Source organism: Pseudomonas sp. QE6 (assembly GCF_041379005.1).
GTDB lineage: Bacteria > Pseudomonadota > Gammaproteobacteria > Pseudomonadales > Pseudomonadaceae > Pseudomonas.
In genome coordinates this window covers 6,059,644-6,159,158 of record NZ_CP166873.1, presented here as the reverse complement: position 1 = coordinate 6,159,158, position 99,515 = coordinate 6,059,644, and the positions used below count along the sequence as shown (strand labels likewise).

The 99,515-nt window shown below is 66.2% G+C and carries 100 protein-coding genes and 1 riboswitch (1 of these 101 running past the window's edge); of the genes, 49 read left to right on the top strand and 51 right to left on the bottom strand.

The annotated features are described in order from the left end of the window. Positions 1-152: 152 nt before the first annotated feature. Positions 153-1,136 (bottom strand): NAD(P)/FAD-dependent oxidoreductase, encoded by a 984-nt coding sequence (locus ACAW63_RS28150; protein ID WP_371230815.1) that lies wholly within the window; start codon positions 1,134-1,136, stop codon positions 153-155. A gap of 272 nt (positions 1,137-1,408) precedes the next feature. Here ACAW63_RS28150 and ACAW63_RS28145 point away from each other — a divergent pair, with 272 nt between their 5' ends. The 3 genes from ACAW63_RS28145 (at position 1,409) to ACAW63_RS28135 (ending at position 5,093) form a co-directional block, all read left to right on the top strand. Continuing rightward, the gene (locus ACAW63_RS28145) at positions 1,409-2,314 is read left to right on the top strand and encodes a TIGR01777 family oxidoreductase (RefSeq protein WP_371230814.1); all 906 of its coding nucleotides are present in this window, start codon (positions 1,409-1,411) and stop codon (positions 2,312-2,314) included. A gap of 113 nt (positions 2,315-2,427) precedes the next feature. After that, entirely contained in the window at positions 2,428-3,450 is a 1,023-nt protein-coding gene (gene hemH / locus ACAW63_RS28140; RefSeq protein ID WP_371230813.1) for a ferrochelatase, read from the top strand. A gap of 278 nt (positions 3,451-3,728) precedes the next feature. Further along, positions 3,729-5,093: a spinster family MFS transporter gene (locus ACAW63_RS28135; protein ID WP_371230811.1), complete on the top strand. Its 1,365-nt coding sequence runs from the start codon at positions 3,729-3,731 to the stop codon at positions 5,091-5,093. Between the two features lie 181 nt (positions 5,094-5,274). On the opposite strand, the gene ACAW63_RS28130 is transcribed toward ACAW63_RS28135, so the two are convergent. From ACAW63_RS28130 to ACAW63_RS28080, 11 genes are all read right to left on the bottom strand, one after another. Further along, positions 5,275-8,331: a multidrug efflux RND transporter permease subunit gene (locus tag ACAW63_RS28130; RefSeq protein ID WP_371230810.1), complete on the bottom strand. Its 3,057-nt coding sequence runs from the start codon at positions 8,329-8,331 to the stop codon at positions 5,275-5,277. Between the two features lie 182 nt (positions 8,332-8,513). Next, positions 8,514-9,626 carry an efflux RND transporter periplasmic adaptor subunit gene (locus ACAW63_RS28125; protein ID WP_371230809.1) on the bottom strand — a complete coding sequence of 371 codons (1,113 nt, stop codon included), beginning with the start codon at positions 9,624-9,626 and terminating at the stop codon, positions 8,514-8,516. A gap of 286 nt (positions 9,627-9,912) precedes the next feature. After that, on the bottom strand, positions 9,913-10,077 hold the full coding sequence (locus ACAW63_RS28120; RefSeq protein ID WP_371234832.1) for a hypothetical protein: 165 nt from the start codon (positions 10,075-10,077) through the stop codon (positions 9,913-9,915). Between the two features lie 80 nt (positions 10,078-10,157). Beyond that, the gene (locus ACAW63_RS28115) at positions 10,158-11,252 is read right to left on the bottom strand and encodes a DUF1513 domain-containing protein (protein WP_371230807.1); all 1,095 of its coding nucleotides are present in this window, start codon (positions 11,250-11,252) and stop codon (positions 10,158-10,160) included. Between the two features lie 51 nt (positions 11,253-11,303). Continuing rightward, on the bottom strand, positions 11,304-12,365 hold the full coding sequence (locus ACAW63_RS28110) for an imelysin family protein (RefSeq protein WP_275608614.1): 1,062 nt from the start codon (positions 12,363-12,365) through the stop codon (positions 11,304-11,306). Positions 12,366-12,380: 15 nt separating this feature from the next. Continuing rightward, positions 12,381-13,769 (bottom strand): di-heme oxidoredictase family protein, encoded by a 1,389-nt coding sequence (locus tag ACAW63_RS28105; protein WP_371234824.1) that lies wholly within the window; start codon positions 13,767-13,769, stop codon positions 12,381-12,383. A 221-nt stretch (positions 13,770-13,990) separates the two neighbouring features. Then, the gene (locus ACAW63_RS28100; protein WP_371230805.1) at positions 13,991-15,334 is read right to left on the bottom strand and encodes an imelysin family protein; all 1,344 of its coding nucleotides are present in this window, start codon (positions 15,332-15,334) and stop codon (positions 13,991-13,993) included. Positions 15,335-15,654: 320 nt separating this feature from the next. Beyond that, positions 15,655-17,736 (bottom strand): putative bifunctional diguanylate cyclase/phosphodiesterase, encoded by a 2,082-nt coding sequence (locus ACAW63_RS28095; protein WP_371230804.1) that lies wholly within the window; start codon positions 17,734-17,736, stop codon positions 15,655-15,657. A gap of 192 nt (positions 17,737-17,928) precedes the next feature. After that, on the bottom strand, positions 17,929-18,510 hold the full coding sequence (gene sodB, locus ACAW63_RS28090) for a superoxide dismutase [Fe] (protein ID WP_152225940.1): 582 nt from the start codon (positions 18,508-18,510) through the stop codon (positions 17,929-17,931). 309 nt (positions 18,511-18,819) lie between these two features. Beyond that, complete coding sequence (locus ACAW63_RS28085) at positions 18,820-19,422, bottom strand: LysE/ArgO family amino acid transporter (protein WP_371230802.1); 603 nt, start codon at positions 19,420-19,422, stop codon at positions 18,820-18,822. 3 nt (positions 19,423-19,425) lie between these two features. After that, complete coding sequence (locus ACAW63_RS28080; RefSeq protein WP_371230800.1) at positions 19,426-19,848, bottom strand: ACT domain-containing protein; 423 nt, start codon at positions 19,846-19,848, stop codon at positions 19,426-19,428. 93 nt (positions 19,849-19,941) lie between these two features. On the opposite strand from ACAW63_RS28080, the gene ACAW63_RS28075 reads away from it, so the two are divergent. Next, positions 19,942-20,847: a LysR family transcriptional regulator ArgP gene (locus tag ACAW63_RS28075; RefSeq protein ID WP_371234822.1), complete on the top strand. Its 906-nt coding sequence runs from the start codon at positions 19,942-19,944 to the stop codon at positions 20,845-20,847. Here the strand turns inward: ACAW63_RS28075 and ACAW63_RS28070 are convergent. Next, complete coding sequence (locus ACAW63_RS28070) at positions 20,834-21,895, bottom strand: trans-acting enoyl reductase family protein (protein WP_371230799.1); 1,062 nt, start codon at positions 21,893-21,895, stop codon at positions 20,834-20,836. The two genes, ACAW63_RS28075 and ACAW63_RS28070, sit on opposite strands and share 14 nt — an antisense overlap. A 192-nt stretch (positions 21,896-22,087) precedes the next feature. On the opposite strand from ACAW63_RS28070, the gene ACAW63_RS28065 reads away from it, so the two are divergent. Next, positions 22,088-23,077, top strand: a complete 990-nt coding sequence (locus tag ACAW63_RS28065) for an NAD-dependent epimerase/dehydratase family protein (protein WP_371230797.1) — start codon at positions 22,088-22,090, stop codon at positions 23,075-23,077. Between the two features lie 93 nt (positions 23,078-23,170). Here the strand turns inward: ACAW63_RS28065 and ACAW63_RS28060 are convergent, their stop codons facing one another. Then, positions 23,171-23,458, bottom strand: a complete 288-nt coding sequence (locus ACAW63_RS28060) for a hypothetical protein (RefSeq protein ID WP_371234820.1) — start codon at positions 23,456-23,458, stop codon at positions 23,171-23,173. A 252-nt stretch (positions 23,459-23,710) separates the two neighbouring features. Here ACAW63_RS28060 and ACAW63_RS28055 point away from each other — a divergent pair, with 252 nt between their 5' ends. From ACAW63_RS28055 to ACAW63_RS28040, 4 genes are all read left to right on the top strand, one after another. After that, a complete protein-coding gene (locus ACAW63_RS28055) occupies positions 23,711-24,550 on the top strand; it encodes an ATPase (RefSeq protein ID WP_371230795.1) in 840 nt (279 codons plus the stop codon). Between the two features lie 197 nt (positions 24,551-24,747). After that, the gene (locus ACAW63_RS28050; protein WP_371230793.1) at positions 24,748-24,975 is read left to right on the top strand and encodes a FeoA domain-containing protein; all 228 of its coding nucleotides are present in this window, start codon (positions 24,748-24,750) and stop codon (positions 24,973-24,975) included. A 6-nt stretch (positions 24,976-24,981) separates the two neighbouring features. Next, positions 24,982-27,276: a Fe(2+) transporter permease subunit FeoB gene (gene feoB, locus ACAW63_RS28045; RefSeq protein WP_371230791.1), complete on the top strand. Its 2,295-nt coding sequence runs from the start codon at positions 24,982-24,984 to the stop codon at positions 27,274-27,276. Next, on the top strand, positions 27,276-27,545 hold the full coding sequence (locus ACAW63_RS28040; RefSeq protein WP_371230789.1) for a FeoC-like transcriptional regulator: 270 nt from the start codon (positions 27,276-27,278) through the stop codon (positions 27,543-27,545). The genes feoB and ACAW63_RS28040 overlap by 1 nt, the downstream gene beginning before the upstream one ends. A 200-nt stretch (positions 27,546-27,745) precedes the next feature. Here ACAW63_RS28040 and ACAW63_RS28035 read toward each other — a convergent pair whose 3' ends face one another. Genes ACAW63_RS28035 through ACAW63_RS28025 form a run of 3 tightly spaced genes read right to left on the bottom strand, consistent with a single transcriptional unit; the run spans position 27,746 to position 30,368 of the window. Further along, entirely contained in the window at positions 27,746-28,795 is a 1,050-nt protein-coding gene (locus ACAW63_RS28035) for an alkene reductase (protein WP_370600033.1), read from the bottom strand. A gap of 30 nt (positions 28,796-28,825) precedes the next feature. Then, positions 28,826-29,989: an MFS transporter gene (locus tag ACAW63_RS28030; protein ID WP_371230788.1), complete on the bottom strand. Its 1,164-nt coding sequence runs from the start codon at positions 29,987-29,989 to the stop codon at positions 28,826-28,828. Between the two features lie 49 nt (positions 29,990-30,038). After that, the gene (locus ACAW63_RS28025; protein ID WP_275608601.1) at positions 30,039-30,368 is read right to left on the bottom strand and encodes a helix-turn-helix transcriptional regulator; all 330 of its coding nucleotides are present in this window, start codon (positions 30,366-30,368) and stop codon (positions 30,039-30,041) included. 356 nt (positions 30,369-30,724) lie between these two features. Here ACAW63_RS28025 and ACAW63_RS28020 point away from each other — a divergent pair, with 356 nt between their 5' ends. After that, positions 30,725-31,318, top strand: coding sequence for an ACP phosphodiesterase (locus ACAW63_RS28020; RefSeq protein WP_371230786.1), 594 nt, complete (start codon positions 30,725-30,727; stop codon positions 31,316-31,318). Positions 31,319-31,396: 78 nt separating this feature from the next. Next, positions 31,397-32,260, top strand: a complete 864-nt coding sequence (locus ACAW63_RS28015) for a universal stress protein (RefSeq protein ID WP_371230784.1) — start codon at positions 31,397-31,399, stop codon at positions 32,258-32,260. Between the two features lie 145 nt (positions 32,261-32,405). Here the strand turns inward: ACAW63_RS28015 and ACAW63_RS28010 are convergent, their stop codons facing one another. Together ACAW63_RS28010 and olsB are read right to left on the bottom strand one after the other, a co-directional pair. Further along, positions 32,406-33,176, bottom strand: coding sequence for a lysophospholipid acyltransferase family protein (locus ACAW63_RS28010; RefSeq protein ID WP_371230782.1), 771 nt, complete (start codon positions 33,174-33,176; stop codon positions 32,406-32,408). Further along, positions 33,176-33,931 carry an L-ornithine N(alpha)-acyltransferase gene (gene olsB / locus ACAW63_RS28005; protein WP_371230780.1) on the bottom strand — a complete coding sequence of 252 codons (756 nt, stop codon included), beginning with the start codon at positions 33,929-33,931 and terminating at the stop codon, positions 33,176-33,178. The genes ACAW63_RS28010 and olsB overlap by 1 nt, the downstream gene beginning before the upstream one ends. A 147-nt stretch (positions 33,932-34,078) precedes the next feature. On the opposite strand from olsB, the gene ACAW63_RS28000 reads away from it, so the two are divergent. From ACAW63_RS28000 to ACAW63_RS27980, 5 genes are all read left to right on the top strand, one after another. Next, complete coding sequence (locus tag ACAW63_RS28000; RefSeq protein ID WP_371230778.1) at positions 34,079-34,975, top strand: acyl-CoA dehydrogenase; 897 nt, start codon at positions 34,079-34,081, stop codon at positions 34,973-34,975. Positions 34,976-35,086: 111 nt separating this feature from the next. After that, complete coding sequence (locus ACAW63_RS27995) at positions 35,087-35,872, top strand: MBL fold metallo-hydrolase (protein WP_371230776.1); 786 nt, start codon at positions 35,087-35,089, stop codon at positions 35,870-35,872. Positions 35,873-35,986: 114 nt separating this feature from the next. Beyond that, a complete protein-coding gene (locus ACAW63_RS27990) occupies positions 35,987-37,117 on the top strand; it encodes a serine hydrolase domain-containing protein (protein WP_371230775.1) in 1,131 nt (376 codons plus the stop codon). Next, on the top strand, positions 37,114-37,449 hold the full coding sequence (locus ACAW63_RS27985; RefSeq protein ID WP_371230773.1) for an amidase: 336 nt from the start codon (positions 37,114-37,116) through the stop codon (positions 37,447-37,449). Before ACAW63_RS27990 ends, ACAW63_RS27985 begins: the two co-directional genes overlap by 4 nt. Before the next feature lie 44 nt (positions 37,450-37,493). Beyond that, positions 37,494-38,093, top strand: coding sequence for a YceI family protein (locus ACAW63_RS27980; RefSeq protein WP_371230771.1), 600 nt, complete (start codon positions 37,494-37,496; stop codon positions 38,091-38,093). A gap of 45 nt (positions 38,094-38,138) precedes the next feature. Here ACAW63_RS27980 and ACAW63_RS27975 read toward each other — a convergent pair whose 3' ends face one another. The 3 genes from ACAW63_RS27975 to ACAW63_RS27965 all read right to left on the bottom strand — a co-directional run bounded on the left by ACAW63_RS27975 (position 38,139) and on the right by ACAW63_RS27965 (position 40,984). Further along, positions 38,139-38,432, bottom strand: coding sequence for an addiction module antidote protein (locus tag ACAW63_RS27975; protein ID WP_371230770.1), 294 nt, complete (start codon positions 38,430-38,432; stop codon positions 38,139-38,141). Further along, on the bottom strand, positions 38,425-38,727 hold the full coding sequence (locus ACAW63_RS27970) for a type II toxin-antitoxin system RelE/ParE family toxin (protein ID WP_371230768.1): 303 nt from the start codon (positions 38,725-38,727) through the stop codon (positions 38,425-38,427). The genes ACAW63_RS27975 and ACAW63_RS27970 overlap by 8 nt, the downstream gene beginning before the upstream one ends. Positions 38,728-39,484: 757 nt before the next feature. After that, the gene (locus ACAW63_RS27965) at positions 39,485-40,984 is read right to left on the bottom strand and encodes an MFS transporter (RefSeq protein WP_371230766.1); all 1,500 of its coding nucleotides are present in this window, start codon (positions 40,982-40,984) and stop codon (positions 39,485-39,487) included. Positions 40,985-41,091: 107 nt separating this feature from the next. On the opposite strand from ACAW63_RS27965, the gene ACAW63_RS27960 reads away from it, so the two are divergent. The 4 genes from ACAW63_RS27960 (at position 41,092) to ACAW63_RS27945 (ending at position 45,163) form a co-directional block, all read left to right on the top strand. Further along, a complete protein-coding gene (locus tag ACAW63_RS27960; protein WP_371230765.1) occupies positions 41,092-41,997 on the top strand; it encodes a LysR family transcriptional regulator in 906 nt (301 codons plus the stop codon). Between the two features lie 111 nt (positions 41,998-42,108). Next, positions 42,109-42,684: a YceI family protein gene (locus ACAW63_RS27955; RefSeq protein WP_371230763.1), complete on the top strand. Its 576-nt coding sequence runs from the start codon at positions 42,109-42,111 to the stop codon at positions 42,682-42,684. Continuing rightward, a complete protein-coding gene (locus ACAW63_RS27950; RefSeq protein ID WP_371230761.1) occupies positions 42,681-43,838 on the top strand; it encodes a phosphatidylserine/phosphatidylglycerophosphate/cardiolipin synthase family protein in 1,158 nt (385 codons plus the stop codon). The genes ACAW63_RS27955 and ACAW63_RS27950 overlap by 4 nt, the downstream gene beginning before the upstream one ends. Before the next feature lie 44 nt (positions 43,839-43,882). Next, positions 43,883-45,163 (top strand): acyltransferase family protein, encoded by a 1,281-nt coding sequence (locus ACAW63_RS27945; RefSeq protein WP_371230759.1) that lies wholly within the window; start codon positions 43,883-43,885, stop codon positions 45,161-45,163. Between the two features lie 198 nt (positions 45,164-45,361). On the opposite strand, the gene ACAW63_RS27940 is transcribed toward ACAW63_RS27945, so the two are convergent. Continuing rightward, positions 45,362-45,760, bottom strand: coding sequence for a nuclear transport factor 2 family protein (locus ACAW63_RS27940; RefSeq protein ID WP_371230757.1), 399 nt, complete (start codon positions 45,758-45,760; stop codon positions 45,362-45,364). Positions 45,761-45,869: 109 nt separating this feature from the next. On the opposite strand from ACAW63_RS27940, the gene ACAW63_RS27935 reads away from it, so the two are divergent. From ACAW63_RS27935 to ACAW63_RS27915, 5 genes are all read left to right on the top strand, one after another. Further along, complete coding sequence (locus tag ACAW63_RS27935) at positions 45,870-46,463, top strand: GNAT family acetyltransferase (RefSeq protein WP_371230755.1); 594 nt, start codon at positions 45,870-45,872, stop codon at positions 46,461-46,463. Next, entirely contained in the window at positions 46,463-47,350 is an 888-nt protein-coding gene (locus ACAW63_RS27930; RefSeq protein WP_371230753.1) for a carbon-nitrogen hydrolase family protein, read from the top strand. The genes ACAW63_RS27935 and ACAW63_RS27930 overlap by 1 nt, the downstream gene beginning before the upstream one ends. A 78-nt stretch (positions 47,351-47,428) precedes the next feature. Continuing rightward, complete coding sequence (locus tag ACAW63_RS27925) at positions 47,429-48,007, top strand: DUF2846 domain-containing protein (protein WP_371230751.1); 579 nt, start codon at positions 47,429-47,431, stop codon at positions 48,005-48,007. Between the two features lie 106 nt (positions 48,008-48,113). Beyond that, a complete protein-coding gene (locus ACAW63_RS27920) occupies positions 48,114-48,695 on the top strand; it encodes a DJ-1/PfpI family protein (RefSeq protein ID WP_371230749.1) in 582 nt (193 codons plus the stop codon). A gap of 33 nt (positions 48,696-48,728) precedes the next feature. Beyond that, positions 48,729-49,031 carry a ribbon-helix-helix domain-containing protein gene (locus tag ACAW63_RS27915; protein ID WP_017519692.1) on the top strand — a complete coding sequence of 101 codons (303 nt, stop codon included), beginning with the start codon at positions 48,729-48,731 and terminating at the stop codon, positions 49,029-49,031. A 435-nt stretch (positions 49,032-49,466) separates the two neighbouring features. Here the strand turns inward: ACAW63_RS27915 and ACAW63_RS27910 are convergent, their stop codons facing one another. Further along, on the bottom strand, positions 49,467-51,356 hold the full coding sequence (locus tag ACAW63_RS27910) for an acyltransferase family protein (protein WP_371230747.1): 1,890 nt from the start codon (positions 51,354-51,356) through the stop codon (positions 49,467-49,469). A 123-nt stretch (positions 51,357-51,479) separates the two neighbouring features. After that, positions 51,480-53,003, bottom strand: coding sequence for a fumarate hydratase (locus tag ACAW63_RS27905; protein WP_371230745.1), 1,524 nt, complete (start codon positions 53,001-53,003; stop codon positions 51,480-51,482). A 262-nt stretch (positions 53,004-53,265) separates the two neighbouring features. Between ACAW63_RS27905 and ACAW63_RS27900 the strand changes: the two genes are divergently transcribed. From ACAW63_RS27900 to ACAW63_RS27890, 3 genes are read left to right on the top strand one after another with little or no spacing between them, the layout of a single operon-like run. After that, complete coding sequence (locus ACAW63_RS27900) at positions 53,266-54,384, top strand: diguanylate cyclase domain-containing protein (protein WP_371230743.1); 1,119 nt, start codon at positions 53,266-53,268, stop codon at positions 54,382-54,384. Further along, positions 54,377-55,315, top strand: a complete 939-nt coding sequence (locus ACAW63_RS27895) for an iron-sulfur-binding ferredoxin reductase (protein WP_371230742.1) — start codon at positions 54,377-54,379, stop codon at positions 55,313-55,315. The genes ACAW63_RS27900 and ACAW63_RS27895 overlap by 8 nt, the downstream gene beginning before the upstream one ends. Positions 55,316-55,363: 48 nt before the next feature. Next, complete coding sequence (locus ACAW63_RS27890) at positions 55,364-56,137, top strand: enoyl-CoA hydratase-related protein (protein ID WP_371230740.1); 774 nt, start codon at positions 55,364-55,366, stop codon at positions 56,135-56,137. 430 nt (positions 56,138-56,567) lie between these two features. On the opposite strand, the gene pyk is transcribed toward ACAW63_RS27890, so the two are convergent. The 3 genes from pyk to ACAW63_RS27875 all read right to left on the bottom strand — a co-directional run bounded on the left by pyk (position 56,568) and on the right by ACAW63_RS27875 (position 59,914). Further along, the gene (pyk, locus tag ACAW63_RS27885) at positions 56,568-58,019 is read right to left on the bottom strand and encodes a pyruvate kinase (protein ID WP_371230738.1); all 1,452 of its coding nucleotides are present in this window, start codon (positions 58,017-58,019) and stop codon (positions 56,568-56,570) included. A gap of 88 nt (positions 58,020-58,107) precedes the next feature. After that, entirely contained in the window at positions 58,108-59,016 is a 909-nt protein-coding gene (locus ACAW63_RS27880; RefSeq protein ID WP_371230737.1) for a universal stress protein, read from the bottom strand. Between the two features lie 91 nt (positions 59,017-59,107). Beyond that, complete coding sequence (locus ACAW63_RS27875; RefSeq protein WP_371230735.1) at positions 59,108-59,914, bottom strand: outer membrane assembly lipoprotein YfiO; 807 nt, start codon at positions 59,912-59,914, stop codon at positions 59,108-59,110. Positions 59,915-60,013: 99 nt separating this feature from the next. Between ACAW63_RS27875 and ACAW63_RS27870 the strand changes: the two genes are divergently transcribed. The 3 genes from ACAW63_RS27870 to ACAW63_RS27860 all read left to right on the top strand — a co-directional run bounded on the left by ACAW63_RS27870 (position 60,014) and on the right by ACAW63_RS27860 (position 61,303). Next, complete coding sequence (locus tag ACAW63_RS27870) at positions 60,014-60,385, top strand: tol-pal system YbgF family protein (RefSeq protein ID WP_275608571.1); 372 nt, start codon at positions 60,014-60,016, stop codon at positions 60,383-60,385. Positions 60,386-60,460: 75 nt separating this feature from the next. Next, positions 60,461-60,883, top strand: a complete 423-nt coding sequence (locus ACAW63_RS27865; RefSeq protein WP_371230734.1) for a DUF4124 domain-containing protein — start codon at positions 60,461-60,463, stop codon at positions 60,881-60,883. A gap of 60 nt (positions 60,884-60,943) precedes the next feature. Then, positions 60,944-61,303 carry a PilZ domain-containing protein gene (locus ACAW63_RS27860; protein WP_275608569.1) on the top strand — a complete coding sequence of 120 codons (360 nt, stop codon included), beginning with the start codon at positions 60,944-60,946 and terminating at the stop codon, positions 61,301-61,303. A 167-nt stretch (positions 61,304-61,470) separates the two neighbouring features. On the opposite strand, the gene ACAW63_RS27855 is transcribed toward ACAW63_RS27860, so the two are convergent. From ACAW63_RS27855 to ACAW63_RS27825, 7 genes are all read right to left on the bottom strand, one after another. Next, positions 61,471-62,799: a DUF58 domain-containing protein gene (locus ACAW63_RS27855; protein ID WP_371230732.1), complete on the bottom strand. Its 1,329-nt coding sequence runs from the start codon at positions 62,797-62,799 to the stop codon at positions 61,471-61,473. After that, positions 62,796-63,803, bottom strand: a complete 1,008-nt coding sequence (locus ACAW63_RS27850; protein WP_371230730.1) for an AAA family ATPase — start codon at positions 63,801-63,803, stop codon at positions 62,796-62,798. Before ACAW63_RS27850 ends, ACAW63_RS27855 begins: the two co-directional genes overlap by 4 nt. Beyond that, positions 63,800-65,065 (bottom strand): DUF4350 domain-containing protein, encoded by a 1,266-nt coding sequence (locus ACAW63_RS27845; protein ID WP_371230728.1) that lies wholly within the window; start codon positions 65,063-65,065, stop codon positions 63,800-63,802. Before ACAW63_RS27845 ends, ACAW63_RS27850 begins: the two co-directional genes overlap by 4 nt. Continuing rightward, on the bottom strand, positions 65,062-66,639 hold the full coding sequence (locus ACAW63_RS27840; protein ID WP_371230727.1) for a DUF4129 domain-containing protein: 1,578 nt from the start codon (positions 66,637-66,639) through the stop codon (positions 65,062-65,064). Before ACAW63_RS27840 ends, ACAW63_RS27845 begins: the two co-directional genes overlap by 4 nt. After that, positions 66,626-67,612 carry a stage II sporulation protein M gene (locus ACAW63_RS27835; RefSeq protein ID WP_371230725.1) on the bottom strand — a complete coding sequence of 329 codons (987 nt, stop codon included), beginning with the start codon at positions 67,610-67,612 and terminating at the stop codon, positions 66,626-66,628. Before ACAW63_RS27835 ends, ACAW63_RS27840 begins: the two co-directional genes overlap by 14 nt. Further along, on the bottom strand, positions 67,609-68,298 hold the full coding sequence (locus ACAW63_RS27830) for an RDD family protein (RefSeq protein WP_371234818.1): 690 nt from the start codon (positions 68,296-68,298) through the stop codon (positions 67,609-67,611). The genes ACAW63_RS27835 and ACAW63_RS27830 overlap by 4 nt, the downstream gene beginning before the upstream one ends. 139 nt (positions 68,299-68,437) lie before the next feature. After that, positions 68,438-69,202 carry a hypothetical protein gene (locus tag ACAW63_RS27825; RefSeq protein ID WP_371230723.1) on the bottom strand — a complete coding sequence of 255 codons (765 nt, stop codon included), beginning with the start codon at positions 69,200-69,202 and terminating at the stop codon, positions 68,438-68,440. 142 nt (positions 69,203-69,344) lie between these two features. On the opposite strand from ACAW63_RS27825, the gene sbcB reads away from it, so the two are divergent. Further along, positions 69,345-70,775, top strand: coding sequence for an exodeoxyribonuclease I (gene sbcB / locus ACAW63_RS27820; protein WP_371230722.1), 1,431 nt, complete (start codon positions 69,345-69,347; stop codon positions 70,773-70,775). A gap of 60 nt (positions 70,776-70,835) precedes the next feature. Here sbcB and mvaT read toward each other — a convergent pair whose 3' ends face one another. Further along, complete coding sequence (mvaT, locus tag ACAW63_RS27815; protein WP_275608560.1) at positions 70,836-71,210, bottom strand: histone-like nucleoid-structuring protein MvaT; 375 nt, start codon at positions 71,208-71,210, stop codon at positions 70,836-70,838. A gap of 260 nt (positions 71,211-71,470) precedes the next feature. Here mvaT and purU point away from each other — a divergent pair, with 260 nt between their 5' ends. Continuing rightward, positions 71,471-72,322 carry a formyltetrahydrofolate deformylase gene (purU, locus tag ACAW63_RS27810; RefSeq protein ID WP_207886010.1) on the top strand — a complete coding sequence of 284 codons (852 nt, stop codon included), beginning with the start codon at positions 71,471-71,473 and terminating at the stop codon, positions 72,320-72,322. Between the two features lie 90 nt (positions 72,323-72,412). Next, on the top strand, positions 72,413-72,598 hold the full coding sequence (locus ACAW63_RS27805; protein WP_371230721.1) for a hypothetical protein: 186 nt from the start codon (positions 72,413-72,415) through the stop codon (positions 72,596-72,598). Between the two features lie 4 nt (positions 72,599-72,602). On the opposite strand, the gene ACAW63_RS27800 is transcribed toward ACAW63_RS27805, so the two are convergent. From ACAW63_RS27800 to upp, 3 genes are all read right to left on the bottom strand, one after another. Further along, a complete protein-coding gene (locus tag ACAW63_RS27800; protein ID WP_371230719.1) occupies positions 72,603-73,601 on the bottom strand; it encodes a YbhN family protein in 999 nt (332 codons plus the stop codon). 160 nt (positions 73,602-73,761) lie between these two features. Next, positions 73,762-75,063 carry a uracil-xanthine permease family protein gene (locus ACAW63_RS27795; RefSeq protein WP_371230717.1) on the bottom strand — a complete coding sequence of 434 codons (1,302 nt, stop codon included), beginning with the start codon at positions 75,061-75,063 and terminating at the stop codon, positions 73,762-73,764. A gap of 3 nt (positions 75,064-75,066) precedes the next feature. Beyond that, positions 75,067-75,705 carry a uracil phosphoribosyltransferase gene (gene upp, locus ACAW63_RS27790; RefSeq protein ID WP_275608556.1) on the bottom strand — a complete coding sequence of 213 codons (639 nt, stop codon included), beginning with the start codon at positions 75,703-75,705 and terminating at the stop codon, positions 75,067-75,069. Positions 75,706-75,860: 155 nt separating this feature from the next. On the opposite strand from upp, the gene ACAW63_RS27785 reads away from it, so the two are divergent. From ACAW63_RS27785 to ACAW63_RS27775, 3 genes are all read left to right on the top strand, one after another. Next, positions 75,861-76,418 (top strand): hypoxanthine-guanine phosphoribosyltransferase, encoded by a 558-nt coding sequence (locus ACAW63_RS27785; RefSeq protein WP_275608555.1) that lies wholly within the window; start codon positions 75,861-75,863, stop codon positions 76,416-76,418. A gap of 1 nt (position 76,419) precedes the next feature. After that, positions 76,420-76,896 carry a WbuC family cupin fold metalloprotein gene (locus ACAW63_RS27780; RefSeq protein WP_371230714.1) on the top strand — a complete coding sequence of 159 codons (477 nt, stop codon included), beginning with the start codon at positions 76,420-76,422 and terminating at the stop codon, positions 76,894-76,896. 214 nt (positions 76,897-77,110) lie between these two features. Next, a complete protein-coding gene (locus tag ACAW63_RS27775) occupies positions 77,111-78,535 on the top strand; it encodes an aldehyde dehydrogenase family protein (protein ID WP_371230712.1) in 1,425 nt (474 codons plus the stop codon). Here ACAW63_RS27775 and ACAW63_RS27770 read toward each other — a convergent pair. After that, a complete protein-coding gene (locus tag ACAW63_RS27770; protein WP_371230711.1) occupies positions 78,519-79,436 on the bottom strand; it encodes a LysR family transcriptional regulator in 918 nt (305 codons plus the stop codon). The genes ACAW63_RS27775 and ACAW63_RS27770 overlap by 17 nt on opposite strands. A 137-nt stretch (positions 79,437-79,573) precedes the next feature. On the opposite strand from ACAW63_RS27770, the gene ACAW63_RS27765 reads away from it, so the two are divergent. From ACAW63_RS27765 to ACAW63_RS27755, 3 genes are all read left to right on the top strand, one after another. Then, a complete protein-coding gene (locus ACAW63_RS27765; RefSeq protein WP_371230709.1) occupies positions 79,574-80,059 on the top strand; it encodes a hypothetical protein in 486 nt (161 codons plus the stop codon). 98 nt (positions 80,060-80,157) lie between these two features. Further along, the gene (locus tag ACAW63_RS27760) at positions 80,158-80,445 is read left to right on the top strand and encodes a PA4642 family protein (RefSeq protein WP_371230707.1); all 288 of its coding nucleotides are present in this window, start codon (positions 80,158-80,160) and stop codon (positions 80,443-80,445) included. A 156-nt stretch (positions 80,446-80,601) separates the two neighbouring features. Further along, positions 80,602-81,003 (top strand): VOC family protein, encoded by a 402-nt coding sequence (locus tag ACAW63_RS27755; protein ID WP_371230705.1) that lies wholly within the window; start codon positions 80,602-80,604, stop codon positions 81,001-81,003. Between the two features lie 70 nt (positions 81,004-81,073). On the opposite strand, the gene mqo is transcribed toward ACAW63_RS27755, so the two are convergent. Further along, positions 81,074-82,567: a malate dehydrogenase (quinone) gene (mqo, locus tag ACAW63_RS27750; RefSeq protein ID WP_371230704.1), complete on the bottom strand. Its 1,494-nt coding sequence runs from the start codon at positions 82,565-82,567 to the stop codon at positions 81,074-81,076. A gap of 810 nt (positions 82,568-83,377) precedes the next feature. On the opposite strand from mqo, the gene ACAW63_RS27745 reads away from it, so the two are divergent. Next, the gene (locus ACAW63_RS27745) at positions 83,378-83,965 is read left to right on the top strand and encodes a YajG family lipoprotein (RefSeq protein WP_275608547.1); all 588 of its coding nucleotides are present in this window, start codon (positions 83,378-83,380) and stop codon (positions 83,963-83,965) included. A gap of 66 nt (positions 83,966-84,031) precedes the next feature. Here ACAW63_RS27745 and ACAW63_RS27740 read toward each other — a convergent pair whose 3' ends face one another. Next, positions 84,032-84,238, bottom strand: coding sequence for a hypothetical protein (locus ACAW63_RS27740; protein ID WP_275608546.1), 207 nt, complete (start codon positions 84,236-84,238; stop codon positions 84,032-84,034). Positions 84,239-84,506: 268 nt separating this feature from the next. Between ACAW63_RS27740 and ACAW63_RS27735 the strand changes: the two genes are divergently transcribed. Continuing rightward, positions 84,507-84,785 carry a hypothetical protein gene (locus tag ACAW63_RS27735; protein ID WP_371230703.1) on the top strand — a complete coding sequence of 93 codons (279 nt, stop codon included), beginning with the start codon at positions 84,507-84,509 and terminating at the stop codon, positions 84,783-84,785. Between the two features lie 39 nt (positions 84,786-84,824). Here ACAW63_RS27735 and ACAW63_RS27730 read toward each other — a convergent pair whose 3' ends face one another. Beyond that, positions 84,825-85,982 (bottom strand): 1-acyl-sn-glycerol-3-phosphate acyltransferase, encoded by a 1,158-nt coding sequence (locus ACAW63_RS27730; protein ID WP_371230702.1) that lies wholly within the window; start codon positions 85,980-85,982, stop codon positions 84,825-84,827. Between the two features lie 142 nt (positions 85,983-86,124). Here ACAW63_RS27730 and ACAW63_RS27725 point away from each other — a divergent pair, with 142 nt between their 5' ends. Genes ACAW63_RS27725 through ACAW63_RS27715 form a run of 3 tightly spaced genes read left to right on the top strand, consistent with a single transcriptional unit; the run spans position 86,125 to position 87,204 of the window. Next, entirely contained in the window at positions 86,125-86,307 is a 183-nt protein-coding gene (locus ACAW63_RS27725) for a CPXCG motif-containing cysteine-rich protein (protein WP_371230701.1), read from the top strand. Further along, positions 86,307-86,573 carry a DUF2007 domain-containing protein gene (locus tag ACAW63_RS27720; protein ID WP_207885993.1) on the top strand — a complete coding sequence of 89 codons (267 nt, stop codon included), beginning with the start codon at positions 86,307-86,309 and terminating at the stop codon, positions 86,571-86,573. Before ACAW63_RS27725 ends, ACAW63_RS27720 begins: the two co-directional genes overlap by 1 nt. 19 nt (positions 86,574-86,592) lie before the next feature. Beyond that, positions 86,593-87,204 (top strand): SOS response-associated peptidase, encoded by a 612-nt coding sequence (locus ACAW63_RS27715; RefSeq protein ID WP_371230699.1) that lies wholly within the window; start codon positions 86,593-86,595, stop codon positions 87,202-87,204. A gap of 180 nt (positions 87,205-87,384) precedes the next feature. Here ACAW63_RS27715 and ACAW63_RS27710 read toward each other — a convergent pair whose 3' ends face one another. Next, positions 87,385-89,517, bottom strand: coding sequence for a methyl-accepting chemotaxis protein (locus ACAW63_RS27710; protein ID WP_371230697.1), 2,133 nt, complete (start codon positions 89,515-89,517; stop codon positions 87,385-87,387). A 189-nt stretch (positions 89,518-89,706) separates the two neighbouring features. Between ACAW63_RS27710 and ACAW63_RS27705 the strand changes: the two genes are divergently transcribed. Both ACAW63_RS27705 and ACAW63_RS27700 read left to right on the top strand, forming a co-directional pair. Beyond that, positions 89,707-90,528 (top strand): M48 family metallopeptidase, encoded by an 822-nt coding sequence (locus ACAW63_RS27705; protein WP_371230695.1) that lies wholly within the window; start codon positions 89,707-89,709, stop codon positions 90,526-90,528. Between the two features lie 34 nt (positions 90,529-90,562). Continuing rightward, entirely contained in the window at positions 90,563-91,570 is a 1,008-nt protein-coding gene (locus ACAW63_RS27700) for an NAD-dependent epimerase/dehydratase family protein (protein WP_371230693.1), read from the top strand. 54 nt (positions 91,571-91,624) lie between these two features. Here the strand turns inward: ACAW63_RS27700 and ACAW63_RS27695 are convergent, their stop codons facing one another. The 6 genes from ACAW63_RS27695 to ACAW63_RS27670 form a co-directional block, all read right to left on the bottom strand. Further along, positions 91,625-92,068: a ketosteroid isomerase-related protein gene (locus ACAW63_RS27695; protein ID WP_243806462.1), complete on the bottom strand. Its 444-nt coding sequence runs from the start codon at positions 92,066-92,068 to the stop codon at positions 91,625-91,627. A 104-nt stretch (positions 92,069-92,172) separates the two neighbouring features. Further along, positions 92,173-92,754, bottom strand: coding sequence for a TMEM165/GDT1 family protein (locus ACAW63_RS27690; protein ID WP_275608536.1), 582 nt, complete (start codon positions 92,752-92,754; stop codon positions 92,173-92,175). A gap of 90 nt (positions 92,755-92,844) precedes the next feature. Beyond that, positions 92,845-92,961, bottom strand: a riboswitch (yybP-ykoY riboswitch). Positions 92,962-93,005: 44 nt separating this feature from the next. Continuing rightward, positions 93,006-94,463 (bottom strand): amino acid permease, encoded by a 1,458-nt coding sequence (locus ACAW63_RS27685; RefSeq protein WP_371234816.1) that lies wholly within the window; start codon positions 94,461-94,463, stop codon positions 93,006-93,008. A gap of 117 nt (positions 94,464-94,580) precedes the next feature. Then, entirely contained in the window at positions 94,581-95,585 is a 1,005-nt protein-coding gene (locus ACAW63_RS27680) for a methyltransferase (protein WP_371230691.1), read from the bottom strand. Between the two features lie 52 nt (positions 95,586-95,637). Beyond that, positions 95,638-96,402 (bottom strand): DUF3658 domain-containing protein, encoded by a 765-nt coding sequence (locus tag ACAW63_RS27675; RefSeq protein ID WP_371230689.1) that lies wholly within the window; start codon positions 96,400-96,402, stop codon positions 95,638-95,640. After that, positions 96,399-97,364, bottom strand: coding sequence for a 2-hydroxyacid dehydrogenase (locus tag ACAW63_RS27670; RefSeq protein ID WP_371230687.1), 966 nt, complete (start codon positions 97,362-97,364; stop codon positions 96,399-96,401). The genes ACAW63_RS27675 and ACAW63_RS27670 overlap by 4 nt, the downstream gene beginning before the upstream one ends. An 82-nt stretch (positions 97,365-97,446) precedes the next feature. Between ACAW63_RS27670 and ACAW63_RS27665 the strand changes: the two genes are divergently transcribed. Beyond that, on the top strand, positions 97,447-98,076 hold the full coding sequence (locus tag ACAW63_RS27665; protein ID WP_371230685.1) for a LysE family translocator: 630 nt from the start codon (positions 97,447-97,449) through the stop codon (positions 98,074-98,076). A 293-nt stretch (positions 98,077-98,369) separates the two neighbouring features. Here ACAW63_RS27665 and ACAW63_RS27660 read toward each other — a convergent pair whose 3' ends face one another. After that, on the bottom strand, positions 98,370-99,146 hold the full coding sequence (locus ACAW63_RS27660; protein WP_371230683.1) for a helix-turn-helix transcriptional regulator: 777 nt from the start codon (positions 99,144-99,146) through the stop codon (positions 98,370-98,372). 88 nt (positions 99,147-99,234) lie between these two features. Here ACAW63_RS27660 and ACAW63_RS27655 point away from each other — a divergent pair, with 88 nt between their 5' ends. After that, positions 99,235-99,515 carry the 5' portion of an MFS transporter gene (locus ACAW63_RS27655; protein ID WP_343577449.1) on the top strand. Its footprint extends 904 nt past the window's final position, so the window shows 281 of its 1,185 coding nt (coding positions 1-281); it begins with the start codon at positions 99,235-99,237; the stop codon falls past the right edge of the window.

The window sequence follows — 99,515 nt, the reverse complement described above, 5'->3', positions numbered from 1 at the left end:
GGTGATAACCGATTTCTTGTACAGGTAGATATTTTTGTACAACTATCGGTTAGCATAGGCCCAGGCTTGTACAAGTGCAAAGGTTTGTACAAGGTCGTGCTACGGGAAATGGGAATCCACGGTCTTCTACGCAAGAGAAGACCGTGGCGGATTCAGAGGTGCTCGAGCAGACGGCGGGCAGCTTCCAGGCCGCTCAGCCAGGCGCCTTCGACGCGGCCCGAGAGGCACCAGTCGCCGCAGGCATAGATCCCCAGGTCGGCGTCGGCCAGCGCACCGAACTGGTGGGCTTCCATCGGCCGGGCATATAGCCAGCGGTGGGCGAGTGCGAAGTCAGGGGCGTGTACGGCGCAACCGATCAGCTCGGCGAAGGCGCCGCGCAGGTGCTCGATCACGCTCTCCTTGAGCAGGTCGATGTTCTGCTTGCTCCAGCTGCTGCTGGCATGCAGCACCCAGGTGTCGAGCTGCCCGTCGCGACCGGGCTTGGAGCGGTTGCAGGCCAGCCAGGAAAGCGGGCCCTCATGGACGAAGCAGCCCTGCACCGGCGTCTGCAACGGCTCGGCGAAGCCCAGGGCCACGGCCCAGGTCGGCTCCATGGGGATGCTCGCCGCCGCCGCCGCCAGCTTCGGCGCGCTGGCCAGCAGTGCGGCGGCCTGGGGCGCCGGCGTGGCGATCAGCACGCGGCTGTACGGACCGTGGGTCTGGCCTTCCGAGTCCTGCAGGTGCCAGTGCTGCTCGCCGCGGTAGACCTCGGTGATGCGGCAGGAGAAGGTGACGGTCTGGTCCTGCAGCAGGGCGCGGGTGATCGCGCTCATGCGTGGGGTGCCGACCCAGCGCGGTTGTTCGTCCGGCGACGGGCTCAGTTCGCCGTCGCGGTACTGGTACAGGGCCGGGTCCCATTCGGCTACCCAACCCTGTTCGCGCCATTTCTGGATGGCGTCGAGGAAGCGTCGATCGCGGGCGGTGAAGTACTGCGCGCCGAGATCGAGGGCACCGGCTTCGGTGCGCTTGCTGGCCATGCGGCCGCCGCTGCCGTGACCCTTGTCGAACAGCTGGACTTCCTGTCCGGCGTCCCGCAGGGCGTGGGCGGCCGAGAGTCCGGCGATACCGGTGCCAATGATGGCAATGGGGGCGCTCATGACGTGCCTCGTAGGTTGTGTATTTCAGAGTAACGAGCGCGCTTGAGTTGTACAAATGGTTTGATCTGTACAATCGTTTGACTGCCAGCGCACCCGTGATCGGCAGAAATCCGATCATCGGAACCTTCCGCGTCTCATCGGTTCCTTCATGAATGAGCGCAGCCGGTTCCGGCACATACAGCGTAGACCTTCAGCGCTGTCCGGTGCAGGTGCAAGCGTCGCTGTCTCGTCCAGACTGATGGTAGGTGCGACACACTGACAAGGAGTTCGCCATGCATATTTTGTTGACCGGTGGGACCGGGTTGATCGGCCGCCGACTTTGCCGCCAATGGAGCGCGGCCGGGCATCGACTGACCGTGCTCAGCCGCCAGCCGCAGCGGGTTGCTGCGTTGTGCGGCGAGCAGGTGCGCGGAATCGCCGACTTCCAGGATTACGGCGACGAACCGTTGGACGCGGTGGTCAACCTGGCCGGCGAGCCGATCGCCGACAAACCCTGGAGCGCGGCGCGCAAGGCGCTGCTGTGGGACAGCCGGGTGGGCCTGACCGAGCGGCTGCTCGCCTGGCTGGAGTCGCGTAGCCAGCGCCCTGGTGTGCTGATCAACGGTTCGGCGGTGGGCTGGTACGGCGATGCCGGCGAGCGGCCGCTGGAGGAGAACAGCGCGGCGGCCGGCGAGGATTTCGCCAGCGAGTTGTGCCTGGCCTGGGAGCAGATCGCCCGCGAGGCCAAGGCGCTGGACATTCGCGTGGTGCTGGTACGCACCGGGCTGGTACTGGCGCCCGAGGGCGGCTTCCTCAAGCGCATGCTGCCGCCATTCCGCATGGGGCTGGGCGGCCAACTGGGAGACGGTCGGCAGTGGATGTCCTGGATTCATATCGAAGACCAGATCGCCCTGATCGATTTTCTTTTGCAGCGGGCCGATGCCGAGGGTCCCTATAATGCCTGCGCGCCGCAGCCGGTGCGCAACCGCGACTTCACCCGCGAGCTGGGGCGAGCGCTGCACCGGCCGACCGTGCTGGGCGTACCCGGCTTCGCCCTGCGCCTGATGCTCGGCGAGATGTCGGTGCTACTGCTGGGCGGACAGCGTGTGGTGCCGCGCCGCCTGCTCGATGCGGGCTTCACCTTCCGCTTCCCTGAGCTGCAGGACGCCCTCGCGGACGTGCTGCGCGGGACAGGCTGAACGTCGCACCCTGCGGCAATGGCGACAGGCCGTGCGGCAAATCGCTGTGTGTAAACTGCGCAGCCCTACCGGGCCCGCCCGACGAGATCGTGAACCGATTCCAAGGACATTGCATGACCCAAAACGCCCTCCTGCTGGTCAACCTGGGCTCTCCGGCTTCCACCCAGGTCGAGGACGTGCGCCGCTACCTCGATCAGTTCCTCATGGACCCCTACGTGATCGACCTGCCATGGCCGATCCGCCGCCTGCTGGTGTCGCTGGTCCTGCGCAAGCGTCCCGAGGAGTCGGCCCACGCCTATGCGTCGATCTGGTGGGACGAGGGGTCGCCGCTGATCGTGCTCAGCCGCCGCCTGCAGGAGGCGATCCGCCCCTACTGGCCGCACGGGCCTGTGGAGCTGGGCATGCGCTATGGCGAGCCATCCATCGAGTCGGCTCTGCTGCGCCTGAGCGAGCAGGGCGTCACCCAGGTGACCTTCGCGCCGCTCTACCCGCAGTTCGCCGACAGCACCACCACCACCGCCATCGAGGAGGCGCGCCGGGTCATGCGCGAGCGCGGCCTGAAGTTCACGCTGAAAGTGCTGCCGCCGTTCTTCGCCGAAGCGGAGTACCGCCAGGCGCTGGTGGACAGCGTGAAGCCCTATCTCGAACAACCCTACGACCACCTGCTGCTGAGCTTCCACGGCCTGCCCGAGTCGCACATCCGCAAGTTGGTGAAGGACAAGAGCCACGATCTCACCGCGACCACCAGCCGTGGAATGAGCGATGAGGTGATGGCGGTCTGTTACCGCAGCCAGTGCCTGCGCACGGCGGAGGATTTCGCCGCGGGTGCGGGGCTCGAGGAAGGGCGCTGGTCGGTGTCCTTCCAGTCGCGCCTGGGGCGCAACAAGTGGATTGAGCCCTACACCGAGGCGCAGCTGGACAAGCTCGGCAAGCAGGGCGTGAAGCGCCTGCTGGTGATGTGCCCGGCCTTCGTCGCCGACTGCATCGAGACGCTGGAGGAAATCGGGCAGCGCGGCAGCGAGCAGTTCCGCGCGGCGGGTGGGGAAGAGCTGGTACTGGTGCCCTGCCTGAACGACCAGGAGCTGTGGGCGAAGGCGCTGGCCAAGCTGTGTGAGCGGATGTCGACGGCGAGCTGAGCGCAGGCTCAGCTCTTTGTAGGACCAAGGGGGGCGCCCAGCCCTTGCTCGCGAACCCGCTTAACACCGGAGCCGCCGGACAGTCTGTTCGCGAGCAAGCTCGCTCCTACAAGTGTTTCCAGCAAAACCCCTCGGCCAATCCCTGACCACCCATTCATCAGCCAACGGTCGCCGCCCGCATTCAGAGACCTGATAGTGGGCGCGCCTAGCGTCCACAGTGCCTACCCTGCGGGTTCTCCCCATCGCCATCGCCGCGTTGGCGGCGTCCAGGAGCCCGCATGCACAACAACAATAACGGCTACCCATCCAGCTTCGTGGCATGGTCCACGGTCGCGATCCTCATGGTCGCCTACGTGCTGTCCTTCATCGACCGACAGATCCTCAACCTGCTGGTCGGCCCCATCCGTCGCGACCTGGCGATCAGCGATACGCAGATGAGCCTGCTGATGGGCCTGTCCTTCGCGCTGTTCTATACCCTCTGTGGCATCCCGCTGGGGCGCATGGCCGACAGCCGCAGCCGGCGCGGCCTGATCACCGTCGGCGTGCTGATCTGGAGCGCCATGACCGCTGCCTGCGGCCTGGCCCGGCAGTACTGGCACTTCCTGCTGTTCCGCGTCGGCGTCGGCGTGGGCGAGGCGGCGTTGTCGCCAGCAGCCTATTCGCTGATCGCCGATAGCTTCCCGTCCCACCGTCGCGCCACGGCCATCAGTGTGTACTCCATGGGGATCTATCTGGGCTCCGGCCTGGCCTTCCTGCTCGGCGGCCTGGTGATCAAGTTCGCCTCGGCCCAGGGCGACGTGCACCTGCCGATCCTCGGCGAAGTGCGCCCGTGGCAATTGATCTTCCTGCTGCTGGGCGCCGCCGGGGTGCTCTTCACCCTGCTGATGCTGGCGGTGAAGGAGCCGACCCGGCGCGGCGTGGGCGCCGGCGTGGTGGTGCCGATGAGCGAGGTGGGCGCCTACCTGCGCGCCAATCGCAAGACCGTGCTCTGCCACAACTTCGGCTTCGCCTGCATCTCCTTCGCCAGCTACGGCAGCGGCGCCTGGATACCGACCTTCTTCGTTCGCACCTATGGCTGGGATGCCGGCCATGTGGGTGTGGTGTACGGCAGCATCGTCGCGGTGTTCGGCTGCCTGGGCATCGTTTGCGGCGGCCGCCTGGCGGACTACTGGGCCAAGCGCGGGCGTACCGATGCGAACATGCGTGTGGGCCTGCTGGCCGCCGTCCTGGCGATTCCCTTCACCCTGGCCTACCCGCTGCTCGATAGCGGCAATGCCGCGGCGGTGCTGATGGCGCCCATCGTGTTCTTCCTCGGCATGCCGTTCGGCGTCGCCCCGGCGGCGATCCAGGAAATCATGCCCAACTCCATGCGCGGCCAGGCGTCGGCCATCTACCTGTTCGTGGTGACGCTGCTCGGCCTGGGCGTCGGTCCGACCGCCATCGCCCTGGTGACCGACTATGTGTTCGCCGACGACATGGCGCTGCGCTACTCGCTGCTGATCGTCAGCCTGCTGGCGCTGACGGCGGGCGCCGTCCTGCTGGCGCGGGGGCTCAAGCCTTACCGGGCCAGCCTGGAGCACCTCAGGAGCTGGAGCGTGAAAGGAGAGCGCGCGAGCGGTGGGCTGCAACGTCAGCCGGCGTGAGCTTTTGGTAGGAGCGAGCGTGCTCGCGAACCCGGCCTGACACCAGGACATCAAGCGGTTCGCGAGCAAGCTCGCTCCTACAGGTGGGGCACCGTGATGTAACACCAACGCCGAGGCCACTCCTGGAGCGCCCTACGACCTGACCCCAGAAAAAGGCCCCGCGTCAGCGGGGCTTTTTCGTTCAGTGCGCCGATGCCGGGGCGCTGCCGTCGACGGGCCTCGGGGCCTCCTTGGCCAGCAGCGTGTACACGCAGGGCAGGACGAACAGGGTGAACAGCGTGCCCACGCTCATGCCGGTGGCGATCACGATGCCAATGTCGAAGCGGCTGACCGCGCCGGCGCCGGTGGCGAGCAGCAGCGGGAGCACGCCCAGCACCATGGCGGCGGTGGTCATCAGCACCGGGCGCAGGCGGATCGCCGCGGCTTCCTCCACTGCCTCGCGCACCGACAGTCCGCGTTCGTGGCGCAGCTGGTTGGCGAACTCGACGATGAGGATGCCGTGCTTGCTGATCAACCCGATCAGCGTCACCAGGCCCACCTGGGTGTAGATGTTCAGGCTCGACAGGCCGAGGAACAGCGGCACCAGCGCGCCGCAGATCGACAGCGGCACGGTGACCATGATCACCAGCGGGTCGCGGAAGCTCTCGAACTGCGCCGCCAGCACCAGGAAGATCACCGCCAGCGCCAGGGCGAAGGTGACCATCAGCGCGCTGCCTTCCTGCACGAACTGCCGAGAGGCGCCGGCGTAATCGAAGGAGAAGCCGCGCGGCGACTCTTCCTCGGCGATGCTGCGCACGGTGTCGATGGCTTCGCCCATGCTGACCATCGGCACCCCGGAGATGATTGCCGAGTTGAGCTGCTGGAACTGGTTGAGCTGGCGCGGCCGCGCGCGCTCGTGGAAGGTCACCAGGGTCGACAGGGAGATCAGCTGGCCGCTCTGACTCTTCACGTAGTAGTTGCTCAGCCAGCCCGGGTTGTCGCGGTAGGCGCGCTCGACCTGGGCGATCACCTTGTAACTGCGCCCGTCGATGGTGAAGCGGTTGATCTCGCCCTCGCCCAGCAGCGCGCCCAGGGCGACACCCAGGTCCTGCATGGTCACGCCCATCTGCGCGGCCTTGGCGCGGTCGATGTCGACCGCCAGCTCCGGCTTGTCGAAGGCCAGGTCCAGGTCGAGGAAGGCGAACTTGCCCGACTCCTCGGCGCGCTTCTTCACCCGCTCGACCACCTGCAGCAGCGACTGGTAGTCGCTGGCGGTGTTGATCACGAACTGGAACGGCAGGCCTTCGCCGGTGCCCGGCAGCGAGGGCAGGTTGAAGCCGAAGATCTGCAGTCCGGGAATCTTGTCCAGCTCCGCCTGTACCGCCTGCAGCAGTTCCATCTGGCTGCGCTCGCGCTCGTCCCAGGGCTTGAGCAGCATGCCGCCGATGCCGGTCTGCACGCCGTTGTAACCGTTGATCTGGAACGCCGAATAGTACTCGGGGAACTTGCGGAAGATGCCTTCGAACTCGGCCGTGTACTTGGACAGGTAGTCCAGGTTCGCGGTCTGCGGCGAGTTGGACATGATGAAGACGATGCCCTGGTCTTCCTCCGGCGCCAGTTCCTTGTGGGTGAACATCATCAGCAGCGGGATGATCGCCAGCACCAGCGCGGCGAACACCAGCACCACCGGCCGGCTGTTCAGCGTGCCGTGCAGGGTGCGCTGGTAGCGCTGCTTGAGCGCCTCGAAGATCACATCCAGGCGATGGGCGAGGCCCGTGGGGTTCGCGTCGTGACGCAGCAGGCGCGAGCACATCATCGGCGACAGGGTCAGGGCGACGATGCCGGAGATGATCACCGCACCGGCCAGGGTGAAGGCGAACTCCTTGAACAGCGCGCCGGTCAGGCCACTGAGGAAACCGATGGGGGCGTACACGGCGGCCAGGGTGATGGTCATGGTCACCACCGGCACGGCGATCTCCCGCGCGCCCTCGATGGCGCCCTGGAAGGGCGTCTTGCCCTCCTCGATGTGACGGTGGATGTTCTCCACCACCACGATGGCATCGTCCACCACCAGGCCGATGGCGAGCACCATGGCCAGCAGGGTCAGCAGGTTGATCGAGTAGCCCATCATCTGCATGAAGAACAGCACGCCGATCATCGACAGCGGGATGGTCACCACCGGGATGATCACCGAGCGCAGCGCGCCGAGGAACAGGAAGACCACCACGATGACGATCAGGATCGCCTCGCCCAGGGTCTTCACCACCTCGTCGATGGAGGCCTGGATGAAGCGCGTGGCGTCGTAGGCGATGGTGACCTTCAGGCTCGGCGGCAGTTGCTCTTCCAGCTCCGGCATCTTGGCGCGGACTTCCTTGATCACGTCCAGCGGGTTGGAGCTGGGCGTGCCCTTGATGCCGATGTACACCGAGGGGATGCCGTTGAACGAGCTGACCGCGTCGTAGCTCGCCGCGCCGAGCTCGATGCGCGCCACATCGCCCATCAGCACGCGGCGATCGCCGGCGGTCTTCAGCGGGATGGCGGCGAAGGCTTCCGGGGATTTCAGGTCGGTGGAGGCGTTCACCGAGGTGACCACCATCTCGCCCTTCACCTCGCCGGCGGCGGAGAGGAAGTTGTACTGCCGCACCGCGCTGTCGATGTCCCCGGCGGTGATGCCGTAGGCGGCCATCTTCACCGGGTCCAGCCACAGGCGCATGGCGAACACCTGGTTGCCGAGGATCTCGGCCTCGGCGATGCCCGGCAGGGTGGCGAGCTTGGGCTGGATCACGCGTGACAGGTAATCGGTGATCTGCGGGTTGTTCATCTGCTCGCTGAAGAAGCTGATGTACATCAGCGCCGAGGCGTCGGCGGCCTCCTTGTCCAGCACCGGGTCTTCGGCGTCCGGTGGCAGTTGGGTCTTCACCTCGCCGATCTTCGACAGCAGTTCGGTCACCAGGCGGTCGGTGTTGGCGCCGATGTGTGCATAGATCGAGATCACCGAGTAGTTCTGCCGGCTCACCGAGGTCATGTAGTCGATGCCTTCGGCGCTGGCCAGGCTCTGCTGCAGCGGCTGGGTGATGTAGCCCTGGATGGTTTCGGCGTTGGCGCCGGCGTAGAAGGTGGTGACGGTGATCAGCGCGTTTTCCATCTGCGGGTATTCGCGGATCACCAGCTTGCTGAAGGCCTGCATGCCGAGCAGGACGATCAGCAGGCTGACCACGGTCGCCAGCACGGGGCGACGGATAAATGGATCGGTGAACATAAGCTCAATCCCTGTATTCGGATTTGCTGCGCGTCGACCATGCCGCGTTGGCGGAATACGTCGAAAGGCTCATTGGCTACAGCCAACTCCGCTTTCGCCGTACCCCGCCGCCTTGCCTGGCTCTAGCTCGCGAAATCCGTTGACTCTCGTAGTCCTCGCATGGGCGATGGCACTGCTGTCTGTTACTGCGCATCCGGAACGATGGCCACCGGCGTGCCGCTGTCGAGCTTGAGCTGGCCGGAGGTGACGACCTGTTCGCCGGCCTTCAGGCCATCGAGGATCACCACGCTACCTTCGCGGCGCTCGCCGGTCTTGACGTAACGGCGCTCCACGGCGAGGGCCGGTTGGCCCTTGTCGCCGGTCTTCGCCTTGCCGTCCTTGTCCTTCTGCGGACCGACCACGTACACCGAGTTGCCGTACAGGGTGAAGGCCACGGCGGTCTCCGGCACCACGATGCGCGGCGCGCTGTCGGGCAACTGCACTTCCAGGTTGGCGAACATGCCCGGCAGCAGCTTGCCGTCGGGGTTGGCCATGCTGGCGCGGACCAGCAGGTTGCGCGTCTCGTTGTCCACCCGCGGGCTGATCGCCTCGATGCGGGCCTCGAAGCTCTGCCCGGGATAGGCCGCGACCCTCACGCTGACGGCCTGGCCGGTCTTGAGCAGGGGGAAGTCCTGTTCCGGCAGGAAGAAGTCGACCAGCAGGGTTGAGAGGTCCTGCAGGGTGACGATCTCGGTGCCCGGCGAGACGTAGTCGCCCACATCCACCCGGCGGATGCCGGCGGTGCCGTCGAAGGGCGCGAGGATGCGCTTCTTCGCCAGCGCCGCGCGCAGCTGCGCCACGGTGGCGGTGGAGCGGTTCAGCTGGGCGGCGAGGCGGTCGTAGTCGCTCCTGGAAATGGCCTGGCGGTCGATCAGGTTGCGGCCGCGCTCGTACTCCACCTTGGCCAGGCCCAGGTCCGCCTCGGCGCTGCGCAGGGTGGCCTGCTCGACGTCGTCATCCATCTGCAGGATGGGCTGGTCGCGCTTCACCTCGTCGCCGGAGACGAACAGGATGCTGCGCACGATGCCCGAGACTTCGGCGGTCACCGTCACGCCCTGGACGGCGCGCAGGGTGCCGATGGCGGGCAGGCGGCTGCGCCAGTCGCGCTGCACGGCGTCGGTCGCGGTGACACTGACTGGCGGGCGTGGCGCCGAGAACATGGCGATCTGTTTCTGGATGGAGAGGTATTTCGAGCCGGCGAGCACCGCAACGATGACGGCAACTACGCCCAGCATGAGCAGCATGCGGCGCAACATCTTCCTGTTCCTTGGTACGTGCCTGGCAGCAATCCTCCGCGATTCGCTCGTCCGGAAACTGCGGGACGGCCTTCCGTTCGCGGGATGTCGATCAGGCTTCGAAGCCGATACGGGGGACGCCCCATTGCGGGGCGGAATTGCGCACCTTATGCCTGATCGCGTGGCGAGTCAAAGGGCGGCGATTACAAGGCGTTTCGCGAAGAAGACCATGCGATCGCGGGCAGATCCCGTTGAAAGGGGGCGCGGTACGAAGGGCAGGGGGCCACGTCCCTGTGGCCGAAGCGGGTCAGGCGCTGAGCTTGTGGGTTACTTCGGCGAGCTCGCCGGAGAGACCGTGCAGATGGCGGCTGGCGCTCTGGGCGCGTACCACGTTTTCCTCGTCGGTGGCGCCTATGGCTGTGATCTCGGTGAGGTTGCGCGAGATGTCATCGGCGAACGGGGCCTGCGCCATTGCGTTACGCCGCCAAGGCGCAGTTTGCATCGGCCACATGTGCGCGCTACTGCGCTTGCCGATGGGTTCCCGGCAATGCTTCAGGCCAGGTGCAGGTGGTTGTCCCAGAATGCGGGTGGCAGTTCCAGCGGAGTGCCGGAAATGCGCTCGCCACGGCAGTCATAGACGCGGCAGCGGCCTTGCCCGGAGGTGACGACGAAACCGTCCTTCACTGCGCCGACGCCGGCGCAATCGGGCAGCGGCACATCCAGCCGTACTTCGCCAGTATCCAGGTCCCAGATGAAGAAGCGGTTGCCGCGCGGTGCGGTCAGCGCTACCAGTCGCAGGTCGCTGTGGATGGCGACGCTGGCGGTGTACTGGGTCATCGCCAGGCGTTGGTCGTCGCTCAGCGGGAAGGGCTGGAAGGCCTCGCCGGGGCGCTTGATGGCGAGCAGGTCGGCGTGGTCGTGGCTGTCGCCCATGTACTGCTGGCCGGCGACTATGGTGCCGTCGGCGGCGATGGCCAGGTGGCGCACGCTGTTCATCTGCTGCGCCAGGGTTTCCTTGGAGATCAGCGAGCCATCGCGGCGCATCAGCACCAGGCTCGGTTCCATGGCGTCGAGGTTCATCTCCACGCGGCTTTCGGCTTCGGTGCGGATGCCGCCGTTGGCCACCACCAGGGTTTCGCCGTCGGGCATCCAGGACACCTGGTGCGGGCCGAGACCGTGGGTGGAGACTTCGCCGGTGTGCGTGAGGCGCTCGCCCTCGAAACGGTACACGCCGAGCATGCCACGGCCCGGATCGGTGGTGTCGTTCTCGGTGGCGTAGAGCCACTCGCCGTCCTTGTGCCACACGCCGTGGCCGTAGAAGTGGCGGTCGGCTTGGGAGTCGAGAGTCTGCAGCAGGCGGCCGTCGTCCAGATGGATCAGGTAGCTCTGTCGGCCCGGCCGGCGGGCGACGAACAGCGCCAGCGGCAGGCTGGGATGCTGGACGATGTCGTGGCAGCGCAGCCCCACCTGCGTGGCGAACACGCGGCTGCCATCCAGGCGATAGCCCACCGCGTAGTGCTTGCCATCCGCGTCGTCACGGGCGGACAGCAGCAGGGGCTCCTTGCCCTTGCGTGACAGCGTCCAGCCGCCGAAGGTCAGGGCGCCGAGCAGCAGGCTGCCCAGGCCGAGCACGTGACGTCGCAACATGGCGTTCACCTCTTTCATTCAGTCGCCTTGATCTGGCCGACGCGCAGCCGATCAATCGCCGTCGTTGGCGTTGAAGCCGAGTTGCACGCCCAGGGCCTTCGCGAGGTCGCTCTCATGCAGGCGGTGGACGGCATTGAGGCTGTCGTACAACTCGTTCAGCTGCTTGAGGCCGGCTTCGTCCTTGAGCAGGTCGCTGAGCGGCTTGTCGATCGCCTTCAGCTTGCCGTGGGTGTCGGCGTAGGCGGCGTCGATCTTGCCCGCCAGCTCTTTCTGCTCGGCCGGCAGCAGGGCGCGCAGGCCCTTGTTGTCGGTGCCGTTCCACAGCGCCTGGGCGCCGGTCAGGCTGGCATCAAGGCTCGCCAGGGAGGCGTCGCTGCGCCAGCCCTCGGCCTGGAACGGCTGCGGGATGCCCTTGCTCTGGCGGCCCAGCGGGGTGCCGAGTTTCTTCTTCAGCATGTCCAGCGCGGTGACCTGCACGCGCAGCAGTTCGGCGATGGCCTCGTGGGCATCGGCGTAACGGTCGTTGGGGAACTTGGAGAGTTGGGCGAGCATGCCGCCGTCCTGCTTCCACTGCGCCAGGATGCCTTCCGCCAGGGCCTGTTGGTGCGTGCCGATGGCTTCCAGCAGCGGGCAGTAGCGCGCCTTGGTCTCGGCGTTGGCGAGGTCGATCCTGGCGTCGAAGAGGATGTATTCGTAGGCGGTCAGGCCCTGGACCACGACGCTGGATTTATCCAGGGTCGCCGGGGTGATCGGGTTGCCGCTGCCCAGCAACTGCTCGACCTGGCGGGCGACCAGGTTCTTCTTGTCCGGCCAGAATTGCACCTGCCAGGCGCGGTTGCCCTCGGCCAGCGGGCCGACCAGCAGCGGCTGCAGCTCGGCCCAGGCCTTCTGCGCGGCCATATAGTCGGCGCGGGCTTTGGCCAGGTCTTCCTTGCCCTGGCAGTAGGCCAGGGCGCTGGCGGCCAGGGCGCGGTCGGCGTCCACCCAGCGGCTGTAGGTCGGCAGGATCACCTGTTGGGCCAGCGTGGCGCTGGTGGTGGCCTGCGGGTCGGTGGGCGAGCAGGCGCCCAGCGCGATGGCGAGGCTGGTGATCAGTAGACGGGGGCGGAACATGTTCGGCTCGGCTCCTTAGAGTGAGTTCAGGAACGCCAGCAGGGCATTGCGCTGCTCGGCGTGGAAAGTCAGTACGCGCTGCTTGGCCGCTTCGGCTTCGCCGCCATGCCAGAGCACGGCTTCGAGCAGGTTGCGGGCGCGGCCGTCATGGAGGAACTGGGTGTGGCCGTTGACCGTCTCGGTCAGGCCGATGCCCCACAGCGGCGGCGTGCGCCAGTCGCGTCCGCTGGCGAGAAATTCCGGGCGATTGTCCGCGAGTCCATCACCCATGTCATGCAGCAGCAGATCGCTGTAGGGGCGGATGACCTGGTTGGCCAGTTCGGGTTCTGCGGCGTTGGGGCCGGTGGTGAATTTCGGGGTGTGGCAGCTGCTGCAGCCGCTGTCGACGAACAGGCCCTTGCCAGTCAGCACCTGCGGGTCGTCGACCTTGCGCCGCGCCGGCACAGCGAGGTTGCGGGCATAGAAGGCGACCTGGTCGAAGATGTGCTGGCTGACTTCCGGCTTGCCGCCGTCGATGGCGTTGCGGCAGTCGAGCTGGGCGTCGGTGCAGTCGTCGCTGGGCAGCAGGTCGCTGGTCAGGCCCATGTCGCCGGAGAAGGCGTGGGCGTTCTGCTGGGCGACGTTGGGCTGCCCGGCCTTCCAGCCGAAGCGGCCGAGTGCGGTCTCGTGGCGCGCGTCGTCCCAGACCTGGTTGGCGCGGCCACGGATGCCGTCGCCATTGCGGTCGTCCGGATCGGCGTTGGCGAGGATGTCCTCCTCGCGGATCGATTCCAGCAGGCCCAGGCCGATCATCGGCGGGGCGATGCGTGCGGAGAACTGGGTGTTGGCCTGCATCGGGCCGTAGCCGAGGTTGCTGATGCGCAGGATCGGCTTGCGCAGCTCGACCACGGTGCCGTCCTTGAAGCGCACCGGCACCGGGTCGTAGTCCACCCGCACCTTGCCTTCGGGCGCCACGCCGGGGATGGCCGAATCCTGCAGCTGGCCGCCGTACACCGGCTCAGGCACCACGCCCAGGCGCTTGAGCGTGCGCGCGTCTTCCGGGCCGGCCGGAATCGACAGGCGCACCAGCATGGAGACGGCGTTGACGTCATTGGGCTCCGGCGGATGGCCGCGGCCGTCCTTGATGTGGCAGTTCTGGCAGGCGTTGGTGTTGAACAGCGGGCCCAGGCCGTCACGCGCGGTGGTGGTGGACGGGGCGATCACCCAGGGGTTGCGGAAGAAGCTGTTGCCGACGCTGAAGTCCAGGCGGCGGCTCGGCGTTAGGTTGGCCGAGGGCATCGAGTAGGCGTTGCGGTCGCTCTGGCCGACCGTGGTGGCGCCGCCGGAAAGCGCTTCTCCCGGCTCGGCCACGGCGTGCCGGGAGGTCTCCGGCTTGCAGGCGGCAAGGGCGAGGACGCAAAGCATCGGTACGAGCAGAACGGCGTGGCGGTGGAGCATCGACTTCAGTTCCAAGGCTTGAAAATGCAGCTCCCCATCTTATCAGGGGAGCCAAATGCAAATCTGAGAAATTTGTATTTAAGAATCGACCTTGGCCCGTTGCGAAAATGACAAGGCCCCGCAGTGCGGGGCCTTGTCGGGACCGGACCGGCACTGCGGCGTGGAGCCGCAGCACCGGAATGCCTGGATCAGAACTGGTGATCGGCGGTATCCGGCTTCAGGTCCTGCACGCCGACGGCGGCAGCAGCCTTCTCGATGGCGCCGGTCTGCTTCACCAGCGAGGCGATGGCGTCGCGGATCTTCTGCTGATCGTCCTTGGCGTCCGGAGCGATCATCTGGTCGAAGTGCACACCGTCCTTCTCGGCACGGTCGACGATGGCCTGCATCTTCGCCTCGGTGCCTTCCAGGTCGGCCTTCAGCTCGCTGTCGGCCTGGGCGTTGGCCTTGGCCACCAGGTCGGACAGGCTCGGGCCTTTCACCACGCTGCCGTCTACACGCTTGTACTCGCCGGTGTAGATGTTGCGGATGCCCTTGGCATCGAAGAACAGGGTGTGGTGGGTATCGTCGCTGAAGCAGTCGTGCTCGTCTTCGGTGGAGTTGGCTTCCAGGGCGACCTTCATGCGCTCGCCGGCCAGCTCGCCCAGGGACAGGCTGCCCAGGCCGAAGAACATCTTGCGCAGGTTGTTGTCGGCGCTGTCGGCTTCCAGCTTGGCGCGGTAGTTGTCGGCCACGCCGGCTTTCCAGTTGCCGACCATCTCTTCCATCTGGGCCACCAGCAGGTCGGTGACGGCCTTCAGGTAGGCGGCGCGACGGTCGCAGTGACCGTTGGTGCAGTCCTTGCCCTGGGCGTAGTCGGTGTACTTGCGATCGCCCGCGCCAGGCTTGGTGCCGTTCAGGTCCTGGCCCCAGAGCAGGAACTCGATGGCGTGGTAGCCGGTGGCGACGTTGGCTTCGGAGCCGCCCAGTTCGTTCAGGCTCAGCAGCTTCTCGCCGGTGATTTCCTTCACGTCGATCTTGTCTTCGCCGACCTGGATCTCGGTGTTGGCGATGATGTTGGCGGTGGCGCCGGCGTTGCCTTCGGCGTGCTGGTAGTCCTTGGCGACGTAGTCGATCAGGCCTTCGTCCAGCGGCCAGGCGTTGACCGCGCCTTCCCAATCGTCGACCACGGCGTTGCCGAAGCGGAAGGCTTCGCTCTGCGAGTAGGGCTTGCGCGCGGCCAGCCAGGCTTCGCGGGCGGCTTTCAGGTTGGCTTCGCTGGGCTTGGCGATCAGCGCATCGACGGCGGTCTGCAGGGCCTTGGCGGTGGTCAGGGCGTCACCGAAGGTGGCTTCGGCGATGTCGGCATAGTTCTTCACCACGGCCTTGACCGCGGCCTCGTCGAGCTTGGCTGCCGCCGGGGCGTTGCTCTGGGTGCTGGCTGCCGGGGTAGCGGCCTGGTTCGCAGGGGCTTCGGCTTTCTTGTCATCGCCACAGCCGGCGAGGGAAATGGCGATGGCGAGCAGGCTGGCAGTGGCCCAGGGCATACGTGTCATGACGGGTTCCTTTGAGGTGTAGGAGGCGCACGAGATCGAACTGCGCAAGAAAAACGGCAACATAATGCGAAAGATTTGCATTTTTGAAAAGAGTGTTCGAGTGGGCTTTCTCGCCGAATGGCCAGCAGGTCGCCAGCAGGGCGGTGGATGTCGCGTTGCGGAGGGGCTTTTCGCTTTTCGTAGGACGAGGGGGGCGCCTGCGCATAGCCTCGCGCCAGTACCGAGAAGAGGTAGGGCACTCCGAACTCGGCCTGGGAGCCAGCCGATGGAATGAGGTGTAACGGCGTGCAACCGCGAACGGTTGTACGCCCTACGGCATGTCAGTGCCGCTCGACCGAGCCGTTCGAACCGCCGCCAGCGACTTCTGCCAGGCGTCGGGCCTGCTTGAGGTAGAGGGTCAGTTCGCGCGCCGGCAGCGGTTTGCTGTACAGGTAGCCCTGACCCTCGTGGCAGCCCTGGGCGATGATGTAGGTCTCCTGCTCGACCGTCTCCACGCCCTCGGCGATCACCTGCATGCCCAGGCTCTTGCCCAGCTGGATGATGGCGCGAACGATGGTGGCGTCGTCGTCGTCCAGCAGCAGGTCCTGGACGAAGCTCTTGTCGATCTTGATCTTGTCCAGCGGCAGGCTCTTCAGATAGCTCAGCGAGGAGTAGCCGGTGCCGAAGTCGTCGATGGCGATCAGGGCGCCGGCGCGGCGCAGACTGAGCAGGTGCTGGGCGGCGGTGGAGATGTCCTCCATCAGGCCGGTCTCGGTGATCTCCAGCTCCAGCGAGCGCGGCGGCAGGCGGTGCATCTGCAACAGGTTGCTGACCACCCGCGGCAGGGCGTTGTGGCGCAGTTGTACGGTGGACAGGTTGACCGCCAGGCGCAGGTCGTCGAAGCCCTGGTCGTGCCATTCGCGCAGCTGCCGGCAGGCCTGGTCGAGCACCCATTCGCCGATGCTGAAGATGCTGCCGTTCTGTTCCGCCAGGGGGATGAACAGGTCCGGCGCCACCCAGCCCTGGGCCGGGTGCTGCCAGCGCAGCAGCGCTTCGACGCCGACCACGCGGTGATCGCGGTAGTCCACCTGCGGCTGGTAGACCAGGTGCAGCTCGTTGCGCGCCAGGGCGTCGCGCAGGTCCTTCTCCAGTTCGCGGCGGCGGCGCATCTCGCTGTCGACGCTGGCGATGTAGAACTGGTAGCGGTTGCGCGAGCGGCTCTTGGCCAGGGTCATGGTCTGCTCGGCCTTCTGCAGCAGCTTCTCGGTGGTCTCGCCGTCCTCGGGGAACAGGGTGATGCCGATGGTGGCGCGCAGGTGCACCAGGTGCTGGTCCAGCTCGAAAGGCGCTTCCAGGTCGTCGAGGATCTGCTGGGCCAGCTCGGCGGCTTCATAGGGTTGTTCGATGTCGGCCTGGACCAGGGCGAACTGGTCGCCGCCCAGCCGCGCCAGGGCGCCCAGGTGCGCGCTGCGGGTGCGCAGGCGGTCGGAGAGGGCGATCAGCAACTGGTCGCCGAACTGGTAGCTGTACTGCTCGTTGATGCCCTTGAAGTCATCCAGCCCCAGGCACAGCACGGCGACGCGCCGCTGCTGGCGCGAGGCGCTCTCGAGAATCTGGTCGAGGCGCTGCTGCAGCAGCTTGCGGTTGGGCAGGCCGGTGAGGAAGTCGTACTGGGAGATGCGCAGCAAGCTGTCTTCGGCTTCGCGGCGCAGGTGGCCGTTGCGCTCGATGGAGGCGAGCAACTGGTTGGCGGTGTTGACCCACAGGCCCAGCTCGTCCGTTTCGTGGCCGCGGGGCATCGGCAGCTTGTGCTGGCTGGGGCGGTCGGGGTTGATTGCGGCGAGGTGCTCGATGATCTTCGACAGCGGCTTGGTCAGCATCCACTGGTAGACCATGAACAGCACCAGGCCCATGGCCAGGGCACGCAGCAGGCCGGAGAGGAAGATGATCCCCGAGGTGGTGACGAAGTCCTCGCCGTAGGGCGCGGTATCGAGGGTGATCTTCAGGTCGCCGTAGTATTCGTTGGAGCCGCCGCGGCCGGCCAGGCGGATGGCGTAGTTCTGCTCGGCGCCCAGGATCGGGTCGGTCAGCCAGCGGGTGGAGGATTCCAGCAGCGGGCGGGATTTTTCCGCCAGCATGGGTTCGTCGGGATGGCCTATGGCGGCATAGCGCACGGCCTCGTGCTGGAACAGCCCTTCGAGGACCTGCATCGCCATGTCGCGGTCCAGGCTGTAGACCGCCTGGGTGGAGGGGTCGCGGACCATCGCCAGGATGCGCTGGGCGTCGTTGTATACGGCTTGCCGGGCCTTGTGTGCATCGAAAACGATCTGAGCACAGCTGAGCACAACCCCGACCACGAGGGCCGCGAGTAACACCATTCGCAGCAGCTTGAGGGAGAGGCTGTGCCGGGGGTCCAGTTTCAAGGGGCTTTCCTTGTTCATCGCCTGGGGCGAAATACTGGTCTGAGTATTGGCAATTGGCGCTATGGCGTCAAAGGGCCATCGTTGCATTTTTGACAGCCTAGACTTTTCAGGTTAGCCGACCCGTCGCTCTTGCGCGCACAGAACGAAGAAACCCGGCACAAGGCCGGGTTTCCAGGGTCACGCTGGGGGGAATCAGGCAGCGAAGTTCTTCGCTACGAAGTCCCAGTTCACCAGGTTCCAGAACGCTTCCACGTACTTCGGACGCAGGTTGCGGTAGTCGATGTAGTAGGCGTGTTCCCAGACGTCGCAGGTCAGCAGCGGGGTGTCGCCGCTGGTCAGCGGGCAGCCGGCGCCGATGGTGCTGGCCAGGGCCAGGGAGCCGTCGGCCTTCTTCACCAGCCAGCCCCAGCCGGAGCCGAAGGTGCCGATGGAGGTCTTGCTGAACTCTTCCTTGAACTTGTCGAAGGAACCGAAGGCAGCGTTGATGGCGTCAGCCAGGGCGCCGGTGGGCTGACCACCGCCGTTGGGGCTCAGGCAGTTCCAGTAGAAGGTGTGGTTCCACACCTGGGCTGCGTTGTTGAAGATGCCGCCCGAAGAGGTCTTGACGATGTCTTCCAGGCTCTTGCCTTCGAACTCGGTGCCCGGAACCAGGTTGTTCAGGTTCACGACGTAGGTGTTGTGGTGCTTGTCGTGGTGGTATTCCAGGGTTTCCGCGGAAATGTGCGGCTCAAGGGCATTCTTCGCGTAAGGCAGCGGCGGCAATTCGAAAGCCATGTTCTCTCTCCTATCTCACTCAGTCTGGGCTAGCGCGGCGAACGCGCGACCGGTACACGGGGCCGGTTGAAGTATTTGTCGCGGCATCCGGGCGTAGCTGCAATGCGTCCCCAAGGGACCAGGACAGCGCGCCAGTTGCGTCCGGGGGCTGAGCCCGCCGGCGCCGCGAAGGTCGGATCATAGCACCCGACCTGTGGCATATCCACGCAGCATCTGTAGGGTCAAAGGCTTGCAGCGTAGGCCACGCCGGTACGTGCTTCTCACTATGCTCCGACCGGGATGACGGATCGTCGTTCGGACTTTTTATCGTCAGCGGGCGAATACCAGCTGCGCCGCCATGCCCAGCATCATCACCGCCACCATCAGGTCGACCAGGCGCCAGGTGGTCGGCCGCGCCAGCCAGGGAGCGAGCCAGGCGGCGCCCAGGGCCAGGGTGAAGAACCACAGCAGCGAGGCGCTGGCCGCTCCCATGGCGTAGGCGCCGGGCGCCGCCTGCTGGGCGCCGAGGGAACCGATCAGCAGCACGGTATCGAGGTAGACGTGCGGGTTGAGCAGGGTCACCGCCAGCGCCGCCATCAGTACGGTGCGGCGCGAGCGCGGGCCGGTCTCTCCGGCGTCGGCCATGGCTTCGGGCGAGATGGCCCGGCACAGCGCCTTCACGCCATACCAGGTCAGAAAGGCGACACCGCCCCAGCGGGCGATGGCCAGCAGCGTGGGATTCTCGGCGAGGACCTTGGCCAGGCCGAACACCCCGGCGCTGACCAGGATGGCGTCGCACAGCACGCACAGCGCCGCCACCGACAGGTGGTGTTCGCGGCGCAGGCTCTGGGCAAGGACGAAGGCGTTCTGCGCGCCGATGGCGATGATCAGGCCGGCGGCGACCAGCAGGCCGTTCAGGTAGCTCTGCCACATGGCTCAGACCTCTTCCTTGTCGACAGCGGAGGGATTGGCGGCGAGGGCGCGCAGCACGTCCAGCGCGCGCGGGCCGTCGGCGTGGGCGACGAACAGGTGGTCGTGGTAGCAGGCGGCGATCACGTTGCAACTGATCCCGGCTTTCGCCAGGGCAGTCGCCACGGCGGCGGTGAGGCCGACGGCCTGCAGCGCCGAATGCACTTCCAGGGTCAGCCAGGCGGCGACGTAGTCGAAGCCCAGTCCGGCCTGTTCGGCCTCGGCGCGCGACAGGATCAGTGTCAGCCCTTCGCGCTCGCGGAAGCTGCCCAGCGGCTGCAGGCCGGCGGGCATCCGGCCGTCGGGCAGGGTGCAGAACACGTACTCTCCGTCGTTGAGTACCGGGGTCATGCCACGCAGCAGCGCGGCCAGGGAAGTTTCACCAGCCATGGGGACGTCCATCGAAGGAAGGGGATTGCTGGCGATTGTCGGGTGTTCGGTTGTATAAGAAAAAACAATGTTGCTGATATCTCATTAGGAAATCTGATCATGTTCGACTACAAGCTGCTCGCCGCCCTGGCCGCCGTGGTGGAGCAGGGCGGCTTCGAGCGTGGCGCCCAGGTGCTGGGGCTGTCGCAGTCGGCGATTTCCCAGCGCATCAAGCTGCTCGAAGCGCGGGTCGGCCAGCCGGTGCTGGTACGGGCGGCGCGGCCGCAGCCGACCGATCTGGGCCGACGCCTGCTCAACCATGTGCAGCAGGTGCGCTTGCTGGAGGGCGATCTGCAGCAGTGGGTGCCGGCGCTGGACGATGGTGCGGCACCCGAGCGCCTGCGCCTGGCGCTGAATGCCGACAGCCTGGCGACCTGGTGGGCGAAGGCGGTGGGCGACTTCTGTAGTGAGCGCCATGTGCTGCTGGACCTGGTGGTGGAGGACCAGGAGGTCGGCCTCAAGCGCATGCGCGCCGGCGAAGTGGCCGGCTGTGTCTGCGCCAGCCCGCGCCCGGTGGCCGGTGGGCGCAGCGAACCGCTGGGCGCGATGCGTTATCGCGGCCTCGCCAGCCCGGAGTTCATCGCCCGGCATTTCCCCAAGGGCGTGACGCCGGCGGGCCTGGTGCGTGCCCCGGCCATCGTCTACGGCCCGGACGACCAGTTGCAGCACCGTTATCTGCAGGGCCTGGGCGTCGACGGCCACTTCAGCTATCACCTGTGCCCGTCGTCCGAAGGCTTCGTGCGCATGACCAGCGGCGGCCTGGGGTGGGGCCTGGTGCCCGAGCAGCAGGTAATGGGCGAACTGGAGCGCGGTGAACTGGTGGACATGCTGCCGGGGCGGGTGATCGACGTGCCGCTCTACTGGCACCACTGGCGCAACGGCGGCGAATTGCTCGCCGCCCTGACCCGGCACCTGCTGGCGAAGGCTCCGGAGCTGCTGGTGCCGATCAGCCCCGAATGACGATCCTGCCGCTGCCTGGCAGTTGCTCGATGCAGCGTGCGCCGAACAGCTTCGACGGGGTGAAGTAGCCGGCGGACTCGGGCTTGGCGAGCAGGTGACGGACGGCGAACAGCACGCCGTGGATGGTCACGTCGTAGCCGTTGGCGGTTTCCAGCCGCGCGGTGCGGCGTTCGCCACGGGCATTGCGCACTTCGCCCCAGACCCAGGTGCGCAGTTTGCTGCGAGCCAGTTCGTCGGGACCGTGGACGCGCTTGTCCACCTGCTCCTTGAGCCACTCCTGCACGCGCTGGCGGCCCAGCAGCGGGCGAAAGCTGTCCATCACCCGCATGCCGATGGCGGCGGCCGGCGGCACCGGCAGGTAGACCTCGATGTCGCCGATGCCGGTGGAGAAGAACGCCGTCGCCACATCGCCCCAGGGGATGGTCACGGCATGCTTGAGGCCACGGCCGAAGTCGATGTCGCGGCGTTTGTAGCCCAGCGGCACGTCGCGCAGGCGCCCGGCCTCGCGCACCTTGCCGCCCAGCTTGAGGCCTTCCACCGTGGTCTTGGCGGTGCCCGGCGAAAGCCCGCTGCCGCTGTCGAAGCCCAGGGCCAGGTGGGTCGCTTCCGGCATGGCTTCCTTCAGGCAGGCGGCCACGCAGTCGGTGGGGATCACGTCGAAGCCCACCCCGGGGCAGAGCGCGATGCCTGCCGCACGGGCGACCTCGTCGAGGCTGTGGGCGTGCTCGAAGACGGCAATCTCGCCGGTGATGTCCACGTAGTGCGTGCCACTGGCGATGCACGCTTCGATCATTGGCGCGGCGGTGGCGGAGAAGGGGCCGGCGCAGTTGGCGACCACCGCGACATCCGCCAGCGCGGCCTGGGTGGCTGCGCTGTCGTTCAGGTCGAAGACCCGGCACTCCAGGCCGAGCGTGCTGCCCAGGGCATGCAGGCTGGCCGGGTTGCGTCCGCCCAGGAGCGGTGTCAGTCCCTCGCGTTGCGCCTGCTCGACCACCAGCCGCCCGGTGTAGCCGTTGGCGCCATAGATCATCCAGTGGGGCTTGCTCATGCTGTGCTCTCGCTGAAAAAACCGATCCCTAGAGCGTAGTTCCAATCGCCGCCTGGCTGTCACCGACCGCAAGTCGTGCAACCCTGACGCGGCCGTGCGGTCTGCAAGGACTCGTTTCTGGCGTACAAGGCCAGGGTAGTACGGAGCGGCGACTGCTAGAGTCGCCGCATTAGAAGAACAGGAGTGGCGTGCATGAAGATTCTGGTCACCGGAGCCAGCGGGTTCATTGGCGGGCGTTTTGCCCGTTTCGCCCTGGAGCAGGGGCTGGCGGTGCGGGTGAACGGACGGCGCGCCGAGGCGTTGCAGCCATTGGTGGCGCGCGGCGCCGAGTTCATGGCGGGCGACCTCGCCGATCCGGCGCTGGTGCGTGCGCTTTGCAGCGACGTCGATGCCGTGGTGCATTGCGCCGGTGCGGTGGGCGTGTGGGGCAGCCATGACTACTTCCACCAGGCCAACGTGGTGATGACCGAGTCGGTGGTCGAGGCCTGCCTGAAGCAGAAGGTGCGGCGTCTGGTGCACCTGTCGTCGCCGTCGATCTACTTCGACGGCCAGTCCCATGTCGGCATCAATGAAGAGGAGGTGCCCAGGCGCTTCGCCAATCACTACGGCTCGACCAAGTACCAGTCGGAATTGGTGGCCCTCGGCGCCCAGGAGTTCGGCCTCGAAGTGCTGGCGCTGCGTCCGCGCTTCGTCACCGGCGCTGGCGACACCAGTATCTTCGCGCGGCTGATCGCCATGCACCGCAAGGGGCGCTTGCGCATTATCGGCCAGGGACTGAACAAGGCGGATTTCACCAGCGTGCAGAACCTCAACGACGCCCTGTTCGCCAGCCTGATGGCGGACGACGCGGCGCTCGGCCAGGCCTACAACATCAGCAACGGCCAGCCGCTGCCGCTATGGGACGTGGTCAACTACGTGATGCGCCGCCTGGAGCTGCCGCCGGTGACGCAGCACGTGCCTTATCCGCTGGCCTGTACGCTGGCGCTGCTCAACGAAGGCGTGTGCAAGGTACTGCCGGGGCGCCCCGAGCCGACAATGAACCGCCTCAGCATGGCGGTGCTGGCCAAGGACTTCTCCCTGGATATCTCGCGCGCCCGCCAGTACCTCGACTATGACCCGCAGGCCAGCCTGTGGGATGCGCTGGATGAGTTCTGCGACTGGTGGAAGCTGCGCGGTGTTTGAGCGCGTTTCGTAGGAGCGGAGCTTGTCCGCAAATGGGCCCGGCGCGCGCCGATGTTCGCGGAGAAGCTCCGCTCCTAGGAGAGCACTCCTCGCCTAGTGCGGTACACGAGCACCGCCCCGCAACGGACCTGAATACTGTCGCTCACCGGCCTGCGTCGGCCGGAAGCTCGGCTCCTGCACCGTACGCGGCAGTGTCACGCCGCTCAGCTCACCCAGTCGCAGGCCCAGCAGGCGGGTTTCTTCCCGGTCGGAGCCGGCGCAGGCGTGCAGCATCCGACCAATGGCGTCGCTCTGCTGGAAATGGATATCCAGTCCCTGTTCGGCGCGCAGCCGGCGGCGCAGTTCGCGCATGCAATCCAGGATGGCCTTGTTGAATTCGATCACCCGACGTCCCTCCCGTTAAAGGCGCCGGACGGCGCCCAGTGCCTGGGACGGCAGCAAGCGTCATGCCACGCTGTCGCAAGGCCAATAGCGGTGGGCAGCAGGGGGAACTGCACCGCCCATTGCGGGGTCTTCTGTGCGCCGACGCGGTGCGTCGCGCTCCGTGATGGCACGCTGCTCACGCCTGTGCCTGAACGGATATACTGCGCGTTGCGCAGGCAACACGCCGCTTTATCCCCACAGGTTCACTCCATGCGTAACGACCAGTTCGACGAATTCGATGATGTGCCCAGTCTCTCCACCGACGCCTCCGACCGCGACGAGTTCGGTCATCACCCGCGCCGTGTGTTCGAGCCCAGCGGTCGTCCACTGCCCCAGCCGGTGAAGCGCGGCGGCAGCACCGGGGCGTTGTGGGCGCTGGTCGCCGCCATGGCCATTGCCCTGGGCGGCGTGGCCTGGTGGAGCCACCAACAGCTGCTGCTGATGGAGCAGCAACTGATCGCAACGCAGGAGAGCTTCGCCAAGATCAGCGAAGAGGCCGCCGGTCGCCTGGATGACATCCGCGGCAAGTTCGTCGCCAATGAGTCCAACGGCACCAGCGACCGCGAGGCGCTGAAGCTGCAGGTCAAGCAACTGCAAGGCCGCCTGGCCGAGCAGGCCAAGGCGCAGCAGGCCTCGCTGTCGGAGTTCGACGGCGCCCAGGGCAAGCGCCTGGCGCAGCTCAATGCTGACTTCAAGGCCCAGCAGGACAGCGCCGCGCAACTGATCGCCCAGCTCGACAGCAAGCTCAAGGCGCTCTCCGACGAGCAGGCCAAGTACAAGAGCGTACAGGCCGACCTTGCCGCGGCCAGCCAGCAGATCCAGGGGCTCAACACCGAGATCGCCAACCTGAAGAAGCAAGGCAACCAGAGCCAGGCGATCAAGAGCATCCAGGACGACCTGCTGGTGCTGCGTTCCGAGGTCGATGGCCGCCAGGGCCAGGCCAGCAACGACACCAAGGAGTTCGATGTCTTCCGCATCCAGGTGATGCGCAACATCAACACCCTGCAGCAGCAGGTGCAGAACCTCCAGCAACAGCTCAGCACGCGCTGATCCCCGGCGCTGGCGCAATCGAACAAGCCCTCGCTCGTGCGGAGCGGGGGCTTTTCGTTTGTGCGATCCCTCCGTGTGGGTACCGACTGCAAGTCTTGCCGCAGATCAGTTTTCGGCAGGGGGACGAGGCGAATAATGCCTGGCAAATGAGATTAATTCCGATTCTCTCGTCAGGCACTTTCGCCCGGAGGCATCCCATGCACCCTGTTCAAGCCCATCGCCGCTACCGCATCAGCGGATATCGTCCCGGCATCGGCGCGGCCTTCCGCCAGCGTCTGTTCGCCATGGGCCTGTTGCCTGGCGCCGAGCTGCACGTGCGCCGCGTGGCGCCGCTGGGCGACCCGGTGCAGGTGGACACCCGCCAGTGCAGCCTGGTGCTGCGCCGCCGCGACCTGGCCTTCCTCGACCTTGTCCCGCAGGATTGAGCCGCCATGATCGAGCTACGCATCGGCCTGATCGGCAACCCCAACGCGGGCAAGACCACCCTGTTCAACCAGCTCACCGGCGCCCGTCAGCGGGTCGGCAACTGGGCTGGCGTCACCGTCGAGCGCAAGGAGGGCAGCTTCCGCACCGCGCGCCACAACGTGCGCCTGGTGGACCTGCCCGGCACCTACTCGCTGACGACCCTTTCCACCCAGGCCTCGCTGGACGAGCAGATCGCCCGGCGCTGCATCGTCGATGGCGAGGTGGACGTGCTGGTCAACGTGGTGGACGCCACCAACCTCGAACGCAACCTCTACCTCACCGTGCAGCTGCGCGAGATGGGTCTGCCCTGCGTGGTCGCGCTGAACATGCTCGACATCGCTCGCAGCCAGGGTCTGAACATCGACCGCGAGGCGCTGGCGCGGGAGCTGGGTTGCCCGGTGGTGCCGTTGGTCTCGACCCGTGGCGAAGGCATCGATGCACTGAAGGAGGCCATCGACGGCCTGGGCGCCCAGCAGCCGCTGCTGGTGCCGTATCCCGCCTCGCTGCGGGACGCCGTCACCCAATTGCTGCCTGCCGACGCGCCGCCGAATCAGGCCTGGATGGCGCTGCTGGCGCTGGAGGGGGATCTGCACAGCGCCCGCCAGCTCAAGCTCGATCCCGTACATCTGCTCGCCGCTCGTGATGCGATTCGTTGCGCCTGCGGTGAAGATCCGGAGCTGCTGCTGGTGGACGCGCGCTACCGGCTGATCGGCGAACTCTGCGAGCGCGCCAGCAACCACCGCGAGGCCGAACCGCACCGCCTGACCCAGGCGCTGGACCGCATCGCGCTGAACCGCTGGCTGGGCATACCGGTGTTCCTCTTCGTGATGTACCTGATGTTCTTCTTCGCCATCACCCTGGGCGGCGCCTTGCAGCCGATCTTCGATCAGGGTTCCTCGGCGCTGTTCATCGACGGTATCCAGTGGCTGGGTGCGCGCACCGGGGCGCCGGACTGGCTCACCGCACTGCTGGCCCAGGGCCTGGGCGGCGGCATCAACGCGGTACTGCCGCTGATCCCGCAGATCGGCCTGATGTACCTGTTCCTCGCGCTGCTGGAAGATTCCGGCTACATGGCCCGTGCGGCTTTCGTCATGGACCGGCTGATGCAGGCCCTCGGTCTGCCGGGCAAATCCTTCGTGCCGCTGATCGTGGGCTTCGGCTGCAACGTGCCCTCGATCATGGGCACCCGTACCCTGGACAACCCGCGCGAGCGCCTGATGACTTCGATGATGGCGCCCTTCATGTCCTGCGGCGCGCGACTGGCGATCTTCGCCGTGTTCGCCGCGGCCTTCTTCGGCCAGAACGGCGCATTGGCGATCTTCTCGCTGTACCTGCTGGGCATCGTCGTGGCGGTGCTCACCGGCCTGCTGCTCAAGCACACGCTGATGCGCGGCGAGACCTCGCCCTTCGTCATGGAGCTGCCGTTGTACCACGTGCCGCACCTGCGCAGCCTGCTGCTGCAGACCTGGATGCGCCTGCGCGCCTTCGTGGTCCGCGCCGGCACCGTGATCATCCTGGTCAGCCTGGTGATCGGCGGGCTCAACAGCGTCACCCTCGACGGCCGCCCGGTGCAGGGCGACATCGCCGACTCGGCGCTGTCCAGCCTCAGTCACCGGGTCACGCCGCTGCTCAAACCCATGGGTGTGCAGGAGGACAACTGGCAGGCCACTGTGGGCCTGGTCACCGGTGCGCTGGCCAAGGAAGTGGTGGTCGGCACGCTGAACACCCTGTACACCGCCGAGCACATCCAGGGCGAAGCCTTCGACGCCGACGCCTATGACCTCTGGGGCCAGTTGAGGCAGGCGGGCGCGGATACGCTGGATGGCCTGCGCGATGCCTTCAGCCTCAGCGTGCTGGCCAACCCGGTGGCCGCGAGCATGGCCGACGGCGAGATGGAGGAGGGCTCCATGGGCACCTTCGCCGCCAAGTTCGGCAGCCCGCTGGCCGCCTACAGCTACCTGGTGTTCGTGCTGCTCTACGTGCCCTGCGTGGCGACCCTCGGCGCACTCACCCGCGAAAGCGGCCGCGGCTGGATGACCTTCGCTGTGCTCTGGGGGCTGAACGTCGCGTATTCGCTGGCAACCCTCTGCTATCAGGTATTCAGCTTCGCCGAGCATCCGCAGTACAGCGCCGTGACGATCGGCGTGGTGCTGGTGTTCAACCTGGTGCTGTTCCTGATCCTGCGCTGGGTCGGTCGGCGCGGCCTGGAGCTGGACGGCGAGCGCGAATTGCACGCCGCACCTGCGGGGAGCTGCCACTGATGGCCACGGCAATCGCGGTGCGCGACCTGCTTGGCGAGATGGGCGAGGCGGATGTGCCGGCCCTGGCCCAGCGCCTCGGGGCCTCGAAGGCCCTGCTCGAAGCGCTGCTGGAGCGGCTGCTGGCGCTGGGCGTGGTGGAAAAAGTTGCGCCGGAGCCGGCGGCCTGCGGGAGCTGCAAGGGTTGCGCGGAAGCGACCCGGTGCGCGACGGCGGGGTATCGGTTGGCCAGCCGCAACGCTGCAGCCCCATTGCGCTGGATGACTTCCTGATCCCATCCTGCGACGAGCTCCGACACAGAACCTGACGCGCTTTTGTAGGGGCGAGCTTGCTCGCGACCCTCTCGGCACCGGGGTAGGGGGTGTTCGCGAGCAAGCTCGCTCCTACAGGTCATGCCTGCCTTTTGGCACGCGGATAGAAAAAGGGCGCCTTCAATCGAAGGCGCCCTTTTTACTGGCGCTGGAGCCCGCCGTTACAGGCGCGGGTAATCCAGATAGCCGACCGGGCCCTTGGCGTAGAAGGTTTCCGGGTGCGGCTCGTTCCAGGCGGCGTCTTTTTGCAGACGGGTCACCAGGTCCGGGTTGGCGATGAAGGGTACGCCGAAGGCAACCGCGTCAGCCTTGCCGCTCTCCAGCCACTGGGTGGCGGTTTCCTTGGTGAAGCGTTCGTTGGCGATGTACACGCCGCCGAAGATTTCCTTCAGCTTCGGGCCGATGCTGTCCTCGGCGGCCTTCTCGCGGGTGCAGATGAACGCCACGCCCCGCTTGCCCAGCTCGCGGGCCACGTAGCCGAAGGTGGCCAGCGGGTCGGCGTCGCCCATGTCGTGGATGTCCATGCGCGGTGACAGGTGCACGCCGACGCGGCCGGCGCCCCATACCTCGATGGCGGCGTCGGTGACTTCCAGCAGCAGGCGCGCGCGGTTTTCGATGGAGCCGCCGTACTGGTCGGTGCGCTGGTTGGTGCTGCTCTGCAGGAACTGGTCGAGCAGGTAGCCGTTGGCGCCGTGGATTTCCACACCATCGAAACCGGCAGCCTTGGCGTTCTCGGCACCCTGGCGATAGGCCTCGACGATGTCGGCGATCTCTTCGGTTTCCAGGGCGCGCGGGGTGACGAATTCCTTGAGCGGGCGCACCAGGCTGACGTGGCCGGCCGGCTTGAGTGCACTCGGCGCCACCGGGGTTTCACCGTTCAGGTACAGCGGGTCGGAGATGCGGCCCACGTGCCAAAGCTGCAGCATGATGCGCCCGCCATTGGCATGTACGGCCTTGGTGATGTTGCTCCAGCCACGCACCTGGTCGTCCGACCAGATGCCGGGAGTGTCCGGGTAGCCCACGCCCATCGGGGTCACCGAGGTGGCCTCGCTGAGGATCAGGCCGGCGTCGGCGCGCTGGGTGTAGTACTCGGCCATCAGCGCGTTGGGCACGCGGCCTTCGTCGGCGCGGCAGCGGGTCAGCGGGGCCATGACGATGCGGTTGGGCAGTTCCAGGTCACCGATGACGATAGGGTCGAAAAGCGTGGTCATTGCGTTACTCCGGGGCGTGAGGGTGGAGGATCAATCGAGGATGGTTTGGGTCTGGTTGGGCTTGCCGCTGAACGCGATCATCACCGCGATCAGTGCGAGTACGGCGATTGCGGCGCCGGCCAGGGGCACGCGGGTCAGGCCCAGGCCATGGTCGATGACGCTGCCGCCGACCCAGGCGCCGATGGCGTTGCCGACGTTGAAGGCGCCGATGTTCAGGGTGGCGACCAGGTTCGGCGCGGCTCCGCCAACGCGGACCACGTTGACCTGCAGGGCGGGTACCGCGGCGAAGGCGGCGGCGGCCCAGATGAACAGGGTGATCTCGGCGGGGATCAGCGAAGCGCTGGTCCAGCTCAGCACGGTGGAGACGATCGCCATGGTGGCGAACACACCGGCCAGGGTGGTGCCCAGGCGCCAGTCGGCGAGGCGGCCGCCGATGATGTTGCCCAGGGTCAGGCCGAGACCGATCAGCACCAGGGTCCAGGTGATGCCGCGCGGGGAAACTTGCGTGACCTCGCCCAGCAGCGGCGCGACGTAGGTGAACGGAGCGAAGACAGCCGCGGAGAACAGCACCGTGGTGGCCAGTGCCAGCCACAGCGGACCGTTGCGCAGCGCGGCGACTTCCTTGCGCATGTCCACGGCCTCTTCGTCGTGCTTTTTCGGCAGCACGCGCCACAGGCCGATCAGCGCGACAACGCCGATCAGGGTCACTGCCCAGAACGGCGAGCGCCAGCCGGCGACCTGGCCCAGTGCGGTGCCGGCCGGCACACCGAGCACGTTGGCCAGGGTCAGGCCGGTGAACATCAGGGCCACGGCGGACGCCTTGCGGTTGGCCGGCACCAGGCTGGCGGCGACCACCGAGCCGATGCCGAAGAAGGCGCCGTGGCACAGTGCGGTGATGATCCGCGCCAGCATCAGCAGGCCGTAGTTGGCGGCCACCGCGCAGAGCAGGTTGCCGAGGATGAAGATGCCCATGAGCATCAGCAGCGCGGTCTTGCGCGGCAGGCGGGCGGTGAGCAGGGCCATGATCGGTGCGCCGATGGCGACGCTGAAGGCATAGCCGCTGACCAGCCAGCCGGCGGCGGGAATGCTTACGGCGAGGTCGCCCGCGACCTCGGGCAGCAGGCCCATGATCACGAATTCCGTGGTGCCGATGGCAAACGCGGACAAAGCGAGGACGAGAAGCGAAGTGGGCATGCGCCTGCTCCTGGTGATTGGGGTTGTGGTTTGGCTGGCAGTAGCCGGGTTACAGCGCTTCGCTCAGGTGGCGAACAAAGGCCTGGATGGTTTCTTCATTGCGTTTGAAGAAATTCCACTGGCCGACTTTTCGACTGGTCACCAGGCCCGCGCGCTGGAGGGTGGCCAGATGCGCGGAGACGGTGGATTGCGACAGACCGGTGCGCTGGTCGAACTTGCCGGCGCAGACGCCGATCTCGAAGGACTGGTGCTCCTGCTCGACGAAGTAGCGCTCCGGGTCCTTCAGCCAGCGCAGCATGTCGCGCCGCACCGGGTGAGCCAGGGCCTTGAAGATTTCGTCGAGATCGATACCAGGATCGAGAGGGGGTTGTTCAGTCATGGGCGCATCGGTGTATCGCGTTGAGACGAACTATATATCGGTGAAAAACGATATGAATTCGTTTGAGGCGATAGTAATGATCGACACCCGTGATGTTAGCCTTCGGCACCGTCGCAGGAGCGGACTCCGTCCGCGATGCCTCCCACGCGCGGGGAAAGGCGTAGGGCGTACAACGTTCGACGTTATACGCCGTTTGGCCATGGCAGTAGGGCACTCCGGGCTGGGCCACGGATCCGCGATACAGGGCACTCCGGGCTCGGCCATGGAGCCAATACCGCCCACGGCGGATCGGCGTACAACCGCGAACGGTTGTACGCCCTACGTTCGGGCATGAATCCGCGCTACTCTCATGCCCCATGAACTACCTCGCACACCTCCACCTGGGCGGCGACCGGCCCGCCCAACTGCTCGGCAGCCTCTACGGCGATTTCGTCAAAGGCCCGCTCGCCGGCCAATGGCCCGCCGATATCGAGGCGGCCATCCGGGTGCATCGGCGCATCGACGCCTTCACCGACAGTCATCCTTTGATACAGATTGCCAAGACACGCTTCCCGCGGGAGCGCCGGCGCATGGCGGGCGTGCTTCTGGACGTGTTCTTCGACCATTGCCTGGCCCGTGATTGGGGGCGCTTCTCCGAGGAGCCGCTGGAGCAGTTCACCCATCGGGTCTACGGTGTACTGGGCCGCACGCCCGGCTTGCCGGAGCGCCTGGCCCGCATTGCGCCGCGCATGGCCGCGCAGGACTGGCTGGGCAGTTATCGGCAGTTCGAGGTGCTGCAGGACGTGGTGTTCGGGATGTCCCGGCGCCTGTCGCGTCCGTCCCTGCTGGACGGCGCCTGGGACGAACTGGAGCGCTTGTACCTGCCGCTGAGCGCCGACTTCCGCGAGTTCTATCCGGAGCTGCAGTCCTACGTCAGGAGCCTGCCGGAATCGATGGACGGTCCGGCCTGACTTGATGTGTGTCAACCGCCTGGTGTGCCGGAGCGTGTGCAATAGACCCATCTGAAGGACGACGAGAGGAGCAGCAAGATGAAGTCGTTAATGGTCGCAACGGATCTGTCTGGCCGTTCGGAAAAGGCCCTGCACCGCGCGGCGGCACTCGCCAAGCGTTTCGCCTGTCCCTGGACCGTACTCTACGTCGTCGACGAGGACCAACCGGCCGCGCTGGTCGAGCAGGAGGCGACCCAGGTCAAGATGATGCTGGAGGCGCGTCTGGTCGAACTCACCGAGCTGGCCGGCAGCAGCCCGAAGCTGATGGTCGAGCGCGGCGATCCGAATCAGCAGATTCTCTCCGCAGCCAAGGGCCAGAACGTTGATCTGCTGGTGATGGGCGCTCACCGCAAGAGTGTGCTGCGCGACATCTTCGTCGGCACCACGGTCGAGCGCGTGCTGCGCGCCGGCCAACTGCCGGTGCTGGTGGTCAACCAGCCGGCGAACGGCGAATACCGCGACCTGCTGCTGGCGCTGGATATTTCCCATGCCTCGGCCAACGCGGTGAATGTCGCGGGGACGCTGGGCCTGCTCGATGGTGCCGTGCGCCGTGGGGTCTACGCCTTCAGCCCGCTGGCCAAGGGGATGATGCAGTACTCCGGGGTCAGCGAGGAGCGGGTCGACGAGTTCGTCAGCACCGAGACGCGCCAGGCCGTGGACGAGTTGAAGACCTTCCTGCGCGAGGAGCGCCTGGACGATCGCATCGATGAACAACTGGTGGCCGTCGGGCTGCCGGGCAACGTGCTGCAGCGGATGGTCGACAAGCATCGGCCCGATCTGCTGGTCATGGGCACTCGGGGCATGGGCGGGATCAAGCGTGCCCTGATCGGCAGTGTTGCCGACTACGCTCTGCGCGAGCTGGATTGTGACATCCTGGTCGTGCCGCCGGAGACCGGCGCCTAGAGACTGTTTTCGGGCTTCACCGGGCGGCTCGAGGGTGCCGCCCGGCGCAGTTCGAAAGCCGTTTCGTCAGAGTGGGAACCCGCCGGCCGTAGGTTACGGCGGGCTCCACATCCCCACATCCCTTCCTGCTCTCAATCCGCTTGAATCAGGCCGCGATGGCCGGTTCTTCCTGTACGTCGCAAACCACTGCGTGGATCGCGTTGCGCGCCTGTTGCGCCAGAAGATTGCGATCCTGGTGGGCGCTGGACAGTGCCGGCAGCAGGTGGATTTCCACCACGCCCCGATCATTACCGAACAGCCGCCGCAGGTGGCTGACCAAGTCGTCGTCGCCGATGAAGGGTGCGAGTTCGCAGGCCTGGCCGTTGCGCCGGTAGCGCAGCGCCACCGGTTGCACCGGCACGCCGGCTTCGATGGCGCTGGCCATCAGGCGGCCGTGGAAGGTGCGCAGGCCCTGGCCATCGGTGGTGGTGCCTTCCGGGAAGACCAGCAGCGAACGACCGCGCGCGAGCTGGGTGGCCAGTTGCGCATTGACCATCCGGGCATCGCCCGAGCCGCGGCGGATGAACAGGGTGCCGGCCTTTTCCGCCAGCCAGCCGGCTACCGGCCACTGGCGTACTTCCGCCTTGGACAGGAAGGTCAGCGGCAGCAGCGCGCCGAGCAGCGGGATATCGACCCAGGACACATGGTTGGAGACCCACAGCATCGGCTGGCTGGGCAGCTCGCCGCGTACCTTGACCTCGAAGGGCAGGGCGGCGCTCAGGCGGGCCAGGAACCAGCGGGTCAGGCGCTGGCGCAGGAGCATCCAGTCGCGGCCGGGCAGGCGTTCCAGCAGGGTGACGAAGCAGGCCAGCGCCATGCCCAGCGTCAGCACCAGCAGGAGGCGGGCGACGCGCAGCCAGGCGCGCAGGCTGCGCATCACACCGCCGCCTTGAAGTGGCGGGCGTAGCGTGGGCAGAGCTCGTCGCGCTTGAGCAGGATGAACACGTCGGCGACGCCGAAGTCCGGGTCCCAGCAGGGCTCGCCGCAGATCTTCGCGCCCAGGCGCATGTAGGCCTTGAGCAGCGGCGGCAGTTCGGCGGTGAGGTTGTCCGGCACTTCCATGGGCGGCAGCGGGGTCTTGGGTTCGGCGCGCAGGTTCTGCTGGCACAGGTAACGCTCGCGCAGGCGCTGCATCACCGCGCGGGCCTGGATACCGCCGTCGCGCATGGGGATGCTGGCGCAGCCCATCAGGTAGCGGTAGCCGCCCTCGTTGAGCACTTCGGCCAGTTCGCTCCACAGCACGGCGATGGTGCCGCCGTTGCGGTAGTCGGGGTCGACGCAGGTGCGGCCGATTTCCAGCACCGGGCCCTGCAGGTGGTCCAGGCCGTCGAGAGCGAACTCTTCCTCGCTGTAGAAGCGGCCCAGACGCTGGGCGGCGCGGTGGTCGAGCAGGCGGGTGGTGGCCACCAGCGCGCCGGTATTCAGGTCGCGCACGCCGATGTGGGCGCAGTGACGGTCGTAGTCGTCCATGTCCAGACCTTGGTCCGCGCCCTTGAGCTGGGCATCGAACTCGCTGCTGAACACGCGATAACGCAGGGCCTGGGCTTCACGCAGGGCACGGGCGCCGCGCAGACGCACGGCCTTGAGACGGCGCTGTGCCGGGGTGTCACAGGAGAGGGCGATCTGACTCATGCGAGTGCCTCCGTGAACCGGCCATGCGGGTTGCGGCCGGTCGGCTTTGTTGTGCAAGCTCAGGCTAGGAATGAGCGGTGTCACCCCCATGACGGTGTGGTGATGCTTGTATGACAGCGACGAAAGCCCTGGAGAAGGAGCGCCGCGATGCCCTGGAAATGCCTGCTCGGCCCGCAGGATCGACTGCCCGCCGGAGTTCCCCTGGACGACTGGTACGCCGAGTTGCTCGAACGCGCGGGCGCCGTCGGCAGCTTCGAGCTGGCAGTGCTCGGCGGACGCCTGGCGGCCACCCCGGGGCTGGCCTTTCTCGCCGGTTACCAGGCCGCCTTGCGCGCCCTGTGGCCGGCGGCGCCGCTGAGCCTGGGCGCGCTGTGCGTGACCGAGAAGAAGAGCGTGCGCCCGGCGGACCTGCAGACCCGTCTGGACGGCCTGGTGCTGCACGGCCGGAAAGACTTCGCCACCGCCGCCGACCGCGCGGCCTGGTGGCTGGTGGCGGCGCGCGATGAGGACGACGGCGAAGCCCCGCGCCTGGCGATGGCCGTGGTACAGGCCGGCGCGCCCGGCGCGACACTTGAACCGCTGCCGCCCCTGCCGCTGCTGCCGGACATTCCCCATGCCCGCCTGCTGCTCGATGGCGCCCACTGCGAGCGCCTGCCCGGCGACGGCTGGGAAAGCTACAGCAAACCTTTCCGCACCCTGGAAGACACCCATGTGCTGGCGGCCCTCTGCGCCTGGCTCTATAGCCTGGCCAATGAGCTGCACTGGCCGGCGGAGCTGGCGCTGCGTCTGGTCGGCGTACTGGCCGGTTGCGCGGAGGTGAGCCGGCAACCCGCTGGCCAGGCGGAAACCCACCTGCTGCTGGCCGGGGTGTTCAGCCAGTTCGAGGGGCTGTCGGCGGCGCTGGATACCGCGTTCGCCACTGCCGACCCGGCGCTGGCGGCAGTCTGGCAGCGCGACCGTGGCGTCCTGGCGATCGCCGGCGTGGCACGGACCAAGCGCCTGGAGAAGGCGCGGGCGGCGTTGGGGCTTGATCCAGGTCAGTGAGTACCGGGGGCAGGCTGGTTAGCCTTTGCGGCCGTTTCTGAGGTTATACCCAGAAATTTCCGCACGGCTACCCACTGTTTTCCGCCCACTACTCTCGACAGGAAATCCCCCATGCGACGCGAACCCATCGTGCTGTTCGACGACGGCAAACACCAGTGCCTGTGTTTCGATGATCTGGTGAGTGGCGATGGGGTGCAGTCCAATCAGTTCCTGATCGTCGACCATGACAAGCGCCTGTTGCTCGATCCGGGCGGCGACCTCACCTACACGCCGCTGTCGCTGGAGCTGTCCAAGCTGTTTCCGTTGCAGGAACTGGACTACATCTTCGCCTCGCACCAGGACCCGGACATCATTGCCGCGCTCGACAAGTGGCTGCTGCACACCCGCGCCAAGGTCATCTGCTCCAAGCTCTGGGCACGCTTCCTGCCGCACCTGACGGCCAACTACCTGGCGGTCAGCCACGGCATCTCCACCTTTGACCGGGTCATCCCGCTGCCTGACCGTGGCGAGTCTGTGCAACTGGGGCGTTGCCAGCTGAAGATGATCCCCGCGCACTTCCTGCATTCGGTAGGCAACTTCCAGGTCTATGACCCGGTGAGCAAGATCCTCTTCTCCGGCGACATGGGCGCCTCCCTGGTGGACGACGCCAGCCCCGTCCAGGACTTCGCCGCTCACCTGCCGCACATGGAGGGCTTCCACCGCCGTTACATGGCTTCCAACAAGGTCGCCCGCCTGTGGGCCTCGATGGTTCGCGGCATGGACGTCGAGATGATAGTGCCGCAGCACGGCCGGCCCTTCGTCGGCAAGGCCATGATCAGCGCCTTCCTCTACTGGATCGAAAACCTGCAGTGCGGCATGGACCTGCTGGGGCCGGAGGACTATCAGGTACCGCGCTGAGAACAGGCTCTGACCGATTGCGCCAATCGTCCTTGAACTCGGCGCGATCGGCGCTTAATCCGTCATCTTCGCCGTGCTAGGGTTCGGGCCGACCCGATAACAAGAGGCCTTCCGATGCCCTTCATCCCCTTCCGGCCGACGCTGCGTGCGCTGGCCCTGGCCTCCTGTCTGCTCAGTGGCCATGCCCACGGTGCCGAAGCCTGGCCCGAGGCCGACTGGCCCCACGGCGCCACGCCCAGCGGCGCCGCCGTCCAGGCCTTCGAAAGTTACGCCTTTCCCACCCGCGACGACGCAACCCGCCAGGGCGTGCGCACCGACGCCGTGGTGGTGATCCGCGACGGCCAACTGATCTACGAACGCTACGCCGGCCCGACCCGCGCGCAGACGCCACACCTGGCCTGGTCGATGAGCAAGAGCGTGATGGCCAGCGTGCTCGGCGTGGCCTTCGGCGAGGGCCGTTTCCAGCTCGACGACCCGGTGGCGAGCCACTACGCGCCGTTCGCCGCGCACCGCGACATCCTCATGCGCCACCTGCTCAACTGGGCCTCGGGCCTGGCCTGGCAGGAGGACTACGAATACGCCCCGGTGCGCTCCTCGGTGGTGGCGATGCTCTACACCCGTGGCCGCGACGACATGGCGAAATTCGCCGCGGACTTCCCGCTCGATGCGATTCCGGGGCAGCGCTTCCGCTATTCCAGCGGCGACAGCAATGTGCTCTCGGCGACCCTCAGGCAGATGGTCGGCCCGCAGGCCTATGCGGACTACCCCTGGACTGCACTGTTCCAGCCGCTGGGTATCCAGTCCGCAGTGTGGGAACGCGACGCCAGCGGCACCTTCGTGGGTTCCTCTTACGCCTACATGACCGCCCGCGACATGGCCCGCATCGGCCTGCTGATGCAACGCGGCGGTCGCTGGAAGGACCGCCAGCTGTTGCCGCAGTCCTGGCTGCAGTTCGTCCTCGCGCCGTTCCCCCACTACAGGCCGCAGGCGGAAAAGCCCGGCGAAGCGGTGCCCGGCGGCCAGTGGTGGCTGAACCGCGCGGTGGCCGGCGCTCCCGCGCCCTGGCCGAGCGCACCGGAAGACACCTTCGCCGCCCTCGGTCACTGGGGCCAGGCGCTTTACGTGATCCCCGAGGAGAAACTGGTGATCGTGCGCTACGCCGACGACCGCGACGGCAGCTACCAGCATGACGCCTTCCTCAAGCTCGCCCAGGCGGCCTTCGCCCACGGGGAGGTGCAGCCATGATCCGTCGTCATCCGGTCCTCACCGCGCTGGTCCTGCTGGTGCTCATGCTCGCCGCCACGGCCTGGCAGAACCGCGTCCACCTCGCCGCCTTCCCCGGCATCATCGGCGCCTACACCGCCAAGGAGTACTGCTCCTGCCGTTACGTTATGGGGAACTCGGCGGACTATTGCCGGGCCTATACGAAGCAGTACGTGCCGACCAGCGGGTTCTTCGACGACGAAGCGCGCAAGCGGGTGACCGCCCGCGGCCTCGGCAGTACCCAGACAGCCGCCTGGCTCGGCGCGCGCGAAGGATGCCAGCTGATGCCCCGGGCGGATGAATTGAACCACTGACGGGCACGTTCCACGGAGCGGGGACGACCCGCTCTGGAGGAACGATGTCTTCTCTGAAATGCGCGCTGATCGGGGCGCTGCTGATCCTGGCCAGCCCCCTGGCGCTGGCCGAGTGGCAACTGGACGGCGACACCTCGCGGATCAGCTTCGTCTCGGTCAAGCGCGGCAAGATGGCGGAGGTCCAGCGCTTCGACCAGCTTTCCGGGCAGATCGACGACAAGGGTGCGGTGCGCCTCGTCGTGTCGCTGGCCTCCATCGACAGCGGCCTGGCGCTGCGCGATGAGCGCATGCGCAACTCCTTCTTCGAGGTCGAGCGCTACCCGGAAGCGACCATCACCAGCCAGCTCGACCTGAGTCTCTACGATGACCTGCAGGTGGGCCAGTCGCGGCCGGAAACCATCGACTTCATCCTCGACCTGCACGGCCAGCAGCGCCGGCTGAAAGCCGAAGTGCTGGTCAGTCGGCCCAGCGAAGAGCGTATCGAGGTGACCACCTTGGAGCCGCTGGTGCTCAAGCTGATCGACTTCGACTTGGAAGAGAAGCTTGTGCCGCTCAAGGAGGTCGCCAACCTCCCGTCGATCGCCCCGGAGGTGCCGGTGTTCGCGGTGCTGGGGTTCCGCCAGGTGATCAAGCAGGCGCCGTGATGGCGCGCCTGCGAACGCGGCTGTGGCCGGTAGGAGATTACAGGGTCAATGACTCACGTGAGGGCGCACGGTCATATCGACACCCAGCGCCTTCATGACAGCCAGCAGCGTCTTCAGAGTCGGGTTGCCGTGCTCGCTGAAGGAGCGATAGAGCTGCTCGCGGGAGAGCCCGGTTTCCCTGGCCAGTTCGCTCATGCCCTTGGCGCGAGCCACCACGCCCATGGCCTTGGCGATGTACGACGTATCGCCGGTTTCCAGCGCATCGCTCATGAATTCGGCAATGGCCTCGGGGTTGGTGAGGTATTCAGCGGGATCGAATTCGGAAAATGTGTCAGTCATGTTGTGCCTTCCACGCCTGCAAAATCTGGTGGGCAGCCTGAATGTCGCGGCGCTGGCTGCCCTTGTCGCCGCCGCAGAGCAGAATCACCAGCGTGTCGCCCTGCTGGTGGAAATACACCCGATAGCCAGGGCCGTAGTGAATCCGCAGTTCGCTGACACCCTGGCCAACTGGAGCGAGGTCGCCGGGCAGTCCCTCCATCAACCGGTTGATCCGGGCGACGATGCGCGCCCTGCCGGTGGTATCGCTGAGCCCTTTCAGCCAGGCGCGGAACCGGCTGGATTCAATCTTCTTCATGGATGATTGTAGTCTATAAAATACAGTATGGATCGGGCAGAGAGTCTCGATTACTGCCGGGTTCCGACGGAAAACGCCGCGATCCCTGAGGCGCGCGGCGTTCGGGCTTGTGGTCGGGATAACGCGGTTGCTCCCGCTGCTCATGATCGGTACGGCGAGGAATGTCCGTCACGTAAACGTGGGGCGATCAGGCGGGATTAAGCCGGAAATAGGCTGCTTATCATCGATAAGGTGCGACGACGTTATCTTTCGACGTTGGGCCGCATCCATGTTTGAGATGCGGCTTCCGTCGTGTCCTTCGATGTCTTGGGAAATGGCCCACGCGAGCGCTGCTGGGGCGGCGCTTTGATCGAATTATCCGGCGTCTGATGGGGCTCCCGTAGGGCGTACAACCGTTCGCGGTTGTACGCCGATACCCCTGATTGTCAGTTCTCGCGCAGCTTGAGCTCGAAGTGCGTAGTGACAGGCTTCCAGGTTGAAGTCCGCACGGCTGGAAACCAAGGTCAAACGGCGTATAACGCCGAACGTTATACGCCCGCCTCTCCTGTTCCCGCGGGAGAGGCGGGCGCTCAATCATCGCGCGCGAACGCGTGGCACTGATCGGATAGCGGACGTACCGGGAAGTGCCATCAGGCCGGTACGCTGACCGCAAGAGACGGCGCCTGATGCTGTACCTGGAAGCCGAATCCGCAGCTGGCGGAGGTGGCGAGGATCAGCGCGAACAGCAGGGCGGTCTTCATGGCGGTTCTCCTGCGTTTCAGGATCGGGCGACTTCCAGTCTACGCCCCGTCCGCCGATGCGCGCCGAAGACCAGGAAACTACCCGCGGCGAACAGCCAGGCGCTGATACCGCCATACCCGAGCACCCAGCCGAAGCCCTGCACGAGCGCCGCCCGTGCGCCGACGGGGGCGTTAGTGCCCAACTGGCCGCTGGCGATGGCCGCGGCCCGCTGCAGGCGCGCTTCGCCTTCCACGTCGGGGAGCCCCGCGGCGACGCCCCAGAGCAGGAGCAGCCCCATCACCGCGATGTTGAGCGCCAGGGAAATCATCCGCGCGCTCATGTCGATGCCCGAGGCCATGCCGGCGCGGGCGGCGGGTACGGCGGCGGTGGAGGTGTTGGTCACCGTGGTGTTGGTCATTCCCAGACCGACGCCGGCCAGCACGCAGCCGGGCAGCATGGTCAGCCAGCTGGCGTGGTCCACGGCGCTGCCCCAGAGCATCAGCAAGAAGCCGGCGCCGATCACGAACATGCCTCCGGGAATCACCCAGCCGGGCTGGAAGCGGTGCGCCAGGCGCTCGGCGATCGGCGGCACCACCAGGGTCGGCAGGGTGTAGGACAGGAGCGACCAGCCGGCCTTCACGTCGTCGTAGCCGAGCACGCCGTGGTAGTAGACCGGCAGGTAGATCATCAGCGGCCAGAAGCTCACATTCATCCCCGCCGAGCCGAACATGGCGCCGGAGAAGGCGCGGATGCGCAGCACGGAGAAATCGAACATCGGGTGCGCCACGCGGCGCTCGATGGCGATGAAGGCCGCCAGGCAGGCGAGGCTGATCAGCAGGATCGCCAGTGCGGCCGGGCTGCTGAAGCCCATGTCGGCGCCCTGGGTGATGTAGAAGACGGTGCCGAGCACGGCGAGCGACAGGGTCAGCATGCCGCCCAGGTCGAGCCTTTCGGCGTCCGGGTCGCGGGATTCCACCGCGCCGTACTGCGCCAGCGCCAAGGTGAGCAGGGCGAGCGGCCCGTGCACCAGGAACACCCATTGCCAACTGGCCAGGGCGACGATGGCGCTGCCGATGATCGGCCCGAAGCCCAGGCCGATGCCGAAGATCACGCCCCAGGCGGCGAAGGCGCGGACGCGCTCGGCCGGGTCGCTGAACTGGCTGGTCAGCACCGCCACCTGGCAGATCAGCATGACCCCGCCGGCGGCGCCCTGCAGGAAGCGCCCGGCGATCATGGCCGGCATGCTGGTCGCCAGCCCGCAGAGCAGCGAGGTGAGGCCGAACAGCGCCAGGCTGATGACGAACAGGCGCTTGCGGCCGAAGCGGTCGGCCAGGGTGCCGGCGGCCATCAGCACGCTGGTGACGGCGATGGTGTAGGCGTTCATCACCCATTGCAGGTCCTGGAAGTCGCCGTGCAGTACGCGCTCCAGGGCCGGCAGGCTGGCCGGCACGCTGGAAATCTCCAGGCCGAACATCATCGAGGACAGGCACACCGCCGCCAGGGCGATGAGATTGCGAGGGTTGTGGATAGCAGTCATGGGCGAGGCTCCGTTTCCGAGCCTCCATTCTGGAAAAGAACAAGGTTCCCCATTGGCTCCATTTCGTCCCATTATTGGGGCTTGTCAGGATTCAAATGGGCAGGCCGATGGATGACCGACTCGATGGCATCGCCACCTTCGTCCAGGTGGTGGACGCCGGCAGCTTCGCTCTGGCGGCGGAGCGCCTGAACCTCACGCGCTCGGCGGTGGGCAAGGCCATTGCCCGGCTGGAGGCGCGCCTGGGCGTACGGTTGCTACAACGCACCACGCGCAGCCAGAACCTCACCGATGATGGCCAGGTGTTCTACGACAGCTGCGTGCGCGCCCTGGCGGAACTGGACGCCGCGCACGTCGCGCTCGAAGGCGGGCGCGTGGAGCCGCGTGGGCGCTTGCGGGTCAGCGTGCCGATCTCCTTCGGCCACCTCTGCGTGGCGCCGCTGATGCTGGCGCTGGCGCGGCAATATCCGTCACTGAAGATCGATCTGTCCTTCACCGACCGCCGCGTCGATCTGGTGGAAGAGGGCATCGACCTGGCCGTGCGTATCGGCCCGCTGAGCGACAGCGCCACACTGGCCGCGCGCAAGCTGGGCGTGCAGTACACCGGCATCGGCGCGGCGCCGTCGTACATCGCCGAGCATGGCATGCCGGACCACCTCGACGATCTTGTCGGCCACGCGTCCATCAGCTATTCCGTCGCGGGTGTCACCTCGCCCTGGGACATGCGCGACGACGACGGCTATGCCAGACGCATCGAGATGAACCCGCAACTGAGCATGGACGACCTGCAGGCCATCACCGCCGCCGCCGTGGCCGGCTTCGGCCTGGCACGGTTGCCGACCTGGCTGTTGGCGCGGCACGTGAAGCGCGGCGAGCTGGTGGTGGTGAAGGGGCGTTGCAGGTTGCCGCCACTGGACATCCATGCGGTGTGGCCGAAGACCCGCTACATGCCGTCGAAGATCCGTTGCGCCATCGATGCGCTGGTGGCCGGGATCCCCGCGTTGCTGGCCGACTGAACCATTGTCGCCGGCGCCTGCCCAAGGGCTCGCCGGTCGGCTGGTTTGCAAGCCGACGGCGGGCCGCTATCGTTGGCCGTTGTTCCGTCCGGTTTTCATGTAAGGGATTTCATGCGCTCGCTGTTCGTCTTCCTCCTCGCGGCCTGTTTCGCCGCTTCCGCCCAGGCCGCCTGGTACCTCGACTATGAGTCGTCGCGGCTGACCTTCGTCACCAGCAAGAACACCGACATCGCCGAGGTGAGCCGCTTCCTGGTGATGCACGGCAAGGTCGACGAGCAGGGGCAGGCCGAGCTGCGCATCGAGATGGACTCGGTGAGCACCGGCATTCCGCTGCGCGACGAGCGGGTGCGCGAGCAGCTGTTCGAGACCGAGAAGTACCCGGATGCGCGGATCACCGCCCGCCTGGACCTGCGGCCGATCACCGATCTGGCCAGCGGTGTGCAGATGGAGATGCGCCTGCCGCTGCGCCTGGAGCTGCGCGGGCAATCCAGGGACTACCGCACCGACGTACTGATCACCCGCCTGGACGAGCACCGCTTCCAGGTGGTGACCCTCTCGCCGCTGGTGGTCAATGCCGCTGACTTCGGCCTGGCGCCGGGCGTGGCCCAGCTGCGCAAACTGGCCGGGTTGAAAAGCATCGGCCTGTCGGTGCCGGTGGGCGCCGTGCTGATCTTCGCTTCGCGGTGAGCGGACCGATCTTCCCCTGGCGAAGCGGCAATCGCTTCGCCCTGCTCTGCGACGGAGAGCGCTTCTTTCCGCGCATGTTCGAGGCCATCGACGGCGCCGAGCGGCAGGTCGAACTGGAGCTCTACCTGGTGGAGAGCGGCAGCTGCGCCGAGGCGCTGCTGGATCACTTGCTGGCCGCCCGCGCGCGAGGTGTGCGGGTGCGCTGCCTGTTCGACGCCTTCGGCAGCCTGAAGCTTTCCAACGCCTGGACGCGGCAGCTGGTGGAGGCTGGCGGCGAGCTGCGCCACTACAACCCGCTGAACTGGAAGGCCGGGCTGCGCAATCTTTACCGCGACCATCGCAAGCTGCTGCTGGTGGACGAGCGCATCGCCTATGTCGGAGGGACCGGTGCCACCGACGAGTTCTGGTCGGCGCGGGACAACCGCAGCGACTGGCACGAGGTGATGGTGGAGATGACCGGCGCCGTCGTCGCCGACTGGCAGCGCCTGTTCGAGCGCCAGTGGCACGCCACTTTTGGCGTGCGGGCGTGGAAGCCCCGCGAGGAAGTCCTGCTGACCCGGCTGCCGCCTCGACCCAGCGAAGGGGATGGCATGGCGCGGGTCGCTTACGCGGACGCCAGCCAGCACCGCGACATCCTCCAGGCGCTGGTGCGCTCGTTGCGTGGGGCGCGCCAGCAGGTGTGGCTGGCGACGCCGTACTTCCTGCCGACCTGGAAGGTCCGCCGCGCGCTGCGCAAGGCGGCCCAGCGCGGAGTCGATGTGCGCCTGCTGCTCACCGGGCGGCTCACCGACCATGCGCCGGTGCGCTATGCCGGCCAGCGCTATTACCCACGTTTATTGCGCGCCGGTGTACGGATATACGAGTACCAGCCACGTTTTCTTCATCTGAAGATGGTACTGGTCGACGATTGGGCCAGTGTCGGCTCCTGCAACTTCGATCATTGGAACCTTCGCTTCAATCTGGAGGCCAATGTAGAAGCGTTCGATCCGCAGTTCACTGCGGTGGTCGCCGATTGTTTGCGTGCTGACTTCGAGCAGAGCCGCGAGATAGACCTCGGCAGCTGGCATGCCCGGCCCTGGTGGAAGCGCCTGCGCGAACGACTATGGGGTTCCCTGGACCGGCTGGTGGTGACTTTTCTCGACCGCCGGCGCTGATCCGGTGGAACGCCCGAACCGATTTTTCGAAGAGGAGAGCGGCGTTGAGTACGAGTCAGAAGGAACGCTTCATCGGCCTGGAGTGGCTGCGCTTCCTGCTGGGCCTCTATGTGGTGGTCTATCACACCCTGCACAGCTACCCGGCGGAGCAGAAGTTCCCAGGTCTCGATGACCTGACCAGTCTGGGCTTCTTTGCCACCAGCACCTTCTTCGTGCTGTCGGGCTTTCTGCTCTGCCACGTCTATGTCAGCGATGGGCAACTGCGGGAGAGCCCGCGCAGCTTCTTCACCAAGCGGCTGTCCAACCTCTATCCGCTGCACATCTTTTCGATCCTGCTGACCATCGCTGTGCTGCTGGTGGTCAGCGGCCTGGGCATAGGCCCGGACCTGGACCAGGCTACGCCGCGCTTCGTCATCTATGACACCAACGAGGTCATCGGGCGCCTGCAGCCGCAGTTGTTCCATCACTGGATGAGCGACCGCGAGCTGCTGTTCAACAGCATCCTGCAGCTCACCATGATGCAGGCGTGGAATCCGTACTACCTGACCTTCAACGCGCCGCTCTGGTCGCTCTCGACGCTGTTCTTCTTCTACCTCTGCTTCCCCTATGTCGCACCGCGGCTGGCGCGGGTGCGGCACAAGTGGCGGCTACTGATCATCCTCTGGCTGCTGTACCTGGTGCCGCCGCTGCTGGTGGTGACCAGCCAGGAATACGGCATGCCCTGGACCGGCCTGCTGCACCGCAATCCGCTGCTGCGCCTGCCGGAGTTCCTCGGCGGCATCCTCGCCTACGGACTGTTCCGCCAGTACAAGGACGCCGGCCACACGCCGGGGCGCGGGCTGGCGCTATCCATGGGGGCGTTCGTGCTGGTGAATTTCCTGGTGGCGGACTACCTCTACACCCACGGCGCAAAGTTCTGGTACTTCCTGCTGCACAACGGCCTGCTGCTGCCGGCGCAGCTGATGCTGGTGTACCTCAGCGCATTGCCGCGCGATCCGCGCAGCAGCCTGGTCCGGCGCTGGTCGCCGCGCCTGGGAGCGGCGTCGCTGTCGCTGTTCGCCCTGCATGTGCCGTTGTTCACCCTGTTCTCGCGGATCGAGAAGCTGATCCGCGCGCCGGGGAATTGCCTGGCCGACTGGGCCTTCTGCGTCGACGAGGCGACCCGCCAGCCGCTGTCGTTGTGGCTGTACCCGCTGTTCCTGCTGTTCATGGTGACCAGCTGCGTGCTGGTGCAGGAGCGCTGCGTGGTGCCGGTGCGCAAGTGGCTGGTGCGGCATCTGTTGCCGGCATCGTCGTCACGGGCGCGGGTGGTGACGGAGAGTTGATGTGTGGGCGACGCCGGGCGTAACCGTTGATGTCTTGCGTTGGGCGGTTCGCGAGCAAGCTCGCTCCTACAGGTATGTGCCGATGCGCTCTTCGTGGGGGCGAGCTTGCTCGCGAACCCGGTGGGGGGCCGACATTGCCAACCGATCGCGGACGAAGTCCGTTCCTACGAAGAGCACCGCCCGCTGATGGAGGCGCCCTCAGCCCACCTGAGCCTGCCAGTCATTGAGGTTGTAGTAGTTGCTCACCCGCGCGATCTTGCCGTCGCGGATCTCGAAGAAGGCGCCGGCCGGCAGCACGTAGGTCTGCCCGCTGGCCGGCGGCAGGCCCTCGTCGGTGCTCAGGTATTCGCCATGCACGACGAACTCCGCCGCGCCGCGCGTGCCGTCCTCGCTGGCCATCACCACGATGTCCGCCAGGCGTTCGCGGTAGCAGCGGTTCATGTGCTCCATGAAGCGCGCGAAGGCCTCCTTGCCATGCTGGCGCTCGCCCTGGTTGATGTCGTGCACCACCTCGTCGTGCAGCAGGCCGAGGAAGGCGGGCATGTCGCCGGCGTTGAAGGCGGCGTAGTAGGCACTGATCAGGGCCTTGGCGTGCATGGGTATGCTCCTGTCGCGGGTAGGGCTTAAGGTGGGCTTGCTGGCCATGATAGGTTGACCCGTCGGCCATCACTTTGCCGTTTGCGGCATCCAGCGGACGAAAACGACCATGCCCACGGACATCCGCCTGCTCAGCGGCAGCGCCATCCGCCCCTTCATCGATGACCTGGCGCGCCTGCGGATCACCGTGTTCCGCGAATATCCCTATCTCTACGACGGCACCCCGGAGTACGAGGCGAACTACCTCGATACCTACGTGCGTTCGCCCTGGAGCCTGTGCGTGCTGGTACTCGACGGGAACCAGGTCGTCGGCGCCTCCACCGGCCTGCCGCTTGCGGATGAGACCGAAGAGTTCCAGCGGCCCTTCCTCGAACAGGGCTGGAACCCCGAACACATCTTCTACTTCGGCGAGTCGGTGCTGTTACCGGCGTACCGCAATACCGGCCTGGGCCTGCGCTTCTTCGAGGAACGCGAGCGCTATGCACGCGGGCTGCAGCGCTTCGACTGGTGCGCCTTCTGCGCGGTGCAGCGGCCGCAGGACCACCCGGCGCGCCCCGCCGGCTACCGGACGCTGGATGAATTCTGGCGGCGCCGGGGCTTCAGCCCCCGTCCGGAATTGCACACCGAGTACCACTGGCGCGATGTCGGCGAGCCGCGGGAGAGCGCCAAGCCCATGTCCTTCTGGCTCAAGGAGCTGACCTGATGATCCGTGTTGCCGCCTGCCAGTACGCCATCGAGTTGCACGAACACTGGGAGGCTTACGCGCAGCACCTTGAGGGCCTGTGTGCCGAGGCGGCGGAGCAGGGCGCGCGTCTGCTGGTGCTGCCCGAATATGCCGGCCTGGTGTTGAGCGGACTGTTGCCCGAGGCACAGCGCAGCGACCTGCACGGCTCCATCGCCGGCCTGCAATCGTGGTTGCCGAAATGGTTGGCGCTGTGCGAATCCATCGCCTGGCGGCTGAATCTCTACCTGGTGCCCGGCTCCGCGCCGGTGCTGGACGATGACGGCCTGTACCGCAATCGTGCCTGGCTATTCGGCCCGCAGGGCCTGCTCGGCACCCAGGACAAGCTGCTGATGACGCGCTTCGAGCGCGAGCAGTGGAACATCGTCGGCGGCGCAGGCCTGCGCGTGTTCGAAACCGAGTTCGGTCGGCTGGGCATCCTCATCTGCTACGACAACGAGTTTCCACTGCTGGCGCGTACCCTCGCCGAGCAGGAGGTCGACCTGATTCTCGCGCCCAGTTGCACGGACACCGAGGCCGGCTATCACCGCGTGCGCATTGGCGCCCAGGCCCGTGCGCTGGAGAGCCAGATCGCCGTGCTGCACTCGCCGACCGTGGGGCTTGCGCCCTGGTCGCCGGCGCTGGACGAAAACGTCGGCCGCGCGGGGCTCTACGTGCCGCCGGACTACGGCATGCCCGCCGACGGCGTGCTGGCACTGAGCGAAGAACTGATGCCGGCAACCAGCCGCTGGCTGCTGCACGACCTGGATCTGGACGAGGTCCGCCGCGTGCGCCGCGAAGGGCAGGTTTTCACCCGCCGCGACTGGCCGGAGCAGTTCACGCCGGGGCGTTTGAAAGTCCTCGGCTGAGAAGACCCGGACTTTCGACGGGTGGCAAGGCGCGGTGCCGTGGTTATGCTCCGGGCATAACCATAAGAGGGACTTTCCATGCTCCGACTGGCCCTGTGCGCCTTCCTATTGCTGCTGGCCGGCTGCAGTTCGCCCGGCGCGTTCTTCGGCGCACTCGATGGCCCGATGTTCAGTGCGCAGCCGAGCGATCCGCAGCATGCGACGGTGTACATCTACCGCCCGCAGAACCAGTGGTCCGACGAGGAACTGGAAGCGCCGGGGCTGTTCCTCGACAACGAACTGATCGGCAGCCTGCCGAGCAACGGCTATTTCGCCATGAGCTTTGCGCCGGGCAGCTACCAGTTGCAGATGCGGCGCCCGCTGTTGGGCAGCTTCTGGACCTGCTTCGCGGGCGGCACCCTGGACTTCACCCTGATCTCCGGCTTCGCCCTGGAGGCGAAGGCTGGCCAGGTCTACTACCTGCGCTACGACGAGACCCACACGCCGCCCAAGTTTCAGCACAACGCCGGGGAGGGCGCCGGCCCGTTGAACCTGGTAGGCAATGAGCTGGGCTCGCGGGAGATACCCGCCACGCGTCAGGTGCAGGCGCCGGTGAGCATCGCCGCCAGCGGCAAGACCGTCGAGGAGCCGGGCTTTTTCGAGCGCATCGGCCTCTGAGGTGATGCGCTGTAGTAGCGGCCTATTACCCGCCGATTGCGCGACTGACTAAGCTCTCCCGCATGCCCGGTCACCACGGCCGGGCCCTGCCGGGAGGATGCCCACGATGGCCGCGAAGAAGATCCTGATGCTGGTCGGCGACTACGCCGAAGACTACGAAACCATGGTGCCGTTCCAGGCGCTGCTGATGGTCGGGCATAACGTCCATGCCGTCTGCCCGGACAAGAAGGCCGGCCAGAGCATCCGCACGGCCATCCACGATTTCGAAGGCGACCAGACCTACAGCGAGAAGCCGGGCCACAACTTCGCGTTGAACGCCACCTTCGCCGAGGTGCGCGCCGAGGATTACGACGCGCTGCTGATCCCTGGCGGCCGCGCCCCGGAATACCTGCGCCTGAACGCCAGGGTGATCGAACTGGTGAAAGCCTTCGACGCCGCGAAGAAGCCCATCGCCGCCGTCTGCCATGGCGCCCAGTTGCTGGCCGCCGCGGGTGTGCTCAAGGGGCGCGCGTGCAGCGCTTACCCGGCCTGTGGCCCGGAAGTGAAGCTGGCCGGTGGCGAGTACGTGGACATCCCGGTGGATGCCGCCCATGTCGATGGCAATCTGGTCACCGCGCCCGCGTGGCCGGCGCATCCCGCGTGGCTGGCGAAGTTCCTCGAAGTGCTGGGTACCAGGATCAGCCTGTAAACTGGTCCGTCATCGAAGCTGGAGAAGCCGTCCATGTGCGAACTCTACGTAAAGGCCGACCCGATTCTCTATGAGTCGCGCTCCCGCTCGCTGCGCATCCGTGGCGTGGTCACCACCCTGCGCCTGGAGAACCAGTTCTGGGACATCCTGCGGGAGATCGCCGAGGTGGACGGCATGACCACCAACCAGCTGATCGCCAAGCTCTATGACGAGGTGATGGACTATCGCGGGGAGGTGGTGAATTTCGCTTCCTTCCTGCGGGTGAGCTGTACCCGTTTTCTAGCCCAGCGCCGTGACAATGTCGTGGAACTGAACCGGGTGCCGCGCAGCGCGTGAGCGTTGGACAGACGCTCCTGGTAGCAGATAGTTCATCTTGCCGGTGAAAGAAGCGACGGTAGCTTTACCCGGTAGGCGGCCGCTCATGGTTGAGGTACCGAACTGGCCCTCCCCATAGTTGCACCCCGATGCTAAGGCCAACGGCAACTGCGTGCGCATTGACGCCTAGGCACGTGCTGGAAAACCAGATTTCCATCTGGCCGGTTGGAGTCTTTCTTCCTGGCGCTGGATGTGAACATATACCGTGCGGGGGCTCTATGTACCGCCAGACTGCGGTATACCGCATGATTGTCGAAAGTACCGATCACCAGCCTGTATCTGCTCTGTAACCTCTATCTGGCCGAAGTGAGCCCGGCACGACCAGCCAGTGCAGTTTGGGCAAGTGCGGTTGCGAACTGAGGCTCTTGCGTTCCGGCTGTTTCTGGCTGAGCGGAGTTAGAAGTCCCGAAAGTAGCCGGCCGCAATTTCACCGTAGCGACGTGCGCCGATTTCATTCAGGTGATGGTTGTCGTGGTAGATCAGGGTATTGTCGACGAAGGGGGCGGTTGCGAACAGAGGCTCTCCGGAGAGATCGAGGAACCGTGCGGAAGGATGCCGGGTGACGATGTGCGCGATGGTACGGTTGGCCGCCTGCCATTGACTGTTGAGCTTGCGGTTGATGGGCAGGTGTAGTTGCTCGAAACGGTTCATGCGCAGCATGTCTGAGTCGAACATTGGTAGCTGGGCCATCACTAGTACCTTCTGCCCCTTGGCATCTGTGCCTTCGAGGAACTGCTCGAAGGACTTCAGGAAGGCTGGGCTCTGGACCTGATACTGCCACATGGCCGCGATTACGATCTTGTGTGCATCGCGGATGAAGGGGGCCGCGGCTGCGATCTGTGCCGCGCACTGGGGGCGAGCCCATTCGGGCAAGCGCTCGACGTCAAATCCTGGGATAGTCACGCAACTGCTTCCGGTGATGATTCGGGCGGAAGAATGGTTGGTCATTCCTACCTGATCGAAGAACAGATTCAATTGTGCGGCATGGCTGTCTCCTAGAACCAACAGCGTTTCAGTGCCGGTCCGGTCCCCGTGGATGCAGTCGCCGACTATCTTGCCGTGGCAGATTTTCGCATTCACGGCATAGCGAGTTTGTTCGTCGGGAAGAGGCGCAACGACGGCGCGATTGATCGTGCTGGAGGTGGCGATCAGCGGAGTTGCCACCATGCCCAATGTGAGGACACGTATCAGTGTTGCTCGCGGGTCGTGAGTCGAACGGAACGGTCGCTCGATCCAGCGATAGGACAGGTAGGACGGGCCGAAGGTGAGCAGGGTGAACGCCAGAAGTTCGGCAGGCTCCAGCTCGTACCTGCCGGTGTAGTAGCGAATGCCTGCGAGGACCGGCCAGTGCCAGAGATAGAGCGAATAGGATAGGCCACCGATCCATACCATAGGTCTGGTGGACAGGAGCCGGCTGACCAGGCCGTGTTGCGAGGCGATCATCAACGACGCGCCCAGGCAGGGCAAAAGTGCGATCCAGCCCGGGAAGGTGCGAGATTCGTCGATCCAGACCAGACTGCTTATCACGAGCGCCAGCCCGATCCAGGCCAGGAAGCTGGCCAAGCGACGGGGAATGATGAGGCTTGGCTTAAGCACCGCCAAGCTTGAGCCGACAAGAAACTCGGGAGCACGGGCCAGCAGAGAAAAGTAGGTCGCCTGACGGATGCCGGGCTCGGCAAGGCGATAGCCCACATAGGTGGTCACTAGCACCACCAAGGCAGGCAGTAACCACTTGTGCAGGCGCACCGGTATCAGGGCCAGTAACAGCGGTAGTATCAGGTAAAACTGCATCTCCACGGCCAGTGACCAAGTATGCAGCAGGGGAAGTTCATGGGCTCTGGGGGCGAAATAGTCTCCAAATCCGGCGAAATAATGATTGCTATTGAAGTACAGCGCCGCGTTGAGGCTCTGCTTGAAGAAATTGAAATCGGCCGGGGTCAGGAGTACTGACATGACGGCCGCGACTGCCACGAGCAACACCATATAGGCCGGAACAATGCGCTTGAGCCGGCCCAGATAGAAATCCTTGAGGCTGAAGTGCCCCAGTTCCCTTTGGCGCAGGATGATTGAAGTAATAAGGAAACCGGAAATAACTAGGAAGATGTCGACGCCTACGAATCCACCTGGGAGCCAAGCCTTGTTCGCATGGAAGATAATTACCGCCAGCACGGCTATGGCACGTACCCCCTGGATATCATTTCGCATCGAGATATCGGCAAGCGGCGATCTCGATGCGCTCTCAAAGGTGGCATCCTGGCGCGCAGAGGGGCCGACATAGGTTTTCATGCTGGGTGGATCTTCCTCGGGCAGCGGGTGCCCAATGTATATTTGGTTTCGTTGGGGATGTGGATCCGCTCGGCAAACGAAATGCCCGGCTTTGTGCCGGGCATTTCTTCTTGTGTCAGTGACTTACTTCACTTCCACCGCCAGGTTTTCGGCGATCTTCTTCTGCCAGATGGCCGGGCCGGTGATGTGCACCGACTCGCCATTGGTGTCGACCGCGACGGTCACCGGCATGTCCTTCACGTCGAACTCGTAGATCGCTTCCATCCCCAGTTCGGCGAAGGCCAGGACCTTGGACTTCTTGATCGCCTGGGCGACCAGGTAGGCGGCGCCGCCCACGGCCATCAGGTAGACGGCCTTGTTGTCCTTGATTGCCTCGATGGCGATGGGGCCGCGCTCGGACTTGCCGATCATGCCCAGCAGGCCGGTGCTTTCCAGGATCTGGCGGGTGAACTTGTCCATGCGGGTCGCGGTGGTCGGGCCAGCCGGGCCAACCACTTCGTCACCGACCGGATCGACCGGGCCGACGTAGTAGATGAAGCGGCCTTTGAGGTCCACCGGCAGCTCTTCGCCCTTGTTCAGCATGTCGACCATGCGCTTGTGCGCAGCATCGCGGCCGGTGAGCATCTTGCCGTTGAGCAGCAGGGTTTCGCCCGGCTTCCAGCTCTGCACTTCTTCCGGGGTGATCTTGTCCAGGTCGACGCGGCGCGCGGACGGGCCGGCTTCCCAGACGATTTCCGGGTAGGCGTCCAGCGGCGGCGCTTCCAGCGAAGCCGGGCCGGAGCCATCGAGCACGAAGTGGGCGTGACGGGTGGCTGCGCAGTTGGGGATCATGCAGACCGGCAGGGACGCTGCGTGGGTCGGGTAGTCCATGATCTTCACGTCGAGCACGGTGGTCAGGCCGCCCAGGCCCTGGGCGCCGATGCCCAGCTGGTTGACCTTCTCGAACAGCTCCAGGCGCAGCTCCTCGATGCGGTTCTGCGGGCCGCGGGCCTTCAGTTCGTGGATGTCGATCGGGTCCATCAGGACTTCCTTCGCCATTACCGCGGCCTTCTCGGCGGTACCGCCGATGCCGATGCCGAGCATGCCTGGCGGGCACCAGCCGGCCCCCATGGTCGGAACGGTCTTCAGCACCCAGTCGACGATGGAGTCGGACGGGTTGAGCATGGCCATCTTCGACTTGTTCTCGGAGCCGCCGCCCTTGGCCGCGACGTCCACTTCCACGGTGTTGCCGGGGACGATGGAGTAGTGGATCACCGCCGGGGTGTTGTCCTTGGTGTTCTTACGCGCGCCGGCCGGGTCGGCCAGGATGGAGGCGCGCAGGACGTTCTCCGGCAGGTTGTAGGCGCGACGCACGCCTTCGTTGATCATGTCGTCGACGCTCATGGTGGCGCCGTCCCAACGTACGTCCATGCCGACGCGGACGAACACGGTGACGATGCCGGTGTCCTGGCAGATCGGGCGATGGCCGGTGGCGCACATGCGCGAGTTGATCAGGATCTGCGCCATCGAGTCCCGGGCGGCCGGCGATTCTTCACGCAGGTAGGCCTCATGCATGGCCTGGATGAAATCAACCGGGTGGTAGTAGGAGATGAACTGCAGGGCATCGGCGACGCTCTGGATCAGGTCGTCTTGCTTGATCACGGCCATGGAGCACGGTCCTCTTCAGGCGGGTATTACAGGCGCGAGGCCTGTTACGTCGGGAGTTCGCCGGCACGGTTCCGGCGAAAAAAGGCGCCGTAGTATACCGCTGCGGCTGCTTGCCGCGCACCCGCCAGTGATCCGACCTTGGTCCCAGGTGGCCGCCACTTTTATTTTAAAAGCCACATGGGCGCCCACATTCCGATCGGCTAGGCGGCCGGGCGCTTTGATAGTAGAGTGGAGGCCAGGTGCCATTACGGGATGGAGCCCCATGAGCACACTGCTGAAACAGCGCGCCTTACAAAAACTACTCATCAGGCGATTCGGCATGGCCGTCGGCACTTACGCGCTGGCGCAGCTATTGCTATGGATGGCGGTGTTTGGTGACTTCTTCCGCGGCTCCGTCGCCTTCGCGCTGGGTTGCACGCTTCTGGTAGTGGCCAGCCAACTGGTCTTCTTCTGGTTGTTCCTCACCGGGCGCAACCAACGCTTCTCCGACCCGAGCATGACCGAGCCGCAGGTGCTGGTCGCGCTCCTCTGGCACACCCTGTTCCTGGCCAACGTCGACAGCGCGCGCGGCACCCTGATGGTGTTCTACGTGCTGATCCTGCTGTTCGGCGTATTCCAGCTACAGCCCAGGGTGTTCGCCCGTTGCGCGGCGCTGGCGTTCATCGCCTTCGCCGGCCTGAACCTGTGGGAGGCCTTCCAGCAGCGCCTCGAATTGCCCGCCCAGGCGATCCTGCAACTGCTGGTGCTGTTCATCGTCCTGGTCTGGCTCAGCCTGTTCGCAGGCTATGTCCAGGCGCTGCGCCAGCGCATGCGCCAGCGCCGCTACGCGCTGCAGGCCCACCAGGACACGCTGCGCGGGATGATGCGTCAGCTGGAGGACCTGGTGGCTACCGATGAGCTGACCGGCCTGTTCAACCGCCGCCACTTCCTGCGTCTGGCCGGTCGCGCACGGGACGAGATGCAACTGCATCAGCGCCACGGCCTGGCGCTGATCGACCTGGATCACTTCAAGCGCATCAACGACCTCCATGGCCACGCCGCCGGCGACCGCGTGCTGCAGACCTTCGCCGCAGTGGCGCGGGCCTGCCTGCGCGAGGGCGACATCCTGGCGCGCTACGGCGGCGAGGAGTTCGTCCTGCTGCTGCCCAATGCCGACGCCGACCGGCTGGCCACCTGCTGCGAACGCCTGCGCATGGCCTACGCCGACGCGCAGCCGGTAGGGGTGAACATCGAAGTGCTGAGCCTGTCGGCGGGGATGACCCTGCTGGAGCCCACCGACGATCTCGACGAAGCCTTGCAACGGGCCGACCAGGCGCTCTACCGTGCGAAACGTAGCGGACGTAACCGCTGCGATGCCGCATGGGAGTGGACGCGTGCCTGAGATACAGGCCGGATCGCAACGCTTTTCGGTAACCCCCGGAGTCAACCTGCTCGATGCCCTGCGCGGGGCCGGCGTCGCCGTGCCTTACAGTTGCCGCGCCGGCAGCTGCCACGCCTGCCAGGTGCGCTGCACGCGCGGAGAAGTCCGCGATGCATTGCCCGATGCGCTGGAAGCCGCACGACGCGACGAGGGCTGGCGGTTGTCCTGCCAGTGCCAGGTCATCGAAGACCTCGCCGTGGAAGTCTTCGATCCGCAGCGCGACGGCCTGCCCGCCAGCGTCGCCGAGCTGGACTGGCCGGCGCCGGACGTACTGCGCCTTCGCCTGACGCCGCAACGCCCGCTGCGCTATCGCGCCGGGCAGCACTTGATCCTCTGGAGCGCCGAGGGCGTGGCGCGGCCCTACTCGCTGGCCAGCGTGCCGGGTATCGACCCCTGGCTGGAGTTCCATATCGATTGCCGTCTGCCCGGCGCCTTCAGCGACTTCGCGCGCCAGTTGAGGGCGGGCGACAGCGTACGCCTGGGCGAGCTGCGCGGCGGCGCCCTGCACTATGACCCCGAATGGCACGAGCGGCCGTTGCTGCTGATGGCCTCCGGCACCGGTCTGGCGCCGCTCTGGGGTGTGCTGCGCGAGGCGTTGCGCCAGCATCACGCAGGTCCCATCCGGGTCATTCACCAGGCCCATGACCACGCCGGCCACTACCTCGCCGAAGCGCTGCGCGCGCTTGCCGCCGCGCACCCGGAGCTGGAGGTGACGCTGATGACCGCGGCCGAGTCGGCCGAAGTTTTGGCGCAACTCCGGCTTGTTTCGCGGCGGAGCATCGCCTTACTCTGCGGCCACCCCGACAGCGTCGATGCCTTCGCCCGCCGCCTCTACCTCTGTGGCGTGCCGCGCGGCCAGACGCTGGCCGACCTATTCCTTCCGCACGCCTGAAGCGGCGCGCGGCCCCAATAAGTAGAAGTCCAATAAGAAGGATTTGCCATGAGCGAACAGATTCTCGTCGAACGCGAACAGGGCCTGCTGACCCTGCGCCTGAACCGTCCGGACAAGATGAACGCGCTGACCCGCACCATGTACTCCGCCCTGGCCGAGGCCCTGGAGGCGGCGGAGGCGGACCGCACCGTGCGCGTGGTGCTGATCACCGGCGGCGCCGAGTGCTTCACCAGTGGCAATGACATCGTCGACTTCCTCCAGCAGCCGCCCAGCGGCCCGGACAGCCCGGTATTCCGCTTCATGCGTGCGCTGATGGACTTCACCAAGCCGGTGGTCGCGGCGGTGGCCGGCCCCGCCGTGGGGATCGGCACCACCCTGCTGCTGCACTGCGACCAGGTCTTCGTCGCCCAGGGCAGCAAGTTCAAGATGCCCTTCGTCAACCTCGGCCTGTGCCCGGAGTTCGGCTCCAGCTTCCTGGTGCCGCGCCTGGTCGGCCCTGTGAAGGCGGCCAGCCTGCTGATGCGTGGCGAAGGCTTCAGCGGTGAGCAGGCGGTGGCCTACGGCATCGCCAACGAGGCGCTGGCCGACGGCGCCGCCGCCATCGAGCGTGCCCGTGAGGTCTGCCAGTCGCTGCAGCAACTGCCGCCGGCGGCGGTGGCGCTGAGCAAGCGCCTGCTCAAGGCGCCCTATATCGAGCAGCTGCGCCAGGTGGTGGCAGAGGAAGGGCAACTCTTCGTCGAGCGCCTGCACTCGCCGGAAGCCCAGGAAGCGCTGAGCGCCTTCACCCAGCGTCGCCAGCCGGATTTCTCCAAGTTCCTGTAACGGCTCCCACAGGTTCGGCATGCAGGGCGTATGACGCTCCGCGTTGTACGCCGCCCGGCCTTGGTCTCCATGCGCTCCGTGCTTGGCCGTGGCGCCAACGACGAGGACGGTGTATCGGCGTACAACCGCGAACGGTTGTGCGCCCTACGGATGCACCCGGTTGCCCACACAATCTGTGGAGCGTGCTGTGGATAAGCTTTGGGGCAACTTGGCGAACCCGCGGCAGTCGTGGTCTGCAGGGGATTGAGCGGTATTTGAGCGACGCCCGGCAGGTTGCCCACACAAGATGTGGAAGGTGTTGTGGATAACCTTGGGGTCAAGGCGCCAAGCCCGCACGGCGCCTGGCTTCCAAGCCATTGGTTGCCCTTTGAGCAACCCGGAATGAAAAAGGCCGCCCATAAGGGCGGCCTTTTTTGTTGCCGGTGCAGGATCAGACCAGCAGATCACCCACGTGCAGCACCTTCATGGTGTTGGTGCCGCCCTGGGTGGTGTAGCTGTCGCCCTTGGTCAGGATCACCCAGTCGCCCTTGGTCACCACGCCGCGCTGCAGCAGCGCGTCGACGGCTTCCTGGCTGACTCGCTCCGGCGGCAGCGCGGCTGGGTCGAAGGGGATGGTTTCCACGCCGCGGAACAGCGCCACGCGGGCCTGGGTTTCGCGGTGCGGGGAGTAGGCGAAGATCGGCACCGAGGAGCGGATGCGCGACATGATCAGCGGGGTGTAGCCGCTTTCGGTCAGGCAGATGATCGCCTTGATGCCCGGGAAGTGGTTGGCGGTGTACATGGCCGCCAGGGCGATGCTCTCGTCGCAGCGCTCGAAGGTCTGGCCCAGGCGGTGGCTGGACTTCTTGGTGGTCGGGTGCTTCTCGGCGCCGGCGCAGATGCGCGCCATGGCCTGGACCGCTTCCACCGGGTATTCGCCGGCGGCGCTCTCGGCGGAGAGCATCACGGCGTCGGTGTAGTCGAGCACGGCGTTGGCCACGTCGGAAACTTCCGCGCGGGTCGGCATCGGGTTGTGGATCATCGACTCCATCATCTGGGTCGCGGTGATCACGGCCTTGTTGTAGCGGCGCGCGTGCAGAATGATCTTCTTCTGGATGCCCACCAGCTCGGCGTCGCCGATTTCCACACCGAGGTCGCCACGGGCCACCATCACCGCGTCGCTGGCGCGGATCAGGCCGTCGAGCGCCTCGTCGTCGGCCACGGCTTCGGCGCGCTCGATCTTGGCCACCAGCCAGGCGGTGCCGCCGGCTTCGGTGAGCAAGCTGCGGGCGTATTCCATGTCCTTGGCGTCACGCGGGAAGGACACGGCGACGTAGTCCAGGTCCATGCTCGCGGCGAGCTTGATATCGGCCTTGTCCTTGTCGGTCAGGGCCGGCGCGGTGAGGCCGCCGCCACGGCGGTTGATGCCCTTGTGGTCGGACAGCGGGCCGCCGATCAGCACTTCGCAGACCAGTTCGTCCGCCTTCACTTCCTTGACCGCCATGACCACGCGGCCGTCGTCCAGCAGCAGTTCGTCGCCGACGCCGCAGTCCTTCACCAGGTCCGGGTAGTCGATGCCCACGACTTCCTGGGTGCCGGCGTCACGCGGGTGGCTGGTGGAGAAGCGGAAGGTGTCGCCGACGGCCAGTTCGATGCGCTTGTTGGCGAACTTGGCGATGCGGATCTTCGGGCCCTGCAGGTCGCCCAGCAGCGCGACGAAGCGGCCGTGCTTGGCGGCCAGGTCGCGGACCAGCTTGGCGCGGGCGCGGTGTTCATCGGGAGTACCGTGGGAGAAGTTCAGGCGGGCGACGTCGATCCCGGCGAGGATCAGCTGTTCCAGGACTTCGGGGGAGTTGCTGGCTGGGCCGAGGGTGGCGACGATCTTGGTGCGGCGAAGGGACATGCGGGACTCCTAGGGGAAAGCAGCGGTCAGGCCGCCCGGAGAGCCTGGAAAGGTTCCGAAGGCAGCCAGGGCGCCATCTTACTCTCTTTCAGGTGACAGGTCTGATCACCAGCAGGTCGCATTCCACCTCTTCGAGCACCCGTTCGGCGGTCTGGCCGATCAGCGCGTTGTCGAACTGCCCGCGGGCGACCGCGCCCATCAGCAGCAGGTCGATGCCCTTGTCGCGCACGTAGGTGGGAATCACCTCTTCGGCAAAGCCCTGGCTCAGTTCGGTACGCGTGCGCTCGATGGCCGGGTATTGCGCCAGCAGGGCGTCGAAGGCTTCGCGGTGGTGGGTTGCGGTGCGTTTCACATAGTCGTCGTAGTTGGCCAGCAGTTCGGCGTTGAATGCCAGGGTCTGTGGCACTGCCACGTAGGCGTGCAGGTAATGCGCCTGCAGTTTCAGGCGTTGTTCGAACTCGCGGGCCACGCCGATCAGGCGGTGATCCAGCTCGGCCGGCTTGTCGCTGGCGTGCAGCGGGTCGAGCGCCGCGCACAGGCGTTCGCCGCGCCATTGGCCGTGTTGCACCAGCCACAGCGGCTGCGGGCAATGGCGGATCAGTTGCCAGTCGTGGTTGGTCAGCACCAGGCGCTTGAGCAGGCTGTGGTGGTGCGCGGACTTGAGCACCAGGTCGGGCTGGCTCTGCTCGCAGTGCAGGACGACCTGGCGGTGCAGCGGTTTGCCCCAGCGCGCCTGGCACTTCACCTCGATGCCGGCCTGGCGCAGCGGCGCGGCGAGCTGTTCCAGCCAGGTCAGGCGCTGCTCTAGCAGACTCTGCCGGCCCCGTTCGAGGTCGTTCTGGTCCAGCAGCAGGTTGTTGTCCAGGGCGGGATTGAACTCGCAGGCCAGCAGTTCCAGGTGTGCGCCGCTGCGTTCGGCGATCCATTGGGCGCGGGTGAGCGCGGGCTGGTCTTCGCGGGTGGGGTCGATGACGACGAGCAGGTGCTGGAGTTTCATGTCGGCTTCCTCGCGCGGGCTGCGACCATTGCAGTCCAAGCCTAGCGCGTAGCGCTTGATCTGGGTCAGCGCTGCGCGCGGGAAGTCGCCCTCAGTTGCGCTGGCTGTTCAGTGCCTGGTCGAGGTGGCGCGCCGCCTTGTCGGCGAGATCGCCGTTGGGGTACTCGGCCAGTTGCCGGCGCAGGTAGGCGATGGCCTGGTCGCGGTCGGGGTGCGGATTGTCCGGCGCCATGTACATCAGGCCGAGCTGGTACAGCGCCTTTTCGCGGATGTCCGGCGGAATGGCCGGGTCGTTGGCGCCCAGCAGGTAGAGCTGCGCGGCTTCGTCGACGCGGTCCTTGAGCACCGCGCGGCGCGACAGCAGGGTCATGTCCGGATCGAGGCTGGGCTTGTTCAGGTCGAGGTTGTACTGCGGCTTCCAGTCCGCCAGCAGCTCGCGGGCGTTCTTCTGTACCGGGTCCCTGGCGCGCTGGCGGATCATCAGGATGCGCGCGTCGGCGTGGGCGGCGGCCTGGGTGCCGGGGAACTCGCGGTCGATGCGCTCGAAGTACTGCAGCGCCTTCGCATCGTCGCGCTGGTCGTTGAAGCGACTCATATAGATCAGGCCGATCTGGTACAGCGCGATGGCGCGCACTTCCGGGCTGTAGCGGGTGTTGCCGTAGCCGGTCAGGTAGAGCTGCTCGGCCTCGGCACTCTTGTTGTCGCGGATGGCCTGGGCGCTGTAGGTCAGCAGGTCGCCTTCCTCTTCCACTGCGGCGGTCATGCGCTTGTTCTTCAGCTGCTTGTATTCGGCGACTTCACCGGTGGTGACCTGCGCGACGAACAGCGGCGTGGTGGGGGCGCAGCCGGCGAGCAGGGGGAGGAGCACCACGAAGGGCAGGGCGAAAGCTGAGCGCATGGCATCTCCTTGGCGCCGGGGCGTGATCCGCGCCAGTCTAGTGGTGGGCTTCAGTACGGCCAAGACGGGCCGATACACTTCCCAACGGAGGATATGCCCATGCGAACCCTGGCCACCCTGCTGCTGCTCCTGAGTGTTACCGGATGCACCAGCTGGTCGATGAATTACCACCTGAACAACGCCTACCGCTCATACAAGAGCGGCGATTGCGACCGGGTCATGCTCGAACTCTCGGAAACCGAGCGCAAGAGCCGTGCGCGCCCGTGGCTGCAGCCGGAGATCTCCATGCTGCGCGGGCAATGCCTGGAACGGCAGAAATTCTTCGTCGACGCCGCGCAGACCTACCAGTTCATCATCGCCCGCTACCCGACCAGCGAGTATGCTTACCGCGCCAAGGCCCGGCTTGAGACGCTGCGCCTGAATGGCCGTCTGCCCGGCGATACGGCGCGCAGCTATCCGGTCACGCCCTGACCGCCGGTCGGTGGCGAACTTGAGCGCCCCCGATCGCTGGCTAATCTCATGGAGTGACTCACGGAGGAGGTTGGAATGCGTGCCCTGTGGCTCTGCGTCTGGTGTTTTCCCTTGTTGGTTCACGCCGACATCTATCGCTGGACCGACGCGCAGGGCAAGGTGCATTTCAGCGAAACCCCACCGCCGGGGGCGCAGCGCATCGAAGTGAAGCCCCAGGTCGTCGAGCGTGATGCGGCGACCCGCGAGCGGGAGGAGCGCACCGCCCGCTTCTACGATGCCCGTCGTGACGAGCAGGCCGCCGCGCAAGCCAAGGCGACCGAGCAGCAGGCCAGGCTGAGCGCCCAGTGCGCGCAGTGGCAGCAGAGCCTGAACAACCTCAGTCTGGGCGGTCGCTACTTCACGCAGGATAGCGACGGTAAACGGACCTACTACAGCGATGCACAGATCGACGCCGCCCGTCGCGAGCTTGAAGCGCGACTGGCGGAAGGTTGTCGTTAGGACTGGCCCCGAGCGGGCGGCATTGCCATACTGGACGATATTTCATAGCGAAACGCCATTATGCGCCATCAACGACATATCGAGCGCCATCAGCTGCCCTACTACCTGAAGGTGTTCAACAGCATCACCGACAAACCGATGGGTTACCTGGGCAACGTCTCGCTGGACGGGATGTTGCTGATCAGCCAGCTGCCGATGCTGGTGGGTGGCCGTTTCGACATGCGCCTGAAGATCCCTGGCCATGACGGCAAGCTGCAGCTGATCGAGTTCTCCGCGACCTGCCAGTGGTGCCGCGAGGACGTCAATCCGGGCAACTTCGACTCCGGCTTCAGTCTGGTAGCGCCGCCGATGGAGTACGTCGAGCTGGTCGATGCGCTACGCCGTTATTTCAGTTTTCGCCGTCAGGTGGAGTCGGTCTGAGGCGCAGGACGCGCTGAACCGATCTGGCGGTGGCGGAAGGCAGGACGCCGGGGCATTTCGGCCGTCAGAGCAGGGCGTAACCTTGATCCGAAGGTGCTTTGAGCCTGGTTTTGTCGCGGGCGGCGAAGCACGGAGTATCGGCGTACAACCGCGAACGGTTGTACGCCCTACAGCGCTCCCGCCTTTTTCCAGCCCAGGTAGCGGCTGACCAGTTCCGGTCCGAGCTGACTGGGCCGTGCGTCCAGCACCGGCACGCCATGGGCCACCAGTTTCTCGTGCAGCCCGGCGCGGGCATTCAGGTACTCCACCGTGCCGCAGTAGGCCAGCGCTTCTTCGTAGCCCTCCACGGGCGACTGCCGCAGCCGGTCGAGCACTTCCTCGCGCAGGCTGGCCACCAGCACCCGGTGTTGCCGTCCCAGCCGCTTCACCGCGGCTACCAGGTCTTCGTCGTCCTCGTCGCGCAGGTTGGTGATGATCACCACCAGGGCGCGGCGCCGTTGGCGGGTGAGCACGGCCTGCACCGCCGCCGCGTAGTCCGCCGCGCGCTGGCTGCTGTCGAGGTCGTAGACGCCATTGAGCAGCACGCTCAACTGCGCGCTGCCCTTGCCTGGCGGCAGGTGCCGCGGCTGGTCGCCGGCGAAGGTCATCAGGCCCACGGCGTCGCCCTGGCGCAGCGCGACGTAGGCCAGCAGCAGGCTGGAGTTGAGGGCATGGTCGAAGTGCGACAGATCGCCGTCATGGCTGCGCATGCGCCGGCCGCAGTCGAGCAGGAAGAGAATCTGCTGGTCGCGCTCGTCCTGGTACTCGCGGGCGATCGGCGTGCGCTTGCGCGCGGTGGCTTTCCAGTCGATCTGCCGCAGGGTGTCGCCGTCGCGGAATTCGCGCAGCTGGTGGAACTCCAGGCCCAGGCCGCGGCGCTGCCCGGCGCGCACGCCGATGCGGTTCAGCCAGTGGTCCACGGCCATCAGCTCGGCGCCGTAGATGCGCGCGAAATCGGGGTAGACGCGGGTTTCACTGCGTTCTTCCAGATAGCGCCGGCCCTTCCACAGGCGCAGCGGGCTGGACAGTTCGATCTCGCAGCGCGGGAAGACGAAGTGTCCGCGCGACAGGGGACGCACGCGATAGCCCAGTTCGGTCTGCTCGCCCGGGCGCAGCTCGACCACCTGCGGCAGGTACTCGAAGTCCATGGCGCCGGGCAGGTGATCGAACAGGGTCACGCGCTGTGCCTGCGCGTAGCGATGGTGCAGTTGCAGGCGTACTTCGCTCCAGCGGCCCAGCGGCAGGTTGCCGCTCAGCTGCCGCTCCAGGCGCGGCGAGGGCAGGCGGCGCAGCCACAGGGCGTCGACCAGGGCAAGCAGGCCCAGGGCGCAGAGGGCGCCCCACCAGAGCTGGCCGAGCAGCGGCGCCGGGGTGTCCAGGGCCGTGGCGGTACCCAGGGCGATGGCCACGGCCAGCAGCACGCCGAGCAGCGCGAGAAGGGCGCGCGAGGGCTTCATAGGCGCGGTGCCGGTACCTGGTCGAGCAGCTGTTGCAGCACCTGGTCCACCGACAGGCCCTCGATGTCCAGTTCCGGCGACAGCCGCACGCGGTGCCGCAGCACCGCCAGGGCGCTGCCCTTGACGTCGTCCGGCAGCACGAAGTCGCCGCCGCGCAGCATCGCCCGCGCCCGCGCGCAACGCACCAGGGCGATGGAGGCGCGCGGTCCGGCGCCCAGGGCCAGGCCCGGCCAGTTGCGGGTGGTGCGGGCGATGCGCACGGCGTAGTCCAGCACCTGGTCGTCGATGGGCAGGTCGGAGGCGATCTTCTGCAGCGCCATGACGTCCTTTTCCTTGAGCAGCGGACGGATCGGCGCCACGTCGAGCATGTCGCTGCGCGCCGAGCGGGTCACCTGGCGCACCAGGGTCTGCTCCTCGGCTTCCTGCGGGTAGTCGATGCGCAGCTTGAGCATGAAACGGTCCAGCTCCGCCTCGGGCAGCGGATAGGTGCCTTCCTGCTCGATGGGGTTCTGGGTGGCCAGCACCATGAACGGCTGCGGCACCGGCAGGGCGCGGCCTTCGAGGGTGACCTGGCGTTCCTGCATGACTTCCAGCAGCGCCGCCTGGGTCTTGGCCGGCGCGCGGTTGATCTCGTCGGCCAGCAGCAGGTGGGTGAATACCGGCCCCTTGCGCAGCTTGAACTGCTCGGTGGCGAGGTCGTAGACCGCATGGCCGGTGACGTCGCTGGGCATCAGGTCCGGGGTGAACTGGATGCGCGCGAAGCCGCCGTCGAAGCAGCGGGCGAGGGCGCGCACCAGCAGGGTCTTGCCGAGGCCGGGGACACCTTCGATGAGTACGTGGCCACCGGCGAGCAGCGCGGTCAGTACATCGTCGATCACGCCCTGCTGGCCGATCAGCGCCTTCTGCAGTTCATGGCGCAGCGCCTGGGCCAGTTGGCTGGCGCGCTGGCGCTGGGCGGCCGGATTGGATGACGGGCTGGTTTGTTCCGGAATCTGTTCGCTCATAGGGAATTCCTGAGGCTCTGCAGGTGGGCGACCTGGCGGGTGAATTCGGCGATGGCCATGCGTTGCTGCGGATAGGGGCGCATGGCCTGGCTGATGGCGCTGACCGGCAGCCGCGTCATGCGGCCCAGGGTTTGCCATTGTTCTGCGACGGGCAGGCGCTCGAAGCCCGGCTGGCGCTGCCGCGCCCGGCGCAGGATGTCGCGCTGCAGCCCTTGCAGCAGGGCGATCTGGCCGCGCTGGCGGAGGACGAAGTCGGCACCGGCGCGCAGGTGTTCTTCCAGTTGCCGGCGTCCGCGCGCGGGGCTTGGTTGCAGCGGGCCCTGGCGAAGGCCCTGGCGCCACAGGGCGAGCGCCAGCAGCAGGGCGCAGGCGAGCAGCGCCTGCGGGAAGTAGCGCGCCAGCAGGGAGAACAGGCTGTCGCCGTCGGCACGATAGACCAGGGTCACGCTGCTGTCCTGGGTCAGGTACCAGAGCAGCCAGGCGTTGTCGTAGTCGCTCAGCTGGTTGTTCTGCCAGATCCAGTTGTCGGTCAGCACGGTGACCAGGCCCTGGCCCTGTTGCAGTTGCAGCAGGTGAGTGGCTTGCGAACTGTTGGCCCAGGCGTAGGCGACGTTCTTCGAGTCGAACAGGTGGTAGTCGGTGTCGAAGTCGATGTAGGCCGGCGCCTTTTCGTTTTCCAGGTAGAGCTTGGTCAGCTTCGGGTAGGGATCTTCTTCCTCGGCGGGGGCAGCGAGTTCGGGGTCGGCAGCGGGGGCGGCCGGCTGCTCGGCCGGCTCTTCCGGCGCGGCGGGTTCCTCATCGGTCTTGTCTTCCGGCTGGGCGGCGCCCTTGTCCTTGTCGAGGTCTTCGGTGAGGAACTGCTGCACGCCGAGGCGATCGAGCAGCAGGTCGCCGCTCTTGCCTTCTTCCTCATCCCACAGACGTTCGGCGGTGACCACCAGATGGCCGCCGCGGGAGGTCCAGTCGAGCAGGCGTTCGGTCTGCTTCGGCGTGAGGTTCTCGCGGCTGCCGAGCAGGATCAGCGTGTGGCCCTTGCTCGGCAACTGCTCGAGCACTTCCATTCCCTTGGACGCGCTGACCTTCAGGCCGCGTCCGCGCAGGTAGGCCTCGGCGGCCAGGTAGGGATTGGCGCGGACCTCCGGCGCCGGGCCGTGCTCGACGGTCTCGGGATAAGGCTTGAGATGGGTATAGAGGTAGTACCCGGCGGCGCCCAGCACCAGCAGGACGGCCAGGGTGATCAGCAGGATGGCGGAGCGCTTCATGGGCGCACCTCGTTGCCGAACAGGCCGCGCCATTGCCCGCACAGCTGCTGCTTGAGGTCGTCCCGGGGCGTGCGATGACCGTAGGCAAGAGCCTGCCAGTGCAGGGTCAGGCTGCGGGTGAAGCTGTCCAGCGGCGGGTTGTCGAGGGCTTCGACGCGCACCAGCACCTCGCCTTCGGTGGTGGAGTCGCGCAGCGGCACGCGGTAGTCATGCAGCAGGCGGCTGAGCAGTGCGCGGTACAGCAGGCCCAGCGCGGCGCGTGGTTGTTCGTCCCACAGGCGCTCGGCCTCGCTGGCGACGTCCGCAGGCAGGGTTTCCGGAGCCAGCTCCAGGCCGAACAGCACGCTCGGCGACTCGCGGCGCTGGTGCTGGGGCAGGCCGATGCGGCCGGCGAACAGCCGCAGCCATTCGCGGTAGCGCCAGATCAACAGGGCGACGACGCTGATCAAGGCGCCCCATAGCAGCACTTCGATGATCTGCGCGATGTACTTGAACGCCTGCCAGTGCTCCAGGGCCTCGAAGAAACGCTTCAGGCTCTGTTCGTCGTCCTTGCTCGGCTTGTCCTTGTCCTTGGGATCGTTCAGCCGCCAGCGGGTCACCGTCTCGCTGTTGCGGAACGGCGGTGCCGCCAGGATGGCCTCGGCGGCGCGGCGTGATTGCTCGCTGTTCAGCACCTGGTTCTGCAGACGGGTGGCCTGGGGGCCGTTGGGGTCCTGGTCGGGCAGCGGGCAGCTGTAACCGGGCTGGTCCGCTGCCCAGGCGCTGGCCCCGGGCAGCGGCGCCAGGCAGGCAGCGGCCACCAGCAGCAGGGCATAGGCGCTGCCGATCAGGCGCTGGCGCAGGCGACGCAGCACCAGCTCGATATCCCAGGCCTCCAGTTCGGTGCGCCGGTTCAGGTAGAGCGTAAAGCCGCAGGCTACGTAGACCGGTTCCCAGGCCACCAGCACCAGCGCGTAGAGCAGATTGCTCAGATGCTCCAGCCAGCCCCATTCGCCGTCAGCCAGACTGATCAGCGATTGCCATTTCCAGTCCGCTACCCACTGCTGCGGCAGCAACAGGTAGAGCAGCACGGACAGTCCGAGCCACAGGGCCGATTCGAAGTGCATGCCGATCAGGGTCAGCCAGGTTGCGCCGCCGGCGTTGCGCTGGCCGAGGACCACCAGGCGCTGGCTGCGGGCCTGGCCCTTGAGGCCTTCGAGTTGCAGCACCGGCAGGTCGAAGCTGCGTGTCGGGCTGAAGCGGCGCCACAGCAGGCTGGGCAGCAACTGGTTCCTGAGCAGGCCGGGGAAGGCCCGCAGGGCCTGCCCGAGGGTGGGTGTGTCGTCGAACAGGGCGCGCGACAGGATGTACAGCGGCAGGCGCTCGAAGGCCGGCTTGAGCCACCAGAACAGCAGGATCGCCCAGCCCGAGTGGTTCCACAGCAGCAGGCTGAGCACGGCGAACACCGGCAGGGTGACCAGCGCCCAGCTGCCCATCAGCAGGCCGGCGTGGCGGCGCGCCAGGAGAATCCCCAGGTCCAGGGCTTCCCACGGGCTGCGCGGACGGATGGCGACGCTGGCGTCAGTCAGGCGCATGGCGGCTCCGTCCGGCAAACCCGAAATAACCGCCGACCAGCAGCCAGAGGCAGGCGCCGACGATGTACTTCACGGTCGCCGGGAACTGCGTGAGCGAGGACCAGTAGCCTTCGATGAAGGCGGCGATCAGCAGCAGCAGGATCACCCCGCCCACCAGTTGCACGGCCCGGGCCGCCGCCTGGCGCAGCGCGTCGAGGCGACTCAGGCGACCGGGGGCGAGCAACGCCCAGCCGAGCTTGAGGCCGGCGGCGCCGGCGAAGGTGATGGCGGTCAGCTCGAAGGCGCCGTGACCGATGACGAAGGACCAGAAGGTCTCGATGTAGCCCACCTGGGTCAGGTGCCCGGCCGCGGCGCCGATCATCAGGCCGTTGAACAGCAGGAAGAACAGGCTGCCCAGGCAGAACAGCAGGCCGCTGGCGAAGGTCTGAAAGGCGATGCCGATGTTGTTCATGATGTAGAAGGCGAACATCTTCCAGTCATCGCCGGTGTCCCGTTCGCTCATCGGGCCGAGGCGCCGCGCCTCAGGCGAGTACATGGTCTCCATCTCCGCGACGCGTTCGGGCGCCATCACGCTGTAGGTGAGATCGGGGAAGTGATAGGCCAGCAACCCCATGAGCAGGGCGCTGCCGTAGAACAGCAGGCTGGCGACCACGATGAAGCGCCATTCCTCGCGCACCAGGCGCGGGAATCCGGCGGTTATGAAGCCGAGGATGCGCGCGCCGAGGTGGCTGCGGTGCCGGTAGAACTGCTGGTGCCCGCGCATGGCCAGCTGTTGCAGGTGATCGATCAGGTGGCTGCTGTAGCCACGCTCCTGCGCCAGCGCCAGCTGCTGGCAGATGCGCCGGTAGTCGGCGGCGAACTCGTCGGGGCGCTCGGAGGCTTCCTGACGCTTGCCGTTTTCCAGTTGCTCCAGGCGCTTGCCGAAACGCTTCCAGGCGCCCTGGTGGCGCTGTTCGAAGAGGGCCTGCTTCATGGGGTCACCTGACCGTTGCCGAGCAGGCCGCTGGCGATGGCGTTGAGGCGTGCCTCGGCGTGTTCGGGCGTCACGCCCAGCGGTTCGGCGAGGATGCTGGCCAGCTCTTCGCGGCGTGCCGCGGACAGCTGTCCGGAGCGTTCGGCGAAGCCCATCATCGCGCGCTGTTCTTCCAGGCTCAGCGGCCAGGGCGACAGTTCCGGCGCTACCTGGGGAGGCTGCGGACGGCCCGGAGGCGGATCGCGGTAAATCACCAGGGTGCCGGCGGCCAGGTCGCCCAGCCGCTTGAACGCCGGATTGGACAGGCAACTGAGCAGGCCCAGGGCGTAGCCGAACGGCAGGATGTCGGCGAAGCGCAGCAGGTTGCGCAGCAGCGAGGCGGACCAGCCGATCGGCGTGCCGTCATCGTGGACCACGCGCAGCCCCATCATCTGCTTGCCGGGCGAGCGGCCCTGGTTGAGCACTTCGAAGAGCACCATGTACCACCAGGTCATAACGAAGGTGAGCAGCAGGCCCAGGCCGGTGCCGAGCTGGCCGAGGAAGGCCAGCGCCATGAACAGGGCGAACATCAGCAGGGCGCGGATACCCAGGTCGACCAGGTAGGCGATCGCTCGTGGAATCACGCCGGCGGGACGCAGCAACAGGTCGATCCCTTCCGGCGTCTCCACGTGGTGGCGGGTATCCAGCGCGGGGCTGGGCGGACGTGCGTCCGGGCGTGGAGCGGCGGCTGCGGTCAAGGGGAATCGCTATCGATGGCTGAAAGGCAGATGCTAGCCAGCGCGCCGCGGCGAGGCAACCGCGCCGGCGGCAATTGGCGAACGGTGTTCAATTGGCCGGTGGCAGTACGCCGAAGATCCTCCGGTAGAGCACGCCGCCGGAGATGATCAGCAGCGGTACGGTCCACACCAGGCCGATGCCCAGCGGGAGCGCACTGACGATCGTGATCAGGCCCAATACGAAGTACAGACCGAGGAACTTGAACCAGTGCCGGGTGATTGCCTTGCGCGAGGCCTCCAGCGCCTGCCAGGGGCTGAGCTTGCGCTCGACCGCCAGCGGGATCGCCAGCTGATAGGCGAGGCTCAGGTAGATGCCGGGAATGATCAGCAGCAGGAGTCCGGCGTAGATCAGCAACGTCATCAGCAGGCCGGTGAGGAGCAGCGGGACGAACAGTCCGAAGTGGCTGAACATCTCGTCGAAGGAGACCTTCTGGTCGGCGGCGCGGCGGATGCCGAGCATGGCGATTCCGGCGGCCAGGGGATAGCAGGCCGCTCCGGCGAGAACGCTCGCGATGACTTGTGCAACCTGCCCCATCGGCGAGTCGGGTTCCGTTACGCCGAATCCGAGCCCCAGTGCCAGGCCGAGGGCGAAGCTGATCGTCTGGATCGCCACGATGTAGACCAGCGTGGCCGCGATCATCAGGCCCTTCATACCCTTGACCCGTTTCCAGGCTTCGCTGATCACCTCGCCAATCGAGAAGTCGTAGCCACGGGCGAGGGCTTCCTCCACCGAGGGCACGGCCGACGTGGATGGACTGGGCTGCAGGTCGCTTTGTGGAGGGCTGTAGGGATTCTGCGCGGAGATATCTTGCATGGAAGTTCCTTTCCTTCAGGCGGGTCCGTTGGAGGTGAAGCATAGGATGGCAGCTGGCCATGGGCCAGGGCCGCGGTTTGGAAGTGAGGCAACGCGCACTGTTAGACTGCGGCGCAATCGCCCGCAGGCAAGGAAACGCGCCATGACCGCCAGCATCTTCTGGTACGACTACGAAACCACCGGCATCGACCCGCGCCGCGACCGCCCTCTGCAGGTCGCCGGCATCCGCACCGACGAAGCTCTCAACGAGATCGGCCAGTCGCTGAATCTCTACTGCCGTCCCAGCGACGACATCCTTCCTCATCCTGCGGCCTGTCTGGTCACCGGGATAGTCCCGCAGCGGCTGGAGGAACAGGGCCTGGGCGAAGCCGAGTTCATGACCCGCCTGCATGCCGAGCTGGCGCAGCCAGGTACCTGCGTCGCGGGCTACAACACCCTGCGCTTCGACGATGAAGTCACGCGCTACAGCCTGTATCGAAACTTCTTCGACCCCTATGCCCGCGAATGGCAGGGCGGCAACAGCCGCTGGGACCTGATCGACCTGGTGCGCACCTGCTATGCGTTGCGCCCCGAAGGTATCGTCTGGCCCGAGCAGGACGGCGCCGTCACCCTCAAGCTGGAACGCCTCACCGCCGCCAACGGCATCGCCCATGGCCAGGCCCACGATGCGCTGTCGGACGTGCGGGCGACCATCGCCCTGGCGCGGCTGATCCGCGACCGTCAGCCCAAGCTCTACGACTATCTCTATCGCCTGCGCAGCAAGCAGGGCGTGCTGGACCAGATCCGTATGCACGAGCCACTGGTGCACGTGTCCGGGCGCTTCTCCGGGGCACGCCACTATCTGTCGGTGGTGCTGCCACTGGGCTGGCACCCGCGCAACCGCAATGCGCTGATCGTCTGCGACCTGGCCGCCGACCCGTCGCCGCTGCTGGAGCTGGACGCCGAGACCCTGCGCCAGCGCCTGTACACGCGCCGGGACGAACTCGCCGAAGGCGAGCTGCCGGTGCCGCTGAAGCTGCTGCATATCAACCGTTGCCCGGTGGTGGCATCGTTGAAGGTGCTCCGTCCGCAGGATCGCGAACGCGTCGGCCTGGACCTGGAGGGTTGCCTGGCAGTTGCGCAGACACTGGTTCAGGCCAAGGCGATCTGGCAGGAAAAACTCGCGCCGATCTATTCCGAGGAAAGTTACGCGACGACCGAGGACCCGGAGCAGCAGTTGTATGACGGATTTATCGGAGACCGGGATCGCCGATTGTGTGAGCAGGTACGTCAGGCAGATCCTACGCGACTGGCCAAAGAGCAATGGCCCTTCGATGATCCGCGACTTCCAGAACTTCTGTTCCGATACCGGGCGCGTAATTTTCCGGAAACTTTGTCTGCCACCGAACAGCAACAATGGCAGGACTTCTGCCGCTTGCGCCTGAGTGCACCGGAGTGGGGGGCGCCGAATACTCTGTCGAACTTCGACAGCGCAATGGTCGAGCAGATGAGTAATGCCGGTGCAGCAAACCGCGCAGTGCTTGAAGCCTGGGCGAAATATGCACTCGTGTTGCGCGAGCGCTATGGCCTCTAGCTGTTGCCGGGCAATAAAAAACGCCAGCGCAAGGCTGGCGTTCTTTATTGCGAGAAGGGCTTAGCCCAGCAGCGTGGCCCAGCCTTCTACGGCCTCGGCGCCCCACTTGGCCTTCCATTCCTTGAGGGTCTTGTGGTTGCCGCCCTTGGTCTCGATGACTTCACCGGTGTGCGGGTTCTTGTACTGCTTGACCTTGCGAGCGCGCTTGGTCACGGTGCTCTTGGCGGCACGCGGCGATTTGCTCAGCTTCGCGTCCGGATCGAGCAGGGCGATGATATCGCGCAGGGATTTGCCGTAGCTGCCCATCAGTGCGCGGAGTTTCTCTTCGAACTCAAGCTCTTTCTTCAGCTTGTCGTCCTGTTCGAGGGATTTCAGGCGCTCTTGAAGTTCCTTGATGGCTTCTTCGGTGGCGCGGTACTCGTTGATCAGCGACATGTTGGGTACCTTGTTCTTGAGGTCCAGCGGTGGCGGATAGTTTGTAGCACCCATAATAGTCAGCGCAGTTGTTCAAGTAAACTGCGAAGACAACTTTTGTGGGTAATTAGTCAAGTATTTAAGTTATTAGCGCGGAGAATTTAACCGGAAAACTTAGTGCCAGGCCTAATTGGCTCTCGTCGGCCACTCCCGCGCAGTGCTGAACTTTTCCCCTCCAGCCGCTAGAATGGCGGCCTTCGCGATGTATCTGGAGTACACCCATGCGCACTTTTCGACTGGTGATCGCCTGCCCCGACGGGGTCGGCATCGTCGCCAAGGTGAGTAATTTCCTGGCCACTTACAACGGCTGGATCACCGAGGCCAGTCACCATTCCGATAATGACAACGGCTGGTTCTTCATGCGGCATGAAATCCGTGCCGATTCCCTGCCGTTCGACCTCGACGGATTCCGCCAGGCCTTCGCGCCCATTGCGCGCGAGTTCTCCATGGAATGGCGTATCACCGATTCTTCGGTGAAGAAGCGCGTGGTGCTGATGGCCAGCCGCGAGTCGCACTGCCTGGCCGACCTGCTGCACCGCTGGCACAGCGGCGAGCTGGATTGCGAGATTCCCTGCGTGATCGCCAACCACGACGACCTGCGCAGCATGGTGGAGTGGCACGGCATTCCGTACTTCCACGTTCCGGTGGACCCGAAGAACAAGCAGCCGGCCTTCGAGCAGGTCTCGCGCCTGATCGACGAGCACCAGGCCGACAACGTGGTGCTGGCGCGCTACATGCAGATCCTGCCGCCGGACCTGTGCCAGAAGTACCGCCACCAGGTGATCAACATCCACCACAGCTTCCTGCCGTCCTTCGTCGGCGCCAAGCCCTACCACCAGGCCTCGCTGCGTGGCGTGAAGCTGATCGGCGCGACCTGCCACTACGTGACCGAGGAGCTGGACGCCGGCCCGATCATCGAGCAGGACGTGGTGCGCATCACCCACCGCGACAACGTCGAGGACCTGGTGCGCCTGGGCAAGGACGTGGAGAAGCTGGTGCTGGCCCGCGGCCTGCGCTACCACCTGGAAGACCGCGTGCTGGTGCACGACAACAAGACCGTGGTGTTCGACTGATCCGCAGTCGGTTGCTCGCTACACTGGGTACTCCGCATGCGCCTGCCGTCGTCTGACGGCCGGCGCTGCGCCCAACCGGAGAGTGCCGCGATGAACGATCCGAAGACCCCTGGCACCGCCACCCCGCCGCCCACCCTGGGCGAGGGCTGTACCCGCCGCTACGACCCCGAAGCCTTGAGTGAAGAGGATGGCACCGAGTTTCCCGGCGCCGCCGAACTCTGGGATTCGCTCAAGCCGAAAATGCCGTCCGAAGGCGATACGCCTTCCGAAGACTGAAATCTCAGCCTTTCTCCCGCAGCCCGATCAACTTGCGCAGCAACGGCCGCCCGGCCAGCAGGGCGAACACCGGCGCGCCCATCACCAGATAGAAGTAGTAGGTCACCACGCGCCAGATCAGGATGGCCGCGGCTGCCGTCGATTTGCCCACCAGCGGGGCGAGTAGCGCGGCGGAGGTCAACTCTGTGCCGCCGGCGCCGCCGGGCAGCAGCGTAGCCAGTCCCGCGGCCAGCGACAGCAGCTGGATGAGGAAGGTCCAGGCCCAGTGCAGGTCCACGCCCATGGCGTACAGGGTGAGGTAGAGCACCGAGAAGCGCAGCGTCCAGTGGCAGCAGGTGAGGGAGAAGATCAGCGCCAGGCGGCGCTTGGGCTGGCGCAGGGAACTCACCAGCGTGTCGCGGAAGTGCAGGCTCTTGCGCGCCCAGTGCAGGCGCGTACGCGGCTTCATGCCCAGGCGTGCGAACAGGCGTCCGATGGCCTTGATCACCCGGCGCTGGAAGCGCGCCAAGAGCACCACACCGAAGAGAATTCCGCCCAGCAGCGCGCCGCTGGTGATCAGTGAGGTCTCCAGGTTCGGGCTGACGCTGTGCGACAGGGCCCAGACCAGTACCGCCGCCAGCGCGCAGAGGAAGAACATCAGGTCGCTGAGCTGGTCCACGGCGAAGATCGCGCTGCTGTGCGCCGGGCGCATGCCGTGGCGCGACAGCAGGGCCATCAGCGTCAACGGGCCGCCGGTCCCGCCCGGGGTGGCGTAGAAGGCGAACTCCGAGGCCATGATGATGCCCACCGACTGGACCCGGCCGATGTCGCCGGCGCGGCCATTGAGCAGCACCCGCAGCTTCTGGGCGTTGATCAGCCAGCACAGGAGGATCATGCCGAACATGATCAGCAGGCTGTCGAGGGGGAAGGCCAGGACCTGGGTGAGCATCTCCGGGCCGCCCAGGGCCAGGGGAATCAGCGAGGCGCCGACCAGGCCCAGCAACAGCCACCAGCCACGTGTCACGGGCGCGCCTCCGGCGGGGGCGGAGGAGTGGGCAGGGCAGGGTGGAGCGGCGGAGTGTGCTGGGTGAGTCGCTGTTTCATGCAGAGTGGACCGTCAGCGGGGGACTGCGTTCGCCGAACTTTCCGTGGGCAGGGCGCCGCCATCGGGCGGCGCCCCACGCTCACTCGGCGGATTTCTCTGCTGAAGAGACGCCGGCGCCTTCTTCCAGCGCCTTGTTCTCCCAACCGTCTTCGCCGGGCAGGATCAGGTTCAGCAGGATGGCGACGATGGCGCACAGGGCGATGCCCTTCAGGCCGAAGTCGTCCGGGCCTGTACCGGTGCCGATCAGCACGCCGCCGATGCCGAACACCAGGGTGACCGAGACGATGCACAGGTTGCGCGCCTGGGACAGGTCGACCTTGTGGCGGATCAGGGTGTTCATGCCCACCGAGGCGATGGTGCCGAACAGCAGGCAGAGGATGCCGCCCATCACCGGTACCGGGATGCTCTGCAGGATGGCGCCGAACTTGCCGATGAAGGCCAGGCCGATGGCGAACACCGCCGCCCAGGTCATGATCTTCGGGTTGTAGTTCTTGGTCAGCATCACCGCGCCGGTCACTTCCGCGTAGGTGGTGTTCGGCGGGCCGCCGAACAGGCCGGCGGTGGAGGTGGCGATGCCGTCGCCCAGCAGGGTGCGGTGCAGGCCCGGGGTCTTCAGGTAGTTCTTGCCGGTCACGCCACCCACGGCGATGACGCCGCCGATGTGCTCGATGGCCGGGGCCAGCGCCACGGGGACGATGAACAGGATGGCCTGCCAGTTGAACTCCGGTGCGGTGAACTTCGGCAGTTCCAGCCAGGGCGCGGCGACGATCTTGGCCACGTCGACCACGCCGAAGGCGAAGGACAGGCCGTAGCCCACCAGCACGCCGGCGATGATCGGCACCAGGCGCAGCATGCCCTTGCCGAACACGGCGACGATCAGGGTGGTCACCAGTGCCGGCATGGAGATCAGCATCGCGGTCTTGTAGGGGATCAGCTCGGCGCCGTCACCGGCCTTGCCCATGGCCATGTTGGCGGCGATCGGCGCCATGGCCAGGCCGATGGAGATGATCACCGGGCCGATCACCACCGGCGGCAGCAGGCGGTCGATGAAACCGGTGCCCTTGATCTTCACCGCCAGGCCCAGGAAGGTGTAGACGAAGCCCGCCGCCACCACGCCGCCCATGGTCGCGGCCAGGCCGAACTGGCCCTTGGCGAGGATGATCGGGGTGATGAAGGCAAAGCTGGAGGCCAGGAACACCGGCACCTGGCGCCCGGTGACGATCTGGAACATCAGGGTGCCGAAGCCGGCGGTGAACAGCGCGACGTTCGGGTCCAGGCCCGTGATCAGCGGCATCAGCACCAGCGCGCCGAAGGCCACGAAGAGCATCTGCGCGCCGGAGATGACCTGGCGCCACAGCGGATCGTTGAATTCATCGGCCATGAATCAGGTGTCCTTCTGCTTGGTGCCGAAGATCTTGTCACCGGCATCGCCCAGGCCCGGCATGATGTAACCGTGCTCGTTCAGGCACTGGTCGATGGACGCGGTATAGATGAGCACGTCCGGATGCGCATCGTTGACCGCCTTGATGCCTTCGGGCGCGGCCACCAGCACCATGGCGCGGATGTCCTTGCTGCCGGCTTTCTTGAGCAGGTTGATGGTGGCGACCATGGAGCCGCCGGTGGCCAGCATCGGGTCGATGATCAGCGAGCGGCGCTCGGCGATGTCCGGCGCGAGCTTTTCCAGGTAGGTGTGCGCTTCGAGGGTTTCCTCGTTGCGCGCGACCCCGACGGCGCTGACCTTGGCGCCCGGAATCAGGCTGAGCACGCCGTCGAGCATGCCGATGCCGGCGCGCAGGATCGGCACCACGGTGATCTTCTTGCCGGCGATCTTCTCCACCTGCACGGGGCCGGCCCAGCCTTCGATTTCGTAGTTTTCCAGCGGCAGGTCCTTGGTCGCCTCGTAGGTGAGCAGGGCGCCCACTTCCTGGGCCAGCTCGCGGAAATTCTTGGTACTGATATCGTGACGGCGCATCAGTCCGATCTTGTGGCGGATCAGGGGATGGCGAATCTCGAGTACGGGCATGGGCGGGGTCTCCGGACGGGCTGGCAAAAAAATTGCGGTAGCGTAATGCATCCTAGCTACCTTGGGCCACGATTGTCGGGGACTTTCGTCCGCTGACCCTTGCCCCATGGCACGCTGATAGGTACCTTTGCGCACTTTTTCACGGGAGAACCCCCATGTCCGTCGATCTCGCGCACATTCGCCAAGTCATGGCCGAAGCCGACTGCCTGTACACCAATGCCGAGGTGGAAGCCGCCATCGCCCGCGTGGCCGAGGCCATCAACGGCACCCTGGCCGAGACCAACCCGGTGGTGTTCTGCGTGATGAACGGCGGCCTGATCTTCTCCGGCAAGCTGCTGCCGCTGCTGAACTTCCCGCTGGAAGCCTCCTACCTGCATGCGACCCGTTACCGCAACGAGACCACCGGTGGCGAGCTGTTCTGGAAGGCCAAGCCGGAAATCTCCTTCATCGACCGCGACGTGCTGATCATCGACGACATCCTCGACGAAGGTCATACCCTCTCGGCGATCATCGACTTCTGCAAGCACGCCGGCGCCAAGCGCGTGCACACCGCCGTGCTGATCGACAAGGACCACGACCGCAAGGCCCGTCCGGACCTGAAGGCCGACTACGTGGGCCTGTCCTGCGTCGACCGCTACATCTTCGGCTACGGCATGGACTACAAGGGCTACTGGCGCAACGCCGCCGGCATCTTCGCGGTCAAGGGGCTCTGACATGACCGGGCCGCGTTTTCTCGACAGTGCGCTGTTCGACGAGGTCGCGGCCCGCGCCGCCGCCAGCCCCCGGCGCCGGCAGAACCACAATTTCCATGAGCAGACCGAGCCCTGCCATCGCCTGCTCAACGCGCTGCAGCCGGACAGCTACATCCCGCCGCATTGTCATCGCCATCCGGACAAGGCCGAGAGCCTGCTGGTAGTGAAGGGCGCGCTGGGGCTGCTGATCTTCTCCGACAGCGGCGAGCTGCTGACTACCCGCGTCCTGCGCGCGGGCGGCGAATGCGTCGGCGCCGACCTGCCTCCGAGCACCTTCCACGCCATCGTGGCGCTGGAGCCGGACAGCATCATGTTCGAAGCCAAGGCCGGCCCCTTCGTGCCGCTGGGCGAGGACGAGCGCGGCCAGTGGGCGCCGCGCGAAGGCGAGCCGGGCGCGGCCGAGTACCTGGCCTGGATGCGCTCCCACTTCCCCGTCTGAACGGGCTCTTCGTCTTTTCGTAGGAGCGAGCTTGCTCGCGAACATCCCGGCGCCGATGGGAATGTCTGGCGCGAAGCGGTTCGCGAGCAAGCTCGCTCCTACAGATCCCTGATGCATCTATCCACATCGATGTATGCATGGGCAAGAGAGCATTTTTCCCAATGCATGCCCTGCCTATCCTGCGACCCTCACCAAAACCCGCCCCGAGGTTCGCATGTCCCGTCTTCTCTATATCGATGGCCAATGGCAGGCCGCCGACAGCGGCGCCGTACTGCGCCCGATCGCTCCCGCCACCCGTGAAGCGCTGCCGGAAGTCGCCTGTGCCGGCGTGTCCGACATCGAGCGCGCCGTGGCTGCCGCCCAGCGTGCCTTCGCTGGCTGGAAGCTGACCACCGCCGCCCAGCGCGCCGGCTACCTGCGCGCCTTCGCCGAGCAGCTCGAAGCCCGCCGTGAAAGCCTGATCACCCTGCAGATGCAGGCCAGCGGCAAGCCGCGCCTGGAAGCCGAAATCGACATCGGCGACGCCATTGCCACCTTCGCCTACTACGCAGAGCTGGCCGACCAGCTGGACGCCCGGCAGAACGCCGAAGTCGCCCTGCCGGACGCCGGCTATCGCTCGCAGACCCGCTTCGAGCCCATCGGTGTGGTCGGCCTGATCGTGCCGTGGAACTTCCCGCTGGTGACCAGCGCCTGGAAGGTCGCACCGGCCCTGGCCGCGGGCTGCACCGTGGTGCTCAAGCCCTCGGAGATCACCCCGCTGATCGAACTGGTGCTGGGCGAGATCGCCGATGCCATCGGACTGCCGGCCGGCGTGCTGAACCTGGTGCCGGGTCTGGCCGATGCCGGCGCCGCGCTGTGCAGTCATCCGGGTATCGCCAAGCTGTCCTTCACCGGTAGCAACGTCGTCGGCCGCAAGGTCATGGAAGCCGCCGCCGCGCGCACCCTGCCGGTGGGGCTGGAGCTGGGCGGCAAGTCGCCGATCCTGGTGTTCGAGGACTGCGACCTGGACGAAGCCGTGCAGTGGATCATCGCCGGCGTCTACTGGAACGCCGGGCAGATGTGCTCAGCGACCTCGCGCCTGCTGGTGCAGGCATCCATCGCCGAGCCGCTGCTGGCCAAGCTGAAGGTGGCGGTGGAAGGCCTGCGCGTCGGCGACTCTCTGCGGGGCGAGACCGACATGGGCCCGATGACCAGCGAAGCGCAGTACCGCAAGGTGCTCGACTACTTCGCCGTGGCCCGCGACGAAGGCCTCGTCTGCCTGACCGGTGGCGAAGCCGGCGAGGGCTGGTTCATCCGCCCGACCGTCTACACCGACGTACCGGCGGACAGCCGCCTGTGGCGCGAGGAAATCTTCGGCCCGGTTCTCTGTGTGCGCACCTTCAGTGATGATGCCGACGCCCTGCGTCAGGCCAACGACAGCGACTTCGCCCTGGCCGCCACCGTGTGCAGCGCCGACCTGAAGCGAGCCCAGCGCGTCGCCGAGAACCTGGAGGCCGGCAACGTCTGGCTGAACTCGCCGCAAGTGGTGTTCCCGCAGACTTCCTGGGGCGGCGGCAAGCGCAGCGGCATCGGCCGCGAGCTGGGCCCATGGGGCTTGTCGGCGTTCTTCGACATCAAGCACATCACCGCGCCGCGCTGATCGGCGTTGCCCCGTGCTCCAGGCGCAGGTCTTCCACCAGCGCCTGGAGCGCTTCGTTGTGCCCCGGCTCGTCGCGCACCACCAGGCTGTGGGTGATGCCGTAGCCTAGGCTGTCCGGCAGCAGCGCACGCATCTCGCCCTGTTCCACCCAGCGTTCGGCGTAGTGGGTCGGCAGGTAGCCCAGGTGCGTGCCGGCGCGCACCGCGTGGAGTACCGCTTCCATGTGCTGGGTGAATGCCGTGCTGCGCTGTGGATCGGCCGGCAGTTGCACGTCGGCCACCGCATAGCCGTGCTGAATCCAGTTGCAGCTTTCCAGTTCGGCGGAGTCCTTCACCGGCTTGCCGAACAGCGGGTGCTCGCGCCCGCAGAATACCGCCACGCGCTCGTGGTACAGCGGCTCGTAGCGCAGGTTCGGCAGGCGCCGGCTGAAGCAGGCGATGGCCAGGTGCAGGCGGCCGCTGAGCACCAGGCGCTCCAGTTCGGTGGAGGATTCGATGAGGAAGTGCAGACGTACGTCCTGATCACGGCGGTTGAAGCGTGCCAGGGTCTGGTGGATGCGCGCGCCGGGCAGGGTGGCGACGTTGTCGGCCAGGCCCAGGTGCAGTTCGCCCACCAGGCGCCCGGCCAGTGACTGCACCTGGTCGCGGAAGTCGCCGAGCGCGGCGAACAGGTTCTGCGTGTAGTCCAGCACCCGCTCGCCTTTCTCGGTCAGGCGGAAACCACTCTTGCCGCGCTCGCACAGGCGATAGCCCAGGCGCGTCTCCAGGCTGGCGATGTGCGTGCTGATGGTCGACTGGCCCATGCCCAGCTCGCCCTGGGCCGCGGAGAAGCCGCCGCAGCGCACCACGCAGGCGAAGATGCGCAGCAGGCGCAGGTCGAGGTCGGAGACGTTGTGCAGCATGATGAGGTAGTGATTGGCCGATGTAAGAGTAGTGTTGCGTTGAAGGCTATCAATGTATCGGCGGGCACGCCATGTGCGCCTGTCGTGGCGCTTCGGGGCCGTGCTAGAGTGCTTGGCCCTGTCCCGCGGAGGTGATGATGTCCGTTCGCATACCGGGCGCCGCGTTGGCGCTGGCACTCTGTCTACCCCTCGCGGCCTTCGCCGCGCCGCCGATGCACAGCCAGTTCCTGCCGCCGGATGATGCCGGCCTGCGCCAGGGCGAGCCGGAGCAGCAGCAACTGCTGCAGGTCACCGAATACAGCGTGGTGCTGGGCAACCAGCGCCAGTCCAACCAGCAGCCGATCCCGATCACCACGCCGGCGTTGCTGCGCCTGAAAGGCAAGCCGCTGAACAAGGGCGCGCAGATCAGCCAGGTGGTGATCAGCTTCGATGCCGAGGGCAAGAGCCTGAAGAAGCCGGTCTACGACGACAAGAGCCGGGTGCTCAGTCTCTATTACCCCCAGGCGTCCTACCCGAAACTGCTCGACCTGCTGCGCAACGGCACCGTCTATGTACAGTTCCTGAGCTACGGCAACGGCCATATCTGGGCCGACCTGCACACCGGGGCGGTGCGCGCGCGTTGAGCCGCGCACGGCGCAGGGTTAAACTGCCCGACCCGTGGTGCCCGGCCTGAGCCGATGCGGGCCGCGATCCCCGAGACAGCCGTAGAGAGAAGCGAGCGATGCGTAAAGACAAGAAGCAGGTGATTGGCGAAGAAATCGGCGACGACGCCATCAAGCTGTTCCTCGACGTGGAACCGGCCGACGACACCCCGCCGTCCCTGCACAAGCTGGTCAAGGCCTATCGTGGCCTGCGCATCGATGACTTCGAGCGCTTCGTCGGCTTCTTCGTCGAGGCCGGCTATGACCTCAACGCCAAGGACGCCAAGGGCCAGGATTTCGTTGCTCTGATCCAGGACCAGCGCCAGGCCGAGCCCTATATCGAAGTGATCAAGGCTGCTCGCGGCTGATCGCATCGAAACGCTGAAAAGCCCGCCTTGTGCGGGCTTTTTTGTTTCTGCTGAGTGGCTGGCTGACGCTCCTATGGTCCGCGCTTCGCGCCCCTATCCCTGATTCCCCGCCTAGACTTCCCCTTACAACGATAACGACAAGGCGAGGACGAAGCCGTGCAAGTACAGCCCTATCTGTTTTTCCATGGTCGCGCCGATGAGGCCATTGCCTTCTACCAGCACGCCGTGGGCGCCCAACTCAACATGCTGATGCGCTACGAGGAGGCGCCCGGCCCGTCGCCGGTGCCGGACGGTTGGCTGGACAAGGTGATGCACGCCAGCCTGCGAATTGGCGAGACGGACGTCTTCCTGTCCGATGGCCGTGGCGAGCACAACGCCACCTTCAATGGATTCTCCCTGCACCTGACGCTGCGTAGCGTGGTGGCGGCGGAGCAGGCGTTCGCCGCGCTGGCGGAGGAGGGGCGGGTGGAGATGCCGCTGGAGAAAACCTTCTGGGCGCAGCGCTTCGGCATGCTCACCGACCGCTTCGGCGTAGGCTGGATGGTCAGTTGTCACTGACCCCGTACTTGGAACGAAAGCAGAAACGAAAAAGCCCGCCGGAAGGCGGGCTTTTTCACGAGCGCGAGGCTCAGGACGCGGCGACGATCTGCAGACGGTCGGCGGTCATCTGGTTGACTTCGCGGTAGACCTCGGCGTCGGTTTCCAGCTGCTTCTCGCGGGCCGGGAAGATCTCCTTGAGCTTCGCGGTCCACTCGGCCGACTTGTAGCGCTCGGGGAAGCAGCGCTCCAGCAGGCCCAGCATGATCGACACGGTCACCGAGGCGCCCGGCGAGGCGCCGAGCAGGGCGGCGATGCTGCCGTCCTGGGCCGCCACCAGTTCGGTACCGAACTGCAGGATGCCGCCTTTCTTCGGGTCCTTCTTGATGATCTGCACACGCTGGCCGGCGGTTTCCAGACGCCAGTCGGCCGGGTTCAGTTCCGGGTAGAACTTGCGCAGGGCTTCGATACGCTGGTCCATGGACTGCATGACTTCCTTCACCAGGTAGCGGGTGAGGTCCATGTTGTCGCGGGCCACGGCGAGCATCGGCAGCAGGTTGCTGGTGCGCACCGAGAGCGGCAGGTCGAGGAACGAACCATGGCGCAGGAACTTGGTGGAGAAGCCGGCGTAGGGGCCGAACAGCAGGGAGGTCTTGCCGTCGACTACGCGGGTGTCCAGGTGCGGTACGGACATCGGCGGGGCGCCCACTTCGGCCTGGCTGTAGACCTTGGCCTGGTGGTGCTTGACCACTTCCGGGTTGTCGCAACGCAGCCACTGGCCGCTCACCGGGAAGCCGCCGAAGCCCTTGCTTTCCGGGATGCCGGACATCTGCAGCAGCGGCAGTGCGCCGCCGCCGGCGCCGAGGAAGACGAACTTCGCCTTGACCTTGCGGGCCTCGCCGGTCTGGGTGTTCTTGATGTCCACCAGCCAGCCGTCAGCGCTGCGCTCAAGGCCGACCACTTTCTGGAAGTAGCGGACTGCGCTGCCTTCGCGGCTGGCCAGGTAGCTCAGCAACTGGTTGGTCAGGGCGCCGAAGTTGACGTCGGTGCCGCTTTCCACGCGGGTCATGGCGACCTGCTCGTCGGCCGGGCGGCCGGGCATGGTCAGCGGCGCCCACTCGGCGATCTTGCCGCGGTCCTCGGTGTATTCCATCGAGGTGAAGGCATGGTGCTGGCTGAGAAGCTCGAAACGCTTCTTCAGGAACGGAATGTCCTTGCCACGCACGAAGCTCATGTGCGGAACAGGGTTGATGAAGTTGCGCGGCGAGCCGAAGGCTTCCTTCCCTGTCAGGTAAGCCCAGAATTGCTTGGACACCTCGAACTGGGCGTTGATGTTCACCGCTTTCTTGATGTCGATCGAACCGTCGGCGGCCTGCGGGGTGTAGTTCAGCTCGCAGAGGCCGGCGTGGCCGGTACCGGCGTTGTTCCACGGGTTGGAACTTTCGATGGCCCCGGATTCCTGCAGTTCGACGATCTCGAGCTTGACGCTCGGATCGACTTCCTTGAGCAGGACAGCCAGGGTTGCGCTCATGATGCCGGCGCCTACCAGCAGCACGTCCATCGATTCGTAATCGTTCTGCGCCATTAACGCGTCTCCAGAAAACTATCAGCAGCCAGTTGTGACAGGGGCCTTGCGCTCACTGCGCGTGAAGCCGCCTGTCCGAATTCTTCTCGGGTCGCATGCGACCCTCCACGAATGCCTTCGGCCGGGATTGGAGGAGGAGAAAGCTGCACCTTCGCTCGGCAATCCACGGCGGACGATCAGGGCATCCGCAAGTGCATCGGGTGGGCGCTTATGCGCGGCTTCCGGTGCCGAAAAAGCGATTCAGTGCTGCGGGGACAGACGTTAATGGTGCTGCTACCGACGCAAAACTCTTCATTGCTCGCCACACTCTCGTGAAGTAGTGAAAAACCTTCAAATCACGCTCTTTTGGAGGCGTGAAACTCAAAGGGGATCGTCGTTGCGGGCCGGTCCGGTCTCCGTACGGAGGGGGCGGCTGCATCCTTGCCAAGCGTTCTGCGCAACGAACGTAAAGCGCGACGGCCAGTGACCGAGGCGAGTGGCGACTCTCTTTGAGGGGTGGCAGAGGCGAGACACGGTGTGTCGGCATCGTGCGGGGCCCGATCTGGAGGCGTCCTTATAATCGGGGGGCGATTATAACGGCGAAACAGAAAAAAAGCCCTGCACCTTAGACTTTTTTCCTAGGGTGTACCTCTTGATTTACAGTTTTCGCCCCGCCTTGGTGCGCCTCGCCTCAAGGCGGGTCAATACGGCATGTGGCCGCGCCCGTCGGGAACCCTGAGAGCGGGTTCCGCGTCCAATGGCCAGGCGCTATCTGCCCGCGCTGACGGCCGGTATACTGCCGGCCCATCGCCAACCCATGGAGAGATGAGCATGCTGCAACGCTTGTTGCTCAGCTTTATCGCTGCTGCCAGCCTGACCCTGACCGGCTGCGCGCTCAGCCCGCAACAACTCAATCCGGACCCGGTATTCAAGGGGCCCATCACCGCCGTTGGTCAGGGCCAGCCGGTGGTGGTCAAGGTCGTCGACGGCCGTCCCAGCACTGCGCTGGGCACCCGCGGTGGTCTGTACTCCGAAACCAGCCAGCTCACCGTGCGCAGCCAGGATGTGATTCCCAAGCTGCAGCTGCAGGCCGAAACCGCCGTGCGCCTGCTGGGCTTCACGCCGTCCCCCAACGCCTACAACGCACCACAGCTGACCCTGACCCTGGCCGAGCTGAAGTACCAGTCGCCCAAGGAAGGCATGTACGTCACCGAGGCCGACATCAGCGCGACCTTCCGCGTCGACGTGCAGACCAGCGCGCGTCACTACAGCGGCCGCTACGGCGCCGCGCTGAACCAGCGTTTCGGCATGGCGCCCAACGAGGCGACCAACAGCAAGCTGGTCGGCGACGTGCTCAGTGATGCCCTGAACCGCGTGTTCAAGGACCCGAGCATCGGCCAGACGCTGAACCAGCGCTGATCGCCGCATGGACATGAAAAAGCCCGGCCAATGCCGGGCTTTTTCATGGGCGGCTGAGCGCTGCGATCAGGCGGCCTGGCGGTAGGGATCGACCTCGATCGAGCGCATGCGCTCGTCGGTTTCCGGCAGGTCCAGGTGCTCATGGCCGCAGGCCTGGGTGTAGACCAGCCAATGGTCGTCCTGGACGTTGAAGGACAGCTCGACGACGACGGCTTCGATTTCTTCCAGGTGTTCGATCAGGTAAGCGTTTTCGTGGGGGATGATTTCGAGCATGGCGAATCTCCTTGGCGAAAGACTTTGATTGGCAGAATTCGTTAAAGCCAACAACGTGCCAGGGCGCGGGAGAGGTCTTAGACCGATTCTCGATAATTCTTACGCTCGTCGTAATTAAGCGTTACGCGCTGGCTGCGGTGACTGGCCTGCGGATAAAATGCGCGACGATTGTTTCCCATCCATGACGGGCGATGCCCGTTCATCCAGTAGACTCACCCCCGGCTTTCCTTCGTGATAACTGGTGTGCAGTCCCGAAGCGGAGGTTGTGATGTCGCTGCAGGCGCTCTGGAATCTGTTCCAGGCCCATCCTGGCCGGGTCCTCAACGATCTGGCGCTGTTCTTCACCCTGGCCGGTGCCTGGCTGCTGCTGGCCACCCGCCGCCGTGAACGCCTGGCCATGGCGCGTCTGGCCGCCGAAAGCGAAGTGCAGCCGATACCGCTGGACAGCTTCGAGCCGACACTGCGACTGAACCGCTTCTTCTACCGTTTCGGCTTCGCCTGCATGGCGCTGGCGCTGGCGGTCAGCTGGTACAGCACGCGGCTGTGACCGGCCGGAATTGAAAAAGGCGCCCGAGGGCGCCTTTTTTCATGCCTGCTTGAGGCGGTACTGGTTCAGCACCGGGTTGGCGTACTGCAGGATCAGGTACGGGCGCTGCTCGGCGGGGCATTCTGCCAGGCGACGCTCCCATTCGGTGCGGGCGCGGCGCAGCTCCTCGTCCTTGAACAGGCTGGCGGCGGTGGGCACCTGCAGCGCCGGATCGCGCAGCGCGGAAGCTTCGTAGGCCAGGTAGTGCACCGGGAACAGCCGGTAGTTGCCGAGGATCTGCCGGTCCAGCTCGGCGGCCAGCTGCTTGGTGTCGCCGAACTCTCCGGTGATCTGCTCGCCGAAGTTGATGTGCACCCGGCCCTTGTAGCCGGTGATGCCCTGCACGATGCTGCGGTCGTCCTCGCCCGGCGCCTTCCGGTACTCGCCGGTGGTGGCGCGGGTGAACAGTTCGCGGGCCTTGGCGGCGTCGCAGGGGTCGTATTCGTAGCTGATGGACACCGGGATCAGGTGCAGCTCGCGGATCACCTCGGCGAAAGGCTCATCCTTGCGGCTCATGTGGAACATCTTGAGGATCGCCGAGTCGGTGCGGTCGTCCCCGTCCTTGGCGCGGCCTTCGGCCTGGGCGATCCAGATCGACTGGCCGTCCTTGCAGATCGAGTGATTGATGTAGGCCGAGAGCTTCTGGTACGCCGCCAGCTTCTCGCGCCGGCCAGTGATCGAGCGGTGCACGATGAAACTCTTGTTCAGGCGCATCAGGTCGCTGACGAAGGGCTTCTGCAGGAGGTTGTCACCGATGGCGATGCGCGGCGTCGGCAGCTTGGCGTGGTAGATCGCGTAGTTGCAGAAGGCCGGATCCATCACGATGTCGCGGTGGTTGGCGATGAACAGGTAGGCGCAGCCAGGCTTCAGGCGCTCGACGCCGGAATAGGTGACGCCATCGGTGGCGTGCTCGATGGTGCGGTCGACATAGGGCTCGATCTTGTCCTGCAGCGCGATGACGGTGCGGATGCCGGTGACTTCGCGGGCCAGGCGATGAGCTATAAGGGGTCTGAGCAGCCAGCCGAGCGGACCGGACAGACGGGGGAAGCGGTAACGCGCCAGCGCGCCGAGGAAGGCGTCATCGCTCAGCAGGCGTTGCAGGACGGCCGGGACTTCGGCGTCATTGTACGGTCGGATGGCTTCGAACTCGCCCATCATGCTCTCTGATTGAATTTTTTAGGGGTATCACGGGCCGGGCCGCGAAGTAGACAGCTCGGAGGGTTGCCAGGGGACCGCTCGGTCAGACTGGGCACCCTGAAAGACCGCGCGATTATAAACGGAAGTCACGGGGGAACCAGCGATGCTCGAAAGTCAGGCCTATACCTGCCCCTATTGCGGCGAGCCGGCGGAGGCCCTGCTCGACCTGTCCGGGGGCGACCAGCGCTACTATGAAGATTGTCCGGTGTGTTGCCGGCCGATCCTGTTCCAGCTCTACACCGACGGTGTGGAGTGGTCCCTGGAAGTCCAGCGCGAGGACGACTGATGCAGCGAATCTACGAACCCGCCGACCTGATCGAGGCCGAACTGCTGGGCGGAATGCTGGCCAACGAGGGCATTTCGTCGCACCTGGGCGGACGCCACCTGCTCGGCGGCATTGGCGAGCTGCCGGGCATGGGCCTGTTGCACCTGTGGGTCGAGGATGAGCATGCCGAACGCGCGAGGGCGCTGATCGCCGCGTACAATGCCGCGCAACCCCTGCCGGGCCCCGCCGACGACAACGAGGCCGGTCCCGGCGTCCTGCTGTGCTGATTGATCGTTCCGAGAGCCCATGACCAGCCGCTATGCCCTGTTCCGCTGGAACCGCGAACTTGCCGAGAGCGCCGGTTTCCCCGCGGACCTGCAGCCGCAATGGAACCTCGCGCCCGGCGCCCGTGTGCTGGCGCTGCGCGAGGAGGGCGGCGCCCGCCGTGCCGATCTTGCGCGCTGGGGGCTGACGCCGGCCTGGCTCAAGGACCTGTCGCGCACACCGGCCCATGCCCGTGCCGAAACCATCGTCGAACAGCCGATGTTCCGCGACGCCTTCGCCCAGCGCCGCTGCCTGCTGCCGGCCAACGGCTTCTACGAGTGGCGCGGCGTGCGCAAGCGGCCGCACTGGATTTCCGGGGGCGGGTTGATCTGTTTCGCGGCGGTGTGGGAGGCCTATCCGGTGGAGGGCCACATCTATTACAGCGTGGCGATGGTGACCCAGGCGGCGGGGGACATGCGCCGGCCGCTGATCCTCGATGCGGCCGAGCAGGCACAGTGGTTGTCGAACGGGACCGAGACCGCGCGGTTGCAGGAGCTGCTGCTGCTGCCCCAGGCGCGGTTGCGCGAGCAGGCGCTGGCGAACTTCGTCAACGATCCTGCCTGCAATGGGCCGGAGTGTTTGACGCCCGCCTGAAAGGACGTGCCTGGGATGGGGTATTCGTTGCAGCGGTTGCGGATCGTAGGATGGCGTGGAGCGAAGCGATACCCATCAATGCTCGCACCGGCAGCATGGGTATCGCCTGGGCTCCACGCCATCCTACAAATGCGCATCTGCCGGCAGCATTGGGGGCAATAAGCGCCCCCACCGTTCGCTTTACACCTTGAACTGATTCACCAGCCGGCGCTGCTGCTCGGCCAGCTTGGTCAGCTCGGCGCTGGCCTGGGAGGCTTCGTCCGCGCCGCCAGCCACCTGGTTGGCGACCATGCCGATGTTGGTGACGTTGCGGTTGATGTCCTCGGCCACCGCGCTCTGCTCCTCGGCGGCACTGGCGATCTGGGTGTTCATGTCGTTGATCACCGACACTGCCTGGGTGATCGACTCCAGCGCCTGGGCCGCTTCGCTGGCATGGCGCACGCTGTCGTCGGTCTTCTCCTGGCTCTGCTGCATCACCTGCACCACTTCACGGGTGCCGTTCTGCAACTGCTGGATCATCGACTGGATTTCCTCGGTGGCCTGCTGGGTCTTCTGCGCCAGGTTGCGCACCTCATCAGCGACCACCGCGAAGCCGCGACCCTGTTCACCGGCGCGAGCGGCCTCAATGGCAGCGTTGAGGGCCAGCAGGTTGGTCTGTTCGGCGATGCCGCGGATGGCCACCAGGATCGCATTGATGTTCTCGCTGTCGCGGGCCAGGGTCTGGACCACGCCCACCGCGCGGCCGATCTCGCTGGCCAGCGCCTGGATCGCCGCCGAGCTGCTCTCGACGATGCGCTTGCCGTGGTGCGCGGCCTGGTCGGCGTGGTTGGCCGCCTCCGCCGCGTGGGTGGCGTTGCGCGCCACGTCCTGGGCGGTAGCGGTCATCTCGTGGACGGCGGTGGCGACCAGCTCGATTTCCGCCAGCTGCTGCTGCACGCCCTGGTTGGTGCGGATGGCGATGTCCGCGGTGTGCTCGGAGGAGTCGCTGACGCGCTGCACCGAGGTCACCACCTGGCCGATCATGCCCTGCAGCTTGCCGAGGAAGGTGTTGAAGCCCTTGGCGATGGAGCCCAGTTCGTCGGCGCGGTCGCTGGACAGGCGGCGGGTGAGGTCGCCTTCGCCCTGGGCGATGTCGTCGAGCATGCCGACCAGCTGGCGCAGCGGGCGGGCGATGCCGTGGCCAACCAGCCAGATCACGGCCAGGCCGATGGCGGCGATGAGCAGGCCCACCAGGGTCATGCCCAGGGTGTCGCCGTCGCGTTGGGACTTCAGGTCGCTCTGCAGCTTGTGCAGCTCACCCAGCACCGCCTCCTGCGGCAACTGCACGGCCAGCGTCCAGCGCACGCCGGTGTCGGCGATGGTGAAGGGCAGGAGCAGCTCGATCTGGCCACGCTCTGCGTCGAGCTTCGACAGCGGCTGGTCCAGCGTCAGCCGGGAAAGGCTGGCGAGGGTATCGGCATCCAGCACGCTGGTGGCCGGTTCGCCGAGCTTGCCGGCGTCCTTGGTATAGGCGACCAGGCGGCCGTTGCCGGAGATCAGCGCCATCTCGCCGGCGCCGTTGTAGAGCTGGCCGTCGGCGTTCTTGAGCAGGGTCTGGATGAAGTCCAGCGACAGGTCGACGCCCACCGATCCCTTGAACTGGCCGTTGACCAGGATCGGCGCGTTGAAGGAGGACATCAGCACCATCTTGCCGCCCATTTCATAGGGCGCCGGGTCGACGATGCAGGGCTGGCGCTTCTCTTTCGGGCACAGGTAGTACTCGCCCTCGCGCACGCCGGTGGGCTGCATCTTCTGGCTTTCCAGGGTGTCGCCCATGGCCTCGACGGTCAGGCCGCCGTCCTTGCGGTACCACCAGGGCATGAAGCGGCCGTCCGTGCCGTAGCCGGGCTTGCCGGCGTGCTCGCTGTCGCTGCCGGCGAAGGCGTTGGGTTCCCAGCCGGCGAAGGCATCGAGCAGCTTGGGGTTCTGCTCCACGGTCTGGCGCAGCAGGCCGGACATCTCGTCGCGGCTGATCGTCAGCAGCGGCGTGCCGCTGGCGTCGACCTTGCCCATCAGTGCGTTGGTGTTGGCCAGGTCCTTGGCGACGGTGAGCGGGTACTCCAGCTCGCGCTGGATCTGGCTGACCTGGCCGCGCGCCATGGCTACCAGGCGCTCGTTGATCACCTGTTCGAGCAGGGCCTGGGTGCGCTCCTGCACCAGTGCCTGGGTCCGTGCCCCTGCGAACAGCGCATACAGCACCAATGCCGCGACCACCGCCAAGACGCTGGCCCCGGCCAGCGCCACCACGGAAAACTGGATCGACTTGAATTTCATACGGGTACCCGATGTCCCAGAGCCTGCGTGTGCCTGGTTATCGGCATGACCCGCCGGTTTCATTAGGCACTGCTTGTAATGGGTTGTAACGCCGTTGTATGCCGCCTGCTGCGGGGGAGTTGCCGGCCACTGGGGCGCGGCCTACCATGCGCGCTGTCTTTGGGTGATTGCACAGTTTCAGGAGAGCATATGCCCCGTCTTTTCCGTGTCGCCGGCCTGGCCGCAGCCCTGCTGCTGACCGCTTGCCAGCAGGTGAACACCACCAGCGGGGGCGTCGTCGGCGTCAACCGCCAGCAGACCATGTTCAGCATGCTGTCCAGCGCGCAGGTCGACCAGATGTACGCCCAGTCCTACCAGCAGACCCTTGGCGAAGCGTCCAAGGCTGGCAAGCTGGACGCCAGCAGCAGCGATGCCAAGCGCGTGAAGGCCATCGCCAGCCGGTTGATTCCGCAGACCGGCGCCTTCCGTCCGGACGCCCCGTCCTGGAAGTGGGAAGTCAACGTGATCAAGAGCGACGAGCTCAACGCCAACTGCGGCCCCGGCGGCAAGATCATCGTCTACACCGGCCTGATCGATAAACTGCAGCTGACCGACGACGAACTCGCCGCTGTGATGGGCCACGAGATCGCCCACGCCCTGCGCGAGCACGGCCGCGAAGCCATGTCCCGCGCCTACGCCGAGCAGATGGGCCTGGGGATTGGTGGCGCGCTGCTGGGCCTGGGGCAGGGCAGTGTCGACCTGGCCCACCAGGTGGTGGAATACAGCATGACCCTGCCCAACAGCCGGCAGAACGAGAACGAAGCCGACCTGATCGGTCTGGAATTGGCCGCCCGCGCCGGCTATAACCCCAACGCCGCGATGACGTTGTGGCAGAAGATGGGACAGGCAGGCGGCGGCGAGGCGCCACCGGAAATCCTCAGCACCCACCCGGCCGACAGCACCCGGATGGCCAACCTGAAGGCCGCCATCCCGAAGGTGATGCCGCTGTACGAGCAAGCCAAGGGTCGCTGATGGCCTGCCAGGAGCGGCGCGTGGTAGCGCCGCTGTGCAACGTGAACAGGGAGCGCCCGTGAAAATTGCTGTACTCGGAGCCACAGGGCTCCTGGGCCATCACGCCGCCCGCGCCATCAAGGCTGCGGGACACCAGTTGGTGCTGATTCATCGACCGTCGTCGCAGATCCAGCGCCTGGCCTACCTCGAGCCGGAGTGCCGGGTGGCCGAGCTCTTCGATCACCAGGGCATGGCGCGCGCACTGAGCGGCCTGGATGCAGTGATCTTCAGTGCCGGCTACTACCCGGTGCGACCACGGCGCTGGCAGGAGGAGGTGGCCAGCGCCCTGGACCTGACCAACCATTTCTACGCCGCCTGCCTGCAGGCCAGGGTGCCGCGCATCCTCTACGTCGGCTCCGCCTTCGCCATGCCCTTGCACCCGCAGGGGCTGCCGGGGCACGAGGGGCTGTTCTACGAGGGCCTGCCCACCGGCAAGAGCGCCTATGTCATGTGCAAGTGGGCGCTCGACGAGCAGGCCCGCGAGCAGGCGCGGGGCGGGTTGCCGGTGGTGATCGGGATTCCCGGCATGGTGCTGGGCGAGCTCGACATCGGCCCCACCACCGGACGCTTGATCACCGCCATCGGGCATGACGAGATGCTTCACTACGTGCCGGGCCGGCGCAACGTGATCGATGCCTCCGAGGCCGGCCGCGGCCTGCTGCTGGCGCTGGAGCGCGGCCGGGTCGGCGAGCGTTACCTGCTCACCGGGCACAACATCGAGATGGGCGAGCTGACCGCCACCATCGCCCGCCTGCTGGGCAAGCCGGCGCCGACGCCGATGCCGCTGCATCGCGCCCGCGCCCTGGCGACCCTGGGACGCTGGCGTTACCGGCTGACCGGCAAGATGCCGCTGCTGGACGACACGGCGATCGAGGTGATGGCCGGCGGGCAGTTCCTCGACGGGCGCAAGGCGCGTGAAGAGCTGCGCTTCGAGGCCCAGGTGCCGCTGGAAGAGACGCTGGAGCGGGCGATTGCCTGGTTCCATGCCAACGACTATCTCTGACCCTCCTACGAAGAGCGCAAATGAAAAAGCCCGGCATTGCCGGGCTTTTTCAGGTCAGGGCAGCGCCTTCTCCGCAAACGGTCGGTTCTGCAGCCCCATCTGCGCGCGGAAGCTCTCCATGTCGAACATGGTGCACAGTTCGAGGATTTCCCCGGTGCTGCTGAATACCCAGAAGCCCATGGCCGACAGGCTGAGGATCTTCTCGCTGGCCGGATAGCCGAAGGCGGGGCGGGAGATGCTGCCCAACAGGGTGCTCCAGGTGAACACCTTGTTGCCTTCGCGGATGCATTCCTCCACCACCACTTCCAGGTCCGGCATGGCCGAGCGGATGCCCTCCACCAGCCGGCGGTAGCCGGCATTGTTCAGCGGCTGAGCGGTGAAGGCGCTCTTGTAGAGGAAGTCCGGGCTGTGCAGTTGCTCGGCCAGCGCCAGATGTCCCTTGTTCCAGACAAGGTCGATGTGCTGGCGGGCGAGCCTCTTGAGATCCTTCTCAGCCATGGTGTGTCCTGTGATTCCTGAAATACGGGGAGAATGGCGCACCACTGTGTATCGATCATGAAACATGGGCATTGGCCGGCGCGCCAGGTTCCTCCGTGCTCAGGTCAGACCACGCCACCCAGTTGCAGTGCGTGCCAGGCAGCGGCCAGGCCGAGGATGGCGAAGGCGGCGGCGGCCAGGCGACGGATCAGGTTGAGCGGCAGGCGGTCGGCGGCGAAGTTGCCCGCCAGCACCACCGGCACGTTGGCGATCAGCATGCCCAGCGTGGTGCCCAGCACCACCAGCAGGAAATGCGGGTACTGCGCGGCCAGCATCACGGTGGCGACCTGGGTCTTGTCGCCCATCTCGGCGAGGAAGAAGGCGATCAGGGTGGTGAGGAACGGGCCGAACTTCTTCAGCGCGCCTTCTTCGTCGTCATCCAGCTTGTCGGGGATCAGCGTCCAGGCGGCGACGGCCAGGAAGCAGGCGGCCAGCACCCAGCTCAGTGCGGTGGCGGAGAAGAAGCTGGCGACCCAGCTGCCGACGGCACCGGCGGCGAAGTGGTTGGCCAGGGTGGCGGCGATGATCCCGGCGATGATCGGCCAGGGCTTGCGGAAACGGGCGGCGAGGACGAGCGCGAGCAGTTGCGTCTTGTCGCCGATTTCGGCCAGGGCAACGATCAGGGTTGGGACGAAGAGGGATTCCATCAGGCTTCCTAAGGGGCGGGTCGACTAAGCACCATGACACGCGCCACCTGCCCGCCCCGGGTCAGGTTGCTCGTGTCATAGGTCTTGTCAAACCCGGGCCTGAGCGTTGCAGGCGGGTCGCACGCGCCATGGTCTGCGGACCAAGTGTGTTGACGCGTACCGGGCGAGCTGGGGGCTCGCGGGAGACTACTCCCCTAGGACGGGGCGCATTCTGCCCAAGTCCTGGGACTTGGGCAAGCCTGCGCGTCGGATCATTCGCGGTGGGAGCGGATGTCCATGTCCTCGTAGCGGATGAAGCGGGTGCCGTTCTTGAAGCGGTAACCCAGCCAGATCGAGAGGAACAGCGGGATGGTGATGTAGGTGGCGACCAGCCCGGCCCAATCCACGTGCTCGCCGACGAACGCCTGGTAGTTCTGCCCCAGGGTGATGATCAGGCAGAGGGTGAAGGCGAACAGCGGACCGAAGGGGAACCATTTGGCGCGGTAGGGCAGGCTGTTCAAGTCGCCGCCCTGCAGGATGAAGGCCTTGCGGAAGCGGTAGTGCGACACTGCGATGCCCAGCCAGACGATGAACCCGCACATGCCCGAGGCGTTGAGCAGCCAGGTGTAGACGGTCTTGTCGCCGATGAAGCTGGTGAGGAAGCACAGCGCGCCGACGAAGGTGGTGGCCAGCAAGGCGTAGCGCGGCACCCCGCTGACGGACACCTGGCTGAATACCCGTGGCGCCTTGCCGTGCAGGGCCATGGTGTAGAGCATCCGGGTCGAGGCGTACATGCCGGAGTTGCCGGCCGAGAGAATCGCCGAGAGGATCACCGCGTTCATCACGCCGGCCGCGGCGGCCAGGCCCGCGCGCTCGAACAGGAGGGTGAAGGGCGAGGTGCTGATGTCGCTGCTGTCGGTCTTGAGCAGGTTCGGATCGGTGTAGGGGATCAGCATGCCGATCACGAAGATTGACAGGATGTAGAACATCAGGATTCGCCAGAACACCTGGCGGATGGCGATGGGGATGGACTTCTGCGGGTTCTCCGATTCGCCCGCGGCGACGCCGATCAGCTCGGTGCCCTGGAAGGAGAAGCCGGCGATCATCGCCACCCCGATCATCGCCTGCAGGCCGCCGACGAAGGGCGCGTCACCGGTGGTGAAGTTGCTGAAGCCGGGGCTGTCGACGCCGTGCATGATGCCGATGATGCTGGCCAGGCCGATGGCGATGAACACCACCACGGCGACCACCTTGATCAGCGCGAACCAGAACTCGCTCTCGCCGAAACCCTTCACCGAGAAGTAGTTGAGCATGAACATGATGCCCAGGAACACCACGCTCCAGTAGATGCCGGGCACGTCGGGGAACCAGAACTTCATCACCAGCTGCGCGGCCACCAGTTCCGCGGCGATGGTCACCGCCCAGTTGTACCAGTAGTTCCAGCCCATGGCGAAACCGAAGCCATCGTCGATGAAACGGCTGCCATAGGTGCAGAACGAGCCGGAATCGGGGATATACGCCGCCAGCTCGCCCAGGCTGGTCATCAGGAAGAACACCATCAGGCCGATCAGTGCATAGGCCATCAGCGCGCCGCCGGGGCCGGCGGTGGCGATGGTGCTGCCGGAGGCGACGAAAAGGCCGGTGCCGATGGAACCGCCGATGGCGATCATGTTCAGGTGGCGGGGCTTGAGAGAGCGCTTGAGGTGATGCGGCTTCTCTTTCGGCCCCATGGCGAATGTCAGCTCGACATCGTCGTTGATTCTTCGATTCACAGGTGTCCTCGATCAGTCTGGGCGTGCGTCGGCGCGCCGGTCCGTGGCTCGGTGCAGTGTAGTGCGAGCCTTCGGTCAGCGCCGTCGGGCGCTGTAGATACGGAAGCCGTCGGCCTCGGCCAGGGTCTGGCAGGGGCCGAGATGCTGCTCGATCAGCGGCGGGTATTTCAGGAAGCTGTTGGCCACCAGGCGCAGCTCGCCGCCGCCCGCCAGGTGGCGGGCCGACTGGCGCAGCAGGTGTTCGGTGGCGGCATAGCTGGTGTGCACGCCCTGGTGGAAGGGCGGATTGCTGACGATCGCGGCGAGCCCGGTGGGGGCGGCGTCGATGCCGTCGCCGGCGATCACCTCGGCGCTGAGGCCATTGGCGGCCAGGGTCAGTCGGCTGCTTTCGATGGCGAAGGCGTCGACATCCAGCAGGGTCAGCTGGCTTTGGGGATAACGGCGTTTGAGGGTGGCGCCGATGACGCCCGCGCCGCAGCCGAAGTCCAGCACCTGGCCGCTCGGCAGGCCGTCCAGCTGCTCCAGCAGCAGGGCGCTGCCGTGATCCAGGCGACCGTGGCTGAACACGCCGGGCAGGGTGACCACCTGCAGCGGGCCGTCGGCCAGCGGCAGTTCGTAGCGTTGTGCCAGGGCGTGCAGATCCGGCGCTGCGGGCGCGCCGTCGACGTGCGCATGCCACAGTTGGCAGTGGCGGGCGCTGTCGAGCTTGCTGGCGCGGCCGAAGACGGCGAGCTGTTTGCTGGCGCGCTCGACGCCAGCACGCTTTTCGCCGACCAGATACAGCTCGCCCGCCGGCACACGGCTGGCGAGGGCGGCGAGCAGGTAATCGGTGAGTTCGCGGGACTTGGGCAGGAACAGCACGGCGGCGTCGAACGCGCCTTCAGGCGGTGTCGCGCCGAAGTGGCAACGGCCCGGATAGCGGGCTTCGAGCTGCTGGCTTTCGCCGGCGTGCCAGCTCCAGCCATGGGCCTGCGGCAGGTCGCCGAGCAGGGCGTCGGCGGGCAGGCCGGCGAGCAGGACGCGGCCCTGGAAGCGCTCGATCTGGCGCAGCAGCACTTCACTGGTGGGGGCGTTGGACATGCGGCCTCCTCGAAAAAAGGGCGCGAGTTTAGCAGGGCTGCAATGGCCGAGCCTAGGCGAGCCGCACCTCGGCGTTGCTCCAGAAGTCCTCGCCGCGCAGTTCCAGGCGGCCTGCCGCGACCAGTTCGCACAGGCGCCAGGCAGCCAGCAGGTCGCTGACGAACAGGCCTTCGACATAGGCCATGGTCGGGCCGATCACCGACTGCACCGGACGCCAGGACTCGCTGGCGCTGTCCAGCAGGATTCGGTCGATGTGATCAAAGCCGGCGCCGCTCAACTGGCCGTCCAGCCACAGGCGCAGTTCGGCGTTGGCGGCCAGCGCGCGTTGCCAGTCTTCGCCGAGGCACTGGCGTTCGGTGGCATCCACTTCGTGGCTGGCGGCCAGGGCATTGGCCAGCTCCTCGGGCTTCAGCATGGCGATGGCGTGGCGATCGTCGCAGCGGCATTGACCACTGCCGGCGCCAACGCTACGCAGGGTGACGTGCGCCGGCAGCAGGGCGCAGACGCGGCGCAGCAGCAGTTGCTCGCTGGCACTGTCGCCGTGCCAGAGGGTGACGATGGTGGCGTCCGGGCTGCGCAGCCAGTTCGCGTCGGTGGCCAGTTCGACGGCGATTTCCCGTTCGCGCAGGGCATCGCCGCCCAGTTCATGCCAGAACGCGGCGCGTTGTTGGCAGGGGGGCGAGTCCACATCGCTCAGCGGGCCGACGGCCAGATCATCCGGCATCACGCGGATTCTCTTCTCGACCAGTACGCCGGCTTCTACTGCCCGGCGCAGTGCGTGGGCGGCGCCGTCGCCGCAGACCAGGTGCAGGCTCATGGCGCCACCACCCGGCGCGGCTCGCCAGCGAAGAAGCTGGCGGCGTTCTCGCTCAATTGGCCGACGATGCGTTGCCTGGCCTCGCGGCTCCCCCAGGCGCTGTGCGGGGTGAGGATGAAGCGCGGGAGGTCGCCGGCCAGCAGCGGGTTGCCGTCTTTCGGCGGCTCCACGCTGAGCACGTCGAACGCCGCGCCGCCCAGGTGGCCGCGGCGCAGGGTATCGGCCAGCGCCTGCTCGTCGACGAGCCCCCCACGGGCGGTGTTGATCAGGAAGGCGTGGGGTTTCATCAGGTCCAGTTCGCGCTGGCCGATCAGGTTGCGCGTGGCTTCGGTCAGCGGGCAGTGCAGGGTGAGGGCGTCGACCTGCGGCAGCAGTTCGTCCAGGGGCAGGCGGTCAGTGCGCGGCGGGCGGCCGGGCAGGGCGCCGAGCAGCACGCGCATGCCAAAGGCGTCCGCCAGCTTCGCTACCGCGCCGCCCAGTTCACCGTGGCCGAGCAGGCCGAGGGTCTTGCCTTCCAGTTCGACGATGGGGAAATCCAGCAGGCAGAACTGCGGCGCTTGCTGCCAGCGCCCGGCGCGTACCGCCGCCTGGTAGTCGGGCAACCGGGTGGCCAGGGCGAGCAGCAGCATCAGGGTGTGCTGGGCCACCGACGGGGTGCCGTAGCCCTGGCAGTTGCTGACCGTCACGCCGTGACGGCGGGCGGCGGCAAGGTCGATGTTGTTGGTGCCGGTGGCGGCGACCAGGATCAGTTTCAGCTCCGGGCAGCGCTCCAGTACCGCGGCGTCGATGCGCACCTTGTTGCTGATGGCCACCTGGGCGCCTTCGAGCCGCTCGGCCACCTGCTCCGCATCGCTGCGCCCGTGCAGGACCAGTTCGCCGAACTGCGCGCGCAGCGGCGCGAGGTCGAGGTCGCCGAGGTCGAGGGAGGCATGGTCGAGGAAGACGGCGCGAGCGCTGTTCATGGGTGGCTGTACCTTTTGCGGTGATTCGGTGTGACGTAAGGTAATCAGCCTAACTGTTTTCCGAACGCTCTGCGGAGGCGCGATGTACTGGACGGAATTTCTCACCGTGGCATTCATCCACCTGCTGGCGGTGGCCAGCCCCGGTCCGGACTTCGCCGTGGTGGTGCGCGAGAGCGTGACCCACGGGCGCCGTGCCGGCACCTGGACGGCGCTGGGTGTTGGCAGTGCGATCTTCCTGCACGTGACCTATTCGCTGCTGGGGATCGGCCTGATCGTGTCGCAGTCCATCGTGCTGTTCAACGCCCTGAAGTGGCTGGCGGCGGCCTACCTGCTGTACATCGGCATCAAGGCGCTGCGGGCGCGGCCGGCCGATCCGGCGGCTGCCGAAAGCATCGTCGCGCCGGTGGTGCGCACCGCGCGCGGGGCCTATGTCGCCGGGTTCGTCACCAATGGCCTGAACCCGAAGGCGACGCTGTTCTTCCTCTCGTTGTTCACCGTGGTGATCAACCCGCATACACCCCTGATGGTCCAGGCGGGTTATGGCGTGTACCTGGCCTGCGCGACGGCCGCCTGGTTCTGCCTGGTGGCGCTGCTGTTCAGCCAGCAGCGCGTGCGCGCCGGCTTCGCCCGCATGGGCCATTGGTTCGACAGGATGATGGGCGTGGTGCTGGTGGGATTGGGGATCAAGCTGGCGTTCACCGAGCTGCGCTGAAGCACGGATGACCCTTCCGTAGGAGCAACTGTCTTGTCCCGGCTGAATCTGTGCCAGGGCTTTCCCCCTCACCCCAGCCCTCTCCCGGAGGGAGAGAGGGCAGATCGTGCCGGCTGATGTCATGGTTTCATCCTGCACCGAACGGTTCCCTCTCCCGCTTGCGGGAGAGGGTTCGGGTGAGGGGCTCTTGATTTTGTAGGAGCGGACCTTGTCCGCGATGGCCCCTTGGCCGGCCTTCCGGCCGGATCGCGGATGAAGCCGCTCCTACAACAGCCCCCTCGATGCAGGCCGGCTCAGGCCTTGATCTCCGCAAGCTGCGCCAACGCCTGCAGGTACTCGCGCGGATTCTCCCCCAGCAATCGCCTGAACATCGCGCTGAACGACCGTCCGCTGGTGTAGCCCAGCGCCGCCGCCACGCTCTGTACGCTCTCGCCGGCCAGCAGGCGCGGCAGCGCTTCGGTCAGGCGCAGCTGCTGGCGCCATTCCTGATAGCTCATGCCCAGTTCCTGGCGGAACAGCCGGGCCAGGGTGCGCGAGCTGGCGCCTACCTGCTGGCCCCAGTCCTCCAGTGTGTGCGGGTGCTCCGGGTGCTTGAGCAGCGCCTTGCAGATCGCCTGCAGGCGGCGGTCGGTCGGCAGCGGCAGGGCAAGGGGCAGACGCTCCAGGGTGGCGATCTCCAGCAGGATCAACTGCTCCAGCAGCGGCAGTGCCGGTTCGCCCGGCTGCGCCTGCCAGCGGATGCAGCGCAGGATCATCTCCCGCAACAGGGGCGTGACCGCCAGCACGCAGCAGTCGGCCAGGTTTGCCGGGCAGGCCTCGGCGCGGATGAACAGGGTGCGCATGTGCACCTCGCCGGACATGTGGATCTCATGCCGGGTGCCCGGCGGAATCCACACTGCGCGGGTCGGCGGGATGACCCAGGCGCCCTGGCCGGTGACCAGGCGCATCATGCCGCTGGCGGCGTAGAGCAGCTGCGCCTGCGGATGGTCGTGGGGTTGCACGTGGTGCCCGTCGACGTAGTCGAGGCCGATCGCGGCGAGGCGTGAGTCCTGGGGAATGTGCAGGTGCATGTCGGATTCGATGACTTTTCTGTCAGGTCTGCGATTTTTCGACAGCCTAGCATGGACCTTCCTCCACTCAAGCCGAGAGCCCGACGCCATGTCACGACCTCGAACGATCATCCGCTACATCAACGCCGCCCATATCATCGACCACATGTTCATGCTGATCTTCCCGGCCGCCGTGCTGGGCATGACGCAGAGCTTCGGTCTGAGCTATGCCGAAATGATCGGTCTGTCCCTGGGCGGCTTCATCGCCTTCGGTGCCTGTTCGATCCCGGCCGGCTGGCTGGGCGACAAGTGGGACCGCCGGCACATGATGCAGCTGTTCTTCTTCGGCATCGGCGCGTCTTCCATCCTCACCGGCCTGGCCGGTTCGGT

Coding starts and splice junctions, on each gene's coding strand:
- ACAW63_RS27670 (WP_371230687.1), bottom strand. CDS start 97,364: ATGAACAGCGCTCGCGCCGTCTTCCTCGACCATGCCTCCCTCGACCTC.
- ACAW63_RS27900 (WP_371230743.1), top strand. CDS start 53,266: ATGAGCACACTGCTGAAACAGCGCGCCTTACAAAAACTACTCATCAGG.
- mvaT (WP_275608560.1), bottom strand. CDS start 71,210: ATGTCGCTGATCAACGAGTACCGCGCCACCGAAGAAGCCATCAAGGAA.
- ACAW63_RS27890 (WP_371230740.1), top strand. CDS start 55,364: ATGAGCGAACAGATTCTCGTCGAACGCGAACAGGGCCTGCTGACCCTG.
- ACAW63_RS27835 (WP_371230725.1), bottom strand. CDS start 67,612: ATGAAGCAGGCCCTCTTCGAACAGCGCCACCAGGGCGCCTGGAAGCGT.
- ACAW63_RS28020 (WP_371230786.1), top strand. CDS start 30,725: ATGAACTACCTCGCACACCTCCACCTGGGCGGCGACCGGCCCGCCCAA.
- ACAW63_RS28015 (WP_371230784.1), top strand. CDS start 31,397: ATGAAGTCGTTAATGGTCGCAACGGATCTGTCTGGCCGTTCGGAAAAG.
- ACAW63_RS27840 (WP_371230727.1), bottom strand. CDS start 66,639: ATGCGCCTGACTGACGCCAGCGTCGCCATCCGTCCGCGCAGCCCGTGG.
- ACAW63_RS27850 (WP_371230730.1), bottom strand. CDS start 63,803: ATGAGCGAACAGATTCCGGAACAAACCAGCCCGTCATCCAATCCGGCC.
- ACAW63_RS27685 (WP_371234816.1), bottom strand. CDS start 94,463: ATGGGGCCGAAAGAGAAGCCGCATCACCTCAAGCGCTCTCTCAAGCCC.
- ACAW63_RS28070 (WP_371230799.1), bottom strand. CDS start 21,895: ATGAGCAAGCCCCACTGGATGATCTATGGCGCCAACGGCTACACCGGG.
- ACAW63_RS28115 (WP_371230807.1), bottom strand. CDS start 11,252: ATGTTGCGACGTCACGTGCTCGGCCTGGGCAGCCTGCTGCTCGGCGCC.
- sbcB (WP_371230722.1), top strand. CDS start 69,345: ATGACCGCCAGCATCTTCTGGTACGACTACGAAACCACCGGCATCGAC.
- ACAW63_RS28135 (WP_371230811.1), top strand. CDS start 3,729: ATGCACAACAACAATAACGGCTACCCATCCAGCTTCGTGGCATGGTCC.
- ACAW63_RS27665 (WP_371230685.1), top strand. CDS start 97,447: ATGTACTGGACGGAATTTCTCACCGTGGCATTCATCCACCTGCTGGCG.
- upp (WP_275608556.1), bottom strand. CDS start 75,705: ATGCCCGTACTCGAGATTCGCCATCCCCTGATCCGCCACAAGATCGGA.
- ACAW63_RS27875 (WP_371230735.1), bottom strand. CDS start 59,914: ATGCGCTCAGCTTTCGCCCTGCCCTTCGTGGTGCTCCTCCCCCTGCTC.
- ACAW63_RS27905 (WP_371230745.1), bottom strand. CDS start 53,003: ATGGCCGTGATCAAGCAAGACGACCTGATCCAGAGCGTCGCCGATGCC.
- ACAW63_RS27690 (WP_275608536.1), bottom strand. CDS start 92,754: ATGGAATCCCTCTTCGTCCCAACCCTGATCGTTGCCCTGGCCGAAATC.
- ACAW63_RS27795 (WP_371230717.1), bottom strand. CDS start 75,063: ATGGCCGATGAATTCAACGATCCGCTGTGGCGCCAGGTCATCTCCGGC.
- ACAW63_RS27930 (WP_371230753.1), top strand. CDS start 46,463: ATGATCCGTGTTGCCGCCTGCCAGTACGCCATCGAGTTGCACGAACAC.
- ACAW63_RS28100 (WP_371230805.1), bottom strand. CDS start 15,334: ATGACACGTATGCCCTGGGCCACTGCCAGCCTGCTCGCCATCGCCATT.
- ACAW63_RS28010 (WP_371230782.1), bottom strand. CDS start 33,176: ATGCGCAGCCTGCGCGCCTGGCTGCGCGTCGCCCGCCTCCTGCTGGTG.
- feoB (WP_371230791.1), top strand. CDS start 24,982: ATGATCGAGCTACGCATCGGCCTGATCGGCAACCCCAACGCGGGCAAG.
- ACAW63_RS28105 (WP_371234824.1), bottom strand. CDS start 13,769: ATGCTTTGCGTCCTCGCCCTTGCCGCCTGCAAGCCGGAGACCTCCCGG.
- ACAW63_RS27725 (WP_371230701.1), top strand. CDS start 86,125: ATGCTCGAAAGTCAGGCCTATACCTGCCCCTATTGCGGCGAGCCGGCG.
- ACAW63_RS27720 (WP_207885993.1), top strand. CDS start 86,307: ATGCAGCGAATCTACGAACCCGCCGACCTGATCGAGGCCGAACTGCTG.
- ACAW63_RS27740 (WP_275608546.1), bottom strand. CDS start 84,238: ATGCTCGAAATCATCCCCCACGAAAACGCTTACCTGATCGAACACCTG.
- ACAW63_RS27865 (WP_371230734.1), top strand. CDS start 60,461: ATGCGTGCCCTGTGGCTCTGCGTCTGGTGTTTTCCCTTGTTGGTTCAC.
- ACAW63_RS27935 (WP_371230755.1), top strand. CDS start 45,870: ATGCCCACGGACATCCGCCTGCTCAGCGGCAGCGCCATCCGCCCCTTC.
- ACAW63_RS27925 (WP_371230751.1), top strand. CDS start 47,429: ATGCTCCGACTGGCCCTGTGCGCCTTCCTATTGCTGCTGGCCGGCTGC.
- ACAW63_RS27915 (WP_017519692.1), top strand. CDS start 48,729: ATGTGCGAACTCTACGTAAAGGCCGACCCGATTCTCTATGAGTCGCGC.
- ACAW63_RS27955 (WP_371230763.1), top strand. CDS start 42,109: ATGCGCTCGCTGTTCGTCTTCCTCCTCGCGGCCTGTTTCGCCGCTTCC.
- ACAW63_RS28080 (WP_371230800.1), bottom strand. CDS start 19,848: ATGGCTGGTGAAACTTCCCTGGCCGCGCTGCTGCGTGGCATGACCCCG.
- ACAW63_RS27910 (WP_371230747.1), bottom strand. CDS start 51,356: ATGAAAACCTATGTCGGCCCCTCTGCGCGCCAGGATGCCACCTTTGAG.
- purU (WP_207886010.1), top strand. CDS start 71,471: ATGCGCACTTTTCGACTGGTGATCGCCTGCCCCGACGGGGTCGGCATC.
- ACAW63_RS27805 (WP_371230721.1), top strand. CDS start 72,413: ATGAACGATCCGAAGACCCCTGGCACCGCCACCCCGCCGCCCACCCTG.
- pyk (WP_371230738.1), bottom strand. CDS start 58,019: ATGTCCCTTCGCCGCACCAAGATCGTCGCCACCCTCGGCCCAGCCAGC.
- ACAW63_RS27695 (WP_243806462.1), bottom strand. CDS start 92,068: ATGGCTGAGAAGGATCTCAAGAGGCTCGCCCGCCAGCACATCGACCTT.
- ACAW63_RS28150 (WP_371230815.1), bottom strand. CDS start 1,136: ATGAGCGCCCCCATTGCCATCATTGGCACCGGTATCGCCGGACTCTCG.
- ACAW63_RS28065 (WP_371230797.1), top strand. CDS start 22,088: ATGAAGATTCTGGTCACCGGAGCCAGCGGGTTCATTGGCGGGCGTTTT.
- ACAW63_RS28035 (WP_370600033.1), bottom strand. CDS start 28,795: ATGACCACGCTTTTCGACCCTATCGTCATCGGTGACCTGGAACTGCCC.
- ACAW63_RS27770 (WP_371230711.1), bottom strand. CDS start 79,436: ATGCTGCACAACGTCTCCGACCTCGACCTGCGCCTGCTGCGCATCTTC.
- ACAW63_RS28025 (WP_275608601.1), bottom strand. CDS start 30,368: ATGACTGAACAACCCCCTCTCGATCCTGGTATCGATCTCGACGAAATC.
- ACAW63_RS27705 (WP_371230695.1), top strand. CDS start 89,707: ATGCCCCGTCTTTTCCGTGTCGCCGGCCTGGCCGCAGCCCTGCTGCTG.
- hemH (WP_371230813.1), top strand. CDS start 2,428: ATGACCCAAAACGCCCTCCTGCTGGTCAACCTGGGCTCTCCGGCTTCC.
- ACAW63_RS28040 (WP_371230789.1), top strand. CDS start 27,276: ATGGCCACGGCAATCGCGGTGCGCGACCTGCTTGGCGAGATGGGCGAG.
- ACAW63_RS27825 (WP_371230723.1), bottom strand. CDS start 69,202: ATGCAAGATATCTCCGCGCAGAATCCCTACAGCCCTCCACAAAGCGAC.
- ACAW63_RS28030 (WP_371230788.1), bottom strand. CDS start 29,989: ATGCCCACTTCGCTTCTCGTCCTCGCTTTGTCCGCGTTTGCCATCGGC.
- ACAW63_RS27970 (WP_371230768.1), bottom strand. CDS start 38,727: ATGAAGAAGATTGAATCCAGCCGGTTCCGCGCCTGGCTGAAAGGGCTC.
- ACAW63_RS27780 (WP_371230714.1), top strand. CDS start 76,420: ATGACCGGGCCGCGTTTTCTCGACAGTGCGCTGTTCGACGAGGTCGCG.
- sodB (WP_152225940.1), bottom strand. CDS start 18,510: ATGGCTTTCGAATTGCCGCCGCTGCCTTACGCGAAGAATGCCCTTGAG.
- ACAW63_RS27775 (WP_371230712.1), top strand. CDS start 77,111: ATGTCCCGTCTTCTCTATATCGATGGCCAATGGCAGGCCGCCGACAGC.
- ACAW63_RS27715 (WP_371230699.1), top strand. CDS start 86,593: ATGACCAGCCGCTATGCCCTGTTCCGCTGGAACCGCGAACTTGCCGAG.
- ACAW63_RS27845 (WP_371230728.1), bottom strand. CDS start 65,065: ATGAAGCGCTCCGCCATCCTGCTGATCACCCTGGCCGTCCTGCTGGTG.
- ACAW63_RS28085 (WP_371230802.1), bottom strand. CDS start 19,422: ATGTGGCAGAGCTACCTGAACGGCCTGCTGGTCGCCGCCGGCCTGATC.
- ACAW63_RS27975 (WP_371230770.1), bottom strand. CDS start 38,432: ATGACTGACACATTTTCCGAATTCGATCCCGCTGAATACCTCACCAAC.
- ACAW63_RS27680 (WP_371230691.1), bottom strand. CDS start 95,585: ATGTCCAACGCCCCCACCAGTGAAGTGCTGCTGCGCCAGATCGAGCGC.
- ACAW63_RS28050 (WP_371230793.1), top strand. CDS start 24,748: ATGCACCCTGTTCAAGCCCATCGCCGCTACCGCATCAGCGGATATCGT.
- ACAW63_RS27880 (WP_371230737.1), bottom strand. CDS start 59,016: ATGAAACTCCAGCACCTGCTCGTCGTCATCGACCCCACCCGCGAAGAC.
- ACAW63_RS27745 (WP_275608547.1), top strand. CDS start 83,378: ATGCTGCAACGCTTGTTGCTCAGCTTTATCGCTGCTGCCAGCCTGACC.
- ACAW63_RS27870 (WP_275608571.1), top strand. CDS start 60,014: ATGCGAACCCTGGCCACCCTGCTGCTGCTCCTGAGTGTTACCGGATGC.
- ACAW63_RS27860 (WP_275608569.1), top strand. CDS start 60,944: ATGCGCCATCAACGACATATCGAGCGCCATCAGCTGCCCTACTACCTG.
- ACAW63_RS27920 (WP_371230749.1), top strand. CDS start 48,114: ATGGCCGCGAAGAAGATCCTGATGCTGGTCGGCGACTACGCCGAAGAC.
- ACAW63_RS27760 (WP_371230707.1), top strand. CDS start 80,158: ATGCGTAAAGACAAGAAGCAGGTGATTGGCGAAGAAATCGGCGACGAC.
- ACAW63_RS28125 (WP_371230809.1), bottom strand. CDS start 9,626: ATGTTGCGCCGCATGCTGCTCATGCTGGGCGTAGTTGCCGTCATCGTT.
- ACAW63_RS27735 (WP_371230703.1), top strand. CDS start 84,507: ATGTCGCTGCAGGCGCTCTGGAATCTGTTCCAGGCCCATCCTGGCCGG.
- ACAW63_RS28130 (WP_371230810.1), bottom strand. CDS start 8,331: ATGTTCACCGATCCATTTATCCGTCGCCCCGTGCTGGCGACCGTGGTC.
- ACAW63_RS27985 (WP_371230773.1), top strand. CDS start 37,114: ATGATCCGTCGTCATCCGGTCCTCACCGCGCTGGTCCTGCTGGTGCTC.
- ACAW63_RS28055 (WP_371230795.1), top strand. CDS start 23,711: ATGCGTAACGACCAGTTCGACGAATTCGATGATGTGCCCAGTCTCTCC.
- ACAW63_RS27965 (WP_371230766.1), bottom strand. CDS start 40,984: ATGACTGCTATCCACAACCCTCGCAATCTCATCGCCCTGGCGGCGGTG.
- ACAW63_RS27710 (WP_371230697.1), bottom strand. CDS start 89,517: ATGAAATTCAAGTCGATCCAGTTTTCCGTGGTGGCGCTGGCCGGGGCC.
- ACAW63_RS28110 (WP_275608614.1), bottom strand. CDS start 12,365: ATGTTCCGCCCCCGTCTACTGATCACCAGCCTCGCCATCGCGCTGGGC.
- ACAW63_RS27675 (WP_371230689.1), bottom strand. CDS start 96,402: ATGAGCCTGCACCTGGTCTGCGGCGACGGCGCCGCCCACGCACTGCGC.
- mqo (WP_371230704.1), bottom strand. CDS start 82,567: ATGGCGCAGAACGATTACGAATCGATGGACGTGCTGCTGGTAGGCGCC.
- ACAW63_RS27855 (WP_371230732.1), bottom strand. CDS start 62,799: ATGAAGCCCTCGCGCGCCCTTCTCGCGCTGCTCGGCGTGCTGCTGGCC.
- ACAW63_RS28120 (WP_371234832.1), bottom strand. CDS start 10,077: ATGGCGCAGGCCCCGTTCGCCGATGACATCTCGCGCAACCTCACCGAG.
- ACAW63_RS27990 (WP_371230775.1), top strand. CDS start 35,987: ATGCCCTTCATCCCCTTCCGGCCGACGCTGCGTGCGCTGGCCCTGGCC.
- ACAW63_RS27980 (WP_371230771.1), top strand. CDS start 37,494: ATGTCTTCTCTGAAATGCGCGCTGATCGGGGCGCTGCTGATCCTGGCC.
- ACAW63_RS27995 (WP_371230776.1), top strand. CDS start 35,087: ATGCGACGCGAACCCATCGTGCTGTTCGACGACGGCAAACACCAGTGC.
- ACAW63_RS28000 (WP_371230778.1), top strand. CDS start 34,079: ATGCCCTGGAAATGCCTGCTCGGCCCGCAGGATCGACTGCCCGCCGGA.
- ACAW63_RS27940 (WP_371230757.1), bottom strand. CDS start 45,760: ATGCACGCCAAGGCCCTGATCAGTGCCTACTACGCCGCCTTCAACGCC.
- ACAW63_RS27660 (WP_371230683.1), bottom strand. CDS start 99,146: ATGCACCTGCACATTCCCCAGGACTCACGCCTCGCCGCGATCGGCCTC.
- ACAW63_RS28145 (WP_371230814.1), top strand. CDS start 1,409: ATGCATATTTTGTTGACCGGTGGGACCGGGTTGATCGGCCGCCGACTT.
- olsB (WP_371230780.1), bottom strand. CDS start 33,931: ATGAGTCAGATCGCCCTCTCCTGTGACACCCCGGCACAGCGCCGTCTC.
- ACAW63_RS27960 (WP_371230765.1), top strand. CDS start 41,092: ATGGATGACCGACTCGATGGCATCGCCACCTTCGTCCAGGTGGTGGAC.
- ACAW63_RS27785 (WP_275608555.1), top strand. CDS start 75,861: ATGTCCGTCGATCTCGCGCACATTCGCCAAGTCATGGCCGAAGCCGAC.
- ACAW63_RS27765 (WP_371230709.1), top strand. CDS start 79,574: ATGTCCGTTCGCATACCGGGCGCCGCGTTGGCGCTGGCACTCTGTCTA.
- ACAW63_RS27730 (WP_371230702.1), bottom strand. CDS start 85,982: ATGATGGGCGAGTTCGAAGCCATCCGACCGTACAATGACGCCGAAGTC.